Source organism: [Clostridium] symbiosum (assembly GCA_036419695.1).
Classification (GTDB): Bacteria; Bacillota; Clostridia; order Lachnospirales; family Lachnospiraceae; genus Otoolea; species Otoolea symbiosa_A.
This window is the reverse complement of record CP143946.1, coordinates 173014-288356: the sequence shown is the minus strand read 5'-3', so window position 1 is coordinate 288356 and position 115343 is coordinate 173014. Positions and strand designations below refer to the sequence as shown.

The 115343-nt window shown below is 50.1% G+C and carries 91 protein-coding genes (2 of these 91 only partly in view); 25 read left to right on the top strand and 66 right to left on the bottom strand.

The features are described from left to right. Positions 1-1181, top strand: the 3' portion of a protein-coding gene (locus tag V3C10_01315; protein WVP62497.1) for an AAA family ATPase. The gene continues 694 nt to the left of window position 1, outside the view; only the last 1181 of its 1875 coding nucleotides appear in the window; the start codon falls outside the window, past its left edge; it ends in the stop codon at positions 1179-1181. A 131-nt stretch (positions 1182-1312) separates the two neighbouring features. On the opposite strand, the gene V3C10_01310 is transcribed toward V3C10_01315, so the two are convergent. The 5 genes from V3C10_01310 to V3C10_01290 all read right to left on the bottom strand — a co-directional run bounded on the left by V3C10_01310 (position 1313) and on the right by V3C10_01290 (position 6649). Next, positions 1313-2221 (bottom strand): helix-turn-helix domain-containing protein, encoded by a 909-nt coding sequence (locus tag V3C10_01310; protein WVP62496.1) that lies wholly within the window; start codon positions 2219-2221, stop codon positions 1313-1315. 82 nt (positions 2222-2303) lie between these two features. Next, entirely contained in the window at positions 2304-3335 is a 1032-nt protein-coding gene (locus V3C10_01305) for a M15 family metallopeptidase (protein WVP62495.1), read from the bottom strand. A 130-nt stretch (positions 3336-3465) separates the two neighbouring features. Beyond that, positions 3466-4407, bottom strand: a complete 942-nt coding sequence (locus V3C10_01300) for a DMT family transporter (protein WVP62494.1) — start codon at positions 4405-4407, stop codon at positions 3466-3468. 13 nt (positions 4408-4420) lie between these two features. Continuing rightward, the gene (locus V3C10_01295; protein ID WVP62493.1) at positions 4421-5728 is read right to left on the bottom strand and encodes a YjiH family protein; all 1308 of its coding nucleotides are present in this window, start codon (positions 5726-5728) and stop codon (positions 4421-4423) included. A 12-nt stretch (positions 5729-5740) separates the two neighbouring features. Then, positions 5741-6649 (bottom strand): carbon-nitrogen hydrolase family protein, encoded by a 909-nt coding sequence (locus V3C10_01290; protein WVP62492.1) that lies wholly within the window; start codon positions 6647-6649, stop codon positions 5741-5743. 233 nt (positions 6650-6882) lie between these two features. Here V3C10_01290 and V3C10_01285 point away from each other — a divergent pair, with 233 nt between their 5' ends. After that, on the top strand, positions 6883-7728 hold the full coding sequence (locus V3C10_01285; protein ID WVP62491.1) for a MerR family transcriptional regulator: 846 nt from the start codon (positions 6883-6885) through the stop codon (positions 7726-7728). Between the two features lie 96 nt (positions 7729-7824). Here the strand turns inward: V3C10_01285 and V3C10_01280 are convergent, their stop codons facing one another. The 3 genes from V3C10_01280 to V3C10_01270 form a co-directional block, all read right to left on the bottom strand. Beyond that, positions 7825-9225, bottom strand: a complete 1401-nt coding sequence (locus V3C10_01280) for a sodium/glutamate symporter (protein WVP62490.1) — start codon at positions 9223-9225, stop codon at positions 7825-7827. 81 nt (positions 9226-9306) lie between these two features. After that, complete coding sequence (locus V3C10_01275) at positions 9307-10602, bottom strand: lactate racemase domain-containing protein (GenBank protein WVP62489.1); 1296 nt, start codon at positions 10600-10602, stop codon at positions 9307-9309. A gap of 61 nt (positions 10603-10663) precedes the next feature. Then, positions 10664-10936 carry a helix-turn-helix transcriptional regulator gene (locus tag V3C10_01270; GenBank protein ID WVP62488.1) on the bottom strand — a complete coding sequence of 91 codons (273 nt, stop codon included), beginning with the start codon at positions 10934-10936 and terminating at the stop codon, positions 10664-10666. A gap of 144 nt (positions 10937-11080) precedes the next feature. Here V3C10_01270 and V3C10_01265 point away from each other — a divergent pair, with 144 nt between their 5' ends. Next, entirely contained in the window at positions 11081-11446 is a 366-nt protein-coding gene (locus V3C10_01265; protein WVP62487.1) for a helix-turn-helix transcriptional regulator, read from the top strand. A 979-nt stretch (positions 11447-12425) separates the two neighbouring features. On the opposite strand, the gene V3C10_01260 is transcribed toward V3C10_01265, so the two are convergent. Beyond that, positions 12426-13304 carry an AraC family transcriptional regulator gene (locus V3C10_01260; protein ID WVP62486.1) on the bottom strand — a complete coding sequence of 293 codons (879 nt, stop codon included), beginning with the start codon at positions 13302-13304 and terminating at the stop codon, positions 12426-12428. A gap of 670 nt (positions 13305-13974) precedes the next feature. Here V3C10_01260 and V3C10_01255 point away from each other — a divergent pair. The 3 genes from V3C10_01255 (at position 13975) to V3C10_01245 (ending at position 17375) form a co-directional block, all read left to right on the top strand. Further along, a complete protein-coding gene (locus V3C10_01255) occupies positions 13975-15057 on the top strand; it encodes an NAD(P)-dependent oxidoreductase (GenBank protein ID WVP62485.1) in 1083 nt (360 codons plus the stop codon). Positions 15058-15190: 133 nt separating this feature from the next. Further along, positions 15191-16426 carry an aromatic amino acid transport family protein gene (locus V3C10_01250; GenBank protein ID WVP62484.1) on the top strand — a complete coding sequence of 412 codons (1236 nt, stop codon included), beginning with the start codon at positions 15191-15193 and terminating at the stop codon, positions 16424-16426. Between the two features lie 55 nt (positions 16427-16481). Then, positions 16482-17375, top strand: coding sequence for an acetamidase/formamidase family protein (locus V3C10_01245; GenBank protein ID WVP62483.1), 894 nt, complete (start codon positions 16482-16484; stop codon positions 17373-17375). Positions 17376-17461: 86 nt separating this feature from the next. Here V3C10_01245 and V3C10_01240 read toward each other — a convergent pair whose 3' ends face one another. Both V3C10_01240 and ilvD read right to left on the bottom strand, forming a co-directional pair. Then, the gene (locus V3C10_01240; protein ID WVP62482.1) at positions 17462-18823 is read right to left on the bottom strand and encodes an SLC13 family permease; all 1362 of its coding nucleotides are present in this window, start codon (positions 18821-18823) and stop codon (positions 17462-17464) included. 25 nt (positions 18824-18848) lie between these two features. Beyond that, positions 18849-20507: a dihydroxy-acid dehydratase gene (gene ilvD / locus V3C10_01235; GenBank protein ID WVP62481.1), complete on the bottom strand. Its 1659-nt coding sequence runs from the start codon at positions 20505-20507 to the stop codon at positions 18849-18851. Between the two features lie 220 nt (positions 20508-20727). Between ilvD and V3C10_01230 the strand changes: the two genes are divergently transcribed. After that, positions 20728-21696 carry a LysR family transcriptional regulator gene (locus V3C10_01230; protein ID WVP62480.1) on the top strand — a complete coding sequence of 323 codons (969 nt, stop codon included), beginning with the start codon at positions 20728-20730 and terminating at the stop codon, positions 21694-21696. A gap of 115 nt (positions 21697-21811) precedes the next feature. Here V3C10_01230 and V3C10_01225 read toward each other — a convergent pair whose 3' ends face one another. From V3C10_01225 to V3C10_01195, 7 genes are all read right to left on the bottom strand, one after another. After that, positions 21812-22891, bottom strand: coding sequence for an alcohol dehydrogenase (locus tag V3C10_01225; protein ID WVP62479.1), 1080 nt, complete (start codon positions 22889-22891; stop codon positions 21812-21814). A gap of 184 nt (positions 22892-23075) precedes the next feature. Continuing rightward, positions 23076-24257 (bottom strand): ribose-phosphate pyrophosphokinase, encoded by a 1182-nt coding sequence (locus tag V3C10_01220; protein WVP62478.1) that lies wholly within the window; start codon positions 24255-24257, stop codon positions 23076-23078. 750 nt (positions 24258-25007) lie between these two features. Next, entirely contained in the window at positions 25008-26009 is a 1002-nt protein-coding gene (locus V3C10_01215) for an ATP-binding protein (protein WVP62477.1), read from the bottom strand. A 13-nt stretch (positions 26010-26022) separates the two neighbouring features. Continuing rightward, complete coding sequence (locus V3C10_01210; GenBank protein ID WVP62476.1) at positions 26023-27111, bottom strand: DnaD domain protein; 1089 nt, start codon at positions 27109-27111, stop codon at positions 26023-26025. Positions 27112-27414: 303 nt separating this feature from the next. Next, the gene (gene murC, locus V3C10_01205) at positions 27415-28794 is read right to left on the bottom strand and encodes a UDP-N-acetylmuramate--L-alanine ligase (protein WVP62475.1); all 1380 of its coding nucleotides are present in this window, start codon (positions 28792-28794) and stop codon (positions 27415-27417) included. Positions 28795-29047: 253 nt separating this feature from the next. Beyond that, complete coding sequence (locus V3C10_01200; protein ID WVP62474.1) at positions 29048-29566, bottom strand: QueT transporter family protein; 519 nt, start codon at positions 29564-29566, stop codon at positions 29048-29050. A gap of 127 nt (positions 29567-29693) precedes the next feature. Further along, a complete protein-coding gene (locus V3C10_01195) occupies positions 29694-31223 on the bottom strand; it encodes an AraC family transcriptional regulator (protein WVP62473.1) in 1530 nt (509 codons plus the stop codon). Between the two features lie 320 nt (positions 31224-31543). On the opposite strand from V3C10_01195, the gene V3C10_01190 reads away from it, so the two are divergent. The 4 genes from V3C10_01190 to V3C10_01175 are packed head-to-tail and all read left to right on the top strand — an operon-like array spanning position 31544 to position 36698. Next, a complete protein-coding gene (locus V3C10_01190) occupies positions 31544-32215 on the top strand; it encodes a flavin reductase family protein (GenBank protein WVP62472.1) in 672 nt (223 codons plus the stop codon). Positions 32216-32271: 56 nt separating this feature from the next. After that, positions 32272-33924, top strand: a complete 1653-nt coding sequence (locus V3C10_01185; protein ID WVP62471.1) for an amidohydrolase — start codon at positions 32272-32274, stop codon at positions 33922-33924. 17 nt (positions 33925-33941) lie between these two features. Further along, on the top strand, positions 33942-35342 hold the full coding sequence (locus V3C10_01180; GenBank protein ID WVP62470.1) for an MFS transporter: 1401 nt from the start codon (positions 33942-33944) through the stop codon (positions 35340-35342). Positions 35343-35363: 21 nt separating this feature from the next. Continuing rightward, complete coding sequence (locus V3C10_01175) at positions 35364-36698, top strand: MATE family efflux transporter (protein WVP62469.1); 1335 nt, start codon at positions 35364-35366, stop codon at positions 36696-36698. Between the two features lie 49 nt (positions 36699-36747). On the opposite strand, the gene V3C10_01170 is transcribed toward V3C10_01175, so the two are convergent. After that, complete coding sequence (locus V3C10_01170) at positions 36748-37716, bottom strand: 2-hydroxyacid dehydrogenase (GenBank protein WVP62468.1); 969 nt, start codon at positions 37714-37716, stop codon at positions 36748-36750. 19 nt (positions 37717-37735) lie between these two features. Continuing rightward, a complete protein-coding gene (locus V3C10_01165; GenBank protein WVP62467.1) occupies positions 37736-38740 on the bottom strand; it encodes a 4-hydroxy-2-oxovalerate aldolase in 1005 nt (334 codons plus the stop codon). Between the two features lie 143 nt (positions 38741-38883). On the opposite strand from V3C10_01165, the gene V3C10_01160 reads away from it, so the two are divergent. Next, positions 38884-39849, top strand: a complete 966-nt coding sequence (locus V3C10_01160) for a LysR family transcriptional regulator (protein ID WVP62466.1) — start codon at positions 38884-38886, stop codon at positions 39847-39849. A 13-nt stretch (positions 39850-39862) separates the two neighbouring features. Here V3C10_01160 and V3C10_01155 read toward each other — a convergent pair whose 3' ends face one another. The 4 genes from V3C10_01155 to V3C10_01140 all read right to left on the bottom strand — a co-directional run bounded on the left by V3C10_01155 (position 39863) and on the right by V3C10_01140 (position 44196). Next, entirely contained in the window at positions 39863-40087 is a 225-nt protein-coding gene (locus tag V3C10_01155; protein ID WVP62465.1) for a cobalt ABC transporter substrate-binding protein, read from the bottom strand. 7 nt (positions 40088-40094) lie between these two features. Continuing rightward, positions 40095-41462: a TRAP transporter large permease subunit gene (locus tag V3C10_01150; protein ID WVP62464.1), complete on the bottom strand. Its 1368-nt coding sequence runs from the start codon at positions 41460-41462 to the stop codon at positions 40095-40097. A 243-nt stretch (positions 41463-41705) separates the two neighbouring features. Beyond that, positions 41706-42908, bottom strand: a complete 1203-nt coding sequence (gene gltS / locus V3C10_01145) for a sodium/glutamate symporter (GenBank protein WVP62463.1) — start codon at positions 42906-42908, stop codon at positions 41706-41708. 46 nt (positions 42909-42954) lie between these two features. Then, the gene (locus V3C10_01140; protein ID WVP64554.1) at positions 42955-44196 is read right to left on the bottom strand and encodes an NAD/NADP octopine/nopaline dehydrogenase family protein; all 1242 of its coding nucleotides are present in this window, start codon (positions 44194-44196) and stop codon (positions 42955-42957) included. 150 nt (positions 44197-44346) lie between these two features. Here V3C10_01140 and V3C10_01135 point away from each other — a divergent pair, with 150 nt between their 5' ends. Continuing rightward, entirely contained in the window at positions 44347-45246 is a 900-nt protein-coding gene (locus V3C10_01135; protein ID WVP62462.1) for a LysR family transcriptional regulator, read from the top strand. Positions 45247-45469: 223 nt separating this feature from the next. On the opposite strand, the gene V3C10_01130 is transcribed toward V3C10_01135, so the two are convergent. After that, the gene (locus V3C10_01130) at positions 45470-46651 is read right to left on the bottom strand and encodes a Gfo/Idh/MocA family oxidoreductase (protein WVP62461.1); all 1182 of its coding nucleotides are present in this window, start codon (positions 46649-46651) and stop codon (positions 45470-45472) included. 262 nt (positions 46652-46913) lie between these two features. On the opposite strand from V3C10_01130, the gene aroD reads away from it, so the two are divergent. Continuing rightward, the gene (aroD, locus tag V3C10_01125; protein WVP62460.1) at positions 46914-47666 is read left to right on the top strand and encodes a type I 3-dehydroquinate dehydratase; all 753 of its coding nucleotides are present in this window, start codon (positions 46914-46916) and stop codon (positions 47664-47666) included. A 203-nt stretch (positions 47667-47869) separates the two neighbouring features. On the opposite strand, the gene V3C10_01120 is transcribed toward aroD, so the two are convergent. Next, positions 47870-48334 carry a VOC family protein gene (locus V3C10_01120; GenBank protein WVP62459.1) on the bottom strand — a complete coding sequence of 155 codons (465 nt, stop codon included), beginning with the start codon at positions 48332-48334 and terminating at the stop codon, positions 47870-47872. Between the two features lie 361 nt (positions 48335-48695). Further along, on the bottom strand, positions 48696-50132 hold the full coding sequence (locus tag V3C10_01115; protein ID WVP62458.1) for an aldehyde dehydrogenase family protein: 1437 nt from the start codon (positions 50130-50132) through the stop codon (positions 48696-48698). A 480-nt stretch (positions 50133-50612) separates the two neighbouring features. Here V3C10_01115 and V3C10_01110 point away from each other — a divergent pair, with 480 nt between their 5' ends. The 3 genes from V3C10_01110 (at position 50613) to pepD (ending at position 54985) form a co-directional block, all read left to right on the top strand. Then, positions 50613-52088 carry a PLP-dependent aminotransferase family protein gene (locus tag V3C10_01110; GenBank protein WVP62457.1) on the top strand — a complete coding sequence of 492 codons (1476 nt, stop codon included), beginning with the start codon at positions 50613-50615 and terminating at the stop codon, positions 52086-52088. Between the two features lie 187 nt (positions 52089-52275). Next, on the top strand, positions 52276-53559 hold the full coding sequence (locus tag V3C10_01105; protein WVP62456.1) for an MFS transporter: 1284 nt from the start codon (positions 52276-52278) through the stop codon (positions 53557-53559). After that, on the top strand, positions 53552-54985 hold the full coding sequence (gene pepD / locus V3C10_01100) for a beta-Ala-His dipeptidase (GenBank protein WVP62455.1): 1434 nt from the start codon (positions 53552-53554) through the stop codon (positions 54983-54985). The genes V3C10_01105 and pepD overlap by 8 nt, the downstream gene beginning before the upstream one ends. 15 nt (positions 54986-55000) lie before the next feature. Here pepD and V3C10_01095 read toward each other — a convergent pair whose 3' ends face one another. The 8 genes from V3C10_01095 to V3C10_01060 all read right to left on the bottom strand — a co-directional run bounded on the left by V3C10_01095 (position 55001) and on the right by V3C10_01060 (position 62868). Continuing rightward, complete coding sequence (locus V3C10_01095; protein ID WVP62454.1) at positions 55001-55951, bottom strand: transketolase family protein; 951 nt, start codon at positions 55949-55951, stop codon at positions 55001-55003. After that, positions 55941-56798, bottom strand: a complete 858-nt coding sequence (locus tag V3C10_01090) for a transketolase (GenBank protein ID WVP62453.1) — start codon at positions 56796-56798, stop codon at positions 55941-55943. Before V3C10_01090 ends, V3C10_01095 begins: the two co-directional genes overlap by 11 nt. A 96-nt stretch (positions 56799-56894) precedes the next feature. Then, positions 56895-57536 carry a fructose-6-phosphate aldolase gene (gene fsa, locus V3C10_01085; protein WVP62452.1) on the bottom strand — a complete coding sequence of 214 codons (642 nt, stop codon included), beginning with the start codon at positions 57534-57536 and terminating at the stop codon, positions 56895-56897. A 70-nt stretch (positions 57537-57606) separates the two neighbouring features. Further along, a complete protein-coding gene (locus tag V3C10_01080; GenBank protein ID WVP62451.1) occupies positions 57607-58425 on the bottom strand; it encodes a sugar phosphate isomerase/epimerase in 819 nt (272 codons plus the stop codon). Between the two features lie 22 nt (positions 58426-58447). After that, on the bottom strand, positions 58448-60280 hold the full coding sequence (locus tag V3C10_01075; GenBank protein ID WVP62450.1) for a thiamine pyrophosphate-binding protein: 1833 nt from the start codon (positions 60278-60280) through the stop codon (positions 58448-58450). Positions 60281-60359: 79 nt separating this feature from the next. Next, on the bottom strand, positions 60360-61037 hold the full coding sequence (locus V3C10_01070) for an aspartate/glutamate racemase family protein (GenBank protein ID WVP62449.1): 678 nt from the start codon (positions 61035-61037) through the stop codon (positions 60360-60362). 38 nt (positions 61038-61075) lie between these two features. Beyond that, positions 61076-62020, bottom strand: a complete 945-nt coding sequence (locus V3C10_01065; protein ID WVP62448.1) for a transketolase C-terminal domain-containing protein — start codon at positions 62018-62020, stop codon at positions 61076-61078. Continuing rightward, complete coding sequence (locus V3C10_01060) at positions 62020-62868, bottom strand: transketolase (GenBank protein ID WVP62447.1); 849 nt, start codon at positions 62866-62868, stop codon at positions 62020-62022. Before V3C10_01060 ends, V3C10_01065 begins: the two co-directional genes overlap by 1 nt. Before the next feature lie 236 nt (positions 62869-63104). On the opposite strand from V3C10_01060, the gene V3C10_01055 reads away from it, so the two are divergent. Beyond that, the gene (locus tag V3C10_01055) at positions 63105-63989 is read left to right on the top strand and encodes a LysR family transcriptional regulator (GenBank protein ID WVP62446.1); all 885 of its coding nucleotides are present in this window, start codon (positions 63105-63107) and stop codon (positions 63987-63989) included. Positions 63990-64147: 158 nt separating this feature from the next. Here V3C10_01055 and V3C10_01050 read toward each other — a convergent pair whose 3' ends face one another. After that, positions 64148-65641 (bottom strand): sigma 54-interacting transcriptional regulator, encoded by a 1494-nt coding sequence (locus tag V3C10_01050; protein ID WVP62445.1) that lies wholly within the window; start codon positions 65639-65641, stop codon positions 64148-64150. A gap of 246 nt (positions 65642-65887) precedes the next feature. On the opposite strand from V3C10_01050, the gene V3C10_01045 reads away from it, so the two are divergent. Beyond that, positions 65888-67231 carry a sodium/glutamate symporter gene (locus V3C10_01045; GenBank protein ID WVP62444.1) on the top strand — a complete coding sequence of 448 codons (1344 nt, stop codon included), beginning with the start codon at positions 65888-65890 and terminating at the stop codon, positions 67229-67231. Between the two features lie 45 nt (positions 67232-67276). Then, on the top strand, positions 67277-68401 hold the full coding sequence (locus V3C10_01040) for a tyramine oxidase subunit B (GenBank protein ID WVP62443.1): 1125 nt from the start codon (positions 67277-67279) through the stop codon (positions 68399-68401). 178 nt (positions 68402-68579) lie between these two features. On the opposite strand, the gene V3C10_01035 is transcribed toward V3C10_01040, so the two are convergent. The 8 genes from V3C10_01035 to V3C10_01000 form a co-directional block, all read right to left on the bottom strand. Then, positions 68580-70415: a thiamine pyrophosphate-binding protein gene (locus V3C10_01035; GenBank protein ID WVP62442.1), complete on the bottom strand. Its 1836-nt coding sequence runs from the start codon at positions 70413-70415 to the stop codon at positions 68580-68582. A 155-nt stretch (positions 70416-70570) separates the two neighbouring features. Then, positions 70571-71482 carry a LysR family transcriptional regulator gene (locus V3C10_01030; GenBank protein WVP62441.1) on the bottom strand — a complete coding sequence of 304 codons (912 nt, stop codon included), beginning with the start codon at positions 71480-71482 and terminating at the stop codon, positions 70571-70573. A gap of 76 nt (positions 71483-71558) precedes the next feature. After that, on the bottom strand, positions 71559-72470 hold the full coding sequence (locus tag V3C10_01025) for an EamA family transporter (protein WVP62440.1): 912 nt from the start codon (positions 72468-72470) through the stop codon (positions 71559-71561). A 108-nt stretch (positions 72471-72578) separates the two neighbouring features. Beyond that, positions 72579-73718, bottom strand: coding sequence for a TRAP transporter substrate-binding protein (locus tag V3C10_01020; GenBank protein ID WVP62439.1), 1140 nt, complete (start codon positions 73716-73718; stop codon positions 72579-72581). Positions 73719-73801: 83 nt separating this feature from the next. Further along, positions 73802-75097: a TRAP transporter large permease gene (locus V3C10_01015; GenBank protein WVP62438.1), complete on the bottom strand. Its 1296-nt coding sequence runs from the start codon at positions 75095-75097 to the stop codon at positions 73802-73804. Beyond that, positions 75098-75652 (bottom strand): TRAP transporter small permease, encoded by a 555-nt coding sequence (locus V3C10_01010; protein ID WVP62437.1) that lies wholly within the window; start codon positions 75650-75652, stop codon positions 75098-75100. Between the two features lie 44 nt (positions 75653-75696). Continuing rightward, positions 75697-76560, bottom strand: a complete 864-nt coding sequence (locus V3C10_01005) for a shikimate dehydrogenase (GenBank protein ID WVP62436.1) — start codon at positions 76558-76560, stop codon at positions 75697-75699. Between the two features lie 41 nt (positions 76561-76601). Further along, positions 76602-77408, bottom strand: a complete 807-nt coding sequence (locus V3C10_01000; protein WVP62435.1) for a TIM barrel protein — start codon at positions 77406-77408, stop codon at positions 76602-76604. A gap of 399 nt (positions 77409-77807) precedes the next feature. On the opposite strand from V3C10_01000, the gene V3C10_00995 reads away from it, so the two are divergent. Both V3C10_00995 and V3C10_00990 read left to right on the top strand, forming a co-directional pair. Continuing rightward, positions 77808-78731 carry a hydroxymethylglutaryl-CoA lyase gene (locus tag V3C10_00995; GenBank protein ID WVP62434.1) on the top strand — a complete coding sequence of 308 codons (924 nt, stop codon included), beginning with the start codon at positions 77808-77810 and terminating at the stop codon, positions 78729-78731. Between the two features lie 470 nt (positions 78732-79201). Beyond that, positions 79202-80194, top strand: coding sequence for a hypothetical protein (locus tag V3C10_00990; GenBank protein ID WVP62433.1), 993 nt, complete (start codon positions 79202-79204; stop codon positions 80192-80194). A gap of 208 nt (positions 80195-80402) precedes the next feature. Here V3C10_00990 and V3C10_00985 read toward each other — a convergent pair whose 3' ends face one another. Further along, the gene (locus V3C10_00985; GenBank protein ID WVP62432.1) at positions 80403-81260 is read right to left on the bottom strand and encodes an isocitrate lyase/PEP mutase family protein; all 858 of its coding nucleotides are present in this window, start codon (positions 81258-81260) and stop codon (positions 80403-80405) included. Between the two features lie 498 nt (positions 81261-81758). Here V3C10_00985 and gdhA point away from each other — a divergent pair, with 498 nt between their 5' ends. Beyond that, on the top strand, positions 81759-83093 hold the full coding sequence (gdhA, locus tag V3C10_00980) for an NADP-specific glutamate dehydrogenase (protein ID WVP62431.1): 1335 nt from the start codon (positions 81759-81761) through the stop codon (positions 83091-83093). 182 nt (positions 83094-83275) lie between these two features. On the opposite strand, the gene V3C10_00975 is transcribed toward gdhA, so the two are convergent. The 3 genes from V3C10_00975 to V3C10_00965 form a co-directional block, all read right to left on the bottom strand. Continuing rightward, positions 83276-83575 (bottom strand): hypothetical protein, encoded by a 300-nt coding sequence (locus tag V3C10_00975; protein WVP62430.1) that lies wholly within the window; start codon positions 83573-83575, stop codon positions 83276-83278. Positions 83576-83942: 367 nt separating this feature from the next. Then, the gene (locus V3C10_00970) at positions 83943-84794 is read right to left on the bottom strand and encodes an AraC family transcriptional regulator (protein ID WVP62429.1); all 852 of its coding nucleotides are present in this window, start codon (positions 84792-84794) and stop codon (positions 83943-83945) included. A gap of 81 nt (positions 84795-84875) precedes the next feature. After that, a complete protein-coding gene (locus V3C10_00965) occupies positions 84876-85784 on the bottom strand; it encodes a LysR family transcriptional regulator (GenBank protein ID WVP62428.1) in 909 nt (302 codons plus the stop codon). A 297-nt stretch (positions 85785-86081) separates the two neighbouring features. On the opposite strand from V3C10_00965, the gene V3C10_00960 reads away from it, so the two are divergent. After that, positions 86082-87446 carry an MATE family efflux transporter gene (locus tag V3C10_00960; GenBank protein ID WVP62427.1) on the top strand — a complete coding sequence of 455 codons (1365 nt, stop codon included), beginning with the start codon at positions 86082-86084 and terminating at the stop codon, positions 87444-87446. On the opposite strand, the gene V3C10_00955 is transcribed toward V3C10_00960, so the two are convergent. Together V3C10_00955 and V3C10_00950 are read right to left on the bottom strand one after the other, a co-directional pair. Then, positions 87407-89035 carry a potassium/proton antiporter gene (locus V3C10_00955; GenBank protein WVP64553.1) on the bottom strand — a complete coding sequence of 543 codons (1629 nt, stop codon included), beginning with the start codon at positions 89033-89035 and terminating at the stop codon, positions 87407-87409. The two genes, V3C10_00960 and V3C10_00955, sit on opposite strands and share 40 nt — an antisense overlap. A 140-nt stretch (positions 89036-89175) precedes the next feature. Then, positions 89176-92112, bottom strand: a complete 2937-nt coding sequence (locus tag V3C10_00950; GenBank protein WVP62426.1) for an EAL domain-containing protein — start codon at positions 92110-92112, stop codon at positions 89176-89178. Between the two features lie 265 nt (positions 92113-92377). Here V3C10_00950 and V3C10_00945 point away from each other — a divergent pair, with 265 nt between their 5' ends. Next, positions 92378-92905, top strand: coding sequence for a hypothetical protein (locus tag V3C10_00945; GenBank protein ID WVP62425.1), 528 nt, complete (start codon positions 92378-92380; stop codon positions 92903-92905). 165 nt (positions 92906-93070) lie between these two features. Here the strand turns inward: V3C10_00945 and V3C10_00940 are convergent, their stop codons facing one another. The 16 genes from V3C10_00940 to V3C10_00865 all read right to left on the bottom strand — a co-directional run. After that, positions 93071-94351: a DUF1576 domain-containing protein gene (locus tag V3C10_00940; GenBank protein ID WVP62424.1), complete on the bottom strand. Its 1281-nt coding sequence runs from the start codon at positions 94349-94351 to the stop codon at positions 93071-93073. Between the two features lie 212 nt (positions 94352-94563). Continuing rightward, entirely contained in the window at positions 94564-95904 is a 1341-nt protein-coding gene (locus V3C10_00935; protein WVP62423.1) for a hemolysin family protein, read from the bottom strand. 284 nt (positions 95905-96188) lie between these two features. Beyond that, positions 96189-97466, bottom strand: a complete 1278-nt coding sequence (locus V3C10_00930) for an L-serine ammonia-lyase, iron-sulfur-dependent, subunit alpha (protein ID WVP62422.1) — start codon at positions 97464-97466, stop codon at positions 96189-96191. Between the two features lie 23 nt (positions 97467-97489). Further along, entirely contained in the window at positions 97490-98419 is a 930-nt protein-coding gene (gene cysK, locus V3C10_00925) for a cysteine synthase A (protein WVP62421.1), read from the bottom strand. A gap of 83 nt (positions 98420-98502) precedes the next feature. Then, positions 98503-99867 carry a C-GCAxxG-C-C family (seleno)protein gene (locus tag V3C10_00920; GenBank protein WVP62420.1) on the bottom strand — a complete coding sequence of 455 codons (1365 nt, stop codon included), beginning with the start codon at positions 99865-99867 and terminating at the stop codon, positions 98503-98505. Between the two features lie 201 nt (positions 99868-100068). Beyond that, positions 100069-100638, bottom strand: a complete 570-nt coding sequence (locus V3C10_00915; GenBank protein WVP62419.1) for a shikimate kinase — start codon at positions 100636-100638, stop codon at positions 100069-100071. Next, positions 100616-101212: a flavin reductase family protein gene (locus V3C10_00910; GenBank protein ID WVP64552.1), complete on the bottom strand. Its 597-nt coding sequence runs from the start codon at positions 101210-101212 to the stop codon at positions 100616-100618. Before V3C10_00910 ends, V3C10_00915 begins: the two co-directional genes overlap by 23 nt. A gap of 226 nt (positions 101213-101438) precedes the next feature. Further along, entirely contained in the window at positions 101439-103106 is a 1668-nt protein-coding gene (locus tag V3C10_00905) for a putative manganese-dependent inorganic diphosphatase (protein WVP62418.1), read from the bottom strand. Positions 103107-103784: 678 nt separating this feature from the next. After that, positions 103785-105446 carry an amidohydrolase gene (locus V3C10_00900; GenBank protein ID WVP62417.1) on the bottom strand — a complete coding sequence of 554 codons (1662 nt, stop codon included), beginning with the start codon at positions 105444-105446 and terminating at the stop codon, positions 103785-103787. A 137-nt stretch (positions 105447-105583) separates the two neighbouring features. Next, positions 105584-106528, bottom strand: coding sequence for an ROK family glucokinase (locus V3C10_00895; protein WVP62416.1), 945 nt, complete (start codon positions 106526-106528; stop codon positions 105584-105586). A gap of 1109 nt (positions 106529-107637) precedes the next feature. Further along, the gene (gene tkt, locus V3C10_00890; protein ID WVP62415.1) at positions 107638-109623 is read right to left on the bottom strand and encodes a transketolase; all 1986 of its coding nucleotides are present in this window, start codon (positions 109621-109623) and stop codon (positions 107638-107640) included. A 79-nt stretch (positions 109624-109702) separates the two neighbouring features. Then, on the bottom strand, positions 109703-110986 hold the full coding sequence (locus V3C10_00885; GenBank protein ID WVP62414.1) for a DUF5711 family protein: 1284 nt from the start codon (positions 110984-110986) through the stop codon (positions 109703-109705). A gap of 405 nt (positions 110987-111391) precedes the next feature. Beyond that, the gene (locus tag V3C10_00880) at positions 111392-112909 is read right to left on the bottom strand and encodes a LysM peptidoglycan-binding domain-containing protein (protein ID WVP62413.1); all 1518 of its coding nucleotides are present in this window, start codon (positions 112907-112909) and stop codon (positions 111392-111394) included. A gap of 65 nt (positions 112910-112974) precedes the next feature. Further along, complete coding sequence (gene yyaC, locus V3C10_00875; protein ID WVP62412.1) at positions 112975-113574, bottom strand: spore protease YyaC; 600 nt, start codon at positions 113572-113574, stop codon at positions 112975-112977. Positions 113575-113752: 178 nt separating this feature from the next. Next, a complete protein-coding gene (locus V3C10_00870) occupies positions 113753-114853 on the bottom strand; it encodes a hypothetical protein (protein ID WVP62411.1) in 1101 nt (366 codons plus the stop codon). A 29-nt stretch (positions 114854-114882) separates the two neighbouring features. Then, positions 114883-115343, bottom strand: partial view of a coenzyme F420-0:L-glutamate ligase gene (locus tag V3C10_00865; GenBank protein ID WVP62410.1) — the end only. The gene runs 739 nt beyond the window's last position; 461 of the gene's 1200 nt are visible here — the last part of the coding sequence; its start codon lies beyond the right edge, outside the window; the stop codon is at positions 114883-114885.

The window sequence follows — 115343 nt, the reverse complement described above, 5'->3', positions numbered from 1 at the left end:
TCGAATTAAACCAGCATGAAAAGGATGAACTGGCCGATAAGGTTCTCCGCGGACGCCAGATGCTGGACGATTATGAGTTCTCGGATGAGGCCTCCATCGCCACCTATCTGAATAATGCGGAGGAGATTTACAGCTATTACACGGAATCAAAGGAAGTTGCCGAGAGCAAATCCGGGAAAACGCTTCCAGTCCTGCTCTGTGTTTTAGCCGCAGCACTGGCCATAGGCTCTGTATACTTCCTATACTGGTATTTTTATCCGTATAATACCCTGCTGCCGGTCCTGCCGGCCGGCGTCGATCCTTATACTGCCGGTCTGGCCCTGGGAGCCGGCGCGGTACTCTCACTTGCAGGAGGCCTGTTCACGCTGTTCCGCAGAAAGCGCCATATCAAGGAGGCCAAACTCTGCACGGCCACCCTGTCGGAGATTTTCAAGCGCCACCTGGGTGACAGTTCCATCACGGCCGAGGCCATGGAGGCGTTACGCACCCGCCTTTCCGAGTTTACAAGGCTCTGCCAGATGATGAAGAAATCGGAAGAGACCCTGAAGCTGCAGACCGAAAAAATTTCCGCCCTGCGCGAACAGCAGAATAACTGCAGCGAGGTCATTGAACAGCAGCAGCGCATCCAGTGGGAACTGGAGAAGAAGCTGGAGCACCTGACCGACTGCAAAGACCGGGCAGCCGCTCTTAAAAGGATAATCACGGAGAACGACAGGCTGCGCCAGGACATCGCCGCAATCGATCTGGCCCAGGAAACGATGCAGGAGCTTTCCATGTCCATCCGCGATTCCTTCGGACTCTATTTGAATAAGACCACTTCGGAGCTTATCAGTGAAATCACCGGCGGAATCTATACCAGCATCAGTATTGACGAAAACCTGAACGCATTCCTGAATACAAAGAAAAAGCTGATTCCCCTGGAACAGGTCAGCAGCGGAACCGCAGACCAGATTTATCTGGCGCTCCGGCTGGCTGCCGCCAAGTTTATCCAGAATGGGGACGACAGAATGCCCCTCGTCTTTGACGACAGCTTCGTACTCTACGATGACGACAGGCTGCGCACCGCCCTGACCTGGCTGTCCCGGGCCTACGACGGACAGATTATTATCTTCACCTGCCATAAGAGGGAAGCACGGATTCTGAAGGAAGCGGGAGTGGAACATAATCTGATTCAGATATAATTTTTTCTTTTGAAATTATAATCTATCTCCGGGAAAGGGAACTCCCTGACCGGAGATCTTAAAAAATGGAGGGGACCGCTCTTTACCGGAGCAGTCCTCTCCATTTTTTAGTTGCCTGGCAAACGTTCTATTTAATCCTGTTTTACCGCCTTCAGCCACACTTCCATTTTTTTGGTCTCCGGGCTGTGGCTGGCATACCGTTCCGCACAGAACGGTTCCGTCGTTAGATTATGGCGTGGGAGCCACACATTATACAGATATTGTTCCGCCTTGTACAGAACATCCATGACAAGAGCTTCAAAGTTTTCTGCCTCAAAGGCGCAGACAATATACTCTCCCTTCGGCAGTTCCCACTCTTTATAGCCGGAAGAAGTCATATCCGTACTTGCCCTGGCCCCTGCAAAATAGAGGAAAAAATCTTTTTCGTCACATGGGTAAGCGACGCCCAGTTCCTCCTCACTGAACATTCCGCCCGCTGCCGCTTTCCCGTCATGGAAGTCTCTCCATAATGTGTCCAGCGGATCCACTCCGGACTCTGTTCCCAGGCCGTACATAAACCGGACAGGCATTTTTTTCTCCAGTCCGGTGTAGACCACCGGCTCTTTCACCTGTCTCCGGTCGATTTCCAGGACAATTCCATCCGTAATCAGCGGAACCCCCTCATCGACCAGGGTATATTTGAGCATCAGCTCCGGTTTGGTCATCCGGTTGAGCGGACCGGGATTACTCCTGTACTCCTCGGGTGTCATGCCAAAGGTGGATTTAAAGGTCCGTGTAAAATGTTCGTGTGAGGAAAATCCCAGTTCCACTGCAATATCCAGAATGCGTCTGTCTTTCTGAAGAAGGGCATCCATGGCCTTTGCCATCCTCCTCAGCCTGATATATTCGGCCACCGGCTTTTTTACCAGGCGGCCAAACAGCCTCTGATAATAAAACGGTGACAGGCAGGCAAGATCCGCCAGCTCCCTGATACTGATCTCCTCTCCCAGATGTTCTTCAATAAATTCGATTGTCAGTTGTATCTGTTCCCATGCATGCATTTATAAGCACCTCCTGTATACACAGAATATCACAGCCCGGCGGGCTGCATTTGACTGTGAATGCCCTGATGCCCTTTTTAAGTTACTTGTTATTCTTGTCAAAATGCTGGTAGTCCTTCGGCGTATTCCAGTCTCCGCCCCAGCGGAAACCACGCTTTGTAAACAGCTTGTAGGCCAAATCCTCATGGGTAATCACATGGGGCAGCCCCGTATCCCTGGCTATATAATCGTTTGCATTGGAATGCGACCATCTCGGCGTCCCGGATGAGTAGGAAACATACGGGTTCTGCTGCGGATTCAGGTCGATCGCCCGGCCGTAGGCGTGGTTGGACAAATTGCCTCCTCCGGAAATCTCCCTGTAGCAGAAGGCCGACGTATTGTTCTCATCAATGGAGGCCGAATCAGACGTCTCGGCATCTCCGGTCCAGTAATTGTCTACCAGATACATGGACTGGATCTGGTACTTCGCCTGAAACAGCTCCGTAAAGATACTGAAGACATCCTCCTGGATATCCTTGTTGACAATCATCTCCCCCACCTGAATCTGACCCTTGAAATTATAGTGGGGCATCTTCAGATAGCGCAGAGAACTAAGCGGAACGTGATTATTGGAGCGGTAGGATCTCCCGTTAATCCTGTCATACAGGTTGTCGCCCTCCTCGATCTTCCAGCTCATGAAATACCGGCTGAGATCGTCGAAATTAATCTGCTCCGGCTCAAGAATTGTCCCCGGCGCCAGTCCGCTTAAGCTCTCAAGCTGCACCGGAGCGGCCTCCGTCGTTTCCTCGGTTTCTGGTTCCGTTACCGGTTCTGTTACTGGTTCCGTTTCAGCCTCTGTTTCCGTACCGTTTTCCCCGGAACCCGAGGGCAGCGAAGGCGCTGACCCGGTCACTCCCGCATCCCCATTCCCCGGTTCTCCACCGTTCAGGTTCCCGCTGTGCTCACTTCCCGCTCCATTTGTCGGATCAGCCGTACGGCTGGTTTGATTCATATAGATTACAGCGGCCGCAGCCAAAAGAACGGCAAGAATTCCGGCCAGCAGCCATGTTGTGTTAAACCGGCCTGATCGATTCAGGTCTTCCTCACGCCTTCCCCGTCTGTCTCTGTTATTCATTTTTTTACGCTCCTCCGTTTTCAACCGGTTTTGTCCTTAATGCATTTTGCCCCTAATTATACTGCCCGCGCCGCGGCTTGGCAAGAGACAATAAATGTCACCCGGATCGCAGAATGCGTCCCAAAAGCCGCTACGGCCTTTGAAACGCATTCTTTACGGAAATCCCTTTTTCGTTCCGTCCTCTCCCGCCATTGACCGTCCCGGTACAGTACCGCCCGTAGATGGTCAGGGATGCCAGGATAAAACAGCACCCCAGTATACTGGCCGGGGGCACCCGCTCTCCCAGAAACAAGGCCCCTGCCGCCAGGCTGCTGACCGGTTCCAGCAGGCTGTACATCCCGGTGCTGACCGCTCCGATCCGCCTTACTCCGGCCTGAAAACAGGTCACTCCGATTACGGAGGCGAGGATGGACACCGCCAGGCTGCACAGCCATCCGGCTGGTGTCAGGCCGAGGGTGAACTGCCCGCTCACGATACCCGCGGCAAACATCGCCGCCGACATGAACAGAGAAGTGTAAAAATTCACTTTCAGGCTGTCCATTTGTTTCAGGACGCTCCTGTCCAGATATACCGTATAAAATGCATAGGACACGGCTGAAACCAGGGCAAGAACAATCCCCGTGCCCGCTCCTCCTTTTCCGGCAAACGTTACCACGCCGCAGAGAGACAGGAGGAGGGAAACCGCCTTGTATCCCGTCATCCGCTCCCGGAAGAAAATGATACTTGCCGCCATGACAAAGGCGGGATAGAGAAAGTGGAGCGTCGTTGCCGTCCCGACCGGGATGTAAGTGTAGGACAGATAGAGCGTCAGCGCCGTGAGGGTGGTTCCGAACACCCCCGCCACGGCGGCCGACACAGCCTCTTTCCTGCTGATGGCAAAAGAGATATTCCGCATTTTCATAATCATTGCAAGAAACGGGATGGTAAAAAAACTTCTTAAAAATGCCAGCATGACCGGGTTACATCCATTTTCATAACTGAGCTTCCCTATGACCGGCGTAACCCCGAACATCAGTGCAGACAGAAGCACCAGAACAACACCCTGAAAATATGATACATTTTCCTTCTTCATCTTATCTGCCGCCTCAGAAGAAAATAAAACCGATGGCCGCAGCCATAATCAGTGACAGAACCGTCCTCTCAAACCAAATCAGGAAGATATCCTTCATCTTAATCGGAATATCCGTAGACAGCAGACAGGGAATGGAGGCCGAAAAAAACAAAATGGCCGATACACTCGTCACTGCAATCGTAAACTTCGTCACCATTGCGCTCTCCACCACAAGCATGGACGGCAGGAACATCTCCGCAATCTCGATGGCTGCCGCCTTTGCGGCCAGCATCGGTTCCGGCAGGTGCAGAAGCCACGTTACCGGGTAAAAAAGATATCCGACTACATCAAAGAGAGGCGTATATTCCGCGATCAGCATGCCGAGCAGGCCGATTACCAGGATACTGGCCGTAACGGAAGAAGACATCTTGATAGCGTCTCCCATATAGTAATCTTTCAGATAGTAGGATAATGGTTTTGCCTCCCGGGCCTGTTTCACGCCCGCATGATAGGCGCGTTTCAGAAGCGGTTCGCTGTAATCCATTGTACTTTCCGCCTTTTTCCCGTAATACTCGTTCGGAATCTTTGATATCGGATAAATACGGGCCGTAAGAGCGGTCACAAGGAATGTTACAAAAAAGCAGGCAAAGAAATACAGGGTCCAGTGCTCCATAAAACCAAGAGTATTTGCAATCACGATCAGGAATGAGATGGATACCGTTGAAAATCCGGTAGCTATAATCACACTCTCTTTTGCGCTGTACACGCCTTTTTTGTACAGATCGTTTGTCAAAAGCACCGCCAGGGCGTAACCGCCTGAGAATGATACAACCGCATCAATGGCGCTCTCCCCCGGCGTTTTCCATATTTTTCTCATGATTGGCTGCATGAATGCGCTGATAAATTCTACCAGTCCGAAATTCAGAAGCAATACATAGGCGATTCCGGTCACCGGAATCATCAGGGCGATCGGTATAACTACACTGTTATATAAAAACGGGATCATGTCGGCACGCATAACCTCCGCCGGCCCTACATTGAAAACCGCCATAAATCCAATCACTGTACCAAGCAGTTTGATAATTGTAAATACAAAATTGAACATTGATTTCTTATAGCTTCCGTTCATAATCGGCATGATTCCGCCGGCCATGACCATGACCAGTGTAAAATACGGTATGACAGGCCCGCACAGCTTCTTAATCAGGTTAATGATATGCTGAATCGGTATCACCGACACACCGCCTATTCTTACATTGACAAAAAACATGAACGCCCCGATTCCTGAAAAAAGGAGAAATTTCAGAACCGCTGAATTATCTTTCCCTTTTGTACTCTCCATTTTCTTTCCCCCTTACAAATTTCCCATCCTTACTCCACGTGTCTTTTCCTCATATTCTTTTCTGTCCGCCGTCAGACTGCCCGCTCCCTGATAGACGGGAGCCTCGTTGAGCCGGCCGGCAAACGGATATTGTACATTAAAATATCTGAGCGAATTCAGATGCTGGTCCCTCCCGTACTCCCTCTTAAGCTCCACCTGGGAGAAGTCTAACGTCTTTGTCACCAGTGCGGGAGTCTCGGGACATTTAGCGAGGATCTGTCCTTCCGGATCCACAATCACCGAGTTTCCGCAGCATGTCGATGCCCCAAGCTGCCCCGTGCCGCATGTCCAGATATAAAACAGTTCATTTTCCAGTGCCCTGGCTCTCGGCAGGATTTCCGGAATGTGACGGTATTCGATCGGATCTAACGCCGGACATAGAATCAGTTCCGCGCCCTTCAGGGCCAGAGTCCTCGAAATCTCCGGGAAAAACTGATCATAACATATCTGAAGCCCTACCGTAATCCCCTTCTCCCGGATTTCGAAAATGCAGTAGTCCTCCTCATTGCTGGGCACTGACATCTCCCCCGGGCGGAACGGAACTTTCTTTCTGTACCGGCAAATCATGGTGCCGTCTGGTCCAAAAACTGGGCACGTATTGTACGCCCCGCCCTCCTCCAGCTCCTCCGACTTTTCCGCAAACGTCCCCGGAACCAGGTATACACGGTGTTTTTTTGCAAGATCTGCCAGGAAGTGGATAGCCTCATCATCTATCGATATAGGTGACTTGCTGATTCCAAACTCCACACCCACAATCAGTTCCGGCCTGACATATCCCATCATCAGGCTCTCTACAGATTCTCCAATCACCTTAAGGTTGGTACTTAAGTCGGCCGATATCGTATGCTGCATGACGGAGACATTTAAAAAACGATTTTCCATATATGCTCTCCTTTCTTAACTGACTTAAGTGTAACCTGTTATCTTACTTGAATGTCAATACTTCCATAAACTAATTTTATCTCAATTTTTCCTTATTTTACAGGCATTCAAACATTAAAGCTGACTTGAATGTTTTTTCTTTTTATAGTATAACTTTCTTAGAGCATGTTGTTTTGCAGCCGTCCGGCTGTTTTAATGCGGACGGAGAACCAGTCGGGAAAGGATGCATCCCCATGAATGACAAATACACCATAGCCGAGATAAGCCGTTTTTTAAACATTTCTAAATCGGCTCTCCGCTACTATGATTCCATCGGCCTGTGCAGGCCGTCCGCCCGCGATACAAACACGGGTTACCGTTACTATGAATACAACCAGCTTTTCCAGCTCAATATGATCGGTAAGCTGAAAAAACTGCAGCTCAGCCTGGAGCAGATCAAGGCACACAGCAGCGCCAAAAATGTCGCCTCCCTGGAAAAGCTGCTCCTGGAGCGCCGCAGCATCATCGAAGCCGAGCTGGCGGAACTGAATGAGTTGAACCGGCAGAATGAGGAACTGATCAATAAAATCGAGCTGTCAAAACATAAATCGTCCGCATTTGAGGTACGGCAATATCCAGAGCGGTATTTGTACAGGATGAATATTAATTTTTCCAGCGAAGATCTCTATGCCTGTATCAAGCTCCTCTATTCCTCCTACATAAAGGCGCTGCACGACCGGCCGCCCTACGACAAAGGAGAAATCCTGCTTGAAATTCACCAGGAAAATCTGGAAAACCATCATTTTCTAACCTATAACTCCATCGGTTTCTTTGTAAAACCGTTTTCCGGCATGGAGGCAAAACGGCTGTCCTCCATTCCTGCCGGAACGTTTATCGTCGCCTGCCATACCGGAGGCTACCAGACGATCTCCAAAACTTACCGGAAACTATGGAATTACATCGAGAAGCAGGGGCTGACCGTGACCGGCAACTCCATCGAGACCTCTATCATCAATATTTCCATGACAAACAACCCAAAAGAGTTTCTCACGGAGATTCAGATTCCAATCGAAGCCGCCCCGCCGCAGCAAAACGGTTAATCCTCGGGGTACAAAATGGGCTGCCGCATCACTGCGACAGCCCTCTGTTTATGTAAAACGTGACTTATTATTCATACATCGATACCACTATCGATTTTATCTGTATTTTTCCAGCTTGCGTCCGGCTACCCATCCCTTGCTCATCCATGCCAGCAGCCACATCACAGCCACAATCGCGAAACACGCGCCGGTGACAATCCAAGAACCCGTGGTACCCATTGAGGTGATTAAAATTGGGGGAATCACCTGCAGGCCTATAATAATCGGACGGTTAAATATATCAGAAATACCGGAATCCTCGATACCGCGGCTCTTCAAATCCGGATCCACGATGCGCTGCAGCAATACACCGGTAGCGGCAACGCCTGTGGCATGGCCCCACATCATCATATTCCGCTCAAACCAGTCTTCCTCTGAGGATTTTCCGCCAATCCAGATAAACCATACCCATACAGACAGAAATCCGAGAATACATACGACAATCAGCGGAACCGCATAGTTCATAACCACGGTCAGATTCAGTGAACCGATACCCGATATCATCAGGAAATCGGTAGCCGTTCCCTGAATTCTCTGTATGGAGCCGCGATCCACATATTTATATGCTCCGCTCTTATTGAGAAGCGCATTTATAATCAGTCCTGCAAACAATGAAAGGCAGAATTCCGGGATTGATATTTTATAATTAAAGGTTGCCAGTGTCCATTTTGCAAACCCGGCAGAGGCCATATAACCCAGCCAGGAAGCAAAGAGAACGATGCCCAGATGGTATCCCAGCGGATCGAGGCAGATAGAGGCCACGGTTCCTTTGGAAGATGATTTTTGTTTTTCCGGCGGTACCAGTCCGGTCCGCATATCAACCGGCAGTTCACTGGGATTTTCCACATAATGGGTATAGCCCTTACGCGTACCCCAGTTAATAATTAGAATACCTGTGATAATTCCGCCCACGATTCCGATTGTAGCGCAGGTATATCCCAGATCCGTCATATCAGCCACTCCAAGATCAGCCAGTGATTTTCCGACGGCGGCTGCCGTTCCGTGGCCTCCGTAAAAACCGGTGGCCATCATCAGGCCAAAGTTTTCATTCAGGGAGGGATACAGCTTAGTCAGTACCGTGATTGTCACCAGCATACCGATCCCGTATTGGAGGACGGCGATACCGGAAATGTTGAAAAACATTCCCATAATCTTAGATCCGGCCATTGCTCCCTTCTTAGGCCTGTCCCCAATGGGTGTGGCCGCAAAAACAAGCACGATCAGAACGCTGGCATAGGTTCCAAAGGAACTGGAAAGCGGCAGAATCCTGCATGCCTCCCATGGGCTTTTCGGACCCAGTAAAAGAGCCAGAACACCGGCCAGGACGGCAGGCGGAATTAATGCCTTCTGGAACCATTTTACCTTAGCCCGCAAAAATTCCCCAATCAGCAGCAGCGTTCCCATAACCGCCGCATCAACCATTACCTGCCATATGGCAGAACTCATAGTCAATTCCATATAACATATACCTCCTCACAGATAGTTACTCCAAAATATACTAAAGTCATTGGTTCCAAGTCATGTTGTGTAAAATCCATTTTATCCGGCAGAATTACAGCCTTCAGAATTACAGCCTTCGGAATTACGGCCTTCCGCAAACAGCGACAGGTTTCCGTCCCTGTCAAAAGGAACCTCCATAAATCCGCTCTCCACCCGGATCGGACGGCAGGCTGCATTAATTGCGGCTTCGGATAAATAGATCTCGTCCAGATGCTTCGTGTCAGGGATGATCACCATACGAATCTCCTCATTCCTGATTCTTCCGCAGAGCTTGACGCAGGCTTTGAAAACGGCCCTGTCGTCCTCTACTACCATCGGAAGCCGGGAGCTGTTGGGTTCCGTAGACGTCAGCGTGTTGACATAGGTACTGCCAAAATCAATCTGCTCATACATATGCCTGGGGATAAAGTCGGCCAGTCCCATACCGTTGGCGTTTCCCTCCGATTTTTCCGTTATGTTCAGTACGCCCAGCTTTACTGTCCTGGGACCGCCCCCCGCGGCATTGGTGTGAAACCGGCCCACAATATTGGTATCCATCCCGGTTCCGCTGATCTCCTTACCGATCGCTCCTACAATCAGCACATCGATCTCATTAAGTGCAAGTCTGGCCATTTTATTCCATGCATCCTGAAGATAATCCGGTTCGTCGGCCATAATCTCGTCTTTCCGGGAAACGTGCACCTTGGCCAGACGCCCATAACCGTTCTCAATGGTGGACACACCGCAGATAACATTGAGCTTTTCCAGGGCGACCGAGGCCACGGCTATGATGTTTTCGGCCATATTCTCATACCGGAGAAAATGGGTGGCTTCCGCTCCCTTCTGCTTTGCAAGTCCTATGGCCAGCATCTTCACAAGGCCGCTTTCATAACGGCCGCGGAAGGATGTGTGGGGTTTTACCCTGTTGAACAGAATAATTCCATCGGCCTCACAGGCGTTCCTGTCAATATAAACGCCCAATCCCTGCCTCGTCGTTCCAATCTGGTTTACCTCCATGCTGGAAACGACCGGAGCGCCTATGGTTTCTTCCGTAATTCCGTACTTTTCAAGCACCAGGGCCTGCCCCTCTGCCGTTGCTCCGCCATGGCTTCCCATTGATGGTACAAGAAATGGAATCCCGCCCTTTTCCTTTACAAATGCTACAATTGTTTTAAGCAGCGGCACGTACCGGTCAATTCCACGGCTGCCGCAGGTGATGGCAATTTTTGCTCCCTTCTTAATGGGAAGCTCTTTTTCCTTTAACAGTCTTTTAAGCTCCCTCTCAGGCTCCTCCAGCTCCTCACTGTTGAAAAACTGGCGTACCCTGACCACCCTGGGTATCTCAAAATTCTGCAAAAGCTGACTAATTTCCGTTGAGATGTTAATTCCCCCTTCCTCAATATCATGACAGCGCTTCTTAACCGGAAATCATTTCCTGTCCCGCGGGAAAGGAAGACGGAAGCAGATTCCGAAAGGATTTGTTAAGAAAGTGGCTGATTTCGCCCTCCGTTGCAAATAAGAAATCAAAAGGCTTATTAAAATATCTGCAATAGGCCCGGCACTCGCCCGGATAAAAGCTGCCGTTTAAAATCTTCCGGCTGTAATCGCTGCGGCTGACGCCTATGATTTCTCCCATATCCTGCTCAGTAAGATGAAAGAATTCTTTTTGGCCCAATAAATTGGGATACATATGTAGCATTCCTCCTTTCTTGGCGTATCGCCAAACCACAGTGTCATTATATTCTCAGTTCGCCAACTTATCAAGATATTAGGGGGATTTTATTGACGATACGCCAACCATATGTTATGATTCAGGCGAAAGTGAGGTGTCGTAATGAGTTTTACCGAAAGGTTAAAAGAAGCGAGAATTTCCATCGGGTATACCCAGCAGCAGGTAGCCGATGCCATGGGGATCACGAACAGCACTTACTGCGGCTATGAAACGGGAAAAAGACAGCCTGATGTGGCCAAGATAAAGCAACTGGCGAAAATCTTAAAAACCTCCGGTGATTTTCTTCTGGAAACCGGTTTTGTTCCTGTTGGCGGTGAGGAAGATATAACCGATCTTCCCGGCTGCCGTGATGACTCCAATGCGGAAATATTAGCGAATTTTGAACTTTTAGATATCGAATATAAAGATGTTGTGGAAAGTTTGATCCTGCAACTGTTGGAAATTCAGACAAAGAAACGGGGGGTTTAGATAGCGGCCGGCAAATTGGCCATAAAAATAAGGATTTAACTGAGGTGAAGAGGACGCGTCCGGAACGGACCATGTCCGGTGTGGTGAGGGGGCTGGCTGAGTCTTTTGTCCCCTATTGGAGGTTGTTGTGAGGGGGAATCCGGCCGGAATGAATTGTTACGGGGACCGCTCGCGCTTTTTGGAGTGCGCAGCGGTGCCAGGCTCGAAAAGACCTGCCACCGCACGCTTTTGCACTAAGCTCGAAGAGACCTCGCTAAGTGCTCAATGTGTCGCCAGGTACCGGCGGACTCCCATATCCCCTGCACAATTGATTCCGCCTCCTTCCCCCGGCAGGTTATCGCCGGGGACAAAAGACTCAGGCGGAGGTTTTCGCGGCACCGGACATGGTCCGTTCCGGACGCTGATTGTCTCTAACCTTAAATGGGGAGGGTCCTGTCGCGGCTACTACGAAGCTGCGATACTTTAACGGTCTGACGGTATATCACGATGAATTTGAGAACAGATGAATTTCTAAAACAAAAGTCGAATGTTCTGACGCAATACTCTAAGATGAAAAGTTCCAAAACAAACCCGTCAGAGACCGGATAGCAGATATTTTGAAGCATTCGAAGAAACATAGTGGCAGCGACAGTACCTCCCCCCTTTGAAGGAATAAGAACAATTCAGCGGCCGCAGGCCGGGGTACGGGATGGCGAAAACCTTCGCGTCTTCAGTCCCGGTCCATAACCTTCCCGTGGGGAAGCCGGGAGAAAAAAATTCCGCAGGGAACCTGGAAGTCCATCAGTACTTAGGCGGCGTATTTGGGCGCCTTAGTACTGCTATGCACTTCAAAGAGCGCAAGCGTTTCCCGCAGGAACTTTTTCTGCCCGGATTCCCCACCCACGACAACCTGCAAACCGGGACTGAAGACTCACAACCTCCCTCTCACCATCCCGCCCCCCGACCGTCCCGGCGGCGTTCTCATTCCTCAATTAAATCCTCATGCCTTTATCCCCTCTATGATTTTCCCATCCTTTCCTTCTATCACCACGAGTTCCCTTTTGGCATTCTGATCGCTGTCCTTGTACATCATCGCATACCGTTTCGGTGGCATTCCCGTCAGCTTTTTAAAGGTTCTGATAAAATGCTCATTATTTCGGAAACCTACATTTTCTCCAACCTCCTGGACCCGCATCCCGTTTCTGAGAAGTGATCTGGCTTTCAGTATGCGGCAGTTTATGACGTAATCCATCAGGCTGAATCCGGTGCCTTCTTTAAAAATATGGCACAGATGGTATTTGCTCATATAAAAGGCATCGGCAATAGACTGAGTGGTCATGGCCTCTCCCAGATGCTCCTGGATATAGGATAGAATCGGCGCCACTTTATCGAGACTTGGATTAGTATAAACTTCCCTGTCCTCAGCCTCGTTAAAATGAGAAAAACAGGTAAGTAAAAAAGTCAGCAATGTAATCGTTTGTCTGATATCCCCGCCAAATTCTTTACCGAAATCTTCGGCAAGCTTACCATAGAGTGTCTCCAGATATTTCGTATCCTCCTCTGTCAGTGACGCTACTAGGCCGGATCGTTTGCTTCTCGCCTGAAAGTTACTTTGAAGGGACGAGAATTCATGCAGCATTTCCGATGAAATATGGAAAACCATGCACCGGTATTCTTCATTTGCCACACTCCGGTGGAGGATCGACGAATCAATCAGGAATAACTGTCCCCTGTACAGTGGAAACACCTCCGGCTCCAGAAAAAATACACCTTCTCCGGCAATGCAGAGCACAATCTCAATATCTTCATGAAAATGAGGGCGATCCATGGAATAAGTATCATTTTTACTAATATGTATCTCATAATGGCATTGAATCATTCGCCCTCGTCCCCCTCTTCGAATATATTCCAATCATACCCCAAACGGTCAGATGTCACCTGTTTGATATGACTTGACCTTTCTTTCATAATACTACTATATCTCCTTCACATTAACACTGGATCATTTTTCCAGTATCTGCCTCTTTCATCGCGATTTCTTTTCTCTATAGCCCTAGTCTATCTTTTTCACTTTTTCCTTTCAAGGATACTCATGCTCCCGAGCAAAATAAGTCAATATTTTGGCAATTTTATTCTTTTTCCTGCATTTTTGTGTGATTTTGTACGTTGCAACCGCCTGCATAAATGTCCATTAAATTTTATATTTTTAATGATTGTTCTATTCAAAAGATTGTTTAATCATATATTTTTCAATCTTATATGGATGTATGTGCATTTTCGCATTCAATATAATGAGATTTATATGTTTTAATCCGACCGCAAGATACATCAATTTTATTCCAATCAAATGCAGGTATTTACAAATAAAAGATGCTATAAATAGATCATAAAGTTAATGCGCAAAAACTTGAGACATCATGGTGAGCATGGACATCATCCCTTAGGTGTCTAAATGGCGATGTCTGTTTAACAATTTTAATAAAAATCACCCTGCTCTGGCTATTCTCCATCGATGCCGGAAAAAGAGTTTTGAAGAAGGGAGTATTACTATGAGTAAAAATTATGACATCATTCATTTTGAAGCCCTGGGAGAAGAGGCAAAGCATCTTGTAGATGAAACAAAAGCTGCACAGGAGTGCAATCTGATTCCAAAAGACCTGCGTTATCTTGTAATACCGCAAACTTTGCAGGAGTTTCTAAAGCAGAACCCTGACGAAGAACTGCCTGAGATTATCAGTATAAAAACCCATTCTGTCCTGCCGGCTTCTTACCTGTCGGGAACAAAAAAAAACATCATTACAAGAAGTGCGGGATACGACCATCTGGAAGCGCTCTTCGATACAGCCAATATTACTTCTCTGAGAAATTACTGTGTTAATTCCGTTGCTCAGACTGCTGTTAAGTTCATGTATGCAGCGGCAGGGCTGCTCAATCAGTATACGGTTAACGCAGCGACTTTCGAGCGCAATTTGACTGCCTCCTTCATGGAACTTACTTCCAATAGAGTCGCTACTGTCTTTGGAGTCGGAAAGATAGGGAAGAGGATTTATGATCTGGTTCAGGCAAACGGACTCTTCATGCAGGCAGTTGATATTCGGGAGAAAGAACTGAGAGACCTTTACGGAAATAGTGTAAATTTTGTCTCGAAGGAAAAAGCTGTTAAGAATAGTGACATTATAATTAATGCAATGAATCTTACCAGAGTCCCCGACAGCATCTTCTATAACGAAAATTACTTTTCTGAGGAAGTTCTTCGACAGGGGAAGAAAGGATTTATCTTTATTAATATTACACGAGGAGAAATTGCACCGGAATCTGGACTTTTACATCTTTACCAGGAAGGGATAATCGGTGGAATCGGATTAGACGTTTTTACAGCGGAAAATGATTTTTCCCAATCACTTAGGAACCAGAAAATATATAATGACAAAAACCTGCTGGCAGCCCGTAGACTGCTTGAGATGGCTGAGAACAGAACTGCCAACATATATGTACAGCCCCATCAGGCATTTAACTCCGACCTGGCTGCTGCGGCCAAGGCCTCTGATACCATTAAGCATATGATTGAATGGTTCAAACGTGGTAAAAACGGCTTTGATGAACAGCTTCCGTATTATAGGGAGACAGGCTGATCCGCGTTTTCTACCACCAGCATGTAATGGTTCCTCTGGGACAATACGAAAAATAAATGAAAGGGGGAGGGGATTTTTTCATATTGGCTGAGGAAATATAGTTTTTGCAATCTATCACGAGAGGAGAAAAGTTATGTCTGAAGAAGTCAAAACTGCAACATTTGAAACAGAAGAAGGTGCACTAAAGGTAAAAAAGCTTACTCCGTATGAAGCTGCATTTATGATTATCGGAGTCAACATCGGTTCCGGAATTTTGAGCCTGGCCTATTCCGCGCGGTTCGGCGGCTGGCCTATTCTGGCTATGTGGCTGGTCATCGGCGGTGTTCTGGTAACGGCCTCCATGCTCTATGTGGCCGAAGTTGCTCTGCGCACCAAGAAAATACTCCAACTACCCGGTTTGGCGGAACGCTACTTAGGAAAAACAGGCTCTGTTTTAATTTTTATAGGAGTATGCTGTAACTCGCTAGGCTGCATGGTTGCCTATACCACCGGTAGCGGTGCCATCATAGCCAGTTTTCTGGGATGTTCCGAAACGGTGGGAGGGTTGATCTTTTCAATTCCCGCCATTATCGTTGTTTTCCTTGGACTAAAAACTACAGGAGTGTCCCAGAAGGTCATCAGCACATCCATGATCATTTTGCTGGCTGGACTTGTAGTTGCTACATTTATGAATAAAAACACCGATGTAAACCGGGCCATGTACGCCAACTGGAGCTTCGCTCTGCCTCTGCTGAATATGGCAATCTTCTGCCATATTACCCAATATGCCGTACCTGACATTGTCCGCGGACTGCGCCACACCCCCGAGATGATTCCCAAAGTCATTATTTCCGCTAAAATTGTTGTAACCATTTTCCTGTGCTTAGTTCCTCTGTCTGTGCTGGCTATCACAGGCGCTGAAAATGTCACTCAGGTAGCGACTATCGCGTGGGGAAGCGCCCTTGGCCCTGTGGCAGCCGTTGTAGCAAACCTGTTTGCTCTGACCGCTATGCTGACATCCTACTGGACTCATTGCACATCCATGCTTAACAACGTGGTGGATATTTTCAAATTTAAAGACGAAGACGATCGCAAAACCAGGGTATTGGCAATGCTGGTGGTAGCCGGTGTGCCTCTGATTCTGGCCTTCAGCGGGCTGGTGGGTTTTGTGGATGCCATTTCTCTGGCCGGTGCCTTCGGTGGAATCATCATGTCGGTCCTTCCTATTTTTATGCTCAACAAGGCCCGCAAGACCGGAGATAACCAGCCGCCCTGGACGTGTGGCTGGTACGCTGCCAAGTGGGTGCAGGGGCTGATTATCATCGTTTTCATCTTCTCTACCGGTTACAAAATTTTAAGTATGTTCGGAATGCTGCCAACAGGCTGGTAGAGGCTGAAGTCCCTCTATAACAGGCATAAAACATTTAAGATAGGAGACATTGAAAATGAGAATAATTTCCAAAGATAATGCCATACATACGTTTAATGCAGCCCATCCCCCAAAATGTCAAATCGAGAGTGGAGAAATATTCTGGATTGAAGTCGAGGATGCCTATCGGGGACAAATCACCGACCCGTCTGTTAAACGGCCGGATTTAGATACATCGAAAATCAACTGGTCCACTGGGCCGATTGCAGTTAAAGATGCCATGCCCGGGGATGTACTGTGCATAGAATTTCTGGATTTTGAATTCGGGCCACAGGGGGTTATGCCCTCCAGTATGGGGTTGGGTTTACTGGGCGACCTCATCACACAACCGGACAGTAAAATCATCCCCATCCGTGACGGATATGCCATTTTTTCAGAAGAGATTCACCTGCCCCTGACCCCTATGGCCGGCGTCTGTGCCGTAGCGCCACGGCCGGGTCTGGATCTTCGCTGCTCCTACCCCGGAGAATTTGGCGGCAATCTGGATACCACAAAGGTGACGGTTGGTTCCAAACTATATCTCCCGGTATTTAACAAAGAAGCAGGTCTGTGCATTGGTGATTTCCATGCATGTATGGGTGATGGAGAGGTCAGTGGCACCGCCATTGAAACACCAGGGAGAGGATTAGTCCGTGTTACCCTGCGCAAAGACTGCAAAATTGAGCGCCCCGTTATAGAGACCGCTGAAGCTATTTACTTCCTGGCCTCAGCGGAAACATTGGACGAATGTGTAAAGATCGCGGTCAAGGACGGAATCGACTATCTTATGCGCAAACTGGAGCTTAATTTTCCAGACGCTTACCGGCTATTCAGCGCTGCCTGCGACACTCAAATCAGCCAGGTAGTCAATCCGTTGAAAACGGCAAGGGCGAGATGTCCCAGATTTCACGAGAAAATCGGCAGATTGTAAGGTTGAGGAAAAAAGGTTCCTGGTGCGCTGCATCAGGAACCTTTTTATATCACTGGGTTAATACTTTTCCTTCTATTAAATAACAGTTACAGGATCACACTGACAATACAAGCCGCAGCCAACCCGGCAAATGCCATCACATGCTGCCCTACGCAGAGCGATTTCAACGTAGTCTTGGTGTCATACCCGAAGAGGTTTGCAAAGACCCAGAAAAAGCTGTTGTTTACATGGGAACCGAAGCCGGAACCAGCACAAATTGCGATAAAGGCAACGATTGGGTGAATCAGTCCTGCATTGCAAAGCGGCAGTGTCAGAGTCGAGGCCATGATAACGGCAACCGAGGAGGAACCCTGGACAAATTTTGAAAAGCCGCAGATTAAAAACGGAATAATGATGACCGGCAGGGCGCTGGCTGCAAGGGAATCTGCAAAGAGCACACCGACTCCCGTTGCGTCGATAATCTTGGAAAGGGCGCCGCCCGCAGCCGTAATAAAGATAACCGGTCCGGCTGTGGAAAGGGCATTGGTCATCGCATCATACACCTCGTTCTGAGGAATGGATTTTTTCAAAAGCAGGATAGCCGTCACAATACCAAGAGCTAAAGCAATATTTTTATCTCCCAGAAAAGAGCTGACGGTAAGAAGAGCCGCGCCCTCCGGAAGAAGCATGCTGCATGTCGTATTAAAAAGGATTAATACGATAGGCACCAGGATCGGAAGTATCGATGCCAGGAACGACGGCATAACGGCCGGAGCCGCGTCACTGAGTTTAGTCTCCTCTTCATTTCCGTTTTCACTGTCTTCCAGTGCGGCGGCGCTGTCTGAACGAACATACCAGTCGTCCGGCTTTTTCTGAAGGAAAAAGCGGCAGTATGCCCAGACAACCACAACTACAAACAGGGAAGCCGCCAGTCCCCAGAGAATGGACTGCCCCACATCGATGCCGAGTATGGACGCAATAGACAGCGGAGCCGGCGTCGGCGCCACATAAGTATTTGTGATTAGAAGGCCCAGAGCCAGAACCGTCGCCAGGGCGCCCAGCTTTAAACGGCTCTTTTTTGCTACGGCCTTTGCAATCGGCGCCAGCATGATGAGCGCCACATCACAGAAAACGGGAATTGATACCACGAATCCGGTGGCTGCCAGCGCCACATCCGCATTCTTGTCTCCCGTCAGACGCAGAAGCGTCGTGGCAATCTTCTGTGTAGCATTTGACTTTTCCAGGTACTCTCCCAGAATCGTTCCAAAAATGATAACAATACCAATACTTTTACATGTATTTCCAAATCCTCCCGCAATTGCGCTGATCGTGTCCGCGGAACTGACGCCGCAGCCCAGTCCAATCACCAGAGAGCCGAAGAGCATCGACATAAAAGGCCCTACCTTTGTCTTCAGCATCAGAAAAAACATCACTGCCAAACCAATTAAAAATGCGACCAAAGTCCCCATAATCTACCATTCCTCCTGTGTAATCTCATTTGTTTTCTGAATAAAGCCACAAAGCTCCGTCCTCTGCGCCGCATACGCTTTTCCGGTATGCGTTCAGGATTCCCCCTGCCTTATGATCCGGTTTTACAATCTCCTTTCTCCTCTGTTCCAGCTCTTCCTCAGATAAGTCCACCTCTATCCGCTTTTTATTCAGATCGATTGTGATAATGTCTCCGTTCTTAATGCAGGCAATCGGTCCTTCGTCCCATGCCTCGGGGGAAATATGGCCCACGCACGGCCCTCTGGATGCACCCGAAAACCGTCCGTCTGTGATCATTGCCACCGATGTATGAAGTCCCATCCCGATGAGCATGGCGGCCGGAATCGACATTTCCCGCATTCCGGGGCCTCCCTTCGGTCCCTCATAACGGATGACAAGGACGCATCCCGGTGTAATGTCGGAATTGAGCATACGTTCCATCAATTCCTCCTCGGAGTCAAAGACCACGGCGGGTCCTTTGTGGTAAAACATGGACGCTTCCACTCCGCTCTTTTTCACCACAGCGCCCTTTGGCGCCAGATTGCCGTGCAGAATGGTAAAACATCCGTCCTCATGCAGCGCCTGCTTCGGGCTGTGAATGACTTCCGGGTTGATTTTACCGGAAAACCGCTCAAGCATGTCCCCGAGTGTTCCCCCAAAAGCCATGGGAACCTGCAGGTTGAGGTGTTCCCGGATCGCCGTCAGGGAGCCCCTGACTCCGCCCGCCTTGTGGTAATCATAGAGATTATACTTCGACGAGGGTTTAAACTTGGCAACGACCGGAACGCTCTCCTGAATTCTGTCAAATTCCCTCAGGTCCATATCAAGGCCCAGCACCCGCGCCAGCGCCGTCACATGCATTACGGCATTGGTGGAACCGCCTGTAGCCGAAATATGCATGATGCCGTTACTGAGAGACTCTTTTGTCAGAAAGGTCCTGGCGCGGATTCCCTCTTTTGTCAGGCCTACGATTCGTTCTCCCACATCCCTTGCCTGCTTCTGTTTTGCCGAGGAGCAGAAAAGCATTGTTGTGGAATCAACCGGGCACAGCCCCACCACCTCGGCGAACACCCCCATCGTGTTGGCGGTTCCGTACATGGAACAGGTTCCGCAGGAATAGCACATGTTTTCCTTGTAATCCCGGAATGTCTCCTCCGAGATTTTCCCGCTGTTCCTGGCTCCGATGGACTCTTTTAAATCCGATGTCACAAAGGTATTCTCTCCCGTTTCATAGGGAACCATCGAACCGGCCGTCAAAAACAGGGACGGCAGATTTAAGGACGCAGCCGCCATCAGCATTCCCGGTATAATTTTATCGCAGGAGCACAAGAACACCATGCCGTCAAAAGAATGTGCCTCGGCCATGGCCTCGATTGACGCGGCAATGAGGTCTCTCTGAGGGAGCACATACTGCATTCCCCGAAGCTGGGCCATCCCGTCACAGGGGGCCGGCACCCCGAACTCGGCCGGGACGCCGCCCGCTGCCCAGATTCCTTCCTTTACATAATTTACAAGCTCCTTAAATGGCTTGTGCCCCGGATTCACATCATTCCAGGAATTCACCACGCCGATTACCGGCTTCTTCAAATCCTGCTCCCGGAATCCGACCGCGCTCATCAGCCCTTCATAATATCCGTCGGCAATATTGTCCCGAATCTCTCCCATATTTTCTCCTTCTCTCATGTTACTGGTTTATTTTTCAGAATGTCTCTTCCAATCATTTTTATCTTGTCTTTCGACTGATTTATCATCTGTTGAGATGATTATACCAGTAAATCTTCACCATGAAAAACAATGAAAGGCAGCACTCAGCACAAATAAAATATTGTGTATCATCTTCTATTGTGTTAAGCTTTATGGAGTAGATATGGAAAGGAGAATCCCTATGCAGACGAGCCATGAAATGTTTCTGCTGGCCGCCGAAGAAACGAGTTTTACAAAAGCGGCAAACAAAGCCTATATTACGCAGCAGTGCCTGAGCAGCCACATCAAACGGCTGGAAGATTATTATGGGGTGAGCCTCTTTAACAGAACGCCGAAGCTGACGCTGACGCCGGCGGGCGAGCTGCTCCTGCAGTCGCTGCGCCAGATCGAGGTGATCGAGAAAGGTATACAGAATGAATTAATCAATACAAAAGAAGGGAAACAGGGTTCCCTGACTCTGGGAATCAATGCGACGAGGGCGCGGATTCTGCTGCCCGACGTGTTTTGCGATTACCATGAGAAATTTCCCCATGTCCGCCTGTCGGTCGTGCTGGACGATGCTAAACAGCTTCTGCCCCTCCTTCTGAACGGAAAGATCGATATGTTTGTTGGTGTAAACTGCCCCAGCCATGAACTGCTGGCGCGCAAAATTCTTAAAAATGAACGGATTTATATGATAGCCACCAGGAGCCTGCTGGCCCGGTACGGAAAATTGCCGGATACCGGAACAAGTCCGGGCGAACGCAGTATCAGGCTCAGCGATTTCCCCGGACTCCCCTTTGTCGGCAATAACAGCAACAGCACATTTAACCAGTTGATTGAACGGTACCTGAACAACTGGAATGTGCAGTTGAATATGATTTTCTTTATCAGCGACTATGAGACGCAGCTTCAATTCTGCGCCAGACATCTGGCGGCGGCGTTCTGCCCGGAAATCGTACTGGAAAAAGTCGCTGCCTTCAACCGGAGCCGGGAGGCAGCGGAACAGATCCAAGTCTTCTGCCTGGACGATTTAAATGACTTCCTGAAAATAGAACTGGTCACTCACGCACAGGCTCATCAGCCGCTCTATATGCGGGAATTCATCTCCCTGTTTGAACGGTTTTATGGAGAACTGACGGATAAAGCAGTCTCCTGCCTGAAGCAGTAAGTCCCGAAGCGATCACTTATGAAGCAATAACTTATAGAGCAATAACTTATAAAGCGATAAGTCTTAAAGCAATGCCCCATACCGCTTATTCTCCCTACTCAGCGGCTTATTCTCCCTACTCGGCGGCCGTAACCACCCATTTAATGCAGTTATCGTCCCTGGCCTCAAATACCCGGTATCCCTCCATGATCTCCCCAAGGGAGGAGCGGTGGGTAATCAGGAAATCCGTCCTTAAGTCTCCTTTTTCTATCAGGGAAAGAAGTTCCGGACAGCGGTTCGCGTCCACGCCTCCCGTCTTAAATGTCAGGTTTTTCCCATACATGGACGGCAGCGGAAGAATCTGATTCTCCTCGTACATGGCAACCACGGAAACGACTGCATTCGGCCTTGCCAGCTTCCAGGCCAGTTCGAATGTATCTTTACCGCCTGCCGCCTCAATGACCGCATCGGCTCCCCTTCCCTCCGTCAATTTCCTGACTTCATCTGCCGCGTCCTGCTTCCCGGTATTGACCGTCACATCCGCCAGGCCGTTCTGCATGGCCAGGTTCAGGCGGTATGCATCGCGGTCAATCAGAACCACCGTACCGGCGCCAAGGTATTTTGCCGATTCGGCCGCACACAGCCCCACGGGACCTGCCCCTATGACGGCGACGCAGTCTCCCCTCTGAATCCCGGCAATATCGGCTCCCCAGAAACCGCTGGAGAGAATATCTCCCGTAAACAGCGCCTCCTCGTAGGAAACCGTATCCGGAATCGGAGTAAGCCCCATGTCGGCATAGGGAACCCGGACATACTCGGCCTGGCAGCCGTCAATCCGGCATCCCAGTTCCCAGCCTCCATGCTCACAGTTGTTGACAAATCCTCTTTTACAGTAATAGCAGGTTCCGCAGAACGTTTCACAGTTGGCCGCCACTCGCATTCCAGCTTTCAGCTTTGTAACCCCGGAGCCTGTCTCAACCACCTCGCCCGCAAATTCATGCCCCAGTATAATACCCGGCACTGCCCTTGGAACGGCTCCGTTTTTGATGTGCAGATCGCTGGTGCAGATTGTAGAGCGGACGACTCTGACCACCGCATCCTTCGGGTCCTGAATAACCGGAACCGGCCTCTCCTCCATGCGGATATCATTTATGCCGTGAAACACTACGGCTTTCATAGTCTGCGGCCTGTTTTGCTTTTTCAGATTCTGTTCCATCTTCTTACTCCTTCCTGTGATTCCACTTTTCCTCAATAGAAAGGACAGAAAGACTCCCCTGAATGAGAATCCCTCTGTCCTGTCTTCCTGTCTGATACGGTTTAAAATTTGCACCGGCCTGTCCGCATCCGCTTAATGAAATAAAACTGGGTTGAGGCCAAAACGGCTGTGCACATTTCCACAATTAATCTCTGATTCCTGCCCTGTACTTTACAAGCAGCCTGTTAATTCTGCCGGTCGGGTTCAGAAGCTCGCTCAGAGATGCGTCATGGTTCAGGTTGTCGATGATAAGCGCAATATATTTACTCATATCCACATTGATATAATACGGCCTTGAAAGCAGCTCCGGAGTCTGATAAATCAGGTTCGTAGTCAGAATCCTGTCAATCAGGCCGTTGCCATAGTACTCGTCGAACTTCTGCAGTCCGTTGGTGAAAAGGCCGAAGGTGGAACAGATAAATACCTTCCTGGCTTTTCTGGCCTTTAATTCTTTGGCAACGTCCAGCATACTCTCTCCAGAAGAAATCATATCGTCCACGATGATGACATCTTTGCCTTCCACGCTGGCGCCCAGGAATTCATGAGCCACGATCGGGTTGCGGCCGCCGACAATCTTTGTGTAATCGCGGCGCTTGTAGAACATACCCATGTCCAGTCCAAGCACGTTCGCAAAGAATACGGCGCGTGACATGCCGCCCTCATCCGGGCTGATTACCATCATATGATCGCTGTCAATCTGAAGTTCCGTCTCATATTTGAGAAGATATTTAATAAACTGGTAAATCGGCTGTACGGTCTCAAATCCTTTTAACGGGATTGCGTTCTGGACACGCGGGTCATGGGCATCAAAAGTGATAATATTCTCCACTCCCATCTCCACCAGCTCTTCCAGGGCCAGGGCGCAGTCCAGGGACTCACGTCCCGATCTCTTATGCTGGCGGCTCTCATAGAGGAACGGCATAATAACATTGATCCTTCTTGCCTTACCGCCCACAGCCGCAATAATTCTCTTTAAATCCTGAAAATGGTCGTCCGGGGACATATGGTTTACCATACCGCACAGGGAATAGGTGAGGCTGTAATTACAGATATCCACCAGGATGTATACGTCGTCACCCCGCACCGATGCGGAGATGGTTCCCTTTCCTTCACCGGAACCAAATCTCGGTGTGTTGGCGCCGATAATATAGGTGTCTCTCTGATAACCGGAGAAAGCGATGGTTGTCTTATGTTCGCTCTCCCTCTCCCTTCTCCATGATACAAGATAGTCATCCACTTTCTTTCCAAGTTCAGCGCATCCTTTGAGCGGGATCAGGCCAAGCGGCCCCACCGGAATCGTCTCAATGATTTTTTCTTCGTACAACATCTCTTTCCTCCAGTATGTCTATATATATTTTAATATGATCGGCCTTTGCTGCCTCCGGCCGTATTGTTCCCAATCAACGTTTCATTTATATCATTATGCACCAGATAAGTCAAGTAAATCAAGGGGTTTGTTATTTTAGTTGAGATGCGGGACGGCTCTGGATGATGGCGGACGGGGGAGGTGGAGGTGGTGAATCTTCAGTCCCGGGGGGGGGGGATGATGTCGTGAGGGGGAATCCGGGGAAAAAAAATCCTACGGGGACTCGCTTTCGCTTGTGGAATGCGCAGCGGTTGCTAGCTTCGTAAAATACCTCAGCAAGCACCGGCGGATTCCAAGGTCCCCTGCGGAAAATTTTTCCCCTCCTTCCCCGGGCAGATTATGGCCGGGACTGAAGACAAGGCAGGGATCGGCCCCGTTCGTCATGTTCAGAGACTCATTGTCCCTTTCGTCAAGTGCGTAACGGGTATTGTCGCTGCCACCACGCAAATTTGATACTTTTACATTCCGGCGGTATCACCGACTAAATATAATAATAAAAATCGGTATAGACAAACCTGAAATATTCAATCTGAAATTATACTGTCTAAGATTATACAGGTTGAAACTATACAATCTCAGACCGAACATCAGACACTCCCCCGGCATCGATTCCCCACCCGCGGCAACCTGCAGCCCGGGACTGAAGACTCATAATCTCCCTCTCACCATCCCGAACCCCGGCCGTCACCGGCGGCGTTCTCATTTTTTAGCCTAATTTCCCCTTGCTTCTCTTAGTTTCTTCCTGATACGGATATCTTCCCCATAGAGAGGTATCACCTTGTACTGACTCACGATTCTGGACATAATCCGGTCGGTAAACTCGTCCCTCATCTCGTTGACCGGCAGATTGGTGGAAATAATCGTGCCCAGCTTCCGGCTCATCCGTTCATTGATCACGTAGAACAGCTGGGATGTGGTGAATGTATTAACCAGCTCCGTTCCCAGATCATCGATGATCAGGAGGTCACACTCCAGGAGGTAGCGGGAACGGTCCCGGTCCTCATCGGTGGAGTCATAGGAAAAGCGCTCCTTAGAAAATATCTCAAACATCTCTACCGCCGGCAGATAGACGACGGAATAGCTGAGTTCTATCAGTTCCCTGGCAATACAGTTGCTGAGGAATGTTTTGCCGAGTCCCGTCTTTCCGGTAAACAGTATATTGTCCTTCTTCTGTCCGAAATTATCCACATACTGTTTGCAGGTGTCCACAACCTGCCGCATGTATTCTCTTGCCGTCTTTCCGCTCCGCTCATCAATCTTTGTATCGTCGAAATATTCATAAGAAAAACGGTCGAAGTTCTCCCTCTTTAATATCTCCCTGATATTGGACTGGGCGTACAGCAGGTTAATCTCCCGCTGGCGGAAGCAATGGCATTTTTTACCGTTGCAGTAGCCGGTGTCCCTGCAGTCGGGGCATTCATACTGCATCTCAAGGTAATCGGCCGGATAACCGTAGGAGGCAAGCAGAACCTGGCGCTCCTCCCGGAGTTCGGCAATGGTCTTCCTGAGCTTCTCAACCGCTCCCTGGTCGCCTGCCAGAAGTTGTTTTGCGCTCCGCACCGCAGCAGAGCTGATCTCGTCATTCATCTCCCTGACGGCCGGAATCTTCCGGTATACCTCGCTGGTCCGCCGATCCAGCTCATGTTTATTGTTCAGTTGTTTTTGATTGTAGATCCGCATGATGGAATCATACTGTGAGTTACTGAGTGCCATCTCCACCTCCTGCTCACTCTGTGTGGCCCGTTCCCGGTTCCCCGCTCTTCTGTCCTGCATTGATCATGTCCCAGACCATCTCATCATAATCGTATCCATGTTCCTCCAGATTATGGAAACGGTTGGAAGACCGGCCCTGGCCGCCTTTTCCGGAACGCCCGGAACCGTCTGCCTGGCCGCGGCCGCCCTTGTTCTCTTTTGTCTTTTCCTGTTCCCTGCGTATCTTGTCAAGAGCGTCGATATCGCTTTTCGTCCTCACTCCGGCGTCTTTCCAGTCTGAAAGGATCCGGTCGGCATACTGGAAACTGGGGTTGTGAATCGCACGGATTGTCCTGTCGCACGCCTCCACGACAATCTCACGCGTGAAGCCGTAGCTCCTGAACCACTTCTCCATCAGTTCGAATTCAGAATCTGCAGGGTTTCTGCCGGTGAGGCCCATGGCCTTCATAACGGCAAATGATTCTTTAGAAAAACTTCTGGAGTAGGCCCTGGCCTCTTCGACCGTCATAATCTTCTTCTCATGCCAGTTGAGGGCTACCTTTTCCACATAGCGCAGGCTGGTATGGCCGTTCTGTGCACAATACTCCACCAGGAACTCGATGAGTTCCGGCGCCATGTTCAGGTTCTTATACAGGTTTACAAATACCTGGCAGTCCACGGGCGTAAACGTTTTATTCAGATATTTCTGGGATATGTATACGAGCTGGGTAAAGGTCTCATCATCCGACAGCGCCTCCATATCACAGGCACAGGCAGCGCTGGTCTCACGTGCCGCCTGGTTTCCGGCAGGCTGATTTGCGGCGGTTCCAAGTTCCGCCGCCCGACAGACTGTTTTCTTCCTGTCCGGTACTGCGGCCTCACCGCCGGATGGTTCAAGCACTCCGGCTTTCTGCCAGTAGGCAAATGCACGGCGAACATCGGCTTCCGTATGGTTTAGCGCATCGGCCACCGCCTCCACCGTGATTGCCTCCCCCTCGTGGCGGAGCAGGTAGAGGTACACCTTTACATACTCTCCATTGGCGTCGGCCATATATTCATCTATAAACTCATTTGCCACCACGGTAAATCTTGCAGAAAACCGGTTTGTAAACTTTAGTTCCATCCCCTCACCATTCCTCGCTTTGGTTCGATCATGATCCGGTATATACCCGGATACCACTGTTCTTACATAATAACACAGGTCCCTGTAAAAGAAAATAGGCCCGCTTATCCACAGATATTGGTGTGGATAATGTGGATAATGTGGACAAAATTGTGTACCGCCTCTGCGATCTATGCACATTTTTGTCGAAAGCCTTGATTTATCAACGTTCCTGGAATTTCACCCGTTTTGCACTGTGGGCAGAAAAAATCCACATAGCTTCTTTACATAAAATGTTGACAACTATGTGGATAATGTGGATAACTAGTGTCCCAACAGCTCTTCTCCAACCTTTACAATGTCTCCGGCCCCCATAGTTATCAACAAATCGCCTTGTGTACAATTTTCCAAAATAAATTTTTCCACATCGGCGAAGGTCGGAAGATACCAGGCATCGACTCCTTTTTCCTTTAAAAGAGCGACAATATCCGCAGAACTGACTCCAAGAGTGTCAGTTTCCCTGGCCGGATAGATGTCGGTCAGCATGACGCAGTCGGCCAGCGATAGAGCCTCTGCAAACTGGTTTAAAAATGCCTTTGTCCTCGTATAAGTATGCGGCTGGAATGCACAGCAGATACGCTTATGGGGATAATTCTTTGCGGCCTTCAGTGTGGCCTCAATCTCCTGCGGATGGTGCGCATAGTCGTCAATGATTGTGATTCCCTTCAGTTCGCCCTTCTTCTCAAACCTCCGGTTGGTTCCCGTGAACCTGATAAGTCCCCGGCTGATCGCATCCATACCGGCTCCCGCTTCCAGTGACACGGCGATGGCGCCGAGCGCATTGTAAACATTGTGCTCTCCCTGCACGCCCAGGCTGAGACGCTCCCTTTTCTCTCCCTTAATATAGAGATCAAAGGACGGCCTTGCGTACTCATCATACACAATGGCATCCGCGCTGTAGTCGTTTTCCCTGGAGCTGCCGAATGTAATGACCCGTCCGCTCACGTCTTTCGTCAGTTCCTGCCAGTTCTCTATGTCCCCGTTTATAATCACGGTTCCATTCTCCGGGACTTTTTCCATGAAAAGCCTGAAAGAGCGGCGGATATCGTCGATATCCTTGAAGAAATCGAGATGGTCTTCTTCTATATTAAGTACAACCGCCATGGTCGGATAAAACGACAGAAAGCTGTTCGTATATTCACACGCCTCGGTCACAAAGAATTCGGGACCGCCCACACGGATGTTGCCGCCTATGGAATTCAGGATTCCGCCCACCGATATCGTGGGATTATTGTCCGCCTCCAGGAAAATCTCCGTCACCATAGATGTGGTCGTCGTCTTTCCGTGGGTTCCGGCAATTGCAATTGCCTCCTTATAATTCTTCATCATCTGCCCGAGAAGATCCGCGCGGCTCATCAGAGGAATCCCTCTCCTCTTCACTTCCATAAATTCCGGATTATCCTCGTGGATAGCTGCCGTATAGACAACCACATCAATTCCATCCTTTATATTTTCAGCCTTCTGACCATAGTAAACCGCGGCCCCTCTGGCCTCAAGATGCTCCGTCAGCTCTGAACTGCGGGCATCGGACCCCGATATCTTAAATCCCTCGTCCATCAGAATCTCTGCCAATCCACTCATGCTGATTCCGCCGATACCGATAAAGTGAACCGACTGTGGTTTTCCAAAATCAATCTGATACATACTGTTTTCCACCTTTATTTTCTATATTCTGCAGCCTCTCTATATAATGTATATGCCGTTTTGATGTCCTTTGCCGTACCCTGTTTTCTACGTGCAGTACAGCACCACTCTAATTTAACTTCTTTTGCTGGAAAATGTCAATAATTTTAAAAGCCCCGGAAAAGAATTATCTCCTTTCCGAGGCTTTTCATTACTTAAATTCCTGTATTTTTACCAGATACCGGTTCCGTCCGGCTTTTTCCGTTCTTTCCGGTTATCTGGCAGCCGTATTCTCTGCCAGGCATCTGCCAAAAATAGTATTTTTATACCGTTCCAGTACGCGCAGGAGCATATTGCCCAGAACTCCGATTGCCAGAATCTCTCCGATTCCCACTGTGACCATGGCAAATGGGATTAAGTCCGCGGAGCCGTAGGCAAAGCGGAGAACCCAGGGGATAATGATCACGTTGGACAGGATCGGGGGAATGCATACCAGATTCCTGTTCCTGCGAAGCCCGTAGGAGCCTAATGCGCCGATCAGCGTTGCCAGGCTTCCGAACACGACGTCTAACGGCGCCGCACCGCTGAGCAGGTTCGATAACAGGCAGCCGATAAAGACTCCCGGTACCGCCGCCGGCGTGAAAAACGGCAGGATGCACAGCGCCTCGGAAATCCGGAACTGCACCGGTCCGAAGGAAATCGGGGCAAACGGCACGGTAAGTGCGGTATAAATGGCCGCGATCACCGCTCCATAGGCTAAAAAGTAAACGGTTTTGTTGTTTCTCTCTCTCATATTCAGTTGTCTCCTTTAGTTTTGTTTTAGGTGTGGAAGGTCTCGAACACACCGGTCTTTAATTGTGAAATTTCTTTCAGGTACAGAAATTTCACGGCCTTATTGCGTAGGTTAGTTTAGCATAGTTTTAATCAGAATGCAACCCGCTCTCCGACAAAATCCGGTAGTTTCCAGGAGACAGCCCCACCTCCTTCTTAAAAACGGCGCCCAGATAGCTGGTGGTCTGGAACCCCGTCTTCTCCGCAATCTGTGCAAGACTTAAATCGCTGCCCCGCAACAGCTTTTTGGCATTTTTAAGCTGAACCTCCCGGCTGTAGCGGACAAAGTTCACTCCGAAGCGCGCTTTAAAGGCGCGGCTGAAATAGGCCGGACTGTAACCACATAAATCCGCCACCTCGTTTAATCCCGGATTATTCATGTAGTACTGTTCCAGATAGGCGGCCGCCATATCGAGGGGCGTGCTTTTCGGAACCCCGGACTTTAAGCTCCTCGACAGGCCCTGAAGGAACTGGTAGGTCTCGGCCTTGACGTCATTCATCGTGTTGGCTTTGAATATCGCTCCGGTGACGGACAGGACTTTCGATGAAATATCCACCGCATCCAGCCCCATGCCGACGCCGTATCCGGCCAGCTCGGAAAGGATGGAGACCGATAACGACTTTATATAGGAAGAATCTGCATTCTGCATGGCAAGCCCGGCAAAGATATGGTTGAGTGTTTCCGCACAGAGAGCATCGTCCTGTGTTGTGACCGCGACGATCAAATCCTTTTTCCCCTGCTCCCGGAGGGCGGGCGAACCGCCTGCCTTCGATGTTTTCCCCCGCTCGAAGGATGGGCTTTGATAGCGCAGAAGCTGACCCGGCCCGGCCATAAACGACTGCTCCAGCGCCCGGAAGGACTGCTCATAGGCGCGGCAGAGCAATGCCGGAGCCGCACAGAAACAGCTCATTCCAATCGAAACGGAATATCCCGTCATCTTTTTAATCTCCGACAGGAGCAATTCGGCGCACCGGGCGGCATAATCTTCCGCATCCTCCCCCGTTAAATCACGGCAATTGAGTAAAACTACCACTTTATCCGTCCCCATCAGCGTGGCGGACACGGCGCTGTACCCCCTTTCCAGTACCTTTCTGGTGCTGTTGAGCAGGGTTCTCTTAAGCCGGTACCGGTAAACGTTATCCTTCTTTTCGCAGATGGTCCAGAAATCATCAAACACAATGGTAAAGACGATCTGCGGAGTTATCTTAATATGCATGGTCCGAAACAGGAAATCCAGCTCCAGGATACGTTCCGGGTGGCCATATATCATGTCGTTCACATATTCCGATGCCAGAATATCCTTAAACATCTCCGCCGAAAAGACTTCCCTTCCGTCCGCTACATTGGCCAGGCTGATCAGCCTGAACTCCGGATACAGCGTTTTCATCATCCCGATCTGTTCCGGCGACTCCGCCATGAGGCTTGCCAGGCAGATATCTCTCTTCTCCCGAACCGCTTTCAAAATGCCCGGCGTAATATGGAGGGCGTCGATAAATAACAGGCACGGTTCAGAACCGGAAAGAAGTTCTCCGATCTCCCCGGCGCTCTCGGCAAAATATGGATTGAAATGTAAAAAAAACGACATTGACTCTTTTTTGACCGCGCATATCACTTTCATAAAAATCCCCCTGCCTCCCTGTATTCAGGCTGTTTTCGTTTCGTTACCCCTACAAACCAAATTAACACAAATGTCAAAAAAACACAATAGCACCGCAAAAAATTGAATTTCAACTTTTTCACCGCTTTACTATAATGAATTTAAGTTAGGCGGCCGCCATACAGCACATATTTATTAGTACACTTTGATCAATACGTTTCCACCAGTACGTTTCCACCAGTACATTCAACCAGTATATTTTCACTAGTACATTTTCACTAGTACATTTCGCCGGTGGGATTTTGATTAAATCGTGTTTCATAACCAGAGGAGGATATCAGATGTTTTACGAACCATCAAAAAACAACCATGGATTACAGAGAAATCCATTTAAATCCTGTTCCGTTCCGCGTGTGATCGGATGGATTTCCACGAAAAATGAGGACGGCAGCGACAATCTCGCGCCTTACAGCCAGTTCACCAACCTGACCTTTGATCCGCCGATTGTACTTTTTTCATCCAACCAGAACGTGGTCGGCGACCGCAAAAATACCGTCAAAAACATTGAAAGAACCGGGGAGTTTGTCTACAACATGGTATCCTGGGACTTGAGGGAAGCGATGAACCGTTCTTCCATCTTTGAAGTTCCGGAAGGGGTAAAAGATAAATTTGAATATGCCGGAGTTTCAAAGGTACCCTCCAACCTGATCGACGTTATGCGGGTGGCGGAATCACCGGTCCAGTATGAATGCCGTTATATGCAGACTATACGGATTCCCGGCAACGATACCCTGGCAACGGTTGACTGTATCGTAGCGGAAGTAATCGGAATCCACATTGCGGATGAATTTTTACTTCCCAACGGCAAGATTGATATCTGCAGCATCAAACCCGTTGCCCGCCTGGGATATTTTGACTTTACCGTAGTCAATAATTCCTTTGAGATGGCTCCACCGAAGGTGAGCCCGGAGAAGCAGAAATTAGTGGACAAGGGACTGGAAGGAAAAGTGTAACGGACAGATGAATTATTGGTAACAGATGAACCGGGGTTTAAAGAAGGAGAATACAAATGAATGGGGCAGATTTAATTTTAACAGGTAATTCAGTTTTTACGGCACTGGACGATGTGCCTTTCAAGGGAGGAGTTGCAATAAAGGGAAACCGGATCGCCCGGGTTTTCCAGGGGGAAATTCCGGACGGGCTGGCGGATGAACACACTGAGATCCGGGAATATGGGGACAAGCTGATTATGCCGTCTTTTATCGACGCCCATACCCACTTTTCCATGGGCGCCGCCGCATCCAGCAGCCATGTGTGCATGGAACTGGAGGATTCCTCATCACCGGAAGAATGCGTAAGGATTGCGAAGGAATTCGAACGGACTCATCCGGATGAAAAGCGGATCATGGGAATCGGCTGGTACACCGCATGGTGGGGTGATATCCCGCTGCCTGACAAGACTTTGCTTGACGAGGCATTTCCTGATAAACCCGTCTATCTTCTGTGCGCGGATCTTCACACGGCATGGGTGAACACGCTGGCTTTACAGGAACTGGGAATTGATGAAAACACGAAACCGGAGTATGGGGAAGTGCGTCTCGGAGAAAATGGAAAGCCGGACGGCATTCTCTTTGAAATTGACCTGATGCTCCCCATCTTTGCCAAACTGGTGGATTATCCACTGGAGGTTCTGACCGAACTGTTTGGAGCATTTTTGAAGGAGGCCAACGAGTACGGAATTACCTGTTTAAGTGATATCACCGCAGCCAAACTGAACCAGGAATTTATCACCTATATGGATAAGCTGATTCAGATGGAGGAAAACAACACCTTTACCGCCAGGCTCCATACATACACCAATCTGGGTGTTACGGGAAATTATGAAAAAGAGCTTGCGATGTATTCGAAGTACCATACGGAAAAGATCCGGTACGCCGGTTTAAAACAGGTAATAGACGGTGTCACCTCCACCTATACCGGACTTCTTTTAGAACCGTATTCCGACCGTCCGGAGATGACCTGTGAGGCAAATTACCCGAAAGAAACCTTCTTAAAATGCACAAAGTCGGCCAACAGCCAGGGGCTCGGCGTCCGTTATCACTGTATCGGGGACAAAGCCGTGCAGTGGGCGCTGGACTGTTTCGAGGAGGCCAATCTTTATGCGGATAATGAAGGAAATAAAAAGCATCTTCCAAATGCAATCGAGCACATTGAAAATATCCATACGGACGATATCGGCAGATTTAAAGAGCTGGGCGTTATTGCATCCGTGCAGCCATATCATGTGACCTTCGACAGCAATGAAAAGGTCAGCCGCATCGGCATGGAACGCTGCCGCTATGAATGGCCGTTCAGAAGTCTGATTGACAACGGCGCCATGCTGGCACTGGGAACCGACTATCCGGTTGTGGGCCTTAACCCGTTCAAGAATATTTATGCCGCCGTATCCAGGTGCGACGATGAGGGAAATCCTACGTCCGTCAATCCGCAGGAGGCAATCACGCTTGCGGAGGCGCTTCAGGGTTACACCAGGTGGGCCGCATGCGCCTACGGAAGAGAGGATGAGCTGGGTACTCTGGAAAAAGGAAAATTTGCGGATATTATTGTTATCGATCGGAATATGTTCGAAATTCCGCAGAAAGAGATACAGGAGTGCCAGGTGGAACTGACGGTATTTGACGGCGCCGTTATATTTGACAGGGAGAACGACGGCGTTTGCTAGAAGAGGGGGAAATTACTATGGAGGAGAAAAACGGAAAGCTCAGCTTCCGCACTAAATTAAGCTACGGGGTAGCCGCCGCAGGGGACGCGGCAGTCTATAATTTTGTCAGCATTTACTTTTTATTCTATCTCACAACGGTTGCAGGGATCGATCCGGCCAAAGCCGGAACCCTGTCGTCACTGTCACTTTTAATCGGGGCCGTCGCCACCATATTTGTCGGATACCTGTCCGACAACAGCTCAAACCCGCACGGCAGACGCCGCCCCTTTATCCGGATCGGCCTTCCGTTGTTTGCCGTTTCCTTTGTACTCATGCACTCTAAAATGGCAGGGGGCAGTATCCTTTATTACGGCATCTTTGCCACGCTGTTCTGGTCCGCCTATGCTATTTTCTACGTGCCCTATACCGCGCTTGGCGCGGAAATTACCGATGATTACGACGACAGGACGCGTCTTCGTACCTTCGCGGCGGTGGGAAGCTCCGCGGGCAACTACTTCGGCATGGTATTCCCGCTTCTCCTGGTAAGCCTGTTCGGCAGACTGGGAAAGAGCACCGAGACGAGCTGGAGTATGACGGCCGTAATTATTGTTCTCTTTGCAGCCATTATGATCCTTACCATGCTGCGGGCAACGAGGGGGAAAGAACGTGTTATGGAAGCGGCGGCTTCCGATCAGAAACCCGGTATTTTTAAAGATTACCTGAACGCGTTTCAGATCAAGCCGATGAAATACCTGATTTTATCCATCATCTTCACCCTGGCCGCCTACACGATCTATTTAAGCAGCGTTGCATTTTTCATTACCTATAACCTGAACCTGCCGGAAAGCTATTCTTCCACTATCTTTTTAGTGGCCTGCATTTTCATCGTAATTTATGCGCCGTTTATCGACAGGGTGGCGACGGCATGGGGCAAAAAACAGTCCTTTATCCTCTGCATGGCAGTCACCTCCGTACTGATGATCGTCATGAATTTTATCGGTATCCGGAGCCACATTATGCTGCTGATTTTTGCCGCAGTCCATACTTTGGGCGCTTCCGTATACTGGCAGCTTTCCTCTGCCATCCTTTATGACCTGACGGAAGTGATTGAACTCAAATTCGGCAAAAGAAGTGAGGGAACACTTTCCTCTCTCCAGTCTATCTGCCAGCAGGTGGGCACCTCCTTTGGAATGCTCATCATGGGATGGATTCTCAAGTTCTCCGGCTTCCATGAGGGGATGGCCGTGCAGACTGCCGGTGCTCTGTCGGGCGTGCAGTTCCTGCTGACAATTGTTCCGGCCGCAGGCTATCTGATCGCCGCGGCAATGATGTACCTGTTCCCTCTCACGAAAAAACGGTATGAACTTGTTCAAAAAGCAATTGAAGAAAAAAATCAGACCGGACAATACTCTCTCGATGGGCTGGAGCAGATTGTCTGATTCGGAAAAGGGAGTTATCCATTGAATTTATTAAAGCAGTATCTAAAATTTGTCATTCCGTCCATCGTGTCGATGTGGGTGTTTTCCCTCTACACGATGGCAGATGGGGTGTTTGTGGCAAAAGGAGTGGGGGAGACGGCTCTGGCAGCCGTCAACCTGTCCATGCCGCTGACCAGCATAATCTTCGCCCTGGGGCTGACCTTTGCCACCGGAACCTCGGTTCTGGTCTCCATCTGTATGGGAAAGGGCGATATGGACCAGGCCAACGGACTGTTCAGCCAAAATATTATAACAATGGCGGTTCTCGGGATTGCGCTAACCATCCTGATACGGATGAATCTGGAACCTATAGCGCTGTTTCTCGGCGCGACGCCGGACACGCTCGGTTACGTCAAGGAATATACAGGGATTATTGCGTTGTTTGCCGTCTTTTTTATGATCTCCTACAATCTGGAAGTACTTGTAAAAGCGGACGGGTCTCCGCAGCTCTCCACCATAGGCGTAATGAGCTGCGCCCTGATGAATATGATTCTGGACTATGTTTTTGTCATGCACTTCCACTGGGGCGTGTGGGGAGCGGCTCTTGCCACGGGCCTCGCACAGGTGACGAGTACCTCTATCTTTCTGTTGTATTTTCTGAAAAAATCACGTCACCTGCATTTTAGAAAGTTCCGGTTCCGGTTTTCCATCTATAAAAAACTTCTGCCGCTGGGAATCGGGGAAGGGATTTCCGACTTTTCCAGCGGCATCGTGGTTTTTCTTTTTAACCAGGTCATTCTCTCTGCAATAGGGGAGTTTGCCCTTGTCAGTTATACGGTCATTTCCTATTTAAATACTCTTGTGCTGATGACTATGACAGGAACCAGCCAGGGCATCCAGCCGCTTTTGGGCTTTCATCACGGACGGGGAGAAAACGGCGTCTGCCGCTCTCTGCTAAAATACGGGATTTGTACCGCGCTGATCTGCGGCGTCGCCGCATTCACCGTTATTTCGGCGGCTGCGCCGGGAATCGCCAGCTTCTTTATTAATAAAAACCGGGATTCAAACCTTTATACCTATACGGTCCGGGCAATGCGGATGTACTCGCCCGCATTCCTCCTCATCGGCTTCAATGTCGTCGCCGCCGGTTTTTTTGCGGCTGTCGAGCGGCCGGTCTTCGCCATGACCATCTCACTGGGCAGGGGATTAGTCCTGATTACGGTCTGCCTTGTGCTTCTTCCATGGCTTGTGGGGGAAACCGGCGTCTGGCTGGCGGCCGCTGTCTCGGAGGGAGTCTGTCTTCTGGTCACACTGCTGCTGGCGGCAAAGTATAAGAAAAAGGCCGTGCCGGGGTGCGGACTGGCGGCGGTTCCGTGAAACAACGGAAAGCACGCTTCGCGAACTTTTCATTGCCACTCATTAAAGGCTACCGGGCCAAATATTCCCGGTTGACCACATGCTCCAAGAGGTTTCCGGCAGCAAAATCCATGATATCCTTTACGAGCATGGGAATAATCATATCACCGATATCCGCGGTTCCACCTCCTATATGGGGTGTTACTATGATATCGGGAAGTGTGAGAAGTTCGTCTTCCGCCTCCAGCGGTTCATTTTCCACTCCATCCAGTCCGGCGCCCGAAAGTTTTCCGGATTTTACGGCCTCGGCCAGGGCATGATCATCAACAAGTCCTCCGCGGGCCGTATTAATGAGAATCGCTCCGTTTTTCATCCGGGACAGCTCCTCTGCGCCGATCAGGTGATGTGTCTCTTCGGTCAGAGGAATGTGAAGAGAAACGATATCGGAGGTCTCCAACAAAGTTTTAAAGTCTGTGTAGTGCATTCCATACGTCTTCTCCTGTTCGTATGTCAGACGGAATGCATCGTAATATAGGACTTTTGCACCGAAGGCCTGTACCCCGGCCGCCGTCCGGCGGCCGATATTACCGGCTCCCACAATTCCCACGGTCTTGTGGTTCAGGCAGAAAGAACTGTTCAGAAAAGTGTTCTTGCTCCACACCCCATTTTTTAAACTCTCCGTATGGCATAGAAGTTTTCTTCCTACTGCCATCATCAGCATCACAGCCAGCTCCGAGACGGCCGGCGCATTTGCCCCGGGAGTATTGGTGACCACTATCCCTCTTTCTCCCGCTGCCTCAATATCGACCGAATCAAAGCCGGCTCCCCAGCGGAGAATCATCTTCAAATTCCTGTTTTTTTCTATTACATCCCGCGGAGCTTTAAAAATACGTAATATCATAATTTCCGCATCCGTCATAGCTTCATAAGCTTCCGCCGTATCCACCGGTATTAATATAAAATCTTTTTCCGGAAGAAGTTTTCTGAGTTTTTCAAAGGTATGTTCAGGGTAATTACCCGCTAATACTACTCTTGTCATTTCCTGTCACCCCATTCCATTATTTCATTTGATCCGCTGTCTCTTTAATTAGAGCTTCGGAAGGGCTTTTACGGTCAATTGCGGACACCTCGGTAATCAGTTTAAACAAATTCACCTGTTTTTCCGCTGCCGTCTTTTTAAAGGTTTTTACAAAGCTGGAATGACAGCCGGAAAGGCCCAGCGTCAAGTCGAGCGGCGTCACCGGATTATGGTAATGAAAGTCCTTCATGGCCGGCTGAAGGCGGTTTTCGATAAAATCCAGCATTCCGTATAAGTCGATCTCCTTCATCTCACCGAACCGATGCATCAGGGCAACACAGATTTCCGTCGCCAGATTTCCTGCACTTCTTGCCATTCCCATCAGACCGCAGTCCAGAATATCGGCTCCGTTCTGATAGGCCGCCAGGGCATTGGCTGCGGACAGACCAAGATTGTTATGGCAGTGGAAGGCAACCGGAATAGATACCGCATTATGGAGTTTTTCCGTATAGGCCGCAACCTGGTCCGGCAGCATGGTTCCCGCCGAATCCATAATCGTAATCTGATCAAGACCTGCATCTTCCAGCATTTTCCCCTCTTCAGCCAATTCTTCCGGCGTTAGCAGATAGGCTTTCATTGCCGAATAGTACGCTTTTACCCCTCTTTTTTTAATTGCGGTGAGAGCTTCCAGTGCGATGGCGCCGTCACCGGCATCTGCCCCTACCCTCAGAAAGCCGAGGCCATAGTCTTTTGCCAGATCAATGTATTTTTTTCGGTATCGTTTTGCATTCAGAAACATTCCAAGCTCCGCCCCCCGGCCCATATACTTCTTGGCAATCTCCAGATATTCCGTGTCCGTGAGGGCCTCGGTAAATCCGGCCACCTCGTAGGCCCCAATACCGCCAGCATTGCCAAATTCAATAATTGGTACACCACAGGCCGTCAGGCCGTCCAACACCATATCCGTAATTTCTGCTGAAAATCCTTTCCCAACCACATTAGCCCCATCCCGGAGCGTACAGTCCATCAATATCACTTTACCCATTTTATTTCCCTCATTTCTTCAAATTTTCATAACGGAATTTTAATTTGTTATTTCTTTAAACCATGCTATTCTTTGTTTAACAATTACATTTTCTATTTAAATGTCTATTTCACAATACAAATGTTGTTACTGGAGGATGCAGAATGAACATTAAGAGTATCGAATATTTTTTGCGGACCGTAGAGGAAATGAATATCACAAAAGCGGCAGACCGCCTTTTCATCAGTCAGCAGGCCCTGAGCAGCCATATAAGACGCCTCGAAGATGAGTATCATGTCCGGCTTTTTGAACGGAAGCCCTGCCTTCATCTCACACCGGAAGGAGAAGAGATGGCTTTTTACGGAAGACAGCTTTTGGAGGCAGAATCCAAGATGCGGGCGGCTTTTTCCGACATCAGCCAGGACTGCCGCGCTACTTTAAAGGTCGGCATCTCCCGCCTGAGAGGAAACGTCTTTTTCCCTCTGATCTGGAAATTCTATCATCCCTCGCATCCCAATATTTCCATTGAACTGGTAGACGGTAACAGCAAAAAACTGGATGAACTCCTTCAGGCCGGTAAAATTGATCTCTATGTGGGCATCGATATCCCTTCCAGCCCGAACCAGCAGCGCATTGAACTGGCTACAGAAAAAATTCAGTGCTGTTTTACTGAAAAACTTTTAAGACAATACTATCCCGACACCTGTGATGAACTCATGACCGGTTTTCATCATGGAGTGGATCTGACGAAAATTATCCGCCTGCCTTTTCTCACGCTCCGCCCCGGCAACCGCCTGAGAAAGGGAGTGGACCAGTTCTTTTCCCATTTTTCAAAGCCTCATCTTATGCTGGAATGCGATCAACAGGGATTAATATATGAGATGTCGAAAAATGGGGATGGGGCCGGACTGCTGTCTCCCGTCATTTTTTATCAGCATATGCATGACAGCCGGGATGACAGCGATCCTTTTCATATTTTTCCAATCCTCAATGATATTTCATACAACACTTTGTATATGGTATATCGCAGCGATTACCATCTACCACAATATGCTATGGACTTTATCGGCGATGCCAGCATGGTTTTCCGCAGCTATTCCCGTTCCATAGACCGGCACTTTACAAAGTAGGTCAGGCGCTCTTTCAGTCACCCGATTTCCACTGAAATACATAGCTCATGATAAAGGCTACGATTGCAGTCACTGAACACATAATACATACTGGAGCCTCCAGGTTCGCCTCTGCCCAGACAGTCAGGCTGCCGTTTGCAGTCATAACTGCTGCCGCTTCCAGCACAACATATGCCGCGGCGAGGGCAAGGGCGGTGCACAGGCACGCTATAAAAATACCGTTCAATATTTTTTTCATTTCTAAATTACCCTCCTATTATCGGCAATATTCCCATGGCAACGAGCACTCCCACAAGGACGACCGGTATGACATAGTGGAATATCAAAGGCTTGAACATCACACTCACATCCTCCACACCGGCAATACTGCTGGATACGAAAATGGGCGAGGACATAGGCGGTGAAGCTCCCTCTGTGGAAGCAAAAATCAGGAATGCTACAATTGCAGTCACCGGGGATACCCCTACCGCCACCATAGCAGAATAAGCAACAGGGCCAAGACTGACCGTTGTGGATGTTGCATTAAGCGGTCCGGCTACCAGGGCAACAACAAAGCCGATAATTAAAATCATAATTACTTTTGGTAATTCCATGGCCGAAAGGAGAGTCGTCAAATCGTCCCCGAAGCCGGTTGCCGTGAGGGCATTGCTGCCCGCCATCGCAAACAGTGACACCGCGCCGCAAGAACAGCAGGTCTTTGCGGTGGAACCGAGAAGTTTACCAAATCCCTCTGCCGTTTTCGGAAGGAGCTTGCGCCCCTCTATCAGACAGATGAACATAATCAGCACCGGTACCCAGATAATGATATTCATGGCGCTGACACCATCTTCGCCAAATGTGGCTTTCTTCTCCAGCATCTTTCCTACCGGGCCGGTAATCACAACCAGTGGAATAATGATGCCTAAAAACATAGTCAGGGAAGTCCCCCCCGCCTTAAGCGCCCTGCCCAGACCTACTATGTGTTCTGCGGACACTGCCGGGATATGGTGACGGCCTACATAATAACGGGTCAGAAGAAGACGGTAAACCAGGGTCCACAGGCCTCCGCACATCAGGGCCAGGTAGAGATCACCTGCTTCCACCGTTCCGGCTACTACCGGCAGCCCCAGCATCAGAAACATAGAGGAGGACGGTGGAATGCAGATTCCCAATCCTGCATTTCCTGTATTCATCGTAGCCGCCACACTTTTCGGCCATCCGGATTCCGTCATCCAGGGGATTGTGATAGAACCCACCGTTGCAGCATTGGCACTGCTGGCGCCGGATACCATCCCGAACATTGCGCTGGCACAAGCCGATACATAGGCAGGGCCTCCCCGGAACCGCCCCAGAATTGAATTTAAAATATTGACAAGTCTTGTGATAATTCCGGTCTGCATCATAATAGACGCCATTACCGTAAATAAAATGATTGCCGCCATAACATCCTGTTTCAGTGCCTTGTTTAAACTGGTCATAAAGGTCTGAGGGATTTGCGTAACTCCGTTAAAGGCACAGACAATAATAAGTCCCAGAAGCATGGCCTCCGCAATACTCCGCTTCAGCAGCAGATACCAGACCATAACAAATATGATGTAAACAACAAAAGCGATAATGCCAATACCGATTTCCAATCTACTCTCCACTCCTTCCATTCATTGCAGGATTATCTAATAACCAGACAGCGCTTATTCATAATTATGTAAAAATCCCGTACACGTTTGATAGGCTTATCATATCATTGCCATCCGTCAGTGTCTAACAGGATAATTTTCTCAAATCCACAACATAAATTTTGTGGCAAAAAAGAGGCAGCACATAAAAGACGGTGAAAGGCACACAAGGTACGCTTTTCACCGTCTTTCTTATATAAATCTTTATGCCAGAAAGTTCATGAACGTAGTGAGCAGAAGCCCGTTAACCACGTCGATAATTACGGAACCCACTCCCGGGACTACGAAGAATGCCGTATCCGAGGGGCCCCATCGTTTTGTAAATGCCTGCATGTTGGACACTCCGTTGGGCATAGCGCCAAGGCCGAAGCCGCAGCATCCCGTTACCATCACGGCGGCATCGTAATCCCTGCCCAGGATATAGTAACCGGCAAATACCATAAACAGTGCGATAAACGCCACCTGGGTTGCCAGGGTCACAATCATCGGAAGTGCCAGAGCAGCCAACTGCCAGAGTTTTAAGGACATCAGCGCCATTGATACAAATATGGTAAGGCTGATATTGCCGATACAGTCAATCTCCGCAAGGGGCGTTTCAAATTTACCCGTATAAGCGCTGATATTGCGGAGCACGACTCCCATCAGCATACCGCCCACATAGGATGGAAAGGTAATGCCTACCATTTTAAGCAGGATATAAATAATTGTACCGATTCCCATTGATATGACAATCTGATTCGTGGCATGAAACATATTTTCGGCGCTTAACGGTGCCTCCTGTTTTGTCTCCGCCGCTACACTACTCTGTTCCCCTTTCCGGGCCGACGCAACGGCCTCCAGACGGTGCTTTTTCACAAGGATATTGCCCACCGGCCCTCCAATTAAACCGCCTGACACAAGCCCGGAGGTTGCGGCCGCCATACCTACCGTCATCGCTCCGTCACAGCCGTAAAGCTCTTCAAACAGCGGTGCAAAGGAACCGGCGGTTCCATGTCCGCCCGTCATAGCGGCGGAACCTGTACACAGTCCCAACAGCGGGTGAAGCCCGAACAGCTTCGCATATCCGACGCCGATGATATTCTGGAATATCACGAGCAGGAAAACGATGATTGTAAATTGGACCCCCCTTTTTCCATACTTTTTCAACACCTTTAGGTCACACGTAAAGCCGACCGCAGTGAAAAATACGGTCATAAAAACATTTTGCAGTGTTGTATCCAGCTCAAGGACACAGACTCCCGAACTATATCCCGCCAGCATCAGAAGTGAAAAAATAATGCCGCCGACCACTGGATCGGGAATGCACAGCCGCTCCAGGCATTTAACATATTTTTTTACAAATCTTCCTATAAAAAGGACAACTACCGCGACCGCCAGTGTTTGAATGATATCCAGTTCAATTACCATAAAAATTTCCCCCTACCCCATTTTCATCTGTGCCGATTTTCGTTAATCAGCGTTCATAAATCCCCTCGTTCAAATAATTTAAAAGTTCTGTCCTGGACATATGATCAATTCCAAGATATGCAAGATTATACCTGCTTGTCTCAAAGAAATTCTTCTTGTGCATCGCGCCCGCCAGGATAATCATCGAATCGATCACCGGGGTCGGCACACCGTATTGGACTCCCAAATCATGGTAAATCTTGCAGCCGACCGGCACATCCTCTGTCAGATACCTGTGATTGATGCTGTTAGGTCCTGTATTTCCTTCGTCGGAAGGTTTATCTAACGGAAATACGACATTATCTTTCCCATCTTTATCAAGTCCCATGTATTCCTGTGTCAGTACGCTGCGACGTGAAAAGAAGGACTCATACGCATATTCCGGCGTCCCGACTCCAATGGCCTTTGCCAGCGCTTTCTCCTCCTCAAAAAACTGGTACTGTACCTCGCAGATGGATGGACACAGTCCGTGGCAGTACATGGAATAACTGTTCTTATCATATCCGCCAAAGATAACACCCCAGTTTTCCATCGTCGATACGCCCAGAACCGTTGCCGGAACATGGATAACGGGATTGATATTGGCGAATCCGGTATCCAGTACGGTAACGCCGGCCTCCGGTCCGTTGCCGTACGTCACGGCATCAATACAGGGCAGGTACCTGGATGATTCCATAAAAGCGTCGATATCTGACATGGGCAGAGAAGCTCCGCGCAGTGTAATCGCACGGTACTTTACGCCCACATGCGGAAAAACAAATTTGCCGACCGTCTCGATACGTGTCCCGTAGGGGGCAGAGGACCATCCACCAATAATCACCTTCTTTGTGCAGCCCATCTCACGCATTAGCCGCCGCAGTATCAAGGTGCCGTAATTGTCGGTGAATATATGTACCACCTGGCCGTCCTCGAGAAGAGGAACGAGTTCACGGAAAAACGGCTCATGGGCAAAGGCCGGAACCGCGACCACAATCAGGCCGGCTCCCTTTACAACCGTCTTCATATCGCTGCTCACCAGATCCAGATAAGCTCTTCCCGAACGCTCGAAGCAGTACAGGTTGCGCTGCACGCCATCCAGCAAAATTCCCGTTTTGTCCAGGTTTGCCAGCGTGTTTTCGGCAAACGGCATCATGTCGAAGAGGCGGACCTCCCGCCCAGCCAGCTTCATGTCGGCTGCACATGTCTTGCCTACGGCTCCGCCGCCCAAAACGGCAATCGGCATATCCTTTAAATACTCCATGTCTCCCATCATCTTAAATACCCTCCTGAGTTCTAAATAGTAGTTCTAAAAAGTGTATAAACTGTAATCTGTTTACACGCTAATTCTAATATGGTAGTATATATTTGTCCAACGATGGTTTTTGATGTTAATTATCAAATAATTTGATATAGGAGTCTTATGAATATACGAGTCTTACAGACCTTTATCCGGGTGGTTGAGCTGAAAAGCTTTACAAGAGCCGCCTGTGAACTGAATTATGTGCAGTCCACCGTAACTATGCAAATCCAGCAACTGGAAAAGGAGCTGGGGTTTCCTCTCTTTGACCGAATCGGTAAAAAGATATCCCTGACTGCCTACGGTGAAAACTTTTATGCCTATGCCAATAACATCCTGCAGACGATGATGCAGGTCAATAATCTGGGAAAAAAGCCGGAAGAAATGAACGGCAGCCTGCGGATCGGAATCCTGGAATCCCTGCTTTCCGCCGCTACGCTTCATATTTTTCCGCGCTTTCAAGAACGCTATAAGAATATCGAAATTCAATTAAAAATAGGGCAGTTGTCCGATCTCCGGACTCTGCTTAAACAGGGACAGCTGGATATGATTTACATTTCCGGGGAGCTTAATACGGATCCCGATCTGCACTGCGGTTATAAACGGAAGGAAAACCTGGTTTTTGTCACGGCTCCCGATCACGAACTGGCCCAAAAAACCGGCGTCACTCTGGAAGAACTGCTGGCCTATCCCTTTGTCGTGACCGAACTGTCGGGCACCTGTTACGGAAAACTGAGCCGTCTGGCCTTTTCACACGGCCTGATGCTAAAACACACGTTGATCGTGGACAGCACGGCCGCAATCGGGGAACTGATCGGCACGGGAATCGGAGCTGCCTTCCTGCCCGAGTATTCGGTGATGGAAATGCTCCAGCAGAACCGCCTGGCGAAAGTGAACGCGGATGTCCCGCCACAAACCTATTACAGCCAGGTGCTTTACTGCCGGGATAAATGGCTCCCTCCCTTTATGGAGGAATGGATTACCCTGATCAGGGAGTTCCGTCCCGAACGTTTGGAGGTATAACAAAGGAATAGCGAATCCTACTCGCGGGATTCTTGCGCTACCGCACGATTGCTCCAGCAACTGTTTACCTCTGCGCGGTATGTGCACCGTCGCGGAGCGTTTTTTGATTCATAGAACGTAATTTTCGATAAAAAAAAGAGAAGCCCACACACCGGGTATGAACCGGAGCGAAGCTTCTCTCTTTTTTGATGAGGGCTGGACCTCATCTCAACGTAAACAAATATTAGAAATCAATCCTGCGTCCTTCTTCAGCGGACTGATAAGCGGCATAAACAACTTTCATCGTCTCATAAGCCAGTGCAAAATCGGAGGATGGAGTCTTATCGTAAGCAATGGTCTCCACGAAATCCTGCAGCTCTCCCATGTAACCGCGGATAATCTCATCGGATACAAATGCCTTGTTCCATCCGAGTTTTGCCGGGAGCATCTCGGAGATGGTTACGTCCTCCAGGCCGTCCTCATCCAGGAAATAGGTGTTCAGGATGTCGGTAGGAGTGATGTTGCACATCAGGGCATTGTCATTGCTGTATACTTCTATGTAGTTCTTGGTACCGCCGAGCACGGTGTCGCTGGCGATTGTCATGCACTTTGTCCCGTCGGAGAATGTAACGGTTACGGTGCCGAAATCCTCAACGTCCTCGGGACGTGCGGAGATATGGCGGTGTTCATCTTCCGTCAGGCATGCGGTAGCAACGCCGCAGTCCGCCGTTACGCTCTTAACAGTGATCTTCTCGCCGCGCGCCCCGGCCTCCTGCTGTTTTAACCACAGCATACCGGACAGCGGATGGCAGCCCGTACGGATTAATGTGCCGCCGCCTGTTCCGTTCCATTTGCCGGCAAGCGGGGAACTGGAACCTTTCAGGCTCTCCTCCCCCTTCATGAAAAGCACTTTGCTCTTCTTGGCGCGCAGAATCTCTGCCGCTTTCTGTACCGGAGTTGCATATACGAAGTTCTCCGCATAGAGAAACTTTTTACCGCATTCGTCCACGACCTTTTTTAGCTCGTCCATTGTTTTCATAACTTCCTCAAACATTTTGAACTTTGGTGTATTCTTACCTACGTTTTCTTCACCGCGCTCTCCAAAATATCCGGTCAGAGGTTTTTCGCAGATGACATGCTTACCGGCCTTTAAAGCCTGGATAGCCATGGAGCAGTGAAGGAATGGAGGCGTCACAATATCGATCACATCGATCTCGGGATCCTTTAACATCTCCTCGTAGCTGGTGACTGCCTGCTCATAGCCGTAGCGCTCTTTCACCTTTTCAGCCAGTTCCAGTTTCACGTCGCAGATGGTTTTCAGGCGTACCGGGACGCCGCTTACTTTCTCATATCCGTTGCCGTGCAGGTACGCAGCATAACCTGCCCCTATTGTTCCGATTACAACCGGCTTTACATTCTTTGTCATCTTTACCTCTCCTTTTGCTTTTAATTACTTTGTTCATATCAAGCACTGTTTTATAGTAGTATCATACCGAATAATGAGTAAAATATCCAATTGAACGTTTTCACCAACCCATCTGTTTTATTCATAGATTGGTCAACACTTTAGCGCATTAATTTTTAATAGTTTAACGCAAAAAACTCTTGACTTAAATCGGATCTGCATTTATACTGTAACCAACATTTAACAGAACCCTTTGTTTTAATTTATTTAGGAGAAAATTGCCATGTCAGAAACCGTAAAAATCAGAAATGTCGTATTCGGAGAAGGAATCCCGAAAATCTGTATCCCGCTTACGGATACAAACTTTGAAGAACTGAAAGAATCCGTTGAAAAAATGAAAAGCGCTCCCTTTGACCTTGTTGAATGGCGTGCCGATTTTTATAAAGATATTGAAGATTATGAATTCCGATTTAAGGCCATGACATATCTCCGCGAACAGTTAGGTGACGCTCCAATCCTCTTTACCATCAGAACGAGTGTGGAAGGAGGCAAGCTGGAGATTTCCACCGAGGACTACATAGGCGTTCTCACTTCCGCGGCCCGCAGCGGCCTTGTGGATCTGATCGACGTGGAACTGTCCAGAGGCGACGATACGATGGCCGTCATCCGGGATGCCGCCCATGAATCCGGGGCAAAGATTGTAGGCTCCCTTCATGACTTCTCTTCCACGCCTTCTAAAGACAGGATTGTGCACCATCTCTGCCAGATGCAGCAGCTTGGCGCAGACATTGTTAAATTTGCAGTTACACCGCAGAGCGCAAGGGATGTCCTGACTCTGCTCGACGCCACCCTGACCATGCACGAGGAGCACAAAGAGACTCCGGTCGTCACCATGTCCATGGGCGGACAGGGCGCGGTAAGCCGTGTGTGCGGCAGCGTCTTCGGCTCCTGCATCACCTTCGGAACCGCTGGTAAATCATCGGCTCCGGGACAGCTTCCGGCCGACCTTCTTTCTACCTTCATCCACCATATGTAGGCAGGAGCCAAAACAGGTTCCCGGTCAGCAGCCAAAGTCGTGAATAAAGTATGTATAAGGAAAAACCGAAAATTTTATATGAATCATTTCGATTAATTATCAACAACGAAAAGCACGCTTCGCGGACTTTTCATTGCCACTCAATAAAAAAACAGAGCGCTCCGTTACCGGCATCCGGTAAGGCAAAGCGCTCTGTTTTTTATTTATGCTTTAAGAAGCTTTGTCAAGTCTTCAACCGAAGCGTCCATTCTCACCGATACCTCCTCCATCGTCATGCCGGAAGCGAGAAAACGGTTAATTACCATTTTCATATCCTCGCCCACTTCAATTATATGGCCGTCCAAATCATAGAATCTGACGACGCGCTGGCCCCAGCCGTGCTCAACCACTTCTCCCAGATATTCAATGTCAGGATACGCTTTAAGTTTCTCCATAAAGCCGTCAAAGTCCGTTTCTTCAAAGCAGATTTCCATATTATTGGAATTCTTCATCACTTTCTCTTTCGGCAGATTCACAAGCCAGTCAAAATCCTGCTGAAGGGCTAAACCGCAGGTAAACGAAATATTGATGCCATAATCCTGATAAACCTCCAGTCCGAATAAATCTTCGTAAAACTTCCTCGCGGCGTTGACATCCGCCACCGATATGACGATACAGGTATGCTTCATGTGAGTTTTCCTTTCAAAATCCTCTTTTTTTCAGGGTCTCCCCGCGGTGCGGCGCGGATTGTTCTGTTTTTGTTAAAGTATATTGCAGTTTCCAGTATCTGTCAATTATGGCGGCACGATATCTCCCCGCCGGAGTGCCGTTAATAACAACAACGAAAACAGGCTGCAGAGCTGTCCGCTGCTCTGCAACCTGTCTTTGTTGTTAACGGCCTGAAACACGTGAGGGGGTGCTCCAGTCCGTACGCCCTGCCCTTTCCAGGTGGGAAGGCGTTTTTATTCATTCACGATCTGAGTCTTAATGCTTTACTATCACTTTTCACTATCAATCTTATTTTACTGCAGACTCCTGTTTTCCAGGCTCTTATTCTTCGTCCATACCCGGTTTGAAGAAGTCACCGAACAGTTCTTCATTGGACGGCATATCTTCCGGAAGAGGACGTGCTACCCATGTCGTGTTCATGTAGTGCTTTAATGCGATGTTCTCGGAAACAATGTTTCCTCCCCATGTTCCGCAGCCCATGGATGATGTCGGAGGCATTCCGTTTGTGGAGGAACCGGAGTTACCTCTGTTGTTTGGCTGGCGTACCATGATACGGGATACAGGAGCTGCCATTCCAAGTCTGTGGATGTGCTCGTCGTCGAAGGAGTAGATACCACAGGAATGGCCCTTTCCGCCTACGTTGAAGATGGCCTGCATCATGGTCAGGGCATTCTCAAACTCTCCCTCATACTTGAAGAGGCTTAACAGGGTGGTCAGTTTCTCGCTGGAGAAGAAGAACTCTTTTCCAATCTCATTGATTCCGCCGCCTGTTACTGCGATGAACTTGCGGTCTTCCGGAATCTCGAATCCGGCGATCATAGCCAGCTTCTGTGGGCTGATGGCTACGGTCTGCGGCAGACGGTGGCCTGTCTCATCCCACATAACCTTCTTAAGCATCTCTGCCTCTTCCTCGTTGGCAAGGTATGCGCCCTCTTCTACCAGAGCTTTTACGAAGTCATCATAAATGGACTCATGGATAACCAGGTTTCCGTCGCAGGAGCAGCCTGAACCGAAGTCGGATGTCTTGGAAATACGTGTGTTGCTGGCTGCCTCTTTCTGACGCTCCGGTGTGTTGCAGGTATCATCGATGATGACGGTTGCGTTTCCTGCACCTGAACCGTATGCAGGAACACCTGCGGAGTAAGCGGATTTAACCATTGGGCGGCCGCCTGTTGCGATGATCAGGTCTGCGCGTTTCATCAGCTCGTTGGTCAGGGAGATGGACGGCTCTTTGATACCCTGGATGATGTCGGCCGGCGCGCCTTCGCGTACAAGCACTTCACGGATGATATCGATACACTTGTTGGTTACGTTTTTAGCACGTGGATGCGGGGAGCAGATGATTACGTCTCTTGCCTTGATCGCGTAGATAATCTGTCCGGCCGGTGTTAAACATGGGTTTGTGGTTGGAACCAGGGAAGCGATAACGCCGACTGGTTTTGCATATTTCACAAGGCCTTTTTCTTTATTCTCCTCGATGATGCCGACGCTCTTAGCGCGGAGGCAGTCTCTCAGGATGAGTTTGATTTTGTTGCGTTTGTTTCTCTTTGTGACTTTGTCGCCGAGGGATGTCTCATCAACAGCCTCGTCACAGATTGGCGCCCATACTTTCATATCGCATACGGCGGCTGCGACAGCCTGGCAGAGGCGGTCAACGCGCTCCTGGTCATATGTAGCGATAATGTCGGCTGCAACGCGTGCGCGTGCTACCATTTCTTCGATCATCTGGATCTGCTCTGGGGTTACTTCTTTTGCCATAACAAAAATCTCCTTTACACTATATTGTTTTTTCTCGCGGAAACAGTGAGTCTGCCGGCCATGTCTGCATGGCCAACCGGCGGCTGCCCGCGGGGTCAAATGCTCCGTAATTTGCTGCGGGATATTTGACCTTTTACCTCGTCCTTACGGTAATTTCAGTATATATGCCGTGGCCTCAAAAGTCTAATACCGGAATTCTCTCATGTTCATAGAGAATTTCTATAATGCGCAAAATACCTTGTAAAACAAGGATTTTCAGCCTTTCCAGACGGCTGTGTCCTTATAAAATTCCCTGTTTCCGACACTGACCCCTGCTACTGAAATGTGAAAACGCCATTCCTTTCACGGCTGCTGGGCAATCTCTCCTGAAAGAAGGCCGGCTGCCGGCATAAAAATTCCAGATGACAAATAGAGGGGAATGGGATATAGTACAGGAAGTACGAACAGTTTCTATTGAAAAAGTCAGATACGAGGTGCGGTATGGAGATAGATTTAAATTACAACAGTTCGACTCCCCTGTATATGCAGATAACTCTGATAATCAAAGACAAAATTTTGAGCGGAGAGCTTCCGGAAAACTTTAAGCTTCTCTCGGAACGGCGGCTGGCCGGGCGCCTCGGCGTACACCGGAATACGGTAGTCAGGGCCTATGAAACCCTGATTGCGGAGGGTTTGGTGATTTCGTCGAGGCAGACACCCTGCGGCTATTTTGTTGCCCCCAGGCCGGATACATCCGACAGGGCAAAAAAGCTGCCTTCCATGTTCTCTTCCACCGATAAGAACTTCAACTATCATTTTACAAGTGCCCAGATCCGCTTTGAGGAAATGTACCACTCTTCCTATAATGACGATAAAATTTCATTTGCAGCACTGCTTGTGAATAAGGAAGCGCTGCCCATGGAATTTTTGAAACAGCTGATGCAGGAAATCATCGACGGGGACATGACGGAACCGTTCTGGTTCTGCCCGCCCCAGGGAACAGAAAGACTGCGGAATAATTTATCGGAAATGCTGTTCACCAGAAATATCTACGTAAAGCCGCGTAATATCCAGATTGTTGGGGAAACCTTTGAGGCAATCAACAATATTGCCTTTATGTATCTGGAAAAAGGAGACTGCGTAATCCTGGAGGAACCGGCGGATCCAACCGTTGTGAATATTTTCCTCCACGTGGGCGCCAGGCTTTTGTTTGTCCCCGTCGAGGAGGACGGCATTCAAATTGACAGACTGGAGACGCTTGTACGGCAGTACAGGCCCAAGCTGATTTATACCATGCCCAATTGCCATACTCCAACCGGATGTACGATGGGGATTGAGAAACGGAAACGCCTTTTATCCTGTGCCAGAGATTATAATATTCCGGTTCTCGAGGATGATTCCCTGTATGACTTTTACTACAGCGAAAAAAGACTGCCCAGCCTTTTTTCAATGGATCAAAACAATTCCGTTATCTATCTGGATACGGCCGGCCTGTCCTTCTATCCCGGGGTGAGGCTCGCATATCTGGCGGCGCCGGACAGTGTAATCGGAATGTACCACCGGATCGTGAATAAGGATCAGCTTTTTCTGAACAGCTTAGGGCAGTATCTTTGGGCAAGGTTTATCGAGAGGGGGTTTTATGAACGTCATGTGCAGTTCCTCAGGGAGTTTTACAGGCAGAAGCGGGATCGGATGTGCAGCTGCCTGTCCAGAATCCCGAATCTTTCCTTTTCCGTGCCGGAACGCGGGCTGTGTGTCTGGGTAAAGATAGAAAAGTGCCTGAATGACATGAGACTGACCGCCGTCTGCGAGCGGACAGGACTTTTAATCACTCCCGGAAGCATCTATTTCCCTGAAGGGCAGAAGGGAGAAAATTACCTGCGGCTCTCCTTTTCTTCCGCGTCGGATGAGCAGATCGAGGAAGGGATACAGCTTCTTAAAAAGGGGATGGAACTCAGCAGGCTGGAAGCTGACTAAGAATGGTACATACGAAAATTTAAATCTGGCCCCCGTTTTTTTGTGGAACTATCAGGCAGACGCTTGTTTTTACTAACTGGCGTCTGCCTGATTTGTGCCCAAATGGCCCTAAAAACGGTTTTGGACTGGAACTTGGCACTCCTGATTTTTTTGATAGAATTTATGAAAAAAGAAGGAGGAACGTTTTATGGAAGAAGGTTCTAAACTGAAGAAAAATCTTGTTACGCTGATTGTATTGACGATGTCGGGCTCATTTATCTATACGCTGCCCTATTTCCGTTCGTTTTACTATGACGCGTTCATGGAAACCTTTGGTTTAACAAATGCACAAATGGGGTACTGCAGCGCCTGTTTCGGGGGAATCGGCGCCATATCTTACCTGTTCGGAGGGCTGATCGCGGATGCCTTTCCGGTAAAGCGGCTGATACCGCTTTCGATGATCCTGACCGGCGCATTGGGTTTCGCCCTGCTGCTCTCCCCGCCGCCGGCTGCCGTCATACTGATTCACGGCATCTGGGGCATTACGTCACTTATGATGTTCTGGCCCGCATTAATGAAGGGGATCCGGGCTCTTGCCGCATCGAATGAGCAGGGGAAAGCCTTCGGCATCTTTGAGGGCGGCCGGGGCATCTTTAACGCCGGTTACATGACAATCGCCGCCGTAATCTTTGGCAGGATGCTGGCAGTCAGCAGCGAAAGTATGGGGGTCCGTTGGATTATTGTATTTTATGCAGGTGTGACGACCATCCTGGGATTCGTGGTTTCCTGGCTGCTGCGCGACTTAAAAGAAGAAAATTCAGGGGCACGGGAGGGATTTCAACTGAAGCTGATTGGAAAGGCGGCTAAAATCCCTGAGGTCTGGCTGATGATCGGCATCATCTATGCGACACTCACCGTCAGCCAGGGATACTATTACTTTTCGCCGTATGTGACGAAGGTGTTTACCGTCGGCGCCCTCGCCGGGGTAGTTCTGACCTCTGCCTCCCAGTATATCAGGCCTTTTGCCTCCATGGCGGCAGGAATTCTCGGAGACAGGATTAACAACTCAAAGACTATGCTGATAGGCCAGATCGGGCTGTTGATCGGAGTGGCCATTATCCTGTTTACCCGTCCCGCAGCCGGAATCGTGCCGGTTCTGTGTGCGTATTTAATCGTTTTCGTCAGCATGTATACCTGTGTCAGCATGCAGTTTGCGATTATGGAAGAATTTGACTGTCCCGCCGAGTGGGAGGGAGCCGCTATCGGACTGATATGCTGTCTCGGGTATATGCCGGAAGTGACAAATCATCTGATCGCCGGGCAGCTTCTGGATCATTTTCCGGCAGCCGCTGGATACAGGATGTTCTTTACCTATATGCTGGCGGTCACAGTCATCGGGATCGCCCTGACTCTGATATGGCTGAAACGGACAAAAGTAAAGCGAAGACTGATTTTGGAACAGAACAGGAAAGGCAGGGAACATAATGAATAACGTACTAAATCATGAGCTTCCATTTGAACGGTATTTTGAGGAAATATGCCGCTATCCCCACGGTTCGTTCCAGGAGAAAGTGTTGAGCGACCACCTGGCGGAATTTGCCGTGGAGCACCATTTACAATATAGACAGGATGAATGGGGAAATATTATTATTTATAAAAATGGAACCCATGGGCTTGAAGGCCGGCCGCCGCTGATCCTTCAGTCACATATTGACATGGTGTGCGAAAAGCAGCCTGGTTGTGAGCACAATTTTGAGACAGATCCCCTTGATATTTATGTGGAGGATGGTTGGATCCGGGCCCGTGGAACTACTCTGGGAGCCGATGACGGCGTTGGAGTTGCCTACATGATGGCGGTTCTTGCTGACGACAGCATCCGTCATCCTCCCCTCGAATGCCTGTTTACGGTCCTGGAGGAGCCTGGCTGTATCGGCGCCACTCACTTAAAAGCGGAGGACTTTCAGGGAATGCGCCTGCTGGGCCTGGACGAAGTGAGCGGGGATACTACGACGGTCTCTGCAGCCGGTATGAAAAGAATCGCGTTCCGGTACCGCGGCCTGCGAAAAGAAACGGAGCGGCCGTTTTATCAACTGACGGTAGGCGGCCTGTCAGGAGGCCACTCCGGGGATGACATCCATAAAGAACGGGGAAATGCCAACAAGATCGCCGCACGGTTTTTATACATGCTCCTGAAAAAAGAAGAGGGGATGCAGCTGGCCTGCATGGACGGCGGCACGGTTGATAACGCAATCCCTAACGCGTGCACGGTTGTTTTTGTCTCAGACAGGAATGAAAATGAAATATACGCGGATATTTCCGCCCTCCTGGAGGATATCAGCAGGGAACTGAAGTACAGTGACGGGGCAGTCACCGCTAAGGTGGTACGCTGTGAACCGCAGCCGGCCTTCTCCGCCAGGGACAGCAGAAATATCATCCGTTTTCTGTTTACCTGTCCCAACGGATTCCGCCACCGTGACATTCACATGGAACTGACAACCGCATCAAGCAATCTGGGGCTTATAAAAATGAGTGATGACGGCTTGGCCGTTTCGCTCCATATCAGAGGCGCCGCCCTCTCCTTTATCGATCAGATCGCTGATGAAGCTGCCATCATTGCCGAGAGCCTGGGCTGGGAAGCTGAAGCCACAGACAGCCTCCCATGCTGGGAATACCGGGAAAATTCCCCTTTGAGGGCACATCTTGAACAGGCCTATGAACGGGTTACAGGAACTGTAATGAAAGAGCACGCGGAACATGGCTGTCTGGAAGCCGGCCATTTCATTGCAATGAAACCGGGGATGGACATCGCAACCCTGGGACCGTTAATAAAGGATTACCACACCTTTCTTGAACGGGTGGAAAGAGCTTCTTTTGCAAAAATTTATGACGTACTGACTGCGCTTTTAGAGAATTTATAGAAGCTTCCCGGTCTTTTACCGGATTTGTTTTTTATAGCAGGAACGGATTTCTTCCGCGATCCCCTCTCCATCCAGCCCGTATTTTTTCAGAAGTTCTCCGGCGGGGCCGGACTCTCCGAATGTGTCACGGATGCCGATTCGGTGAACCGGGACGGGGTATTGTTCCGACAGCGCCTCGCAGACGGCGCTGCCCAGGCCGCCAATGATGGAATGTTCCTCCACCGTGACGATTCTCCCGGTTTTTTGAGCCTCCTTTAACAGCAGCTCTTCATCGATGGGTTTGATTGTGTGGATATTCACCACCTCCGCGCTGATGCCCTCTTCTGCAAGCATGTTTGCCGCATCCAGGCATGCGGGAACGCACAGGCCGGTGGTCACGATCGTCAGATCGGTTCCCTCACGCAGCACGATTCCTTTTCCCAGTTCAAACCGGTAACCGGCGTTTCCGTTAACCACCGGGACGGGAAGACGGCCGAACCGCAGGTACACCGGGCCGTCATGCTCATAGGCAGCTTTCACCGCCGCCCTTGCCTCCACATCGTCGGCAGGGCAGATGACGGTCATTCCGGGAATTGTCCTCATCAGTGCGATATCTTCATTGCACTGATGGGTCGCCCCGTCCTCACCAACGGAAATTCCGGCATGGGTGGCCGCGATCTTTACATTGAGATGGGGGTAACCCACCGAATTTCTGACCTGCTCAAAGGCGCGGCCTGCTGCGAACATGGCAAAAGAGCTGGCAAAAGGCACTTTACCCGACGCGGCAAGTCCGGCTGCAATTCCAATCATATTGCATTCCGCAATTCCGCAGTCGATGTGGCGTTCGGGAAAGGCGCTGCGGAAAATCGCAGTCTTCGTCGCCTCCGCCAGATCGGCGTCCAGCACAACCAGATCTTCATGCAGTTTTCCAAGCTCCGCCAGGGCGTTGCCGTAACTCTCCCTGGTTGCAATCTTTTTATTCTCCATCTCCACTTCCCTCCCTTTCAAGTTTTTCCCCAAGACGTTCCAGTTCCTCCATGGCGGTTTTATATTCCGCGTCATTCGGGGCCTTGCCGTGCCAGGACGTTTTATCCTCCATAAAGGAAATTCCTTTTCCTTTAATGGTTTCCGCGATAATCGCGGTCGGCTTACCGGTCACCGACCGGGCCTCCCGGAACGCGCTCCTCAGCTTTTCCATATCATTTCCGTCGTCCACACGGATGACATGGAAATGAAACGCTTCAAATTTCTTATCGAGCGGATAAGCGGAGCAGACTTCCTCGAGGGAACCGTCTATCTGAAGATTATTGTTGTCCACGATGACCACAAGGTTGTCAAGTTCCCGGAAACCGGCGAACATAGCGGCCTCCCAGACCTGCCCCTCCTGAAGCTCCCCGTCTCCCAGAAGCGCATACACCCGGTGGGATCTGCCGTCCATCTTAGCGGCCAGCGCCATCCCGACCGCCGCCGAGATTCCCTGGCCCAGGGAACCGCTTGACATATCGACGCCATTTATGTGTTTCATATCGGGATGCCCCTGGAGATAGGAGCCGGTATGGCGCAGCGTCACCAGATCCTCCTTTGGGATATATCCTCTTTCCGCCAAAGCCGCATACAGCCCCGGCGCATTATGTCCTTTGGACAGTACGAAACGATCCCTGCCCTCCCAGTCCGGCCGGGAGGGATCGATATTCATCTCCTCAAAGTAGAGATAAGTCAGGATGTCCGCAGCCGACAGGGAACCGCCCGGATGGCCGGATTTTGCGGCGTGCACGGAAGTTAAGATTCCTTTTCTGACTTCATTTGCCGTTTTTTTAAGCTTTATTAGATTCATGGAAAAACTCCTTTTTCTGAAAAGAGCCTGCTCCTTAATCCATTAACGGCAGGGCGCAGGCTCTCTTATCATAACAGTTCGTTACAGTTCAACTTATCACTTACTGTCTTCTTTAAACTTCTCAATTCCCGCATCGGTCAGAGGATGTTTCACCATCTGCATGAGGACCTTATACGGCACGGTGGCAATGTCGCCTCCCGCCTTTGCGCACTCAATAATGTGCAGCGGATGTCTTGTGGACGCGCAGATAATTTCCGTACTGATGTCCGGGTAATTGCCAAATATCTGCGTAATATCATAAATCAGGTCTGTGCCGCAGGTGGAAATGTCGTCCAGTCTGCCGAGGAAAGGAGACACATAGGATGCGCCCGCCCGGGCGGCTAAAAGAGCCTGGCTGGCGGTGAAAATGAGGGTCACATTCGTTCTGATTCCTTCTGCTGAAAGCGCTTTGACTGCCTTAAGTCCCTCCGCTGTCATCGGAATTTTGACGACCATATTCGGGTGGATTTTAGCAATCTCCCTGCCCTGTGCAATCATATCCTCCGCTTTTTCCGCGTCCGCCTTCACTTCCCCGGATACGGGACCGTCCACAATTTCCGTAATCTCCTTGATTACCTCAGAAAAGTCGCGGCCTTCCTTTGCGATCAGGGACGGGTTTGTCGTCACTCCGCAGATAATTCCCATCTCGTTTGCTTCCCTGATCTCGTCTACATTAGCCGTATCTATAAAAAATTTCATACTGTTCTCCCTTAAAAATGCTCTCTTCAGAAATCGCCTGTCTCTTTTCGGTAATCACCGCTTCTCTTTATCAGAGACCGTTCGCCGCAAGGTATTTCTTCGCCGTCTCCAGGCAGCGGCCCGCGTGTCCCAGCTTGCCTCTGGCTTCCATCTCGGCAGCGTTGGGCAGTTCGATGGCATAGTACGGGATGTTGGCGATTCCATGCAGCATTCCGGCAATATCAATCTCTCCCTCTCCGACGTACAGACGTCCGGAACGGGCTACGCCGGTCATATCGGGATGGTCTAACGGAGGGATAAAACCGGGTCCGTCACACAGATGGACAAAGCCAAACCGCTCCGCCGGTATCTCTTTCAGCATTTCCTGCGTCACACCGGCTCTGTGGGCATGGAGCGTATCCACCATAAGCTTTAAGTTAGGACGTTTCAGAATATCCATTACCTCCAAAGCTTCTTCTAGGGTCCGCACATTGGCGAATGCCATAAATTCCAGGTTCACAAGCAGATCATACTTTGCAGCCATATCGCATATCATTTCAAGCTGATGAAGAGCCGCTTCCCGATCCGGTGTCCAGACACTGGAAATCACGTATTTTGCACCCAGCTCGGCGGCTTTTTCAAAGTCCGCCTCGTAGGAGGCCACATCAAGTCCGTCTCCCACACGCGCCAGCTCAATATCCATCAGGCGCACTCCGGTACGTTCAAGAGCCGCCCTGACACTTTTAAAGATCGCTTCATTTGCCAGACGAAAGTCGGGCTCTCCCGGCATTTTCATTGAAATCGGGCGCAGGCTGACTCCCTCGTAGCCGCATCCCGCTGCGATTTCCACCTGATCGGCCGGGTGGGTACCCGGCACGGTCAGATAAGCCAAAGAAAATAAGTTTTTCATCGTTTACCTCCGTTTCATGCAATTATGCATCATGAGATTTCGAATGGCTTGGCGCAACATAACGGCCGTTCTCTTTCTTAATCAGTTTTCCTTCTTTGACAAGTGCGTTTGGTGTATAGATATCGTTGATATTCCAGCAGCCCGGTGTCGGCACTACGATGTTCTCCATTGGAGCCTCCACTAAGAACGGACGTCCCGCCTTGTTGGCTTCAATGGCCTTTTCCATGGCCGGTTTAAATTCTTCCGCAGAACTAATGCAGATGGACTCGATTCCGTAGCTCTTCGCCACATCCGCCCAGGAAATGGTGTAGCGCTCTCCGTCGGCTTTATAGAATACCGTACCGAATTTTGTTTTATAGTTGGCATTTTCAAGTCCTGCGATTGTACCGAAAGCCGAGTTATTCATAACCACCCAGGTGCAGGCGATTCCCTGCTCAACTGCCGTAGCAAGGCAGGACGGATTGATGCCGAAACCGCCGTCTCCGGTCAGATTAAGGACAATCTTGTCGGGAGCAGCAAGCTTGCCTCCCAGTACGGCCGACGGGCCGAATCCCATGGTCGCCAGACCGGATGAGTGGTGAATGGCTCCCGGACGTGTAATATCAAATTCCTGTGCAACGCCGTTCTTGTTCCAGCCTACATCGGTAAAGATCACTGCATCCTCCGGAATCACTTCCTTGACGTCCTTAAGGATTCTCTGAGGCGTCATCGGGAAACGGTTATCACTTGAAATAGCTGCGTTGGATTGTTTAAACTCTGCCTTGGCCCTGGCAATTCTGGCCCGGAGTTCCGGATTACTCCGTCCTTCCGGACAAATCTTTTTCACTTCTTCAAGGATCTGGGCAAGGCCAATCTTTAAGTCTCCCATGGCTCCGATTTCTACCGGATAGTTGCGTCCGATCTCCATCGGGTCGATGTCAATCTGTAAAAAGGTGGTCTTATCAGGGTCGAATGTGACTCCCTGATACCAGCTTGAGCTGTCGGCCTCGCCGAATCTGGTGCCGAGGCCCAGGATTACATCGGCATTCGTGGTCAGTGAGTGGGTGAATTCAAGGCCCCAGAAACCGGTCTGTCCAATCATCAGCGGGTGCAGGTCGGATAAGCAGCCCTGTCCTGCCAGTGTACGTGATACCGGAATGTCCATGAATTCAGCCAGGGCAGCCAGTTCCTCGGATGCCTGGGATAAAAGGATTCCACCGCCTGCATGGAGAACCGGATTCTTTGCCTCCACCAATTTCTTTGCGATTGCCTTTGCAGCCGCAGGATCCAGGGCAGGGCGCATGGTTACGAGATTACCCTTGTAGGTGCGCGCCCAAAGTTCCTCATCCATTTCTCTTGAGAACATATCCATCGGAACGTCCACAAGGACGGGTCCCGGACGGCCGGACTCAGCCAGGCGGAATGCCTTGTCGAGAATATCGGGAAGCGCTTCCACGTCATCCACTCTCCATGCGCGCTTTACAACCGGCTCCAGCAATTTGTACTGGTCGCCGTCGGCATGCATCTGCACTTCCTGGTGAGGATGGCGGCCGTAGTAGTAGCTCGGCACATCACCGGCAATGACTACCATGGGGATGGAATCCAGCGAGGCGTTGGCGACGCCTGTGATTACATTGGTAAGTCCCGGCCCCAGATGACACATTACCACCGATGCCTTATGTGTCACACGGGCATAGCCGTCTGCAGCCGTGGAGGCCACGCTCTCATGTCTTGTTCCTATGTACTGGATTTTCTCGCTGCGGGACAGTGCGTCCAGCATTCCGATTACGGTATGGCCGCAAAGGCCGAATAATTTGGTAACGCCTCTGCGCTCCAGATAATCTACTAATAAATCAGATACTAATTTGTTACTCATTTTAATCTCCTCCATTTACTCTTTTATGTCCGATTTCATACTTAATGTCCGGTTCTGTTTCTAACGCCCGGTTTCACGCTTATTTTTCTGCCGCAATTTCATTCAGCTTTTCGGCAATTCTTCCATAGCCCGAGAAGAAGCTGCACAGTAAAGGTGTTTTTACGTCTTTTAAGTCGGGCAGCAGCGCGCGCATGGACACCTGGGCCATTACGATGGCGTCGTATCCCATTTTATCCAGCTCCCTGATGTTTTCCATCAGTATGCGGTTGTGCTCTTCCGGGTGTCCTGCCTGAAGGGCATCCCAGGCTGCGTTCTGCAAATACTGTGTGCACTCCATCTTTTTACCCTGTGCGGCGCCTGTCTTTTCAATCAGCCTCTGGCTGGGCCCAAGCGTTGTTTCCACCGTGGCAATCAGGGCAATCTTCGTTCCCAGGCTCACCGCCTCCTCGGCCATCGGCAGATCCACCTTCATAACAGGGACATTCACTTCTTTCTCATAGATGTCGGCCACTTCTCCCACCGTGGAGCAGGAGTTGACGATTAAATCCGCTCCGGAGATTTCCGCCGCTTTTGCGTAGAGAGTCATCCTGTCGATTACCGCCTGGCTGGGCCCGCCGTTTGCACGGACATCATTCAGCAGGGTGCTGTCGGTGATAAATTCCACCCTCACTCCCGGGACTTTTTCCTTCAGGAATGCGATGGTATCCTCCCGTTTGGCAAAACTGGTCTGTAAAATACATACATGTGGGGATTTCATATTTACCTGTCCTTTCCCGGCCGGGTTTACCGCGCCGTCTATCTTTTTCTGGCGATTAACGCCTTTGCCTTTGCTACGATGGAATCCACATCCATGCCGTGGTCACGGTAAAGCAGTTCCGGATCGCCGGATTCACCGAATTTATCCTGGACGCCGATTCGCTGCATGGGAACCGGTTCCTGTTCCACCAGCACTTCCGCCACTGCGGAACCAAGGCCGCCGAAAATGGTGTGGTCCTCGATTGTCATGACCGCTCCGGTCTCCCGTGCCGCCTTTATGACCGCCTCGTTGTCCAGCGGTTTGATGGTGGCCATGTCGAGCACCCGGACAAGGATTCCCTGCTCCTTTAAAACAGCGGCCGCATCCAGCGCTTTTTTAAGCAGTATTCCGGAGACTATCATTGTCATATCGTTTCCGTAATCCACTACAGTGCGCGCCTTGCCCCATTCAAACTCATAGGAGGCCGGGTCATAGATGTCTTCCACCGGATTGCGGTGCAGCCTGACATAGAGGGGGCCGGTAAAGTCTACCGCCGCATGGGCCAGGGCCTTTGCGGATACCGCGTCGGCCGGCTGTACCACAGTCATGTTCGGGAAGGAACGCATGATGGACACGTCCTCAATCGCCGCATGCGTGGCGCCGTCGCCGCCGACCTGAAGTCCCGTATGGGTTCCTATCACGGTCACGTTCAGATTCGGGTAGCACACGAAGGTTCTTACCTGCTCGCAGGCCCTCATGGAAGCGAATACCGCGAAGGTTGCGAGGAACACCTTGTTTCCGCAGGCTGCCAGTCCGGCTGCGCCTCCCACCATATTCTGTTCGGCAATGCCGAATGAGAACTCCCTTTCGGGAAAGTATGCTCCGAATTTCTCCAGGCCGCATGCCTTGGTGTCGGCGTTGCAGACTACGAAGTTTTCGTTTGTTTTAGCGATTTCTATCAGTTCATGGCCGAATGCCATTCTGGTTGCAAGTGTCTTTGCCATCACACAACACCTCCTTCCTTTATTTCTGAGATTGCCTTTACAAGCTGTTCGTCATCAGGTGCCGCTCCGTGCCATGCCGAGTCATCCTCCATGAAGGAGACTCCCTTGCCCTTGACGGTGCGCATCAGGATGGCCGTAGGGTTCCTCATGGTCTTTGCCGTGTGGAGCGCCGTAAGCACATCTTTCATATTGTGTCCGTTTACTTCCACAACCCTCCAGCCGAAGGAGCGCCACTTGTCTCCCAGAGGCTCAACGGTCATGATGTCGTTCACCCAGCCGTTAATCTGGACGCCATTGCAGTCCACAATCGCCACCAGGTTTTTGAGGTTATGGTGGCTGGCCGCCATCGCGGCCTCCCAGACCATGCCCTCCTGTATCTCTCCGTCACCCAGCATGACATAGGTCATATAATCCTGATGATGGAGCCTGGCCGAAAGCGCCATTCCCACGCCTGCCGAGAGTCCGTTTCCAAGGGAACCTGCCGTCATGTCGATGCCCGGCACCTTATTCATGTCCGGATGTCCCTGAAGAATGGAGTGGTACTGGCGCAGCGTGTTCAGTATCGCCGGGTCAAAGAATCCGCGGCGTGCCAGGGCTGCATACAGTACCGGGCAGGAGTGGCCTTTAGAGAGGATGAAACGATCCCGATCCGCCCAGTCCGGCTCCTCCGGTTTAATATTCATTACGTGAAAATACAGGGCCGTTACCATTTCCACCGCCGACAGGGAACCTCCCGGATGTCCGGCTTTTGCAGAATGTATCATCGAGATGATATCCTGTCTCAGCTGTACCGCCTGTTTCTCCAGGCGTTCTACATCACGCTCTGTGAAATAATTGCGATTTTCCATAATTTATCCTTCCTATCATTATCATAAATTCTTATATTTTCTGGACTTTCAGGTTCCTCCCGGGTGGCAGCCTTTTTAGTTCAGTTCCTGTTTCTGACTTGATCTTACTACAGCCGCTTAGAAAGATCCAATTCTTCTTCCTGACAGTTACTATCATTAAAAATGATAGTAATGTTGTCCGTTTGATTTTTTTATAATATAATAAGGCCAGAAGCAAAGAGCCGGGAGGAAATCCAATGGAATTATATACAATGAACTATGTTCTGGCCGTGGCGGACTGCGGGAATTTTTCCCTGGCCGCCCAGGCCTGCCATGTGGGACAGCCCGCACTGTCCCAGCAGATCGCAAAACTGGAACGGGAGCTGGGCCTGCCCCTGTTTTACCGCAATTCCCGCGGCGCCACACTCACCGATGCGGGTAAGGAATTCGTCCTGCGCGCGCGTGAGATTGTGCAGCGCACCGAGGCCCTGGAAGCCGAGATGGCATTCTATGCCGGTCTTCACAAGGGCAGCCTGACCCTGGGGATTATCACCAGCCTGCAGTGCATTGATTTCGGGGAGATGCTGTCATCCTTCTGCTATAACTACCCCGATATTTCGGTAAATATTATCCAGGAGGGAACCCACCGTCTTGTGGACCTGCTGCTGGAACGAAAAATTGATCTGGCCTTCTTAAACAGGCCGCTGACGGAACTGCCGCAAAGCCTCGACTTCGCCAAACTGGGCGAGGACTGCTATTCTCTGGCCGTTCCCAGCCGCCATCCGCTGGCAGGCAGGAAAACGGTGAGCTTAAAGGAGCTTAAGGATGAGCACTTTATTTTCCACCAGAGCGGGCAGGTTGCCTCGGAGCTGTGCCTCCTTGCCTGCCGGAATGCCGGATTTGAACCCGATATCGTCTGCCGCTCCGGCAGCCCTACCACCGGACTTTACATGGTCCAGGGCGGTCTCGGCGTGGCCTTCCTTCCATCCGAAGAATTTCTGTCCCGTAACCTGTCGGGTGTCGTAGAACTGAAAATAGAGGAAAAGATCACAAAAGAGGTGGGGATCGCCTGGCGCAGGGATGCGTCATCACCTCTCCTGGATGCCGCCGTGCGGTTCGCAAAAGGGTGGGTCAGCGGCTGATGGGGAGAACTTCCCTGTCAAAGAACAAAGGGACTTATTTTACAGCCCCATTAAAAGATGCTCCCATCCATACAGGTAAATGTTATAGTAAAACATGCCTGTATGGACGGGAGCATTCTATATTCCAATCCTTATATTTATTCTTTTCCTTTCTGTCTTTATTCTTTCAAATCATACTTTTTAATTCGCCGGTATACGGTCGCCCTGCTGATCCCCAGCTCGGCCGCCGCCTTCAGCCGTCCTTCCTCGCTCCATCCAAAGCGCTCCAGCGCCTTCTTAAGCTGCGCGGCTTCTTCGGGCAGGGATATAGGTGAATGAGAGGAAGAGGAAAGGACGGAGTCTCCCGGCACCGAAACTGTCTTAAACCCGCCCGGAAGCATCCGGCGCGCCGCAGTGATCAGCGATTCCGGCAGATCCTGCAGGCCAATCTGGCTGCCCTCACACATACAGACCGCATATTCCATCGTGTTCTGCAGTTCCCTGATATTGCCCCTCCACGGATAGAAAAGAAACAGGGACTGCACCTCTTCACTCAGTCCGCCTATCTCCTTGTGAAATGCCTGGTTATACCTGCGAAGCATATGCCCCGACAGATAAAGGACATCCTTTCCCCGCTCCCTCAGGGGCGGGATTTTAAGTGAAATCACGTTCAGGCGGTGGAACAGATCCTCCCGGAATGTGCCGCGCTCCACCAGCTCTTCCAGCGGCCGGTTGGTGGCGGCTATGATGCGTAAGTCAACGTGAATCGGCCGTGAACTGCCGAGGGGTTCTATCTCATGGCTTTCCAACGCGCGAAGGAGTTTCTGCTGAAGATACAGGGGCATGTTTTCCACTTCATCGAGGAACAGGGTGCCGCGGTCGGCGGAAAGAAAACGGCCCTGCTTGTCCGTGGAGGCTCCCGTGAAAGCTCCCTTTTTATATCCGAATAACTCGCTCTCAATCAGCTGTTCCGGGACCGCCCCGCAGTTGATCGCCACAAACGGCCCGGAACTCCTGGGGCTCAACTCATGGATTCCCCTGGAAAAGAGTTCCTTCCCTGTTCCCGTCTCGCCGGTCAGCAGCACCGTGGATGAATACCTGGCCAGTTTTGCCGCCTTCTGCTTAAACTGGATAAAAGACGGATCCTCCGACAGGATACGGGAAAACGGTTCGGCCGGGGGCAGGGAATTCTGTGGGACGATGATGGTCCGCGTCACCGGCGGCTTGCTGCTTCGAAACTGCATGTATCCGCTCAAAAGCTCCACAAAGGAGTCGGTAAACTGGGCCATCTCCTCGAAGCGGCTGCTCAATAATTCCGCCTGTGTTTCATTGGTTGCCGTAACGCCGAAGATTCCCACCGGCTCGTCGTTCACCCAGATTGAGGCGTGGACGGAAGCCATCCAGGGACACTTTTGAAAACGCGGACAGTTCCGGCAGCGCTCGTCGCTTCCCGGATGGTGGATGATGGTGCGCCTCTCCTTCTGCTGGTAGAGGGCATGGTTTAAAACACCGTTCGGGGTCAGATAGCATCCTACCAGAGGCCGGGCATATCCGGTACAGGCTACCCTTCTCAGGTTTTTGTCAATAAATTCGATATCCAGGTTCAGGGCGCTTGAAGTGTTGTCAGCTAAAATCTGAAGTTCATTTTGTATTCCACTAAGCAAAGTATTCAAACAGCAGCCTCCTTTCAGTGAGACACGAGATGTCATGAGATATCGCACCGTACTCAGATGACACGTGTAAGGGTGATAAATCACCCTGTTTACAGTAATTATTACACATGACACGGGTTTTTACAACCGGATAATGGCCTTATTATGGTTAATTTTACCTATTTTGAACATGAGAGGCATTTTGGCACGGAAGTTGCTTATTAATAAAGTGCCATGGCAAGTTAAATAACGAAAAGGAGGGTTACAATGAGTTTTTGGGATGTAATATTGGACTTCGGCCTGATGAGTGCCCTGATACTTCTGGGACAGCTGCTGAGGGCAAAGGTAAAAATTCTTCAGGAGCTTTTTATTCCGGCATCACTGACGGCAGGCGTGCTTGGACTGATCTTGGGGCCAAACGGCCTTGGAATAATACCATTTTCCTCCGCCTTCGGTTCCTATTCCGGCGCGTTGATTGTCCTGGTGTTCGCAGCGCTTCCGCTTTCACAGGAAAATGTCAAAAAAGAGAAAAGCAGTTCCGGTGTCATTCAGATGTGGAGTTTCCAATTGGTGACTTATCTTGGGCAGCATCTGTGGGCTATGGTTTTAGGCCTTCTGCTGTTCGTTCCTGTTTTTGGCACTCACCCGGGCTTTGGCTACATGCTCCCCACAGGCTTTGTAGGCGGCCACGGAACAGCAGCCGCGGTTGGAGATTCCTTTGCCGGAATGGGCTGGGAAGATGCCGGGGCCTTAGGCATGACTTCCGCTACGGTGGGAATTCTGTCGGGATTGATAGGCGGTATTATTTTAATTAAACTGGCTACGAAAAAGGGCTATACAAACTATATTACAGACTTTGTCAAACTCCCCGAGAGCTTCCGTACCGGACTGATCCCGGAACAGGAGCGGGAGGTAATGGGCCGGGAATCTTTTTCCACCATCTCCGTGGATCCGCTGGCGGTTCATACTGCCCTTCTCTTTGTGGTAGCCTACGGAGCGAAGAAAATTGCTGATTTTGTACTGTACCTGAATCCGAAGTTGAGCCTGCCGGTCTTTTCCCTGGCGGTACTGGTTGGTTTCATCGTCATGAAACTGATGAGGCTTGGAGGAGCCGACAAGTATGTAGACCGGAGGGTGATTACGCGTCTCAGCAGTACATTTACAGATTATCTGGTTGGTTTCGGCGTGGCCTCCATCCAGCTCGGCGTAGTGGTAAAATATGCGGTGTCTCTGGCCATTCTGTTCACCTGCGGCATCCTGTTCAACATATTTATAGCCGTGTGGCTGGCTCCCAGGATGTTCACCAAAGACTGGTTTGAAAAGGGAATCTTCACCTACGGCTGGGCCTCGGGCGTTACGGCAATCGGTATCACGGTTCTCAGGATCTGCGATCCCAACTTTAAGAGCGGAACCCTGGACGACTTCTCACTTTCTTACCTGTTTGGAAACATGTGGGCGGAACTGACCGTCGTCACGATGGGCCCGATATTAATCGCCACGGGATTTGCGGTACCTTATACGCTGGCCCTGGCAGGAGCCTTCCTGGTCGTTCTGCTGATTACATGGAGGCTGAAAGGATTCCATAAAAGTGTGCAGAAGTCCAATACATGAAGTGAAAGAAAGTAATGAATTTAAAAATAAAGGAGGATTTTTATTATGAGCAGCACAAAAATTGATTTTTTGTATCTGGATGAGCAGGAAATGATTAAAGCCGGTGTCAAGAACATGCATGAATGTGTCGGCGTGATGGAGGAAGTATTTACCCTCCTGGGACAGGGAGACTATGTCATGGGCGGAAGAAACCACAATTCCCACGGCATCCTGATCTCATTCCCGGATGAACCGCAGTTCCCAAATATGCCTAAGAACGGACCAGACCGCCGTTTTATGGCAATGACAACCTATCTGGGCGGCCGGTTCCATGTTGCGGGAGAAAAATGGTACGGATCAAATAAGGCAAACCTGGAAAAGGGACTGCCCCGCTCCATTCTCATGGTAATGCTCAATGACGCCGATACGGGAGCTCCTCTGGCCCTGATGAGCGCCAACCTGATCAGTGCAATCAGAACGGGAGCAATCCCAGGCGTGGGAGCAAAATACCTTGCCAGGGAAGACGCTAAAACATGCGCCCTGATCGCAGCCGGCGTTATCAGCCGTACCTGCTTTATGTCCCTCATCGACAGCAGGCCGGGGATTGAAACCGTACGCATCTACGATGTATTCCCGGAACCGGCCGAGCGTCTGGCCGCCTTTATCAGAGAGACTTATCCGACGGTTAAAAACGTGGAGATCTGCTCCAGCGTTGAGGACGCTGTCCGCGGAGCCGATATTGTCAATGTCGCGGCTTCCGGAAAAGTTTATCCGCGCATTGAAGAAGACTGGCTGAAACCCGGCGTATTTGTCTCACTCCCGGCCGGTATTGACATGGATTCTGATTTCCTGATCAGCGACCGCTGCCGCCGTGTAGTAGATAACTGGAAGATGTACGAGGCATGGTCGGAGGAACTTACAACGCCGTATTGGAATATCATGGGACTGATTGGTACGAAATATCTCGATTTAATTGATGAGGGCCTTATGACGAAAAAACAGATTGACAATCTCGGAGACATCACGGCAGGCAAGATCCCGGGACGCAAGAACGAGGATGAGAAGATTCTGTTCGGTATGGGCGGTATGCCGGTCTATGACGTAGCCTGGGGATACCAGCTGCTCCAGAACGCAAAGAAACTGGGACTCGGCACTTCGCTGAACCTGTGGGAAAAACCGGATCTGGCATAGGCGCCCCCACCGCCTGGCCTTAACATACCGGAACTCAATTGAGAGAGCCGCCAAATCACTGAAACTCAGGTGATTTGGCGGCTCCCTTTCATTTATTACTTATGTGCTTTATTGCTTATGTGCTATATTACTTGGCTGCTTTATTACTTGGCCGCTTTATGTCTTTTTACTTTATTTCTTATTTCGCATTGTGGGATTTTGCATGGCTTGGAGCTACGAATCTTCCGTGCTCATCCTTCACCAGCTTACCTTCTTTTACAAGGTCGTTCGGGCTGAAGATATCGTTGATATTCCAGCAGCCTGGGGTTGGAACCACGATGTTCTCCATCGGAGCCTCTACCAGGAACGGACGTCCTGCCCTGTTGGCTTCCAGTGCTTTCTCAAGGGCCGGTTTAAACTCTTCTGCGGAGCTTACACAGATGGACTCAACGCCGTATGCTTTTGCAACATCGGCCCAGCGTGGTGTGTAGCTCTCACCGTCCGGTGTGTGGAATACGGTACCGAATTTTGTATGGTAGTTGGCATTCTCAAGTCCTGCGATTGTACCAAATGCGGAGTTGTTCATAACCACCCATGTACATGCGATATTCTGCTCTACTGCAGTTGCAAGGCAGGTTGGGTTTACACCGAAGCCGCCGTCGCCTGTCAGCGTCAGGCAGATTTTATCAGGAGCAGCCATCTTGCCGCCGAGTACTGCGGATGCGCCAAAGCCCATTGTCGCAAGGCCGGAGGAGTGATGGATGGTTCCCGGAACCGTGATGTCGAACTGCTGTGCAACACCGTTCTTGTTCCAGCCTACATCGGTGAAGATTACTGCATCTTCCGGAATAACTTCCTTTACATCCTTTAAGATGCGCTGTGGAGTCATCGGGAAGCGGTTGTCGTTTGCAATATCAACGTTCGTGTTCTTGAAAGCTGCCTTTGCCTCGGCAATCTTTGCCCTCAGCTCAGGATTCTTCTTGCCTTCCGGACAGATCTTCTTAACTTCTTCCAGAATCTGTGCCAGGCCAATCTTCAGGTCGCCGATGGCGCCGATTTCAACCGGATAGTTGCGGCCGATTTCCATCGGATCAATATCGATCTGAAGGAATGTCGTATAGTCAGGGTCAAAGGTTACGCCGCGGTACCAGCTGGAGCTGTCCGCCTCTGCGAAACGTGTTCCAAGGCCAAGGATGACATCGGCTTTTGTGGTAAGGGAATGTGTAAATTCAAGTCCCCAGAAACCTGTCTGTCCAATCATAAGAGGATGACGGTCTGAGAGGCATCCCTGTCCCATCAGTGTACGAGATACCGGAATATCCAGAAACTCGGCCAGGGCAGCCAGTTCTTCGGATGCCTGGGAAAGCAGGATTCCGCCGCCGGCATGGAGCACCGGGCTCTTTGCCTCAACGAGTTTCTTGGCAATGGCTTTGGCGGCTGCCGGATCCAGTGCAGGACGCATGGTCAAATGGCTGTCTTTATAAGTACGATCCCAGAGATAATCTTCCATCTCGCGTGAGAACATATCCATCGGCATATCAATCAGGACAGGTCCGGGACGGCCGGACTCAGCAAGGCGGAATGCCTTATCCATGATGTCGGGAAGAGCTTCCACATCGTCTACACGCCATGCGCGTTTAACAACCGGCTCAAGCATCTTGTACTGAGTTGCGTCGCCGTGCATATTTACTTCCTGATGAGGATGGCGGCCGAAGTAGTAGCTCGGTACATCGCCTGCGATAACTACCATCGGGATGGAATCGAAAGCCGCATTGGCAACACCGGTCAGCACGTTTGTAAGGCCAGGTCCGAGGTGGCATAATACAACGGATGCCTTGTGTGTAAGACGGGCATAGCCGTCTGCCGCAGTGGATGCCACCGCCTCATGTCTGTTTGAGATATATTTTACTTTATCATTGCGGGACAGAGCGTCCAGCAGGCCAATTACCGTATGTCCGCAGAGGCCGAATACATATTTCACATCACGGCGTTCCAGGTAATCTACCATTAAATCGGAAACCAGTTTCTTACTCATAGTTGTTCCTCCATTTAGATTCTTTCTTTTCGCTTATACGTTTTATTGTATCTGTTTTTGGTTCATTTTCCGTATCTCTAACCATTTCTTAACATTTTGGATATCAGTTAATGATTCAATAATATCCATATTTCCTATAACAGCTTCCGCTCCGTCTATATCAGTCCATGGTGTTCCATATACTGTTCGAACACTTCTCCGCTTCGGATGACATAGTCCCGGAAATACTTGGCTGCCGGAGGGATATACCGCTCCTTATTCCACTGCAGGTACAGCTTACGCTGGGGAATGTCGTTGGCAATGGGCAGAATCTCTGTGTTGTAAGGCGCCCCGGCCAGAGGATAGGGTACAATTGCTATCCCGCGTCTGGCTGCCACCATCCCGTAAATAATCTGATCGCTCAGTGTCTCCATGACAATATTGGGACAGATTCCAAGCTCCCTGAAAATCTCATCCAGCTGGTTTCTCAGCTGGCCACTGGGGTCAAAGGCGATAAAGCTCTCGCCGTCCAGCTCCCTCAAATCCACGCTTCCCTCCCCGGCAAGCCGGTGCCCTTCCGGCGCCAGCACCACCAGGCGGTGCGTTCCTATGTAAGCAGCTTCAACCTGCGGGTGATTAAGTCTTGTTGACAGTATCAGGTCGACCGAACCGTCCAGCAGCATGCTGTAGAGCGTCTTCCAACCCTCCTGGCTGTACTGGAACTGTACGCCCAGCCGGTTGGTATCCGACTGGTACCGCACCATAAGATCCGGTGCAAATTGAGCCATCGACGGAAATCCCGCCAGAGATATCGTCCCTTCATTTGGATCGATATACCCTTTTAGCGTCGTAATGCCGTCCTCCAGTGAATTTATAGTCCTTTGAACATATGGCTGAAATATTTCACCATACTTGGTTAATTTGATATTGCGTCCCTGCCGCTCAAACAACTCTGCCCCAAGTTCATTTTCCAGTTCCTTGATGGCATGGCTTAAATTTGACTGACTTACGTGCAGCTTTTCCGCCGACCTCGTATAGTGCTCCAGCTCTGCAATCGTGTTAAAATAATACAGCCACTGCAAATTCATGTGTAATCCTCCTAACGCTTTTCTGCATGTTTCCCCGTTCCTATTATCTATAAGTTTCCGGGAAACCGCAACCGTTTTATGTATTGGAGGATTCTGCTGCTGCCCGCTCTTTGTCAAGCTGGCGCGTCTCCCATGTATTGAGAACTACGTCCAGTGAAATCAGGAGCAGTCCGATGAAAAATGCAGGGGTAAAGGTTTCACCCAGAAGCCAGGCTCCCAAAAGCGCTGCAAAGGCAGGCTGTAACGGGTAAAACAGGGAACAGGTGCTCGCCGGCAGCATGGACAGGCATTTCGTCCAGGTATACTGCGCCAGGCCGGAACCTGCAAAACCGAGATAAAGGATTACCGCCACGCTGAGCGGGGTAACCGAAACCGGCTGTGTACAAACCGCCACAATTCCCACGGGAATGTGGAAAATCAGGCTGACGGCCATACTGTAGGTGGTCACCAGGACCGCCGGATACTTCGCAGTCAGTCTGCGCATGTAAACGGAGGCCGCGGCAAAAGACACGACTCCCACCAGAACCACGACGATTCCAAGTGTCTCCCCATGAGTGGAGGTGCCGCTGGTGATGACAATGGTTCCTGCCAGCGCCAGAACAAGGCACAGGCATTTTACCGGGGTAATTTTTTCCTTGAGGATGAATGCCGCAAGGATGGTCACCGCTACCGGAGTCATTGCATTAATCAGGGCCGCCATCGATGCCCCCGTAAGCGCAATGCCCAGCTGAATCATCTGAATTGTCAGAAAGTAACCGAGTGCGCCTACAAGAACAAAATACTTCCGATCTGCGCCGTCTATGTTTGTTTTCAGATATTTCCGTGACATGAACAGCAGAGGGATCATGGCGGATACACATCTTAAACACGCCACCAGGGAAGCCGGTATATCGGCGGCAATCATCTTTCCGGTCACATAGATGCTTCCCCAGATGAAAAATGTGAAAAATAATAATGGAAACGCCTGTTTCTGACTGGTCTGAGCCATATCTGCCTCCTGGTCTTTCCGCCGTCATCTGCGATATAAGGAGTCCCGGGCTGCGGCAGGCCGCACGCCCGGTGACATCCGTCTGCTTGAATCAGTAACTGCAGCTCTTTATTTTGCTGCACTTTCCAGGGACTCCTGAAGAGTTGTTCCAAGTCCGCCGCACTGTGTGTCAATGTCGGTGTAGAGTTTCTGAACTGTATCCAGGGCAAGGATTTCATCATAGAAAGCGTTATCATACTCGATGAGTTTCATGCCTTTGTCCTGAAGGGTCTTTTTATTGTTTGCATCGATATCCGCAAGCTGTGGACGAAGCTCGGCCATTGCCTCTGATACGGCCTGGTTGAGAGCTGCCTGGAAAGCAGGATCAAGGGCGTCATATGCTTCTTTGTTGATGGACATCTGGTTTGCATAGAGAATATGGTTTGTGCAGGCCAGTACGCTCTGAACCTCGTTCAGGTTAGCGCCTACAACCGTATCAGCTGCGTTTTCTTCTGCATCAATTGTACCGCTCTGCAGTGCAAAGTATACCTCAGACCATGCAAGAGGTGTCGGCTCAGCGCCGATTGCCGTCCAGAATGCCATATGGTTGCTGTTGTTCATTGTACGGATCTGAAGAGCCTTGAAATCAGCCAGTGTGTTCAGCTCTTTGTTGGCCGTTGTGAGACGGTAGGTTGCATTCTGAAGAACTCCCAGAAGATGTGTTCCTGCTGCTTCATAGGCGCTGTTCAGTTCCTGACGGAAAGCGGAGTCGCTGCCGTTTAAAACCTTGTCGATTGTATCGCCGTCATATTTGGAGAATACCATAGGAAGGTCGAATACCGCCACGCCCGGTACAAAGGATACAACCGGAGCCGTCTGGCACACTACAATCTGGATATCGTTGGACTGCTGCTGACGGAGAAGGTCACCGTCGTCGCCCAGCTCACTGTTCGGGAAGTATTCAATTGTCAGCTTTCCGCCTGTAATCGCATCTACTTTCTCCGCTACCAGCTCACCAAAGAGCTGTGCTGCGGCGCCTTTACTGCTGTTGTCCGCTGCAATCAGGGATACGGCGTCCAGGTCGTCGTAACTCGCTGCATCTGCCGCGTCTGCTGCCGGCGCCGCTGTATCTGCCGGTGCTTCCGTCTTTGCAGCCTCTCCTGCACTCTGTGTTCCTGCCGCCGGTTCAGAAGTCTTTCCGCCGCCTCCGCAGGCTGTTAATGATGCTGCCATCGCTGTAGCCAGAACCAATGCTGTAATTTTTCTCATTACTATAATCCTCCTTAAAATTTGTTTTGTATTTACGTGTTAAATATGTAACTTAACCTCTGTTTCAAGCCGTTCCCCTGCCCTTAGAATATATTTGGCAGATACGTGGAGAACCACGGAACGTATACGATAACTAACAGGGCAACCAGGAAAGCCAGCATAAACGGCACAGCTTTCTTTGCCACCGCCATAGGCGGCTCTTCCGCAATATTACCTGCCACGAACAGGTCGAGTCCAAAGGGCGGCGTAGCCAGACCGATGGAAAGGCAGCATACCAGGACAACACCAAAGTGTACCGGGTCAACGCCCAGAGCCTGAACGGCCGGAAGCACAACCGGAGCCAGGATGATGATAGCTGGGCCGGTATCCATAACCATGCCGAGAATCAGGAAGATGATAGCCAGTACGGTCAGAATTGCAATACCGGAATGGAAGTTGCCAAGGATAAATGTTTCAACGGCTTTTGTCGCTCTTGTAAGGGAGAGCACACGTCCGAATGCAGTTGCAAATGCAAGTACGAAAGCCAGACCGCCGTATGTCTTAACCGATTCACAGAGGAAAGGAATCAGTTCGTTCGCCTTAATGGATTTGTAGATGAACAGGGAAACGATAATTGCATAGAATACAGAAAGTGTCGCAGCCTCAGTTGGTGTAACAAAACCTGTATAGATACCGCCGAGAACGATTACCGGGCAAAGCAGAGCCCAGAAGCTGTCTGCAAACAGTTTTCCAAGTCCGGTGGCACGCAGTTCCTGCATTCTGGCGTCAATTAACGCTCTGTCCTCACCGTGGCGTACACAGTAGTATACCGCGTAAATCATCAGGAAGAGACCAATCAGGATACCCGGGAATACGCCGCCCAGGAACAGATCTCCTGTGGAAACGCCCGTTGCCAGTGAATAAAGTACAAACGGAATGGACGGAGGGATAATAACTCCCAGTCCTCCGGCAACTGCAATCAGGCCGGCGCTCCATTTCTTCTCATATCCCAGATCCGTAAGGAAAGGAACACACATGGAACCTACGGCTGCCGTTGTAGCCGGACCGGAACCGGAGATGGCTCCGTAAAACAGACAGGTCAGAATTACCGCACAGGGAAGGCCTCCCGGCATCCTGCCTGCAAAATAAGAGAAAAAGTTAAACAGTTTCTTTGAAATACCACCCTTTGCCATGATGACGCCGCCCAGGATGAAAAGGGGAACCGCCAGGATAGGTGTGGAGTTGGCTCCGGCAAATGTGTTATTCAGGAGCTGAACGATTGTTCCTCCTTTGCCCATTGTCAGAATGGGAGCGATGGAACCCAGAATCATGCTGACGCCGATCGGTATGGAAATCGCAATTCCAATCAGAAATACTATAAATACTAACAGTGCAGCCATCTATTCTTCTCCTCCTTTCGCCAGAGCAGCTTCTTCCGCCGCTTCAAGCATAGTCTGTTCGAGAGTGCTTAATTCTTTCTCGTTGAAATGCTTAATATGGAGTACAATCTGCTGAATCCCACGGAGGACAGCCAGAACAAAACCTATCAGCATAACACTGTATACAATCCACATCGGCCACAGCATAGCCGGTGACGGTTCACCGCTGGCCTTGATTGACTGAACAACTGCAACGGAATGGTAAGCCAAAAGAGCCATACTGCCCGTTGTAACGAAATCTACGACAATGTTAATAACTTTATGTACCACGTTGGGCATCATATCCAGGAGAACCCCTACCCTCAGCATATTTCCCATCCTGATTGTGTATGGAAGGGACAGGAACACGCTCCAGATCCAGCAGAACCGGCAAAACTCCTCCGCCCAGGTCAGGGACGGGATCCACGGTATCTTTCTGATAATGACCTGCAGTAGGCTGACGCAGGAAATTATTATCAGCAGAATAACCAGAAGGAATTCCTCCATGTGCTCATCCAGCCATTTGACAATTTTCATCTTATACCTCCTCATTTTTTACATACTCCCGGCCGATTGTAATATCAGCCGTTGCCCTCAGCCACAATTTTCAGCAGCTCCTGGCGCATCACTTCTACCGGGGCTTTCTTATCTGTCCACAGCTCAATCTGAGCCGCGCCCTGATATAATGACATTCCAAGTCCGTTCAGAATCTGGCAGCCTTTCTCTTCGGCATCCAGTAAGAACTGCGTCTTAGCCGGATTGTAACATGCATCAAAGTAGAACTGACTTGGTTTAATATATTCTTTCGGCAGCAGGCTCTGGCCTTTCGTAGCGCCCATACCGATGCCGCTTGCATTTAACACTACGTCGCAGGCAGCCAGTTTTGAGAAATCTCCGGATGGTACAAACTCGGCAATCGGAGCAAAATTCTCGTTGATGTCGCTTACGAGAGATTTGGCACATTCCTCATAGGCATCGGTGATGTAAATTTTTCTTGCTCCGTGGTAGGCCAGGATGGAACACATTGCCCGTCCGGCTCCACCTCCGCCGAAGCAGAAGAATACGCATTCATTCACCTTGATACCGCCCTCTTCGGTCAGGGAAGTGTAGAAGCCCACACCGTCCGTATTGTAACCGACCAGCTTGCCGTCCGGCGTTTTTACCACCGTGTTGCTGGAACCCATCTTCTCACATAACGGGTCAAGTTCGTCCAGGTACTCAAGCACCTTTACCTTGTTGGGCTTTGTCACCGCCATACCGGCAAAATTCATATACCGGAGACCGTTTACCACTTCGCCCAGATGTTCATTATCAATCTCTGTGTAGAAATAACACATATTCAGCCCGGCTGCCTCGTAGGCTTTATTCTGCATCCTGGCAGCGAAGGACTGGCTTAATGGTGTGCCCAACAGAGTGATCATCTTAGTATTAATATCGATATTCATACTCTTTCCTTCTTTCATAATCTCGCTAAACAACGTTGTCTTTAAAGGCCTGCCTTCTGAAAAAGCGCTTTTGCATTATCAAGGCACTGTTTTGCATGGCCTGCCCCGCCGTACTCGGCTATGTATTTTGTATTTGGAAGTTCGATGGAACAGGTGTTGGCCGGAAGCGCTTTTAACAGGCCTTCCAGGTCTATCGCGCCCTTGCCGCAGTATTCACGGCCCTCGCGGACAACCTGTGCGATTTCCAGTCCCTGCATATCCTTCGGGCAGTCACAGAGATGAATCACACCAAAGCGGGCCGGGTCGATTCCCTTAATCTTCTCTGCCGTTACGCCGTCCCAGTGGCAGTAAATCATGTCCATCAGAAGCTTCATATTTGGTGCATTTACCTTATCCTGCATTGCAATTGTCTCATCCAGTGTGGTCAGACCGGACACGATTGGAAATTCCAGGTTAATCGTAAGTCCGAACTCTTTTGCCTGTTCGCAGATGCTTCCATACTGCTCCACTGCAAATGCATGATCCTTTGTCCATACGCTTGACAGTACGTCGGTGGCTCCCAGTTCAGCGCCGCACTCAAATGCTTTTCTGAAGTCGCAGGGAAGATCCTCACGCACGCGGACAAGCTCAATGTCGAACAGCTTCATATTATAATCCTTAAGAGTCTTTTTGACTTTCTTAAAAAGCTCAGGGTCTTTCTCAAGGCATATCTGCGGCTCTCCGGGTAATCCCATCGGTATGGTGCGAAGACTTACATAGTCATAACCTGCTTCAGCGGCAATTCTAATCTGGTCCAGCGGCTCCACGCCCGGGATTGTAAGATAGGCCAGGGAAAACTTTCTTTCCATCAATGATTCCTCCTCTTTCTATGGTGATACTTTAGTCATTTCAACCAATTACTTGCTTTCTGTATTTACATTCTATTGGATATTTGCACAAACGTCCAATGGGCAGTTTTCATCCATCTATCAATTTCCTGCATGGTTTCGTCATTTTGTTCAATTTCGTTCATAGAACCTGAGCAAATCATCTAAATTTTAGGCCGAATCATTACTTTTATCAATGATTTGATTCATATTAAGCATTGGATTGAAGGGTAAAACTCCGATATACTGAACTCATAAGGAATCTCAGAATGAGGCAGCGGCATTACTGTACACACCGTACGCAGTGATAAAGCGGCTGCTTCTTGTCCTGCTGAAAACGATACCTGAAAACGATACATATATTAAAGGAGGAACTATTATATGAAACTTCCCTCATCAATTACTCTGTGTGAGGTGGGCCTGCGTGACGGCCTTCAGAATGAAAAGTATATTTTAAGCACCGAGCAGAAGCTGGAACTGCTGCGCGGCCTTATCGATGCAAAATTCCCGGTCATTGAAGTCGGTTCTTTTATGCATCCGAGAGCCGTACCTCAGATGGCGAACACCGATGAAGTCTTTAAGGCCATCGGAGATGTTCCCGGCGTGGAGCTGCGCGCCCTCATCCCGAACCTGAGAGGAATCCAGAGAGCCATTGACTGCGGCTGTAAAAAGGTGAAGCTCAACGTCTCCGCCAGCCGTCAGCACAACTTAAAAAATCTGAACATGACTCCCGAGGAGAGCGTAGCCGGTTTCGCCTCCTGCGTGGATGCCGCAGGTGAAAATGGAATTGAAATTTCCGGTTCCATCTCCATGCCGTTCGCCTCCCCATGGGAAGGACGCATTCCGATCGAGGATGTGGATGCCATCATCGAAGCTTACCTGAAGGTGGGAATCACCGAAATCTCCCTGTCCGATGCCTCCGGCATGGCGGTACCGAACCAGGTTTACGATATCTGCTGCCATGTAAAGGAGAAATATCCTCAGGCAACCTGGTGGCTGCATTTCCACAACACGCGCGGCATGGCCATGGCCAACATCCTGGCAGCCATGGAAGCCGGAATGGACCGTTTCGACAGCTCCTTCGGCGGACTCGGCGGATGCCCGTTCGTACCGGGTGCGGCCGGCAACATTTCGACGGAGGACGTGCTCCATATGTGTGAAGAGGCAGACATTGCCACGGGAATTGACATTGTGAAAGTAATTGAACTTTCCAAAAATCTCCGCGAGATTTTAAACCACGATATGGAAAGCTACATACTGCGCGCCGGAAGGTCCAGGGATCTGATTCAGTCGCAGCAGGTGTGAGGTTAGCGGCAATAAAAAAGTGCGCTCCTGAGGGAGCGTGCTTTTTTATTGCCGCTAAAGGGGATGGGGATGGGTCTTCAGTCCCGGCCATAACCTGTCTGTGGGGAAGAAGGGAGGAAAAGATTCCGGAGGGAACCTGGAGTTCATTGGTACTTACCGAGGTTTTTCACGAGGTTAGTACCACTATGTACTCCAAAGAGCGCAAGCGTTTCCCAAAGGAACTTTTCCTGCCCGGATTCCCCACCCGCGGTAAACCTCAAACCGGGACTGAAGACTCACCCCCTCCCTCTCACCATCCCGCCCCCGACCGTTCCGGCGCGTTCTCATTTCTCAATTAAAGGGTATATTGAACGTCTACCCGCGTTCTGATATAATGAAATTAATAAATAAATCTGCGCTCCACGTACCCTGAACCGTTCTTCATTTAAGGCCGGTTTTTTACCGCATCCCCTTGTCAGGAGGCTGAATCTATGAAAATGAGTACCTGTATTCGAAAGCCAGAATGGCTGCGCACGGCAAGTGCTGCCATCGTACCGGGAACCGTGATGTCGTTTACATCCCTTCCCCTGTTTCTGTTTATTTTTGTATTTACTCTTTTCTGCTCTTTCCCATCCGCTGCGGCTGACATAAACGACCCGTCACCGGAATCTTTTATTGACGGTGTTTCGCTGCAAAAGAAAGTGATCGTAGATACGGACGGTTTGCGGATCACTGCCGATCATCTGGAGATTACGGAGGATACCTTCGACTCCTCTTACAAGGTGTCCGTCATCTTCCGTGTGGAAAACCGTTCTTCGCAGAATGTTCATCTTATGACATCCGCTTTAGGATGTTATGTAAATGGTCAGCAAGTGGGCGGAGGCAGCGGGATGCTGGACATTCCCAAAGGTGAAACACAGTTACCCGCTCTTGTCACCCTGACTCCATCCTCCCTGGCCGGAAGCGGTATCCAGTATATCAGTACGATTGAAAACTCATTGTTTGTCCGTATCGGTGAATCCGGAGGAAGTTCTACCCGTTTACTAAGTGAAAAATATACGCTGGAGACAGCTTCCACGCGCACCGATGAGGCCGTGGTTCCTTTCGCAGGCTCCTGCCTCCTTGACGGGGACGGAATCAAAATTTATGCAGTGACGGAAGAAATCAACAGCAGGAATGCCGGAAAGTTATTTCTGCTCCGGGTGGAGAATCATTCCGGGCATTATCTGGAATTAAAAGCGCCTCTGGGCATGATGTATGGCGGCTCACTGAAGGCCGTCATCGGTCCCAATAAATACAGCGAGGTATCGCTGCCCGACGGTAAGACCGCCACCCTCACTTATTTCCCTGAGGTGGGATTCCGTTCCGACGGCTCCGGGCCCTCGCAGTTTGAACTGAATATCCGGGCGGAATTCTTTGACTTACTGGAAGAAAAGACTTCCGTCGGTACAAAGACGTACGGGCCGTTCCGGTTCCGGTACTGATTGCCCCGGCAGAGCTCCCTAAACAAGCGCAGCCCCGGCAGAATTAAGCAATTCTGCCGGGGCCGGCTTCTTTAGGGGGAATTATATCAAATAAGATACACCTGCCGCAAAACCGCTTTCCGGAATGCACATTTCCCTCCGGCGGCTTTTTGGGGATTATGATAAGCAGGGATATCGAATCTGCCGTAGTATAGCTGTTCTCTGAATTTTAATCTCTCAGATATTTATCGACCAGCTCTTTGTAGTAATCGGCTCCAATGAACTTCAGATAGTCGGCAAATGCCATAAACTCTCCGTTGTAGCCCTCATCCGTCTCATTTTCTTTGATGTACTTTAAGAGTGATAAGACGGACGCAGTCTGCGCAAACAGGCAGCTGACTGGGAATGTGATAATCTTATATCCCAGTTTTCCGCAGTCGGCGGCAGTCATGCCGTCATTAATACCTTTATTGGCATAGAGGCCAAGATGGATTGGGCCGTTAACGCGTGGCGGGAGAGCCTCCAGTTCCTGTCTTGTCTTCGGCAGGATTTTAACCATGTCGGCTCCTGCTGCCATATATGCATTGGCTCTTTCAATCGCTTCCTCGAAAGGCGCATCGGTCCGGGCAATAATCACCATATCCGGATCTTCGCGTGTTGCGACCGCGGCCTCAATTTTTCCGACCATCTCGTCGGTACTGATTAACTCCGGAGCTTTAATAAACGGACAGTTCGGCGGCTGCTTCTGATCTTCAATAAACAGTCCTGCAACGCCTGTCTTCTCATATTCCTTTACCGCACGGATTACGTTTAAGGCGCTTCCGTAGCCGCCCTCCGCATCGGCGAGGATTGGGATATCGACCGCATCAACCATCTTACTGAGAATGGAAACCGTTTCATTCAGAGCCAGAAGTCCCGTGTCCGGCTGTCCCAGCACTACTCCATGCATTCCGTATCCGGTCGTACCGGCGATGGAGAACCCGGAAGCCTGGATCGCCCTCGCACTCAGCGCATCATAGGCACATGGCGCGATCAGGTAATCGCGTTCCGCAAGAAGTTTGCGTATTTTTTTACTCTGTTTTCCCATAAAAAACCCCTCTTTCTTCTCTCTTTAACATTGTTTTCCGGCACTCTCTTCAATTTTCACTTACACTGAATCACACTGCTGGTTTTGCTCCGTCCGGTTGGTTTTACTTGTGTTTTAAATTGTTTTTATTATATCGCCTCCGCCTCGTTAAAGTCTAATACCTGTTTTATATCGGTTTGATAGAGTGCTTCTATGAAGCTTTTTCAGCGTTTTGTTGCATTTTTACAATTTTTCGCCGCGCCAAAGATAGATAACTATATAAATAGTACAAAATATTTCGTTTATTGTTCTTTATTGTCAATGTATTCTCAAAAATACACAAATAATCTAAATACTCTTCTTGACTTTACCATGTTACCATGCTACAATGCTGAGCATTACACAAATACGAGGGTCCATGCAGCCGGCCGTTTCTTAAATTCGGAGTTTTTCCATATTTCTGACAGCGGCGGGGACGGCTGTGGGATGTGTAAAAGTTTATGTGAGGAGGAAAAATCTATGTCGTACGTTGATGAAATCTACAGCAAAACAGTTAAAGAAAATCCTGGTGAGAAAGAGTTCCATCAGGCGGTCAAAGAGGTACTGGATTCTCTCAGGCCCGTTATTGAAGCAAATGAAAAGCAGTACCGTGAGACAGCCCTGCTGGAACGCCTCGTCGAGCCGGAGCGGATTATCTCCTTCCGTGTTCCCTGGGTGGATGACCAGGGCCGGGCGCGCATCAATAAAGGATACCGCCTGCAGTTTAACAATGCGATTGGGCCTTATAAAGGAGGACTCCGCTTCCATCCGTCTGTAAATCAGGGCATTCTTAAATTCCTGGGTTTTGAGCAGACATTTAAAAATGCCCTGACCGGTCTTCCAATCGGCGGCGGCAAGGGCGGTTCCGACTTTGATCCAAAAGGCAAATCGGCACATGAAGTGATGGTATTCTGCCAGAGCTTTATGACGGAGCTCTACAAACATATCGGTGCCGATCAGGATGTGCCGGCCGGAGATATCGGCGTCGGCGGCAGGGAGCTGGGATACATGTACGGCCAGTATAAGAGGCTGACCGGTCTTTATGAGGGCGTCCTGACCGGAAAAGGGCTGACATTCGGCGGTTCCCTTGTGCGTACCCAGGCAACCGGCTACGGCCTTGTCTACATACTGGAAGAAATGTTAAAGAGCCACGGTGAAAGCCTGGAAGGTAAAACCGCCATTGTATCCGGCTCCGGCAACGTAGCCATTTACACGGTGGAAAAGGCGGCACAACTGGGCGCCAAAGTAGTCGCCATGAGCGATTCCAATGGTTATATTTATGATAAAGACGGAATTAAGCTGGATGTGGTAAAAGAGATTAAAGAAGTGCGCCGCGGACGCATCAAAGAGTACGCAGATGAGGTTCCGGGCTCCGTATATACGGAAGGAAAAGGAATCTGGTCCATCCCCTGTGATATTGCCCTTCCATGCGCAACCCAGAACGAACTGAACCTGGAAGACGCTAAATGTCTGAAGGCAAACGGCTGTATCGCCGTGGCCGAGGGCGCCAACATGCCTTCCGATATGGAAGCAACGGAATTCTTCCTTTCCAACTCCATTCTGTTCATGCCGGGCAAGGCGGCCAACGCAGGAGGCGTTGCAACCTCCGCCCTGGAGATGAGCCAGAACAGCCTCCGCATGAGCTGGTCATTCCAGGAGGTGGACGAAAAACTCCACAACATCATGGCCGGAATCTATACCAAGGTGGCCGATGCCGCAAAACGCTACGGTGAGGCCGGAAACTATGTGGCCGGCGCTAATATCGCCAGCTTTGAAAAAATCGCCAACGCTATGATGGCTCAGGGATTTGTATAAATAATACTGGTTTGTATTATGCATACAGAAAAAAAGAGTATCCCTCCCCGGTATAGAATCATTCTGATTTTGAGCCGGGGAGGGATGCCGTTTCTCTGTTTATACACAAAAAGGGATACTGTTCCGGCAGGCTTTTCGTCTACTTTTGAAATATCCCTGCTTCGTTTATTGAATTTAAATGCTTATTTATCTTCACTATTATCCCGGTTCTCTTTTCTCTTGCCCGTAGAAGTTCCGTAGGCAGTTCCAAGACATAAACCGATTGCAATGCCGAGCGCAAGATTATGAAAAATAATGCCAAAAACAACTCCCAGGCACAGGCCTGTAGATATACCTGTCGACATATGTTTATTCTGAGCGTTTTTATCTTCTGTGCTTTCCTGATCAGCACTTTCTAATTCTGTGGCCATGAATTCACCGCTCATTGTTTTACTGCTTTTTGCTTCTTCCTTCTTTGTCTCATGGTTCTCCGATTGTTTCATATATGGGTTCTCCTGTAAATTCCAAATTGTTTAATTGCTGCGAAAGAACGGCTGTCCGTCTTATTATAAAATAAACAGTGGCGGGAGGATAGTACGTAAGCCATTAAGCTTTATTTACAATATTCTAATCGATTTAAGGAATCCCAGAATAAATTTCAGCCCAAACAGATGCCAACAGGACACCAGATAATAAAAATATCCGGTGTCCTGCATTTTTATACCAATACTTGGAATTCTGCATACTGTTATCTATTTACTTTGTCACAAATTACTAATTTATCCATTACTAATTTTACTCTTACTTTATTTTCATTACTATTTTTATGACTCTCCCATACACGGCATGCATGCTCTGCTGCCCTGCATTCTACTTCCTCACAACCGGAATCCATACTTCGAACTGTGCATTCGCCGGATCCGGGTTTAGATAGACCTCGATATCCGGTGCGCTGCCGTACTCATATCCGGATGAAGGCAGCCATTCCGTCACGATGCGCTGTTCCAGCTCCTGAATAGAGCGGTTCGTTCCCGATCCGCCAAATATGGCCCAGGTGGCCGCCGGTACCGTGAACTCTTCAAATGAAGTCCCCTCCACCGGATGGGAACTTGCAACAGCGATAAAGTACTTCCAGTCTTCCTCATCATAGCAGGCGCTCACACCCAAAAGCCCCATGGGGCTGCCGTCCATCATTGCGGCCAGTTCCTGCACCGTGCCGTCCATAGCCGCCTTTTGCCACATACCGGGAACGACTGCAAAATTTTCCTCAATATTTTTGCTCATGGAACCGGATACCCCAATAATACGGAACGCTTCTTTTTCTTCGATTCTGTAATTCATCTCTTCCACTCCTTTAATCGTGATTTTAAAGCTGAGAGGCGGAAAAGATTTGAGCGGCGTTCCCCCTTTGCGGACTGCCGAGGGCGCGATTCCCTGGACTCCCTGGAAGGCCCGGTTAAACGCGGTCGGGGATGAATAGCCGTATTTCAGCGCTATGTCTATGATTTTTTCATCACTTCCCTGCAGTTCCACCGCTGCCAGGGACATCCTCCTGCGGCGTACATACTCCGACAGGGACACTCCCGCCATATATCCGAACATCCTCTGAAAATGATAGGTGGAACAGCACGCGATCTTCGCAAGCTGTCCATAGTCAATTTCCTCTGCAATGTGCTCTTCGATATAATTCATTGCTTTATTCAGGCGTTCTATCCACTCCATCTGTTTTCCTCCTGCTCTTTAAAGAGATTCTATCCGTTTTCCCTGTTCTTTTCCTCTCTTTCCCTGCACAAAAAAGAGAGATTAACTCACCGTTATCCGCCTGATATGGCGGCTCGCCTTCTCAATCCGTTCCAGCTCCCGCTCCGTCACCGCCAGAAACTTTTCCGCGGCCCCGTTCCGGTCCGTTTTTCTTTTCAGATAATAAATAATCTGGGCTGGAGGACCTTCTTCCAGGGGCCGGATTTCAATCCCCAGTTTTTCTCTCAATTTCAGCGCGGCCGTAGCCGGCACAATGGCCCAGACATCCCTGAATCCAAGAAAATACTCCATAAGCGACATCTGGTCAAGTACCATCCTGGCACACGCAGAAGACTTAAACCGGAAATCATGCCACAAATCGTATTCCGGGCTCCAGGGCAGCCGTATTTCATCGGATACATTGAGCTGCGAGGGATATGCCGCCTCCGCATATCGCGTCCCCGGCCCCAGGGCCAGCAGCATGTCCTCCTCAAACAGAGGAACCGTCTCCACTCCCTTTACCTCCATGTCATCTGAAATCAGGGCCAGATCAATCTGCCCTTCCGCCACATGCCCATACGCCTCCAGGGAGTGATAATTGGAAAAGTTCAGCAGATATTCCGGATTTTCTTCCATAAAACAGGAGCAGACGGTGGGGAACAGGTACGTACTGATACTGTTAACAGCCGAAACCCTCAGTGTTCCTGCCTGATCCATCCGGTCAATCTCCCTAGCCTCCTTCCACAGTTCCAGATACCGCTCCGCGACCGGTACGAATGCCTCTCCCTTGTCAGTCAGCTCAATCGTCCTCTGTCCCTTTCCCCTTTTGATAAGCCTGTACCCCAGCTCATTCTCCAGCGCCTGGATCCGCTTGCTGAGAGCCGGCTGGGTCACATAAAGTTTTCCCGCAGCCGATGTGATACTGCCCGACTGCAGTGCCGTAAGAAATGCCCTAATCTCCAGTTCCGTCATATTCTCCCCCTCCGTGGCCGCCCGCCGCAGGAGCAGCCCTTATAACAGCCGCTCTTGTGACTGCCGCTCCTGTAACGCCTGCTCCCGTAACAGCCGCTTCTATAACAGTCACCTGTAACACGTTCAAAATATAACCAATAGTTTATATTATAAGACAAAATTAAGAATTTTACAATACAGGCCGCCTAACTTATAATATCATCATACCGGCCGGGGCTGCCCCCTTCCCTTTTCTGCCCCGCCGGTAGTGTCCTTGCATCACATCTTAACCTAATTGCAGAAAGCAGGTAACTAATAATGCAAAGAGAAAAAGACTTACTCCACAGCGGCATCTGCTCCTCCCTCCTGTTCCTGATGGGTCCATTAATTATAGGTAATATATTCCAGCAGCTTTATAATACCATCGATGCCGTTGTAGTCGGCAAATACGCCGGATTAGAGGCCTTTGCCGCCATCGGGGTGTCAGGTACCATTATGAATCTCTTTATCTTTGTGATCAGCGGCTGCTGTTCGGGCATTGCCATCATTCTGGCCCAGTATTATGGAGAGAGAAATGATTCTGCGTTCCGGAGTGAGGTGTTCATGGCATTTACCCTGGGCAGCATCGGCGTCCTGGGTATCAGCGCCCTGGCTTTTTGCAGCGTCGGTTCCATCCTCCGTTTTCTTAAGACTCCCCCCGAAGTGGCCGCGCAGGCGGCCGTGTACCTTAAGATTATATTCGCCGGTCTGGTTCCCGCCTTTTTTTACAACCTCTGCTCGGCCATCCTGCGCTCCATCGGCAATACGGTAGTCGCCCTTTTGATTCTAATCTCAGCCATCATACTGAACTTTGCCATGGATCTGCTCTTTATCAGAAACTTCGGTATGGGAATAGCGGGAGCCGCGGCCGCGACAATACTGGCCCAGATCCTGTCCGCCATTCTCGGAATTATTTATCTTGTGAAAAGTTACCCCTCCCTGCTCTTTCGGAAGGAAGATATGCATTTCAGCCGCAGGCTCTTTTTCAGGACCCTGCGCTACTGCTTTGTGTCCGCGCTCCAGCAGGCCAGCCTGTATCTGGGAAAGCTTCTGGTGCAGGGAACGGTCAACTCCATGGGTACGGAAATGATTTCCGCCTACACAGCCACGACAAAGGCAGAAGGTTTTGCCAACTCCTTCGGAGACAGCGGCACGGAGGCCCTCTCAGTCTTTATTGCCCAAAATACGGGGGCAGGAAACCGGGACAGGGTCAGAAAAGGATTTAATAAGGGATTTCTGCTGCTGGCCGCCATGGGAATCTCCCTGTCCTTTGCCATGTACATAACCGCCGGCATGAGTGTCTCCTTTATCTCCGGCACGGATAACCCGATCGTAATAAAAGAGGGAGTAAACTACATGGCAGTCATCTCCCTCTTCTATCTCTTTAATTATATCGGCGCCGCCTATGTGGGCTTTTTTAACGGTATCGGAAAGGTGGGCGTATCGGCCGTCAGCGTCGTATTCCACATCTCTATCCGGGTCGTAATCTCCCGGCTCTTCATCCGGAAACTGGGGCTGGCCGCCGTGGCCGCCGCCACCGGTACCGGCTGGGCCGCTCTGGTGCTGTGCCAGACCGTGCTTTATCTGACGCGTTACCGCAAGCGTCAGTCAATCACCGCCTCCGCCGGAAGCCGCTGTGAATAAACCACTACAAGATCCTGATCCTGTATCCCGGTATTGCCTGCCGGAATAATGACCTGATCCCCGCGCTTAATCATGACAATGATCGTATTTTTATAGAATTTAGCTTCGGATACCTTTTTATTGCACCAGCGGTGTTCCGGAGTGATCCGGATCTCCTTCAGAAGGATCTCACGGTTGTCGGAAAAACCTTCCGCGCCGAGAATGACCGTATCACCTGCGAGAATCTGCGTGTTGCCCTTGGGGACCACCACCTGCTCCCCTCTCTTGATTACGGCAATGAGCGTTCCCGGGTGGAGGTTGATATCGCGTATCCTCTGATCCACCCACGGATGATCCGCCCCGATCGGAAGCTGGATAAACTGGATCTGGGTATTTTCCGTATAGTCGGTAAATGTTTTCATAACATCGGCGTTCTCATCGATCATGCCGCACTTTTTCGCCAGCGCCGGAAGCAGGGAGCCCTGAAAGATGATGGAGAACAGAACCACACAAAACACAATGTGAAATACGTCGATACTGATCTTACTGCCGCTCACCATCACCATAATGGCAAACACGATGGATGCCGCTCCACGAAGTCCTGCCCAGGAGACAACGAGATACTGGTTGAGCGGTGTTTTAAACGGGGCCAGCAAAAGTCCAACCGCCGCGGGACGCGCGACAAAAGTCAAAAAGACCGCGATAAACGCCGCCGGTAAAACAATGGCCGGCATCCGGGAAGGAAACGCCAGAAGTCCCAGAAGGAAAAAGAGCAGAATCTGCATGAGGCCGGTACAGGCGTCGAAAAAGCTTACCAGCGTTTTCTGGTTTTTAAGCGCCTGATTGCCCAGAATTATTCCGGTCAGATAAGTACTCAGGTAGCCGTTTCCTCCTAACAGGGAAGAGAGGGCATAGGAAATAATTGCGACGGCAAAGACGAATATCGTGTCAAAACCCTCGCCGTAAAACTGATATCGGTTCAGGAAACGCGATGCAATGAAAGCCACGGCCGCGCCGATCAACAGGCCGAAGAGCAACTGGCTCACCAGCATTCCCACAATCTCAATGCCGCTTGCCGAGCCCGACATGGCGGAAAGGATGATGATTGTCATCATATAGGAAAACGGGTCATTGCTTCCGCTTTCCAGCTCCAGCATGGAGGCGGAACCGTATTTCAGATTGAGTTTTCTGGATCTCAGGATGGAGAATACGGAGGCTGCATCGGTGGAACCGAGAACGGAACCAATCAGCATTCCCTCCAGAAAATCCACATGCAGGACAAAGTAACAGAAAAGTCCCGTCAGCACAGCCGTCAGTACGACTCCGATTGACGACAGCAGTATGGACTTAAACGCCACCGGCCTTGCCTCGCTCCATCTGGTGCCGAAGCCGCCGTAAAACATGATAAAAATAAGGGCGACCGAGCAAATCTGTTCTGCAAATTCGTAATTGTCAAATGGTATCTTAAAGACTCCATCCGAGCCGAACAACATCCCAAGCACAATAAAGACAAACAGTGTGGGGACTCCGATCCGGCCTGAGATTTTGCTGCTGAGAATACAGATAAAGATTACGACAGATGTAATGAACAGTGCTAATGTAAGTGTAATAGTATCAACTCCCTCTCACGCGGTTTTATTATAGTTTACAACATTTTAGCAATAAAATACCAATAAAATCGCGTTCAGATAATGTTAAGAACGTATTAGTCCGGCCTTGCCGCCCTTTTGCAGCATGGCCGGACCGCAGCTTAAGTCCCCGGCTGTTCCTCCTGGGTTCTTAAAAGTTCTTCGAATTTTTCTACCGTCAAAGGCCTTGCATAGTAATATCCCTGAGCCAGACAGCAGGAGTAACTTTTGAGCATTTCAACCTGGCTCTTTGTCTCAACGCCCTCCGCAAGCACCGGTATGGAGAGCGCTTTTCCCATGGCAATCACCATGTGGAGGATTGTCTCGGCACGTCCGTACGGATCGGACGCGCTTAAAAATTTCATGTCCAGTTTGATCTGATCAACGGGCGCCTCTTTCAGCATATTAAGTGATGAATAGCCGCTTCCGAAATCATCCATCAGAATCTTGAATCCCCGTTCCCTGAGCCGCTGAATATGTTCATGGACCGTCCTGGAGTCGGTGACATACGCCGATTCCGTTACCTCCAGTTCGATTAAATTAAGCGGTACCTGATACTTTTCAACAATCCGGTACAGATTATCACTCAGCTTTGGATTATAAAAACCAACTCTGGAGAGATTGACCGATACAGGCACCGCCTCTCTCCCTTCATCCAGCCATTTTCTTAATAGTTTGCATGTCTCCTCAAACATGTAAGTGTCGAGCTGTCCGATAAAACCATTGTGTTCAAATACAGGAATAAAATCCGAGGGAGGTATGATTCCCCTCTCCGGATGCGCCCAGCGGACCAGCGCCTCGGCTCCGATAATTTTTTCCGTGTTCATATTGTATTTTGGCTGCAGGTAGACCTTAAACTGCTTTTCCGCCAAGGCCGTGTTCATCTCGCTCACGATAAGCTGTGTATGGATCAGCGTCTCCCTGTGGGAATCGTCATAGACGGCAACGTGGCGTGCATAATTTCCCTTTACGCTGTTCACCGCCAGATGAGCCCTGTCGCACATAATATTAATGCTCTTGTCCACACTGTGCACATGATAAACTCCGCAGGAAACATCGACAACCATGTCGATGGGGTACGCCTCTATCTCCTTTCTAATTCTCTCCGTGATCTCTTCCGCAGATTCTTCGTCCCCTTCAATGCATACGACAAAGTGATCCGCCTCAAACCGTGAGCAGACGCCTCCAAGACGGGCCGTCCATTCCTTAATAATGCCCGCCAGGAAAACGAGAAGCTTGTCTCCAGTCTCTACGCCGAACAGGTCGTTGATCACCTTGAAGCTCTCCACATTAAAGAAAAGGATCTGATGATTCCGCTCAGGGGCGGCCTCCATATATCGGACTGCCTTTTCGTAAAATGCCTTGCGGTTGTACATTCCCGTCAATTCATCCGTCTCGGCTATAATCTGGTATGTCTCTTTCTCCTTCAGTTCCATTCTGATATTCATATGTTTGCTGTACATAAGGGCCAGCAGGACAATAACGGCCACAACAAGAAGGGAAATCATAATAATTCTGACTCTGTAGTAGTAGATTGTGTCGGTCAGTGTCTCGTGATACGGGTGAGCCACCGTGTGCGCCATAATAATCTGGTTGATCGTATTATCGTCCAGGCAGCTGATGGATTTATTCAGAATACTGATCAGCCTGCGGTCTGAATCATCGGAGATCATCATACACGTTTTCTCTTCCAGAGACTCCATTGCCGCCACCTTCAGCCCCGCATATTCCCTTTTCTGGAGGAAGTAATTCGCCACATGGGTATTCTGAATCGTAATGTCGGCCTCCCGATCCTTAACCGCGGCAAAACAGTCCTCAATATTTTCTTTAAAGATTATGTCAAAACCGCTGAACTCCTCCGGGATGAGGCTGTGGCCGGACTCATAAGAGTATGGAAGCGCCAGCACCGCCTTGTCAAGCTCGTAAATATTGACTCCAGAATTCACAACCGCCAGGGCCGGCTGTGAGGTTAAATTCTCCGTAAGCTGCCCGCCCGCTTTCTGTATCCTCTCCTGGCTGAACAGAATTCCGTTCACAATATTGACATGATGTCCCTCCATCAGGATTTCCGGGCGGCTGCCGGCCGGCTCCGGGACCATCTCAAGCCTGAGTCCGCTTATCTCCCCAATCTTTCTTGCAATATCCGGCAGGATTCCGGATGCCTCCCCGGTCTCACGATCGGTGTAGGAGAGCGGATAAAAGCCGTCAATGCAGGCCACCGTAAGGGTTTGCCCCTCTTTTACGTATTCCATCTCATCCCTCGTTAACAGAGGTTCCTCCGAGGTGCTGTTATGGCCATAGTATTCATAATACAGTTCTTCCACTATGTAAGGTGATGTTGAATAAATATTGCGGAGGGCGTCATTCAGGACATTCAGTACGGCGGTATTTCCCTTTGTCGTAATAATGTAAAAAGGCGCCGTGTCCAGTTTCTCCACTATCCTCAGATCCGTCTGCCTCGACAGGCTGCCCAGAACCGCCAGATCCGCGGCACCGCTTTTAACTGCGTCCGTTATCTCATCGACCGTACTGCAGTCCAGTTCCTGATAGGAAAATCCCTTCTTCCGGGCAAAGGAGGCAAACTCTTCGCTCTGATAGGAGCCCTTCAGCACGGCGGCTTTCGTACCGTCCATTGCATCGTAATCCTGATAATAGATATCATCGCTGCCTTTTCTCGTATAGACAAACGTGCTCTCCCGTCCTATCGGATATCCCGCAAACTCAAACAGTTCCGCTCTCTCGGGATTCTTCTGGGCACAGCAGACCAGGTCTATCTCGCCTTTCTGCAGCGCATCCAGGCAGTCTTCCCACGTATAATAATCGTACTCATAGTTCCATCCGGTGTACTGCGATATTTTACTCAGGAAAGCCACCCCATAGCCGCTGAAATAACCGCCGCCCTCGGGTTTAATAAATCCCTCATAATTGATATATCCGACCTTCATCGTCTTCTGCTCCCCGTCGGAAGTATCAGAACCGGCAGGCGCCGCCAGCGGAAATGCCAGAACCAGCACAAGTGACAGTATAAACAGCCTGAAGCGCTTTATAGAATTTATCATACCAATACTCCCCACTTAAGATGCATCTCACAGCTTCCTTTACTGAAAAGTAAAGGTTTTTACCTATTGTTATTATATCACTTCTGCCGGAATTTGCAGTAAATTCTTTTACCGCTCCCCTCCTTTTCATTTTAGCTATATTTCAGACTTCACGCACAGGATCTCACCGTCTTTTCGGCGAAGTGCCATAAATTCTCCTGGCTCTTGTGCCGGCCGGTGTTCAGTGCTATACTTCACCCTTGGAAAGATATACAAGTGAGGTATTATGGAAATGAAAAGAAAAATCATCGCAGCCGGCATTGCCGCAGCCGCAGTACTGGCCGCAACCGTTTCGGGATACAGAACCACCACTCTGGCTGCAGGGCCCGCCGGTACAGAATCATATACAAACACAGATGGAAAAGAAATCCAGGTCTCTTTAGACCTTCAGGCATTCATGGAATCCATGGAGGCGGAGGAACTCAAAAGCTCCCCGGCCGCCGAGATTACCGCGTTCGCCACTAAGGTGCAAAATTCCGTTTCGGAACACGATTTGGCGGCTCTGGCCGATCTCTGTGATTTTCCGATTCAAATCACCATGGAGGACGGACGTTCATGTACCGTCCCCTCCCGTGAAGATTTTATCGCTCTGGGCAGGGATTCGGTTTTTACAAGAAATCTGGTGCATGAAATCGGAATCGCAGATCCGTCGGAACAGCAGCTCTATGGAAACGGGATTGTGATGGGAAATAAAAACAACGTCATCATCAACAGGATGGACGGTTCTCTTTCCGTCACAGGGTTTAATTTCTAACCCGCCTGCCGTTATTTATCTGTAAATGCAGACTGTCTTTCGCAGCAGAAAAGGAGATATGGAACGCCATGACGGTTCCATATCTCCTTTTCTGTTTTGAACTGACGGTGAAAAGCGTGCAAATCGCGCTTTCCGCCATTAATCCTGTCTATGCGCAAGGCCCGGTTACAGGGAAATGTCGCTACCCGCCCTGGCCCTTCTGTCCATAATCGAGTGGATAACGGGTACCATGAAGATTGCCACGATACCACCGGCAAACCCATTGTTATAAAGGTTCATTCCGCCGTACACGATGCCGACGTTCATCGCCACCGATGCGTGGAGGAATCCGGCCAGAAGACCGGCAATGACTCCGAATTCGCCTGCCACCGGGGCAAGCGTCGTGGAAAAGAGCAGCGCCAGCATCGCGGACGGAGCGTTGATGCTCCATGCGTGGGTCAGGCTGGCCAGACAGACGCCCACCATAATCGGAAAAATGTTTCTCAGATGTTTTCCCGTCGCGCTGAAACCGACAATCGTAAAAATACCGCCTATGGTGGGTCCGTTCAGATCGCTTCCCACCGCCAGCACAAACAGAGTGGCGAAAATTCCGTTGATTCCCATGTTCAGGGCGACCGCGGCCCCGCCCTCATCGGCCAGGTAATCGGTTCCCGATATCCCCGAGGTTTTCAGAATCCTGCAGTATGACTGTATCACCTTTTCCCCTCCCACCAGGAGAGCGCCCAGTATCATTCCTCCGAACAGGACTCCTAAGAGAACCAGAAAAAGGCGGTTGTTGCCCGTCGACCAGATGAGGCGTTCCTTTGTCTCAATACCGAATGACTTCAGGGCCGATACAATCACCGTTGCAATGATGCCTGCGGCAAAGCCGACATTATAAAGTGAGTACCCCTTATGGGCATAATGAACATGGGTAGATAAAGGCGGCAGTACAAAGCCGATAGAAATTCCGACAGCCACTGTCAGGCAGAGGCGGCCGAGAACCGGCATATCCACAATATGCATAATCTGCGTGATAATCGGTGACAAACTGGTCCCATAGATTCCCACATATATGTATTTGGAAAGCGAGACCCGATGATATTTGGCGTAGAGAAGGACTCCCAGAAGAATCGTCCAGATATTCATCAAATTTTTACCGAACAGAGAAAAACCGAACATCAGACAACTGGATGTGATGGTGTGCCCATCCATCTCCATGTCAAGATAGTAGATAAATCCAATACTGATTAATGTGAGGGCGCCCGCATTGATAAACGCCGCCCCGATGCCGCCCACCGCGATATAGTCCGTAATCAGGAAATCCGGTTCGCGTATCATCGTATATACACCTTCCAGAATTCCATCCAGCGGCTGAAGTAAAAGTCCTGCAACAATGAAGTAAGCTGGAATCAGAGCCAGTAAAAAAAATTTCTTTTCCCTGGTCAGAGATTTCATTATGATCATAAATACACTGCCTTTCTATGGTGCGGATGTGATCCTCACTCCTCACCACCTTCAAAAAAAGGGTATGCAAATATTCAAGTGCTGCCTCTTTGCATACCCCGTTCATCTGTTAATATACTGTTAAAATTTCACCTTTTTCTATTTTATTTCTTTTCCGGCATATTTGCAACTATTATTTTTATTTTATAACAATAATAAATGTTTGCTTATACTCAGCCGCTTTTTCTCATCGCCTCCTGTTCCTGCTCCAGTTTTTTCACGAGCACGGTTTCAATTCTCATATTTTTAATCTGTTCCACGTGGATTCCAAGGCCGTCGGCCTCCACATCCAGGGTTGTGCCGTCGGCCGGAATTGTATTCAGGCGGCTTAAGACCAGACCGCCTATTGTCTCGTAATCATCCGGCTCCGGAAGAGCCACGTCAAGCGTTTCCGATACCTCCTTAATCAGCGTGCTTCCCGGAAAACGCCAGAGGTTTTCTTCCACCTGCTCAATCTCAGGCTCCTCCTCCGCATCAAACTCATCATAAATATTTCCTACAATTTCCTCTAAAAGGTCTTCCAGTGTGATAATACCGGCTACCTCCCCGTACTCATCCACAACGATCGCCATATGTATCTTTTTTGACTGCATATCGCGGAACAACTGGTCTGTATGGATGGATTCGGGCACAAAATATGCCTCATGCAGCAGTTCTTTCAACGGCTTCTTATCAGTTCTCATATTTAAAAGGTATTCTCTGGAATAGAGAATGCCCAGTATCTCGCGGCCTTCTTCATCATATACGGGGAAGCGGGACAGACCGGTATCCCGGATTTTCTCCACAATCTCCTCCTCCGTGTCGTCGATACAGAGGGATTCCACCTCAAATTCCCGCGTCATGGCCTCCTGTACGGAGGTGTCGTTAAATTCAAATACATTCTGAAGCCACTCTTTTTCTTCCTCATCGATGGCTCCGTTCTCTTTTCCCAGATCTATCATCATACGGATCTCGTCTTCCGTCACCTGCTCTTCCTGCGCCTCGGTCTTCATGCGGAGAAGCTTAAGCGTCGTGTTGGTTGAAAAAGCCAGGAAAGCGATTACCGGTTTCATGCCGAACGCAATGGCCGACACGGGCCCGCTGGCGATTTTCGCCACCTCATACGGTTTCTGCATCGCAATACGTTTGGGCACCAGTTCTCCGAAAATCAGCGTAAAATAAGACAGAATAATGGTAATTACAATAACGGAAACCGTATCGAGCGCGCTTTCCGGCAGCGCCCTGAAGCCGAGACCGTTGTAGATCCAGTTCGTCAGGATATCCGAGAAGTTTTCCGCAGCAAACGCACTTCCCAGAAATCCCGCCAGGGTGATTCCTATCTGTATCGTTGAGAGGAAACCTGCCGGCTCCTCCGCCATCTTAAGCAGTCTCCCGGCCGTCTTGTCGCCGTTTTCCTGCATTCTCCTCAATTTTGCCGTATTTAATGATATCACGGCAATCTCCGTTGCGGCAAAAAAAGCATTTAACATGATAAGCGCCGCCTGCACAATCAGTTGTTGTGGTAATTCTCCCACTTTAATCTCTCCTTTTCATTTTTATATTTTGAGCGCGAAAAGGCACAATCTGCTTCTTAAAAAGCAGATCGCGCCTTTACTTTATGGCTCAATATTTAAATTATTATTTTCCGCATCAGCGTCTGGTGCGCTGTCGTCCATCCTGTATAACACTCCTTCTTGATCTGCCGCCGCATTGGGCAGCGATATCGTTGCTGCACCATTATATTACAGGATATGCAGCCTGACGGCAATAGTTTACGCAGGAGCTTAACAAAAGCTTAGCAGGGCCGTGATTCGGAAGCTTAACACTCTGTCATGATTCTTATGATCTCTTTATCCGTCTCACGCATTCCGTCTTTGCCAAGGCGGCCGATATTGCGGATGGTATTTTCCACCCCTTTTGCCACAAGCCCGTCTCCGCCGTAGAACTGCTGGCCCCTCTGAAACATCTTGTATCCCAGGATTCCGGTGTCCACCGCCACCGCAATCTTGGCCGCACAGGATGCCTTGGCCCCGTCGCAGACGATTCCCGATGTAATGGCCAGGGCATTGACCAGCGTGTGGGCAATGACCTCCAGGCTGCCGCCTTCCAGATAGGCGATTCCGGCCCCGGCCCCGGCTCCCGCGCTGACTGCGCCGCAGTAGGCGGACAGACGGCCGATTCCGGTCTTCTGATGCAGTGTGACGAGGTTGGACAGCAGAAGGGCGCGGTAGAGTTTTTCACTGCCGCTCTGAAGCTCCTTCGCATACTCAATCACCGGGAGAGACGCCGTCATTCCCTGGTTCCCACTGCCTGAATTGATGATAACGGGCAGATCACAGCCGTTCATCCTGGCGTCGGAACCGGCTGCCGCCATGGCTTTGGCCCGGTTCTCGATCCGGTCTCCGTACTCTTCCATCAGGACGCGGCCAATGTTGGCGCCGTAATCCCCGCGCAGGCCCTCTTCCGCGATAGCCGTATTATATTCAATCTGACGGTCCAGGACTGCCTTTACATCCTGAAGATCCGCAGTATCTGCAAAATCATAGATCTTCTCAATGGTCAGCAGGGAATAGTCGGGAACGTACTCTTCGTCCTCCTCGCCCGCCGTCTTCTCAAAGAGAATCTCGCCGTTTTTACTGATCTGCACAATATTGGTATGTTCCTGTGCGATCCGCACCCGCGCGGTGGAACCGTCTTTCTCCACGGTCACCGCCATATCCAGAAGATAAGGTGTGTCGAGCGGCTCCACCGTAATTTCGGCCGTCTCCATATAGGCTCCCAGACCAGCTTTCTGCTCTTCTGTTACCTTTGAAAGAACCTCCAGTTCCAGATCTTCCCTGCCCGCAAGGATACCTGCGGCTGCGGCAGCTTCGATGCCCCGGCGGCCTCCGGAGTTGGGCACAATAACGCTCTTGACGTTTTTGACAATATTGCCGCTGACTTCCACCAGCACTTTATCCGGCAGCGCTCCCAGCACGGCTCTCGCCTTTGCGCTGCAGTAGGCAAGGGCAATCGGCTCCGTGCATCCCATTGCCGGAACCAGCTCGCGTTCCAATATCTCCACATAGGTCTTATAACAGATATCGTTTTTTTCCATCCTGTAAATCCCCTTCCGCCGAATTATTTAAACAGATCCGTCGATAAATAGCGTTCTCCGGTGTCGGGAAGAACTACCACAATTTTCTTGCCTTCATTCTCCGGCCGTTTAGCCAGTTCTACGGCCGCCCAGAGGGCTGCGCCGGAAGAAATCCCCACAAGAAATCCCTCTTTAGCCGACATCAGCCTGCTCATCCGGTAGGCATCCTCTTCCTGGGCCAGCATAATTTCATCGTAAATTCCGGTATCCAGGATTTCCGGGATAAATCCTGCGCCAATTCCCTGGATTCCATGAGGTCCCGGAACTCCGCCCGAAAGCACCGGAGATTTCACCGGCTCCACGGCAACCACATGGATGGACGGATTTTTCTCCTTCAGGTAGCGCCCGGTTCCCGTAAGTGTTCCACCGGTTCCCACCGTTGCCACAAAGATATCCACACCTCCGTCCGTATCTTCCCAAACCTCCGGGCCCGTGCTTCTGTAATGCGCCCCCGGGTTGGAGGGATTGACAAACTGCCCGGCAATCCAGCTGTTTTCCACCGTTTTCTGAAGTTCCTCGGCTTTCTGTATCGCCCCCGGCATTCCTTTCTTTCCCTCCGTCAGGATCAGCTCCGCGCCGTGTGCCGTAAGGAGCATCCTGCGTTCCATGCTCATGCTGTCCGGCATGATGATGATGGTTCTGTATCCTCTTGCAGCCGCTACGGCCGCCAGGCCGACGCCCGTGTTGCCGCTGGTCGGCTCAATGATAACCGAGCCTTCTTTCAGGATTCCCGCTTCTTCCGCGTCCAGTATCATCTGAAGCCCCACTCTGTCCTTGGCGCTTCCTGCCGGGTTATAGCATTCGAGCTTTGCAAGAATTTCTGCCTTTGCCCCTTCCTGCGCCGCCAGTCTTCTCAGACCGACAAGCGGTGTATGGCCTACAAGTTCTTCAATTCCCTGATAAATTCTTCCCATGGCAATTCTCTCCTTTTCCTGATCTGCGGCTGCCCGCCATCACATTTTACCGTCTGCTATATCATACGTTCCTTATACGGATATTAACAGGTTGCCCCTCCTTTGAGGTGCACCTGGGCATTGATAATTTCTTCCTTCCGCTCCAGAAGTCCGTTGTCCAGAAGCTGTGCTTCCACGTTGTCAAATCCGAGTCTTTCTATCGTATCGGAGAAACGCTCCCCCGTTTTTCCCTGTTCCCGGAACAGAAGGATGGCCTTCTCCAGTGCGTCAAGCACTTCGTCTTCCGATTTGAAAACCGTTCTCACCGGGCGTCCTTTGGCGATTTTCTTGCCCCATCTTCCCCCAATTACGGCTTTGTAGCCCTCAAAGGAGGATTTCATGGCGCCGAACGGGCATTCGCCAACACAGCGGCCGCAGTTGTTACACTGGTCTTCCTGTACCGCGATACCGCCGTCATTCAATACCGCAGCTCCCACCGGACAGGCGTCGACTACCGTACATGTATTGCAGCCGCGGCAAAGTTCCGGATCGGCCGCCGGCACGTTCTGGCCTACGATACCGAAATCATTCAGACTCGGTTTTACGCAGTTATTTGGACATCCGCCTATTGCTATTTTGAACTTATGAGGCAGTTTGACGCCCCGGTATCCCTTGTAAAACCTCTTATGAACCTTATCGGACAGGGCAAATGTATCGCATAGTCCGTACTGGCATGTCGTTCCCTTGCAGGAAACAACCGGACGCACCTTGGAACCGGTTCCTCCCGTCTCCAGTCCTACCTCTGCCAGACACTCCCTGAACGGCTCGATGTTCTCATAAGAAATTCCCGTTACCTCCATCGTAAGGCGTGTGGTCATCGCGATATGTCCGTCACCGTATTTTTCTGCCGCCTCCGCTATCTTGGCATTTTCTGCCGCCGTTATTTTTCCGTTTCTTGTGACAATTCGGCCGTTGAAACAATCGGTTCCTTTATTATGTAAAAATCCCAGCGCCTTGACCCTTGTAATATCCTCCGGGCTCACCGTAACGCCTTTTTTCTCTGCCTCGATGAGGCCCTCCCCCACCAGGAAATTCTCCAGGAGGCTGTATGAGAGTTCTACCGTCTTCAGGCATCTGCTCTCTTCCACGCTATAGATGTCCTTCAGAACGGAACACTTGGTACTTCCCAGTTCCCGCTCAAAGCTCCGGCAGAACTCCGCACATTTCTGTTTAAAACCTTCCGTGGCATGCGCCCTGTCCTCCACGAGAAACATGCTGATAACCGCCATCGCGCTGCTGAGCGCCCCGCAGGTCTCTCCGCAGCCCATTCCGCCACCGAATCCGCTGACCAGCCGGAATGAATCCTCATTCAGCCCCAGATCGTATTCCTCATTTGCTACACGAAGCACCGTCTCTGCACAGTTGTAGTCCTTTTCAAGATAGTAGTGGCGTAACTTCTGTTTGTTCATTTGTATATTCCCTCTCTTTAATATATATTCTTATGTATTCCTATCCCACTCACACCGTATACGGCGGCACCCCTGCCGCCATGTACTGAAACCGGCCATATCTGACCCGGTTATTTTAAACCTGCCTGTTCCAAAGGCCCACATCAGCCCGGTTTCACTGATCCGGCTTTCCTGACCCTGACTGTACCGGTCTCTATCCTCTTATCCCAGTGCCAGTCCTCTTTCTTCCATCATTTCACGGAGTTCATCCACGACTGAACCCAATTCCTTCCCTTCCTCATCTATGGTGATATCGGCGTACTTCTCAAAATATGTAATTCTTTCTTCATAGAGATCTTTGAGCGTCATTCCGTCCTTCAGGACAACCCCGCGGTCAACCACATCTCCAAGCCTGCTGAGGAGTTCCTCATAGCTGATTTTGAGATACACGACCGGTCCCAGGGATCTCAGGTTTTCCATCGCCTCTTTCCCGTAGATGACACTTCCTCCGGGGGCGATTACGGCGCGGTTTGCTTTCAGTCCCGCATTGACCTGGTTTTCTACCTCCATAAATCCGTCGAGGCCCTGTTCTTTAATAATTTCTTTCAGCAGTTTTCCCTTTTCTTCCTGAATTACGATATCCACGTCGATGAAGGAGTAACCGAGGCGCTTGGCGAGAAGCACTCCAACCGTGCTCTTTCCTGCCGCCGGCATACCAATCAATGTTATGTTGTTTCCCGTGCTGCGCGCTTCTATCTCCGTTTCCGCCTTAACGTCCCTGTTGTCTGCCATGCTTTCCTCCCGTCTTTTTTCTTCCGTCTTTTACGGACACCATCTTTTTTCTTATGCTGTAGCCGAACGTTCCCAGAAGACTGGAAAGTCCATAATATTCTCCGTGGGAATAGACAATCGGCGCCGCTTTGTGCAGCTCAAACTTGCCCTTCTCATCCAGATAGGCCTCATCCACATCTACGGCCACCACTTCGGCCAGGAACATATGGTGGGACCCCAGTTCCTTTACCTCCGTTACACGGCACTCAATATTGACGGGGCTCTCCTTAATCAGTGGAGCGCCGACCACCTGCGCCGGAATGGGGGTAAGTCCCGTATCTTTCCATTTATCCGTATCCCGTCCCGATTTGACTCCGCAGTAGTCGGTTGCATGGACCAGCTTCTCCGTCGTCAGATTGATGACAAATTCTCCCGACTCCTTCAGCATCCCGTATGAATGGCGTTCCGGTCTGACCGATATATAGGCCATCGGCGGGTTGGTACAAACCGTGCCGGTCCAGGCGATTGTAATAATATTGCTCACCCCGTCCCGATCCGCAACCGTCACCATAACGGCAGGTACCGGATACACCATATTTCCCGGTTTCCACTGCGCCTTCCGGGATACGGGACTTTCCAGGGCATTCAGACTGTCTTTTTTACTTGTTTTGATACCACTGTTTTCCCGTTTTTCCGTATCTTTTTTTATTTCTCTGTTATCTTTTTTATACCTCATTTATCATATCCCTCTTAGTGTTGGCCTGCTTTTTATAATAACAAAAAATGAGGGTAATGTATACCCTCATTTCCTCCCAGTTGAGCTATTGTTCCGTCGCTACCATCAGGCCCGGCACAAGCTGTTTTTTCCTCGAAACAACGCCCGGCAGGCTGACAATATGTCTTTCCGTATCCCTTTCCCCCTCGCCGATGTGGAAGGCGTCGGCAGCCAGTTGTTCGGCCCCCTGTCCATCGCAGATAAGCTCCGTGGACTCCGTCAGGATATTGGTCAGCATGAAGAACATCATATCCACCTTCTCGTCTTCCCTGGCCCTGTCCATATACGATAACATCCGGTCTTTCAGTTCATCCAGTTCTCCGGAATTCAGGGATGTAATCTGGCCCACGCCGAAAGAAATCTTTCCGGCCGTAAAGCGCTTGAAATCCTGATAGAAGATTTCCGCGTCACTCTTGCCTTTCAGTTTACTTCCTGCGGCAAACATCTTATTGGCATGCTGTTCCACATCGATCTCTGCAATCGCTGCAAGCTTCAAAGCCGCATCTTTATCTACCGGCGTACAGGTCGGCGAGCGGAAGAGAAGCGTATCGGAAATAATAGCGCTGCAGAGCAGCCCTGCAATTTTTTTCTCAATGGTAACCCCGGCCTCTTTATACATCTGATAAATGATTGTGGCCGTGCAGCCCAGCGGCTGGTTCCTGAAAAATACCGGTCCCATTGTCTCCACCGTACCGAGCCGGTGATGATCGATGATCTCCAGGATATTGGCGTTCTCTATACCGTCGACGGCCTGGCTCCGCTCGTTATGATCTACAAGTATTACATTTTTCCCTCTGGCGCCCAGCAGGTTCCGGCGGGATATCATTCCCTTATACTTGCCGTTCTTGTCGAGAATCGGGAAATCGCGGTGGCGTTTGCTCGCCATCACTTCTTTAATATCGTCAATGTAATCATCGGTATCAAATGTGATGAGGTTCTCCGTCTTCATGAAAAAGCTGATCGGCATGCTCTGGTTGATCAGACGCGCCGCCGTATACGTATCGTAAGGCGTCGTAACCACGGTGCAGCCTCTCTCCTGAGCCAGCTTTTTGATTGTCATGGATACGCCTGCCCCCTCACAGACAATGATACAGCTTGCCTCCATCTCTATCGCGCAAAGCTGTGATTCATACCGGTTGCCCAGGATTACGAGATCATTTTTCTCAATGTAGTATTCCATCATATCCGGGTTGGCGGCGGCAATCAGCACCTTGCCTTCTTTGAAATATTCCTTTTCATCTCCAATGAGCATTGCCCCTTCCAGGGTCTCGATGATATTCGTATACTGGGTGCACGCCTTGGAGAGGATGCTGCTGTCGTAAACGTTCATGTAGGAACGCGTTATGTCTCCTACCGTAATCAGCCCCTCCAGCACATTGTCCTCAGTAACGGCCGGAATCGTCACAACACCGGCGTCCTGCATCAGGTTCCATGCTTTTTTCAGGGATATATTCTTTGCCACGCCTTTTGTTTCTCTTATGTCTATATCCTTTACCTGGGTTTTGACCGTCAGGGTCTCCTTCGGCGCTGCCATACCGAAATAATCAAGTACAAACTGTGTCTCAGAATTGACGTGCCCGGCCCGGCCCGGCACATACTCCCCTCCGGTCGTAATCTGCTTCAAATTCGCGTAACAGATGGCAGAGCAGATTGAATCCGTATCAGGATTTTTATGCCCGATTACTATCGTCTTTTTCGTTTTATCAACTGTCATGCGGCCTCCTAATTTTGATAGTCCTGTCTTATTTATTTAAAATTGATTCTTTTTTAAATCTGTCCGCAGCACAGCCGCTGTCCGGCAGATGTGTCAACGGTAACCTTTTCTCAGGTATTTTTCAGTATAGCACATTTGCAGAATACCGAACAGCTACCTTTTTGTATTTTTTACAGTTCAAACAGTGAAAAAGTTTCTGTCCGGAGGACTTTTGAGTTATTGTTCACACGGATGTATACCCGATAAAGCGGGGCACGCTGTCCCGCGAGGTGTTTTCACGTGTTTTTCGTGAAAATCCCGAGTTAAGCGGCGCGACGCAACGAAAAGTGCGCGATGCGGACTTTTCATTACAATCAACGGAGTTTTTTGCCGTTTCTGTGCCTCGCGAAGCGGGTTGCCGGGCACGGAGTGAACAGTAACACTTTTGTACGCGTCTTAATCCTTATCTTTCATAATCTGTTAACAGGTTGTTCACAATCTATTCACATATAATTTTTATACTAAAAGTATAAGAAATTTCATTTTTTCTTTACTTTTATGGTGATTTTGCACATAGATTTTTCATAATTGCCCCGGCAGCCTAACGGCTCCGGGGTCTCCTCATTTTATCGTCTTCTTTTCATTATTTTCCCTGTCTGACACCCCCTCGGGGATGGCCTGGCCGCGAATAATTCCATTTTATAACCCTTTATAGAGGATTTTTCCACTCTTAATTGTCTCAAGGACACGGATTTTTTTAATCTCCATTGGAGGTACGGTAAGCGGGTTTGCCGAAAGTATGACGAAATCTGCTTTTTTTCCCGGCTCAATCGTGCCTTTTTCCGATTCTTCCCCATACTGGTATGCCGCGTTGGCCGTCACCGCTTTCAGGGCCTCATAGGGCGTAACGCGCTCCATCACTCCCATCGGATGGCCTCCACAGCTGATTCTGTTTACCGCGCACCAGATTGTCTCGAGCATGCCGGGCTGAATCACCGGTGAATCCTGGTGGAAGGTCACATTAACTCCATCGTCGATGGCCGTTCTTGCAGGGCTGATTTTAAGAGCCCGCGCTTCCCCAAAATTCTTCAGATGCACGTCTCCCCAGTACCAGGTGTGGGCCGTAAAGAAGGATGCGGTAATGGAAAGCTCCGCCATCTGCGCAAGCTGATCGGATCTCACCATCTGTGCATGGATCATGACCGGCCGGGTCTGCCCCGGATCCGCGCCTGTCTCCCGGACCGCCTGTCGGCAGGCCTCTATCATCTGCTGCGCCGCTGCGTCTCCATTGCAATGCACCAGAAGCTGCCGCCCCTCCCGAAGCGCCGTCTCAAAATATGACTTAACCTCTTCCTCCTTAAAAATCGGATAGCCGCAGTATCCCTCCGGTTCATCCTCATATGGGCTGCTCATCCAGGCAGTCCGTCCCTGCGGGGATCCGTCCAGGAAAATTTTATAGCCGCCGATTCGCAGATGATTGTTGTATTGACCGGTATAATCAGGGTTTTCTTCCGTCAGCTCATGGGCGTCATTAAGCGCTGCGTATGCAACTACATCCGCATGCAGCAGCTCATTCTCCGCCGCGTATTTTAAGAGTTTCCACTCATCACTCCGGGTGCGTCCGTCCTGGATCGTCGTGATTCCATGGCTCAGGTAAATCTGTTCCGCGGCCTCCAACTGCCTTGCGAGCTGCTCCATGCCCGGCTCCGGGATTACGGAAGAAGAACCGGTAAATGCAGTCTCTTCCAGATAGCCGTCCGGCTCCCCGTAACCATCCGTACCATCATTTCCTGTTACTGCATTCCCGCTTTTCCCGTTCCCGGCTCTGTCTGCCGTCCGGCCGATACGGCCTCCTTCCGGGTCTTTCGTGTCCTTTGTTATTCCCATCTTCTCAAGAGCCAGGGTATTTACAACTCCCATATGGCCGCTGGCATGGGTTATCATCACTGGGTTATCGGGAAATGCCGCGTCCAGGACAAAGCGGTCCGGGTGTCTTCCCTCCGCCAGTTTATTGTGGTCGTAGCCTGTCCCGATAATCCAGTCTCCTGCGCCGGGTTTCCGCTCCTCTTTAAACTTCTTAAGAATCACAATCAGGCCGTCAAAGCTGTCGGCCTCCTGAAGCGCCGCATAAGAAAGCACCTTTGCCATCGCCGTAATATGGCTGTGAGAATCCAAAAATGCAGGGAGCATTACTGCTCCCTTCAAATCCTTTAAAACCGGCTCTTCCGCCATGGCTCTCACCTCTTCGAGGGAACCTGCGGCCTGAATCCGTCCGCCGTCCGTCAGCACGGCTTCCACCGTGACGGGATCACTGCCGGTCATCGTAATAATTGTTCCATTATAATACAAAGTCTTCGCCATAATAACACTCCTGTCTGAATCACTCCGGTCCGTTCCCGGCCTCCCTACGGTTAAAATGCCTCATGCGGCACATTCTGCGTAAACCGTAACTCTTTACGCCCATTATTATGCTCAGACCCGCCTGTTCTTAAACTTTATCAGTCGAGAATCAGCCTTGCGGCTCCATAGATTCCGGCGTCATTACCCAGTGTTGCCAGCTCAATTCCGGCCTTGTTCTCTGAAATAGGCGTATACTCCTCATAGTACTTGCGGATCTTGTCCGTCAGGAATGTGCCGGCCTTTGAAACGCCTCCGCCAATGACGAACACTTCCGGATCTACGGTCATCGACACGATGGCAAGCGCCCATCCGAGATAATAGCAGACCGTCTCCATCACTTCCAATGCCAGGGCGTCTCCCGCCTTAGCGCAGTCCACTACATTCTTTGCGGAGATGCGGTCCCCAAATTTACGCATGGCGGAATCCGCGCTGCTCTTCTCCATGATCCTTCTCGCTTCCCTGGCAATGCCGGTAGCCGATGCAATCTGCTCGACGCAGCCATAGCCTTTACAGTTGCACTGTTCCTTCTCTCCCTCCCGGATCCGCATATGGCCAATCTCACCTGCCAGGCCGTGTTTTCCGGGTATAATCTTCTGATCAATGATAACGCCCCCGCCGACGCCTGTCCCGAGAGTCACCATGACGATGTCGCAGTATCCTTTACCGCCGCCCTGCCACATCTCTCCCAGAGCCGCCACATTGGCGTCGTTGCCCGTCTTTACCGTGATGCCGTCCAGAAGTCCGCTCAGGATTTCCTGCGGGTTCATATCATGCCAGCCCAGATTGACACAGACCTCCACATAACCGTTCGGAAGGACCGGTCCGGGAATTCCAAGGCCCACTCCCGCAACATCGGACAGGGCAATACTCTGTTCTTTTATAACCTTCCGGATTGATGCCGCTACATCGGGAAGGATGTATTTTCCATTCTCCTCTTTTCTGGTCGGCACTTCCCACTTCTTTACCAGTGTCCCGTCCAGTTCGAACATTCCAACCTTTACCGTGGTTCCGCCTACGTCTACGCCAATACACTTTTTACTCATGCTACGGCCTCCCTTAACTCTGTCTGTTCCATTTATTATTACTCGATTGCGTGATTATACTGCAATCCCTTTATTTTTCATTTCCATTATAAGAGATAGGCTGGTATATTGCAAGAGAGGGATTTAATTGAGGAATGAGAACGCCGCCGGGACGGTCGGGGGGCGGGATGGTGAGAGGGAGGTTGTGAGTCTTCAGTCCCGGCTTGCAGGTTGTTGCGGGTGTGGAATCCGGGCAGAAAAAGTTCCTTCGGGAAACGCCCCCGCTCTTTGGAGTACATAACGGACACTAACCTCGAAAAAACCTCGGTAAGTGCCGATGAACTCCCAGGTTCCCTCCGGAATCTTTTTCTCCCGGATTCCCCACGGGAAGGTTATCGACCGGGACTGAAGACGCGATGGTTTTCGCCATCCCGAACCCCGGCCTGCGGCCGCTGATTTGTTCTTATTCCTTCAGGGGGGGGGAGGTATTGTCGCTGCCACTATGCTTCCTAAAATTCCAGGGGAATGCCGGTTTGGTATTAAATAGATGAGTCTTAGTTTTAACGCCTGACCTGTCCTTGAATAACCATTGAATTTTTTGATTCATCATTAAATATAGCTTTGGATTTTTCTCTGAATCCAGCCCAGAATACCTTCATAAGGTAAAAGATTCACGACTACATAGTGGCCGCGACAATACCTCCCCCTTACTTGACGAAAGAGACAATCAGCCCTGAAGCCGGCGGACGGGGCAACAACCTTCCCTGAGTCTTCAGTCCCGTCGACAACCTGCCCGGGGGAAGAAGGAGAAAAACTTTCCGAAGGGTGACCTTGAAGCTCGCCGGTGCTTAGCGAGGTCCTTTCGAGCTTAGCATCCGCTGTGCGCTTCACAAGCGGGAGCGTGTCCCCGCAGGAAAGTCTTTCTCCGGATTCCCCCCTCACCACAACCTACAAACCGGGACTGAAGACTCATCCACACCCTCCCACTACCCCGTCCGCCGTCTTACAGAGGCGTCCTCGCATCTCAACTAAATCCTCATATACCTATAAGTGCGGATACACATAAAGCGTGAGAAGATCCGGAACACCGGTTCTCCTCACGCTTTTCAGCCACTCTATATGACCTTCAATTACATAATCTCCTTCACAGCGGCCGCCACGTTCTCCACAGTAAATCCAAATTTTTCAAAGAGCTGTGCCGCCGGGCCGCTTGCTCCGAAGCCGTCCATGGTCACAGTTTTTCCGTCCAGGCCGGTGTAGCGTTCCCATCCGAAGCCGCTGAGGGCCTCCACCGCTACTCTGCGTCTTACCGATTTTGGAAGGACGGACTCTTTATATTCGTCGGTCTGCTCTTCGAACAGATCCACACACGGCATGGATACGACACGGACCCTGATTCCTTCCGCTGCCAGTGTCTCTTTGGCTTTAACGGCCAGGGCCACCTCGGATCCTGTTGCAATCAGGATTGCGTCGGGTGTTCCCTCGCAGTCATCAATCACATATCCGCCCTTTAATGCCTCTTTGCTGCTTCCGGCCATCGGCTCCAGGTTCTGTCTTGTCAGAACAAGGGCTGTCGGTGTGTGCTCCGAGGTAACGGCGCTGTACCAGGCTGCCTGTGTCTCTGTCGCATCACACGGACGGAATACATGGAAATTCGGCATTGCGCGGAGCGCCGCCATCTGCTCAACCGGCTCGTGGGTCGGGCCGTCTTCCCCCACGCCGATACTGTCGTGGGTGAAGACGTAGGTCAGCGGAGTTCCCATCAGTGCGGAAAGACGGGCCATTGGTTTACAGTAATCACTGAACACGAAGAAAGTGGACACATAGGCCCTGAGCCCTCCGTGCAGCATAATGCCGTTGCCGATTGCAGACATGGCAAGTTCCCTGACGCCGAAGTGCAGGTTACGTCCGCTCCTGTCCTCTTTGGAGAAATCCCCGGCTCCTGACATATTCGTCTTATTGGACGGAGCCAAATCGGCGGAACCTCCGAACAGGTTCGGCATCACATCTTTCAAGTAATTAATGATATTTCCGGAAATCGAGCGGGTTGCCTCCGCTTTCTCCTGCTTCTTCCAGAACTGCTCATCTTCTTTTAATGCCTCTGCGGCATGAATGTCATGATACTTGTTCCAGAGCTCTTCCATCTCCGGATATTCTTCACAGTATGCAGCAAACATCACGTTCCACGCTGCTTCTGTCTCCGCCTTTTCCTCTGCGATCTCTGAGAAATGTTTATATACCTCGTCAGGTACATAAAACGGCTCCTCATAAGGCCATCCCAGCGTTTCACGGAGCGCTTTCACGTTTTCAGCCCCTAACGGCTCCCCATGAGCGCTTGCTTTGCCCTGTTTCGCCGGGCAGCCGTAGCCGATCTGGGTCTTAACTGTAATAAAGGACGGGCGCTCCGTATCTCTTCTCGCCGCCTCAAGCGCCATGCCAATGGCGCCAATGTCATTGCCGTTCTCCACCGTGATCGTCTGGAAGCCGAACGCGCGCATACGCTCTTCCACATTCTCACGGAATGCAATATCCGTATTTCCCTCAATGGAAATATTGTTGGAATCATAAATCACGATCAGTTTAGAAAGTCCCAGTGTGCCCGCCAGGGAAAATGCCTCGGAGGAGATCCCCTCCATCATGCAGCCGTCTCCGCCCAGCACATAGGTATAATGATCCACTACGGGATATTCTTCTTTATTAAACACGGATTCCAGGTGGGCTTCCGCCATCGCCATACCCGTTGCCATCGCCATTCCGGCTCCCAGCGGTCCCGTCGTCGCCTCGACGCCGACCGTGTGGCCGTACTCCGGATGTCCCGGCGTCATGGAACCCAACTGTCTGAAATTCATCAGATCTTCTTTGGAAAGATCTCCGTATCCGAATAAATGAAGCAGGGAATATAACAGCATGGAACCGTGTCCTCCCGACAAGACAAAACGGTCTCTGTTCGCCCAGTTTGGATTGGCCGGATTGTGATTCATCTGGTTTGCCCACAGCTCATATCCGATGGCTGCGCAGCCCAGCGGCAGTCCCGGGTGGCCGGAATTTGCCTTCTGAATGGCGTCCGCGGACAAAATTCTGATTGAATTAACTGAAAGAGTGTCAATCTGGTTCATTTGTAGATCCTCCTGAAAGATATACTTTTGTTGTTAGCCGGTGTAACTATTCAATACCGTCTGAACAGTTGTTAACTGGTTACTTTAATATGATCTCACGTATCCTGTCCCCGCCCGTGATGATGAGGGAGTTAAAACGTGAACCTCTTGTTATTTTGGCAACTGTGAAATCAAATTCGCCGGAAAAACGCTCTCTGCCCGACATATCATAAATTTTACATGAATTATCATTATACAAAATTACGAAATCCCCGTCAATATCCATGTTCTGATACAGATAGGTGAATTCCCTGCTGAATGCAGGCGATCCGTCCGACTTATACACATCCAGCCTGTTGTCGTATTCGCCGGAGGGCGCATCCACGATCACGGCCACATAGCTGTCGGAATAAGCGATACTCTTTATCTGTTCCTCCACCGGTATCTGCTTTACAAGCTCCGGTGAGGTTACGTTCTCCAATGAGAAAAAGGCCAGCTGGTTGTCCGTCACCGCGCAGGCGTGATCTTCGTCGAAAAATCTCACCCTGGGGCACAGGCTCTCCCCGAACTCATCAAATCCGCCCACAAGACGGTCAGGGTAGCTCTTGCCAAATTCAGAGAAGTTGTAAAATACGATTCTGTTTTTAAGGGTGCTGTCCTGAATATATAAATCCGACAGCATGACCTGGGTTCCCTCCGGGGACATGGACACATCCATCAGGTATCCGCTCTTCGACATAACGGTCTTGATGCTCCAGTCCAGAGTGCTTCCGTCTTTTTTAAAAAATGTGATATAAGAAGACGTGCTGTCTTCCACCAGCGCCGCCGCGACTCCATATGCCGATACGCTGACCCTCAGAATCGGAAGCAGGGTGGTCGCTTCCCCCTGAAGTCCGGAGGTATCACAGATGTAAATGGAGTTGCCCTGCTGATCACCTAAGACAGCATAGTTTCCATTAATATAACATACCGGTGATTTCATCTGATAGCTCATAGACCACACGGCATTGCCCGACTTGTCAATATAGGACGCTCCGTCCTTACTGTATTTGAGCATGTTGTCACCGAATTTCATATATCCGGTAAAGCTGCTCTCACTGGCCGGAATCTCCTTCTCCCAGGCAACCGTATATTCAGTATACTGATGGCCGCGGACATAGCGGACTGCCAGGAATATGATAAGAACCGCCAGAAAAGCAAAAAACATGACCAGCCTGAAGTGTTTCATCCGCGTCTTCCACTCCGCCTTGCGGACGATCTCTTCCTCGCTGTCCTCCTGTTCCTTTCTCGGCCTGCCGCCTCCCGGAGCCGACCCTGGTTCTATGATGCGGCGTTTTAACTGCCTCTTTTTTTGTTCTCGTTCCATTGAGTTCATATTGCTCATTATTTATCTCCTGTAACCACGAGTCATTTTCACTAAAAATGAAAACGGATATCCGCCGTGATTCAGCGCTTGACGGCTCTGGCTCACCCGGCTGAATAGTTGGTAACAATTATACACTATTTTCAGGAGATACGCATTATATTTTCCCTATTTAGCGAAAAAATAGTAACAGCCCGGTTACTGTTCACAGGTAGTATTCCGCGAGGTGTTTTTTGTGAGTGGAGCGCAGCGAAAGTCACAGACAGCTGGCCCCTTGGGCCAAACCCGAGGGTTGCGGCGCGGCGCAACGAAAAGTGCGCGATGCGGACTTTTCATTACAATCAACGGCGTTTTTTGCCGTTTCTGTGCATCGCGCAGCGTGTTACTGGACACGGAGTGAACAGTAACAACGGCCCTTTTAACCGTTTATTCAATCCCCGTTACGTCCGGGAGAATGAGTTCCTGTCCGGCTATGATCTTGTTGACGTCGTCTAATTTGTTGAGGGCGCAGATATCGTCGAGATAATCCAGGTTACTGTAGAGTTTGAAACAGATTCCGTAGAGTGTCTCGCCGTCGCCGATTACATAAGTTCCGCCCGGTTTCATGTTGGTAACCGGGTAATCCTTGATTGCGGTGGAGTTGCCGCCGCTTTCGTTCTGGCCGCCTTCAGAGGCTCCGCTGTTCTGGGAATCCGGCTGTCCCGGGTCTCCCTGAGGTGTGGCGGAGGGTTGTCCTCCTGCCTGGTTTTGGAGGTCGGACTGGATTTTACCGCCTGTCTGGCCCTGGGCATCGGACTGTGGTTTGGCTCCTGCCTCACCCTCGCCCTGTGCCGTCTGGCCTGTGGTTCCGCCCTGGCCGCCGCTCTCCGTCTGGGCTTGTCCACCGGACGGATTCTGGGCCGAGGCCTGTTCCCCTCCCTGGTTTTCGGTCTGGCCGGACTGGGCCTGTGATTCGGAGGTGCTTGTCCCTGGCTGGGTTTCAGCACCCGGTATCGCCGTTTTTTCTACGGCCTCGCCGCTGTTCAGGATGGAATTTCCGCCGGACTGGCCCGTTTTGGCTTCCTCGGCCGAGGCCTCCGTCGGATATACATTGCCCTTGATCTGCTCCACGACCAGGTTGTCATCGTCCTCTTTCCCGATGTAGTTTTCAAGCCCCTTTACACCGCTTGGCAGGACTGAGACAAGGACGGTCTCCATTTCACGCATTTTCTGGTAGTTGTTAAACATGACAACGCCGCCGGCAAGCACCGCTACCGACAGCACGCTGCAAAGCATTCCAAGTGTTTTTATGGTTCCTCTGCGGGAGACGGCTTCCATCTTCCGCCCTTCCATCCTGTGGCGGAAGTCGCGGATCACCCTGTCTCCGCCTCCTGTTTCCACGCGGTGTACGTCTTTGCGGAGAATCATGTAATCCTGCATCATCTGATTACGCTCATAATAGATGCTGTATCCCTTCATCCGGTAAAAACCGTCGTCGGACGTTATGTAAGCCGCCTCCTCGCCGTCGATTCCGCTGTTTAAATACATGAGCTGATTCTTTCCGCCAAAATACTGGGTATGCTGTTTCCAATAATTAAGAGGACTCAAAATACAGCCGGGCGCTCCGCAAATAAACCACCCCTGTACGGTCCTCTTTGGAAAAGTTTCTTCTATGCTTTGGTATGCTTTCTTCCAGGCTGCCTCGGAAAAAATCACTTTTTCCCCTGCCGCAGTCACATCTTCCATCTCCAGCGCCCCATCGATAAATATGTAGGGCACCCCTTCGTATTGTTCCGAGCTGCCGAGCAAAAGCCCGACTCTCAGGTCTTGTCCTCCTGTTGGAAAGAGACGTTTCAGATATGTGTTTACATAATCTTCCACGTACAGCTTGACCACATCATCCCTGTCACCGATCTGCCTGATATTTTTCGGCAGTCTGGGAAACGGATTGTATAATTCTCCCATAGACTCACCCCGCTATCGTTTTATTAAATCTAGGCGATCATAGCACAGGATCTATGAAAAACTTGTCAAACAAAGGCCGTGTTATCCCAGAACTTTTCGACAAGCCCAATACTTCTGCTGATGCAGTCCGCCATCTGCATGACAACCGACAGCCTGACACTCTGCAGCATCAGCGGATCGTAATTGCCGCAGCTTCCCACAATTCCGGTGATAAAAATATCACCTACCGAGTGAAGTTCCTTGCTGACTCCGAGTCCTGGTTTCAGCGCTCCCTTGCCCAGGGTTACATAACCCACATGCTCCCTGTTTCCCACCGAAGCATCGACCGCCACAATCAGATCGTCCTGATAACACGTTCTCAAAACCGCCATATAATTTTCCAGGTTCATCGCGTGCACCGGCCGTTCCAGGGTGCCGAACACCGTAGCCTTTGTCATCTTCATCCTGCTCAGTTTATATCCGATAAGCGGCCCCAGGCTGTCCCCCGTGGAGCGATCCGTGCCAATGCATAAGAATACGATTCCCCGCTTGTTTTTGCGTTCCCGCTCTTCCAGTATCATTTCAAGGAGCTGTCTGGCAAATTCCTCCGGGATAAAATTGCGGGATGCATTATAGTAATAAATTTCCTGGTCATTCCGGATTGTCTTCCATTCCCAAATTTTCATAAACTTACCGCCTGTCTGATTAGTTAATTCTATTATAAACAGGCAGTATAAAAAATATGCAGGGGATCTGCTCCCCTGCATATTTTTACTGAGTGGCAATGAAACGTTCGCGAAGCGTACTTTTCGTTGTTATTCACAGTCCCACCCAAAGCGCGTTACTGCGAACAGTAACTGCATATTATTTTCTCGACATATTTCTGCCGCGGTATACCTCGATCGCCTCGCTGATATTGCCGGCTTCGCCGGATTCCAGAATCCGCTTCAGTTCCTCCAGCCGCTCAGCCGTAAGGAATTCCTTCCCCACGTAGCTTTCATACGTATCCGTGATAAATATTTTCTTTTCTTTTACAATCGTCTCCGTGTATCTGAGACGGCTGCCTGCATCCTCGTACGCTGCCTGCAAATCGTCAATTTTCGCCTTGCTGTTGCCGGTGATCTCATCGGTAATGATCGTTTTTGTCACATTTTCAAATGTATTTAGCGCCTCTTTTTTCTTGCGGACCGTCTCTGCCATCTCCTGCTCAAGCTGGGCAATCTCGTCGTCAAACTTCTCAAGATCATAAATTGCTTCATTTCTGTCTCTCTTGATCGAAGCCGTGATGACACGGATCTTTTTATTGTTGGAGTTGATAAGGCTCCTTATTTGCCGGCCCTCCTGAAGAGCGCTCTGATGACGGCCCTTTGTGGCGTTGCCCACAATTGTATAGATTCCGCCGAAGATAAGAATCGCAACCACGTAAATCAGCACCAGATACAGAGTTTTTTTATCGGGAAGCGCAGTGTACACTCCGTATGGAATCAGCAGGAAACAGACCGCAAACGTCAAAAGGAAGGTGAAAATTTCCTTGATCCCCCTCGGAAAATAGAGAGCATAATAAAATCCGCTTCTGCAGAAAGACGGCACTCTCTGGGACTGGAACAGGGTCTTCATCCTGACGTTCAGCTCCCGGTTATGTTCGTGAAGCTCCACGGTCTCTTCCCTGATTCGGTCCTTCATCCCCTGGTTTTTGGCTTTTTCCCTGCGGGCCCTGATTTTCTTCAGCTTTTCCTGGAGCTTTCCTATCTCCGCGTCATAGCTGCTCTCCATCTCGTCCCGCCTTTTCCGGACAGTCAGGCTGATGGCGTCTTCCACCGCCTTCCGCTCTGCTTCCAGAGATTTTTCCAGGCGCAGCTCCTCCATCCTGAGCTGTTCTTCCTTCTTCGTAAAATCGGAAAGCTCAATGACCGCCTCTTTGGCATCTTCCAGAAATGATTTAAAATCCGTTATCGTCTGTGCCATAACTACCTCCCGGATAGTTCAAAAATTATCTATTTTGTATAATTATCAAAATAGCCCTGGATCAGGACGATCGGCGTACCCTTATCGCCGCTTCCTGAAGTCAGGTCACAGAGAGAGCCGATGAGATCGGTCAGTCTTCTGGGAGTAGTACCCTGGGATACCATATTTCCCGTCAGGTTTTCCGCTTTCTCGTCTTTTTCCCTGATATAATTTGAAATCGCGCTCTTAAGCTCTTCACCGGCAAGATCGGCAAAGTTATTATCTGCGAGATATTTTAACTTCACTTCATTCGGTGTTCCTTCAAGTCCGTCTGTGTAGGCAGGAGAAACAACCGGATCGGCCAGTTCCCAGATCTTTCCTACCGGATCCTTGAACGCGCCGTCGCCGTAAACCATGACTTCGATATGTTTTCCCGTCGCCTCCATCAGCTTCTTCTGCACATCATGCACAAATTCGCCGCAGTGGATCGGGAAAAGCTTTACGGAATCTT

What these genes read in the sequence shown, in the direction of transcription:
- V3C10_01310 (WVP62496.1), bottom strand. Translation starts at nt 2,221, where the DNA reads ATGCATGCATGGGAACAGATACAACTGACAATCGAATTTATTGAAGAA.
- V3C10_01305 (WVP62495.1), bottom strand. Translation starts at nt 3,335, where the DNA reads ATGAATAACAGAGACAGACGGGGAAGGCGTGAGGAAGACCTGAATCGA.
- V3C10_01300 (WVP62494.1), bottom strand. Translation starts at nt 4,407, where the DNA reads ATGAAGAAGGAAAATGTATCATATTTTCAGGGTGTTGTTCTGGTGCTT.
- V3C10_01295 (WVP62493.1), bottom strand. Translation starts at nt 5,728, where the DNA reads ATGGAGAGTACAAAAGGGAAAGATAATTCAGCGGTTCTGAAATTTCTC.
- V3C10_01290 (WVP62492.1), bottom strand. Translation starts at nt 6,649, where the DNA reads ATGGAAAATCGTTTTTTAAATGTCTCCGTCATGCAGCATACGATATCG.
- V3C10_01285 (WVP62491.1), top strand. Translation starts at nt 6,883, where the DNA reads ATGAATGACAAATACACCATAGCCGAGATAAGCCGTTTTTTAAACATT.
- V3C10_01280 (WVP62490.1), bottom strand. Translation starts at nt 9,225, where the DNA reads ATGGAATTGACTATGAGTTCTGCCATATGGCAGGTAATGGTTGATGCG.
- V3C10_01270 (WVP62488.1), bottom strand. Translation starts at nt 10,936, where the DNA reads ATGTATCCCAATTTATTGGGCCAAAAAGAATTCTTTCATCTTACTGAG.
- V3C10_01265 (WVP62487.1), top strand. Translation starts at nt 11,081, where the DNA reads ATGAGTTTTACCGAAAGGTTAAAAGAAGCGAGAATTTCCATCGGGTAT.
- V3C10_01260 (WVP62486.1), bottom strand. Translation starts at nt 13,304, where the DNA reads ATGATTCAATGCCATTATGAGATACATATTAGTAAAAATGATACTTAT.
- V3C10_01255 (WVP62485.1), top strand. Translation starts at nt 13,975, where the DNA reads ATGAGTAAAAATTATGACATCATTCATTTTGAAGCCCTGGGAGAAGAG.
- V3C10_01250 (WVP62484.1), top strand. Translation starts at nt 15,191, where the DNA reads ATGTCTGAAGAAGTCAAAACTGCAACATTTGAAACAGAAGAAGGTGCA.
- V3C10_01245 (WVP62483.1), top strand. Translation starts at nt 16,482, where the DNA reads ATGAGAATAATTTCCAAAGATAATGCCATACATACGTTTAATGCAGCC.
- V3C10_01240 (WVP62482.1), bottom strand. Translation starts at nt 18,823, where the DNA reads ATGGGGACTTTGGTCGCATTTTTAATTGGTTTGGCAGTGATGTTTTTT.
- ilvD (WVP62481.1), bottom strand. Translation starts at nt 20,507, where the DNA reads ATGGGAGAGATTCGGGACAATATTGCCGACGGATATTATGAAGGGCTG.
- V3C10_01230 (WVP62480.1), top strand. Translation starts at nt 20,728, where the DNA reads ATGCAGACGAGCCATGAAATGTTTCTGCTGGCCGCCGAAGAAACGAGT.
- V3C10_01225 (WVP62479.1), bottom strand. Translation starts at nt 22,891, where the DNA reads ATGGAACAGAATCTGAAAAAGCAAAACAGGCCGCAGACTATGAAAGCC.
- V3C10_01220 (WVP62478.1), bottom strand. Translation starts at nt 24,257, where the DNA reads ATGTTGTACGAAGAAAAAATCATTGAGACGATTCCGGTGGGGCCGCTT.
- V3C10_01215 (WVP62477.1), bottom strand. Translation starts at nt 26,009, where the DNA reads ATGGCACTCAGTAACTCACAGTATGATTCCATCATGCGGATCTACAAT.
- V3C10_01210 (WVP62476.1), bottom strand. Translation starts at nt 27,111, where the DNA reads ATGGAACTAAAGTTTACAAACCGGTTTTCTGCAAGATTTACCGTGGTG.
- murC (WVP62475.1), bottom strand. Translation starts at nt 28,794, where the DNA reads ATGTATCAGATTGATTTTGGAAAACCACAGTCGGTTCACTTTATCGGT.
- V3C10_01200 (WVP62474.1), bottom strand. Translation starts at nt 29,566, where the DNA reads ATGAGAGAGAGAAACAACAAAACCGTTTACTTTTTAGCCTATGGAGCG.
- V3C10_01195 (WVP62473.1), bottom strand. Translation starts at nt 31,223, where the DNA reads ATGAAAGTGATATGCGCGGTCAAAAAAGAGTCAATGTCGTTTTTTTTA.
- V3C10_01190 (WVP62472.1), top strand. Translation starts at nt 31,544, where the DNA reads ATGTTTTACGAACCATCAAAAAACAACCATGGATTACAGAGAAATCCA.
- V3C10_01185 (WVP62471.1), top strand. Translation starts at nt 32,272, where the DNA reads ATGAATGGGGCAGATTTAATTTTAACAGGTAATTCAGTTTTTACGGCA.
- V3C10_01180 (WVP62470.1), top strand. Translation starts at nt 33,942, where the DNA reads ATGGAGGAGAAAAACGGAAAGCTCAGCTTCCGCACTAAATTAAGCTAC.
- V3C10_01170 (WVP62468.1), bottom strand. Translation starts at nt 37,716, where the DNA reads ATGACAAGAGTAGTATTAGCGGGTAATTACCCTGAACATACCTTTGAA.
- V3C10_01165 (WVP62467.1), bottom strand. Translation starts at nt 38,740, where the DNA reads ATGGGTAAAGTGATATTGATGGACTGTACGCTCCGGGATGGGGCTAAT.
- V3C10_01160 (WVP62466.1), top strand. Translation starts at nt 38,884, where the DNA reads ATGAACATTAAGAGTATCGAATATTTTTTGCGGACCGTAGAGGAAATG.
- V3C10_01155 (WVP62465.1), bottom strand. Translation starts at nt 40,087, where the DNA reads ATGAAAAAAATATTGAACGGTATTTTTATAGCGTGCCTGTGCACCGCC.
- gltS (WVP62463.1), bottom strand. Translation starts at nt 42,908, where the DNA reads ATGGTAATTGAACTGGATATCATTCAAACACTGGCGGTCGCGGTAGTT.
- V3C10_01140 (WVP64554.1), bottom strand. Translation starts at nt 44,196, where the DNA reads ATGGGAGACATGGAGTATTTAAAGGATATGCCGATTGCCGTTTTGGGC.
- V3C10_01135 (WVP62462.1), top strand. Translation starts at nt 44,347, where the DNA reads ATGAATATACGAGTCTTACAGACCTTTATCCGGGTGGTTGAGCTGAAA.
- V3C10_01130 (WVP62461.1), bottom strand. Translation starts at nt 46,651, where the DNA reads ATGACAAAGAATGTAAAGCCGGTTGTAATCGGAACAATAGGGGCAGGT.
- aroD (WVP62460.1), top strand. Translation starts at nt 46,914, where the DNA reads ATGTCAGAAACCGTAAAAATCAGAAATGTCGTATTCGGAGAAGGAATC.
- V3C10_01120 (WVP62459.1), bottom strand. Translation starts at nt 48,334, where the DNA reads ATGAAGCATACCTGTATCGTCATATCGGTGGCGGATGTCAACGCCGCG.
- V3C10_01115 (WVP62458.1), bottom strand. Translation starts at nt 50,132, where the DNA reads ATGGCAAAAGAAGTAACCCCAGAGCAGATCCAGATGATCGAAGAAATG.
- V3C10_01110 (WVP62457.1), top strand. Translation starts at nt 50,613, where the DNA reads ATGGAGATAGATTTAAATTACAACAGTTCGACTCCCCTGTATATGCAG.
- V3C10_01105 (WVP62456.1), top strand. Translation starts at nt 52,276, where the DNA reads ATGGAAGAAGGTTCTAAACTGAAGAAAAATCTTGTTACGCTGATTGTA.
- pepD (WVP62455.1), top strand. Translation starts at nt 53,552, where the DNA reads ATGAATAACGTACTAAATCATGAGCTTCCATTTGAACGGTATTTTGAG.
- V3C10_01095 (WVP62454.1), bottom strand. Translation starts at nt 55,951, where the DNA reads ATGGAGAATAAAAAGATTGCAACCAGGGAGAGTTACGGCAACGCCCTG.
- V3C10_01090 (WVP62453.1), bottom strand. Translation starts at nt 56,798, where the DNA reads ATGAATCTAATAAAGCTTAAAAAAACGGCAAATGAAGTCAGAAAAGGA.
- fsa (WVP62452.1), bottom strand. Translation starts at nt 57,536, where the DNA reads ATGAAATTTTTTATAGATACGGCTAATGTAGACGAGATCAGGGAAGCA.
- V3C10_01080 (WVP62451.1), bottom strand. Translation starts at nt 58,425, where the DNA reads ATGAAAAACTTATTTTCTTTGGCTTATCTGACCGTGCCGGGTACCCAC.
- V3C10_01075 (WVP62450.1), bottom strand. Translation starts at nt 60,280, where the DNA reads ATGAGTAACAAATTAGTATCTGATTTATTAGTAGATTATCTGGAGCGC.
- V3C10_01070 (WVP62449.1), bottom strand. Translation starts at nt 61,037, where the DNA reads ATGAAATCCCCACATGTATGTATTTTACAGACCAGTTTTGCCAAACGG.
- V3C10_01065 (WVP62448.1), bottom strand. Translation starts at nt 62,020, where the DNA reads ATGGCAAAGACACTTGCAACCAGAATGGCATTCGGCCATGAACTGATA.
- V3C10_01060 (WVP62447.1), bottom strand. Translation starts at nt 62,868, where the DNA reads ATGGAAAATCGCAATTATTTCACAGAGCGTGATGTAGAACGCCTGGAG.
- V3C10_01055 (WVP62446.1), top strand. Translation starts at nt 63,105, where the DNA reads ATGGAATTATATACAATGAACTATGTTCTGGCCGTGGCGGACTGCGGG.
- V3C10_01045 (WVP62444.1), top strand. Translation starts at nt 65,888, where the DNA reads ATGAGTTTTTGGGATGTAATATTGGACTTCGGCCTGATGAGTGCCCTG.
- V3C10_01040 (WVP62443.1), top strand. Translation starts at nt 67,277, where the DNA reads ATGAGCAGCACAAAAATTGATTTTTTGTATCTGGATGAGCAGGAAATG.
- V3C10_01035 (WVP62442.1), bottom strand. Translation starts at nt 70,415, where the DNA reads ATGAGTAAGAAACTGGTTTCCGATTTAATGGTAGATTACCTGGAACGC.
- V3C10_01030 (WVP62441.1), bottom strand. Translation starts at nt 71,482, where the DNA reads ATGAATTTGCAGTGGCTGTATTATTTTAACACGATTGCAGAGCTGGAG.
- V3C10_01025 (WVP62440.1), bottom strand. Translation starts at nt 72,470, where the DNA reads ATGGCTCAGACCAGTCAGAAACAGGCGTTTCCATTATTATTTTTCACA.
- V3C10_01020 (WVP62439.1), bottom strand. Translation starts at nt 73,718, where the DNA reads ATGAGAAAAATTACAGCATTGGTTCTGGCTACAGCGATGGCAGCATCA.
- V3C10_01015 (WVP62438.1), bottom strand. Translation starts at nt 75,097, where the DNA reads ATGGCTGCACTGTTAGTATTTATAGTATTTCTGATTGGAATTGCGATT.
- V3C10_01010 (WVP62437.1), bottom strand. Translation starts at nt 75,652, where the DNA reads ATGAAAATTGTCAAATGGCTGGATGAGCACATGGAGGAATTCCTTCTG.
- V3C10_01005 (WVP62436.1), bottom strand. Translation starts at nt 76,560, where the DNA reads ATGAATATCGATATTAATACTAAGATGATCACTCTGTTGGGCACACCA.
- V3C10_01000 (WVP62435.1), bottom strand. Translation starts at nt 77,408, where the DNA reads ATGGAAAGAAAGTTTTCCCTGGCCTATCTTACAATCCCGGGCGTGGAG.
- V3C10_00995 (WVP62434.1), top strand. Translation starts at nt 77,808, where the DNA reads ATGAAACTTCCCTCATCAATTACTCTGTGTGAGGTGGGCCTGCGTGAC.
- V3C10_00990 (WVP62433.1), top strand. Translation starts at nt 79,202, where the DNA reads ATGAAAATGAGTACCTGTATTCGAAAGCCAGAATGGCTGCGCACGGCA.
- V3C10_00985 (WVP62432.1), bottom strand. Translation starts at nt 81,260, where the DNA reads ATGGGAAAACAGAGTAAAAAAATACGCAAACTTCTTGCGGAACGCGAT.
- gdhA (WVP62431.1), top strand. Translation starts at nt 81,759, where the DNA reads ATGTCGTACGTTGATGAAATCTACAGCAAAACAGTTAAAGAAAATCCT.
- V3C10_00975 (WVP62430.1), bottom strand. Translation starts at nt 83,575, where the DNA reads ATGAAACAATCGGAGAACCATGAGACAAAGAAGGAAGAAGCAAAAAGC.
- V3C10_00970 (WVP62429.1), bottom strand. Translation starts at nt 84,794, where the DNA reads ATGGAGTGGATAGAACGCCTGAATAAAGCAATGAATTATATCGAAGAG.
- V3C10_00965 (WVP62428.1), bottom strand. Translation starts at nt 85,784, where the DNA reads ATGACGGAACTGGAGATTAGGGCATTTCTTACGGCACTGCAGTCGGGC.
- V3C10_00960 (WVP62427.1), top strand. Translation starts at nt 86,082, where the DNA reads ATGCAAAGAGAAAAAGACTTACTCCACAGCGGCATCTGCTCCTCCCTC.
- V3C10_00950 (WVP62426.1), bottom strand. Translation starts at nt 92,112, where the DNA reads ATGATAAATTCTATAAAGCGCTTCAGGCTGTTTATACTGTCACTTGTG.
- V3C10_00945 (WVP62425.1), top strand. Translation starts at nt 92,378, where the DNA reads ATGGAAATGAAAAGAAAAATCATCGCAGCCGGCATTGCCGCAGCCGCA.
- V3C10_00940 (WVP62424.1), bottom strand. Translation starts at nt 94,351, where the DNA reads ATGATCATAATGAAATCTCTGACCAGGGAAAAGAAATTTTTTTTACTG.
- V3C10_00930 (WVP62422.1), bottom strand. Translation starts at nt 97,466, where the DNA reads ATGGAAAAAAACGATATCTGTTATAAGACCTATGTGGAGATATTGGAA.
- cysK (WVP62421.1), bottom strand. Translation starts at nt 98,419, where the DNA reads ATGGGAAGAATTTATCAGGGAATTGAAGAACTTGTAGGCCATACACCG.
- V3C10_00920 (WVP62420.1), bottom strand. Translation starts at nt 99,867, where the DNA reads ATGAACAAACAGAAGTTACGCCACTACTATCTTGAAAAGGACTACAAC.
- V3C10_00915 (WVP62419.1), bottom strand. Translation starts at nt 100,638, where the DNA reads ATGGCAGACAACAGGGACGTTAAGGCGGAAACGGAGATAGAAGCGCGC.
- V3C10_00910 (WVP64552.1), bottom strand. Translation starts at nt 101,212, where the DNA reads ATGGTGTATCCGGTACCTGCCGTTATGGTGACGGTTGCGGATCGGGAC.
- V3C10_00905 (WVP62418.1), bottom strand. Translation starts at nt 103,106, where the DNA reads ATGACAGTTGATAAAACGAAAAAGACGATAGTAATCGGGCATAAAAAT.
- V3C10_00900 (WVP62417.1), bottom strand. Translation starts at nt 105,446, where the DNA reads ATGGCGAAGACTTTGTATTATAATGGAACAATTATTACGATGACCGGC.
- V3C10_00895 (WVP62416.1), bottom strand. Translation starts at nt 106,528, where the DNA reads ATGAGTAAAAAGTGTATTGGCGTAGACGTAGGCGGAACCACGGTAAAG.
- tkt (WVP62415.1), bottom strand. Translation starts at nt 109,623, where the DNA reads ATGAACCAGATTGACACTCTTTCAGTTAATTCAATCAGAATTTTGTCC.
- V3C10_00885 (WVP62414.1), bottom strand. Translation starts at nt 110,986, where the DNA reads ATGAGCAATATGAACTCAATGGAACGAGAACAAAAAAAGAGGCAGTTA.
- V3C10_00880 (WVP62413.1), bottom strand. Translation starts at nt 112,909, where the DNA reads ATGGGAGAATTATACAATCCGTTTCCCAGACTGCCGAAAAATATCAGG.
- yyaC (WVP62412.1), bottom strand. Translation starts at nt 113,574, where the DNA reads ATGAAAATTTGGGAATGGAAGACAATCCGGAATGACCAGGAAATTTAT.
- V3C10_00870 (WVP62411.1), bottom strand. Translation starts at nt 114,853, where the DNA reads ATGGCACAGACGATAACGGATTTTAAATCATTTCTGGAAGATGCCAAA.